Consider the following 110,810-nt stretch of genomic DNA (forward strand, 5'->3'; position numbering starts at 1 on the left):
CGGCTTATGGCTCGGGGGCTGTGGCGATAAGCGGGCGCTGTGGAAAGTGATTTTGTCGGGTTTAAATGCCCGACAAAACGTATCAACTATTTGGTTTTGTTGACTTTTATTTTTGTCTTCCCTAGGGTCTGCCCATGACGGGCGCAGCGCAAACTCTGCCCCATGAGCACAAAGGGAACACATCATGAGCAAGTCCTGCGCCGATTGCGCCTTCTTCGAAGATCACAAAACCAATGCGGCGGCCGCCACCAGCGAGGATGCGGGCCTGTGCCGTTTCAACCCGCCGGTCTCGCAGCCCGCAGCCTCGGCGCATGGTCTGTGGCCGGTGGTGAAAACCGATGACTGGTGCGGCCATTTCGAAGCCGAATAAGGCATGGCCGACCAAGGGCGGGGGGCCGGTCCTTGGCCCGCAGCCTATTGAGGGGGCCATCCATGACAAAGAGGGCAGCCTGTTCGGGCTGCCCTCTTCTTTGGAGACAATGAAATCGGCTTTTCGCTTTTCTGACTGTTTTTGTCAAGATAAGTCCCGTCGAAATGTTCCGCCTCCGGAAGGGGCTGGGGAAGGCGCTGGGGAAGGCCCCGGAACGGGCGGTCAGGCAGGCATGGGCCAGAGATGGATGGGGCCGATCTCTTCGGGGCGGGCGCAGCCCATCAGCCCCATCGTGACGGCAAATTCATCCTTCAGGCGGCGCAGCGCCCTGGCCACGCCCATCGCGCCCTCCAGCGCCAGCGCATAGAAGAAAGGCCGCCCCACCAGCACCGCATCCGCCCCCAGCGCGCGCGCGCGAAAGACATCCTCGCCCGTGCGGATGCCGCCATCCACCAGCACAGGGGCCTGCCCCAGCGCCGCGCGGATCGCGGGCAGCGCGGTGGCGGTGGCAGGCAGCCCCTCCAGCACGCGCCCGCCATGATTGGACACGATCACCCCCGCACAGCCGCAGGCCATCGCCTGCCGCGCGGCCTCGGGGGTCAGCACCCCCTTGGCCAGAACCGGCACCGTCGAGCGCGCGCAAAGCTGTGCCAGCCCCTCCCAGCCGGAGGACTGCGCGAGAATGGCGGCAACTGTCGGGGCGGGCGGGGGCTGTGGGACGGGCGGCGGCAGCGCATCCAGCATCACCGGTCGCAGATCCTCGGGCAGGCGGAAGCCCGCCGCGATTTCGCGGTTGCGGATCCCGTTGAGCGGCGCATCCATCGTGACCACCAGCGCCGTGGCACCGGCGTTGAGCGCGCGCAGGGCCAGCTGCTGCGTGGCCTCGGGATCGGGCTGGAGATAGATCTGGAACCAGAACGGCGCGGGGGCGATCTCCTCGGCGGGTTGCGTGCTCTGGCATGACAGCACAAACCCCGCCCCCTGCGCCGCCGCCGCGCGCGCCATACCGGCTTCGCCATCGGGATGGGCAAGGCGCTGATAGGCCATCGGGGCGATGAGCACCGGCATCTCAAGCGGCGTGCCCAGCAGCGACAGCCCGCAGTGCAGCGCCGGAATCTGCCGCCCGATCTGTGGCCGCAGAAGAGACGCGCCCCATGCCGCGCGGTTGCGGGCAATGGCCGCCCCGTCTCCGGCCCCGCCCGAGATATAGGCATAGGCGGGCGCGGACAGGACCGGTCGGGCCAGATCTTCCAGTTCATGCAGCGCGGACATGGCGACCCCTTGGATGGCTGGGAATGGGACGGGGCCGTTATAGGGGCATGCGGGCAGGGCGGAAAGCCCCTGCCCGCATGGCTGCGCCCCCCCCTTCGGGGAGGGCACCTGTGGGTCAGTTGGTGTTTGCCTGACGCGCGACAACCGGCTGTTTGGTGCGGCGCAGCGCGGCCATGAAGGTGTCATCAAGGTTGAGATGGGCGCGCACCAGCGCCTCGGGGGTCAGGGCAAGCCATTGATTGAGCGAGATATCGGCGTAATGGTCGCTTTTGAACATTTCAAGGAAGCGCAGCGGCGTATCGCCGGTATTCTCGATATAATGCCCCATCGCGAAGGGGATATAGCCGACATCGCCTGCATGGATGTCGAAGGTGCGCGCATTGCCATTGGCCCCGAACACGCCCATCCGGCCGGTGCCTTCCAGATAATACTGCCATTCGTCATTATTGGGATGCCAGTGCAATTCGCGCAGCGCCCCCGGTTCCAGCTCGACCAGAGCGGCGGCGATGCTTTTGGAGACCTTGAAATTGCTGGAATCGGCAATGCGCACCGTGCCACCGGGCGAGGTGATCGGCTCTTGCGCCAGCAGCTTGTGGCTGAACGGGTTGGGCACCGTGCTGGCGCCTTTCGGGCGCACGCTGTCCAGCGCGTCGGGCACGGTCGAGGCAAAGATATATTCGTCGGAAGGGGCGGGCAGCGTGTTGAAGGTGCTGGCTGCAACGGCGAAGTTCTTGGCCAGAATATCCTTGGGAATATGCTGCATCCAGTCGCTCAGCAGGAAGGTGCTGTTTTCGTCGAAATCGCCATCATCGAAGGCCAGCAGGAATTCGCAGCCATCCGGCCCCAGCCCCTGGATCGAATGCGGAATGCCGGGCGGGAAATACCACAGATCGCCTTCGCTGACATCATCGATGAAATAGCGCCCCTCGGCATCGATTGCGGTGATGCGGGCCTTGCCGAAGGTCATATAGGCCCATTCGGCTTCCTTGTGCCAGTGCAGTTCGCGGATGCCGCCCGCCTGAAGCCGCATATCGACACCGGCGATGGTGGTGGCCACCGGCAGTTCGCGCTCGGTCACCTGATTGGTCCAGCCGCCGCTGCCATAGCGCACATGGGCATCGCCAAAGGGGAAGCGCAGATTGGGCAGGGTGCCGTTATCGGTTTTCGGCGGGTTCATCAGCTGCGGGTTGTCGTTGTTGATGACCGGATTGCGCGGGCCGGGATCGTCCCGTCCGGCATTGGGCACCGTATCGGCCAGAGCGCCCGAGGCGACAGCAACGGTTGTAAACATGCCGGTGGCCACAAAGGCCCTGCGGGTAACATCGTTCATCCTATTCCTCCATCTGGAAATCTGCCGGATGCCCCGCTGCGGGCGAAGGCAGGCCGACGGGCAAGTGGTGACCCAGACCGAGTTTATAAGCAAGCTTATGAGTGGGGCATTTGTTGTGCAAAGAGTGAAAGTGAAGTCGCGTGAGCTGCGCGCGATCAGTTCAACCTTTGCGGGTAACGCGGGCGTGACGCGGGTGTGACGGGGCCGCTGTCCCCGCGCCTTACGCGATGGTGCAAGATGCGCAGACCTTCAGGGTCGGGCAAGGGCGCGCTGCCCGATATCAGACAAGAGCTGGTGCCGGATGATCCATGCCTTTGACCCGCCGCCCGTGCGGCCCCGTGCCGCCTGTGGCCGCCCGTGCGGCCCCGTGCCAGCCCCGCTTTCGTGCGAGATCTGCCGATAATCGGCGCTTTAAACTACGAATGGCTGCTGGATCTGGTGGCCGGTGACGATCGGCGCGGCGCTATGATTTCCGGCGTGCGGGCGGGGCGTGAGACCCCGGCCGGTGGGGCGGGCCGAATACGCCCTTGCGAAGAAGGGGGGGCGACTGCGCCGGCGGGGGGCTTGCCCCTGCCGGACAGCCCGCAGCCCCGCCCGGAACGGAGCGGGCAGGGCCTGCGGATCAGTGGCCGAACGTGTCGGCATCCGTCAGGCTGCCATCCTCGCGGCCCAGCCCGTTCAGCACGGCAAATTCCGACTCGGTCAGGGTGAAGCCGAAAATGTCGAGATTTTCCGCCTGACGACGGGCATCTGCCGATTTCGGCGTGGTGACAAAGCCGCTCTGGATATGCCAGCGCAGCACGACCTGCCCCGTGCTCACGCCATGCGCGCGGGCGATCGCCACGATGGCGGGGTCATCCAGCAGCGCGCCCGCACGGCCCAGCGGGCTCCAGCTTTCGGTGGCGATGCCTTTGGCCTCGTGCAGTTTCACCAGATCCTCGCGGCGGTGATAGGGGTCCTGCTCGATCTGGTTGAGCACCGGCACCATGCCTGCGTCAAACAGCTTCTGCAGATGGGCGGGTTTGAAATTCGACACGCCCGCCGCGCGGATCTTGCCCGCCTCGACCATCTCCAGAAGTCCCTCGAAGGCCTCCACATAGCGGTCCTGATCGGGGTTGGGCCAATGGATCAGCATCAGGTCGATATAGTCGAGCCCCAGCGTTTTCAGCGCGCGGTCGGTGGCCTCGCGCACGCCCTCGCGGCTGTGCCATTTGCGGTTGAATTTGGTGGTGACGAACAGCTCTTCGCGCGCCACACCCGAGGCCCTGAGCCCTTCGCCCACGCCCGCCTCATTGCCGTAATTCTCGGCGGTATCGACCAGCCGGTAGCCCGTTTCGATGGCCTGGGCGACGGCACGCGCGCTTTCACGGTCATCCATCGGCCAGGTGCCCAGCCCGAGACGCGGCATCTCGACGCCATTGGACAGCCGCAGGGTCGGGGCGGGGGGGATCACTGTCTTGCTCATGGAAAACTCCTTTCAAGGATCGTTACCGATCCGCAATGGAGGGGAATCTAGGAGAGTTTCCCCGATGATCCAAGGCCGCAGCGGGGGGGCTCGCGCAATTGCGAGGCGGTGACGTTCCGGCAGGCCGAGGCCGGATGTGCGGTTTTGCAAGGGCCGCAAGGCACTGAAAATATGCGATATTCTTGGGGCCTTCTGGCGCGGTTCGGGCGGGGTTGTGACCACAAGCACATTACTCTGCGCGCGGGCGCGGCCCTCGCGGCCCTTGGGGGGCGATAGGGCGTTTGGCAACGGCTCTGCGGCCGTCTGGCACAGGCAGGCCCTTGCGCGATTTGCGGGGTTTTACGGCATTCTGCCTGCAAAAGCGGCGTTTGCGGCGGTTCTGCGGCTTTGGCGTCCCCCCACGCGATCGTGAACACAGGTAGTAACCGGATGCTACCTCCTGCCTGCGGGGCCGTCCCAGACTGGGGCTCCGGCGGCGCGCGTTCCTGAGGGCCTGCCCCGCCGGACAGGTCAGGAGGAGGACCAGACATGCCCAAAACCACATCACGTTCGATACTCGTCACCGGTGCCGCCCGCGGGATCGGCCGCGCCATCGCGCTGCGTCTGGCGGAAGACGGCCATGATGTCGTGATCAACGATATTCCCGCCAATAGGGCGGCGGCCGAGGCCGTGGCCGCCGAGATCCGCAGCCTTGGCCGCAGATCCGGCACCGCGATTGCCGATGTTTCGGACCCCGAAGAGGTGCGCGCGATGGTGGCCGAGACGGTGGCCGCGCTCGGGCGGCTGGACGGGCTGGTCGCCAATGCCGGTATCGCGCATATCCAGGGGTTGCTGGACCTTGATATCGCGGATTGGGACAAGGTGATGAATGTCAATCTGCGCGGCGTTTTCCTGTGCTATCAGGCGGCGGCACGGCAGATGGTCGCGCAGGGCGGCGGCGGCAAGATCATCGGCGCGGCCTCGATTGTGGCCTATCGGCCCTTCGCGCTTCTGGGGCCGTATTCGGCCTCCAAATGGGGGGTGCGCGGGCTGACGCAGGCCGCTGCGATGGAATGGGCCAAATATGGCATCACCGTGAACGCCTATTGTCCGGGGATCGTCGGCACCAATATGTGGGATCTGATCGACGAGAAACTGGGCGCCGAGGAGGGGCTGGCCAAGGGCGAGGCGCTGCGCAAATATGCCGGTTCGATCATGCTGGGCCGCGTGTCCGAGCCGGAAGATGTGGCCAAATACGTCTCGTATCTGGCCTCGGATGATTCCGATTACATGACCGGCCAATCGGTGATGATCGACGGCGGCATCCAGTTTTCGTGACGCCCCGATCGGGATGCGATGCGGCGCTGTGGCCCGAACCGGCCGCAGCCTCCGTCAAGGGTGGCAACGCCTTGGAAACAAACAGACAAGCGAGGGAATATGGCGAAATTCGTCCATAGTATGATCCGCGTGACGGACGAGGCGCGCGCGGTGGCGTTTTACAGCACGGCCTTCGGGCTGGCGGTGGCGGACCGGCTGGAATTTGACGATTTCACGCTGGTCTATCTGTCCAATGCGGACAGCGACTTCGAGCTGGAGCTGACCATCAACAAGGGGCGCCGCGCGCCTTATGATCTGGGCGATGGCTATGGTCATGCGGCTTTCGTGGTGGAGGATCTCGAGGCCGAACATGCCCGTCTGACAGCCGAGGGGTTCGCGCCCCGCCAGATCGTCGATTTCAAGAACGGGACCGGGCGGGTTGCGCGCTTCTTCTTTGTCGCGGACCCTGACGGCTACCAGATCGAGGTGATCGGGAAAGGAGGCCGCTTCAGATAGGATAGGAGGACCGGCGTAGGAGGCGCCGGATTTCGGGAGGAGGAACCCAATGAAAACGAAGAATAAAAACGTGTTGCTGGGCAGCACGTCAACGGCGCTTGTCGCGGCGGTGTTCGGCAGTGCCGCACCGGCCAATGTCGGGCAGGGGCTGGGCCGGCATGAGTCAAGCCGCATCATCTTGTTGCGCATGTTGCGGGTGATGTTCCCGCACCCGTCCTTCAGCGATGCCCCTTACGAGCGCTGCGCCAAGGCGCTGATTGCCGATGCGCGCCAGACGCCCGGACAGAAGATCGCCTTTGCGGCGGCGCTCGACAATCTGGCCGATGAGGGCTTTGCCGATCTGGGCGATGACGCGGCGCTGGCCTATCTGCGCAAGATCGAGAAAACCGGCTTTTTCCAGCTTGTCCGCGCCAAGGCGGTGGTCACGCTTTATGACGATGCGGAGGTCTGGCAGGCGCTTGGCTATGAGGGCGCGAGCTTCGATCAGGGCGGTTACATCAACCGCGGGTTCAACGATCTCGACTGGCTGCCCGAGCCACGGATCGAGGAATATGACGGGCAAGAGGGAGGCCAGCCATGACACAGCCGAAGCTGAAAGAGATCGCACTGGATGAAGAGGCCGTGGTCATCATCGGCTCGGGCGCGGGCGGCGGCACGCTGGCCTATGAGCTGACCCGTCAGGGGATCGCATGCGTGGTCCTTGAGGCGGGACCCCATCTCAGGCCCGAGGACTGGATCAATAACGAATGGGAAGCCTTCAACCAGATGGCGTGGCTGGACCCGCGCACCACATCGGGCTCGTGGCGGGTGGCGCGCGATTTCCCCAATCTGCCGGCATGGATCGTGAAGGCCGTGGGCGGCACCACCACCCATTGGTCGGGCGCCACCCCGCGCTTCAAGGCGCATGAGTTCAGGGCCGCCTCGACCTATGGCGCGGTCGAGGGGGCTTCGCTGCTGGACTGGCCGATTACGCTTGAGGAGATGGAGCCCTATTACGACCGCGCCGAGAAGGCGATGGGCAGCACCCACCGGCACGGGCGTCCCGCGCTTCCGGCCAATAACAATTACAAGGTCTTCGCCAACGGGGCCGAGCGCGTGGGCTACAGGATGTATGCCACCGGCCCCTATGCCACCAATGCCGAACCCTATGACGGGCGTCCGGCCTCGGTGCAGGACGGGTTCAACTTTCAGGGCGACAAGAACGGCTCCAAATGGTCCACCCTTGTGCGCGAGATCCCCCGCGCGCTGGAGACCGGCCTTCTGGATCTGCGCCCCGACAGCACCGCCATCCGCATCACCCACGGCAAGGACGGGCGGGCGGATGCGGTGATCTATATCGATGGCGCGGGCCATCTGCAGCGGCAGGCGGCGCGGGTGGTTTGTGTTGCGGGCAATTCCATCGAATCCGCGCGGCTGCTTCTGCTGTCGGACAGTCCGCGCTTTCCGACGGGGCTGGCCAATGGATCGGATCAGGTGGGGCGCAACTATATGCGCCACCTCACCGGCTCGGTCTATGCGCGCTTCGACAAGCCCGTGCGGATGTATCGCGGCGAGACGATGGCGGGGATCATTGCCGACGAGAGCCGCTTTGACCCCGCGCGCGGCTTTGTCGGCGGCTATTATATGGAGACCATCGCGCTGGGGCCGTCTTTCCTTGCGGCCTTTGTCGAGCCGGGGGCCTGGGGGCCGGAATTTGCCGCGATCATGGAGGCTTATGCCAATACGGCGGGCATGTGGATCGTGGGCGAGGACATGCCGCAGGCCGGCAACCGCGTGACGCTTTCGGGCACGGTGCGCGACCAGTGGGATCTGCCGGTGGCCAATGTGCATTTCGACGACCATCCCAATGATGTCGCCATGCGCGACTATGCCTATGCCCATGCCGAAAAGCTCTATGAGGCGGTGGGCAGCACCGGCACGCATCGCACGCCGCCTTACCCTTCGACGCATAACCTTGGCACCCTGCGCATGAGCGCACGGCCCGAGGAGGGCGTTGTGGACCGCAATGGCCGCGCGCATGAGGTCGCCAATCTCTTTGTCTCGGACGGGTCGCAGATGACCACGGGGGCGGCGGCGAACCCGACGCTGACCATTGTCGCGCTGGCCATGCGTCAGGCGGATTATCTGGCGGGCGCGCTGAAACGCGGCAACCTGTAACGCGGGTCGGGCCATCCGGCCCGCCGCTTTTTGCCAAGGGAGGACAGGAAGATGTGCAAGCTTTTCGTCGGAGCCAGATCCGATCTGTGGGAAAGCCAGACGCGGTCGATCCGCATGGAGGGCATGGTGACCTCGGTCCGGCTGGAAAAGGCGTTCTGGATGGTGCTGGAGGAAATCGCCGAACGTGACAGCATGAATGTGCCGCAGCTTCTGCATCAGCTTTATAATGAAAGCCTTGATGAGGGTCATGATATCGGCAATTTCACCTCGTTTTTGCGGGTCTGCTGCCTGCGCTATATCGACCTGCGATTACACGGGCTGGTCCAGCAGACGATCGAAGGCTCGACCCTGCCGGTCGAGGAGGTGCTTGACCGCGAGGGCGAGATCCATGCCCGCCGTATGGCCCGCAGTCTTGATCGCAGTCTTGATCGCAGTCTGGATCGGGGGCTGGCCCGCCTTGGCGGGGCCGACCGCGCGCATTGAGCCAGGCCGAAAGGGGCCTTCGCGGGGCGGCCTTGCGGCGCAGGGATCTGGCGGGGCCCCGAGGCGGGACCGGCTTGCGGCAGGATGCAGGTGGCAGGGAGGAAGACGGCAGGGAAGGGCGGCAAAGGCCCGCACGCGCCTGTGACCGGCCTGCGAGCCGCGATGCCCCGCGCGAGATTCCGTTTCGATTGCTTTGCCTGACGCGGAACATATGGTGCGGTTTATGATCCATATTGGGTGATTTTCCTTATATACGCGGCATAACTTGCGTTAATTCGGGAAAATCTTTTTATAGGCGGCATTCACCCTTCTGCGAGTTGGAGCCCGATATGATCCTGCCGAAAGTCTTTGGCGCGCGTTCCCTGCGCGCTGTTCCGCGTGGCCTTGCGGCCCTGACGCTTGTGCTTTGCGGCTTTGTCAGCCCCGCCGCGGCGCAAGACCGCGAAATTCTCAATGTCTCTTATGATATCGCGCGCGAACTCTATGCCGCGCTCGATCCCGTGTTCATCAAGCAATGGCAGGACACGCATGGCGAAAGCCTCGAGGTCAAGCAAAGCCATGCCGGTTCCTCCAAACAGGCCCGCGCCATCTTGCAGGGCCTGAAGGCCGATCTGGTGACCTTCAATCAGGTGACCGATGTGCAGGTGCTGGCCGATCGGGGCTTTGTCGACAAGGACTGGCAGCAGGCCCTGCCCAATAACGCCTCGCCTTATTACTCGCTGCCCGCCTTTCTGGTACGCGGGGGCAATCCCAAGGGCATCAAGGACTGGGATGATCTGGTGCGCGACGATGTGAAGATCGTCTTCCCCAATCCCAAAACCTCCGGCAACGGGCGCTATACCTATCTGGCCGCCTATGCCTATGCGCTGGACAAATTCAACGGCGATGATGCGGCGGCGCAGGATTTCGTGCGCAAGATGCTGAAAAACGTCGTGGTTTTCGATACCGGCGGGCGCGGGGCCACCACCAGCTTTGTCGAGCGCGGTCTGGGCGATGTGCTGATCACCTTCGAGGCGGAGGTCGAGAATATCCGCGCCGCCGAAGCCCCCGGTGCCTATGAGCGCGTGGTGCCGAAAGTGTCGCTGCTGGCAGAATTCCCCGTGGCGCTGGTGCGCAAGGTGGCCGAGGAAAAAGGCACCACCGATGTGTCGGAGGCCTATCTGAACTTCCTTTATTCGCCCGAGGCCCAGCGGATCATCGCCTCGTTCAACAACCGCGTCCACGACCCTGAGGTGGTTCGGGAAACGGCGGATAAATTCCCCGAGGTGCGGCTGATCAAGGTCGAGGATGTCTTCGGTAGCTGGGACGAGGCCCAGAAGACCCAGTTCGGGGATGGCGGCACGCTTGACAGGCTGATGCGCCGCTGATCCTGCCCGATAGGCCCCGCCCGTGCATCCTGCAGGGGCGGGGCTTTGCCCTTGGGCGCTGTGCCCCCCTACGCTGTGCCCCCCCCATACGCTTTGTCCCTCTGAAAGGTCTGCGATGCTGCGCGCCCGTTCTGCCCCCCGAAGCCGGTCTGCCCCCCATATCCTGCCCGGATTCTCGCTTTCGCTGGGGGTCTCGGTGCTGTTTCTGTGCCTGATCGTGCTGCTGCCGGTCAGCGGGCTGTTGTGGAATCTCGGCAAGCTCGGCCCTGCCGATTATCTGCAGGTCATGGGCTCGGAGCGTGTGCTGACCGCGCTGCGGGTGACCTTTACGGCCGCCGCCGCCGCGACGGCGGTCAATGCGGTCTTCGGGCTGCTTCTGGCATGGGTGCTGACGCGCTACCGCTTCCGGGGCAGGGGGGTGATGGATGCGCTGGTCGATCTGCCCTTCGCACTGCCCACGGCGGTGGCGGGCATCGCGCTGGTGGCGCTTTATGACAAATCCGGCTGGGTTGGCGGGGTGCTCGACAGGATGGGCCTGCAGGTGGCCTATACGTGGTGGGGCATCGTGATTGCGATGATCTTCACCTCGATCCCCTTTGCCGTGCGCGCCATCCAGCCCGCCATCGAAGAGCTGGACCCCGCCGAGGACGCCGCCGCCCTGACGCTGGGCGCAAGCCCGTGGCAGCGGTTCCGGCTGGTGGCGCTGCGCCCGCTTCTGCCCGCGATCCTGACCGGCACGGGGCTGTCTTTCGTGCGTTCGCTGGGGGAGTTCGGCGCGGTGATCTTTATCGCCGGAAACCTGCCCTACAAGACCGAGATCGCCTCGCTGCTGATCCTGATCCGGCTTGACGAGTTCGATTATCCGGCGGCGGCGGCGATTGCGGGCACGCTGCTGGCGGTGTCGCTGGTGCTGCTGGCGGTGATCAATATCGCCCAGACCCGTCTGCAATCCTATCTGCGCGTGGAGGGCTGATCCGTGGCACGTCGTTTTCTGATCGCCGTGGCGATGCTGTTTCTGGCCGCGATGGTGGGCCTGCCGGTGGCCGCCATCTTCTACCGCGCCTTTGCCGAGGGCTGGGGCCGGTATGTGGCCGCGATCCTCGACCCCGAGACGCTGGCCGCGATCCGGCTGACGGTGGTGGCCGCGCTGATCGTGCTGCCGCTCAATATCGTCTTCGGGGTGGCCAGCGCATGGGCCATCGCGCGCTACCGTTTTCCGGGGCGGCGCATCCTGCTGGTGCTGATCGAGATGCCCTTTGCCGTCTCGCCGATCGTGGCGGGGCTGTGCTTTCTGTTGATCTATGGCGCCTATGGTCCGGTGGGCGCGCTGCTGGAGCCCTTGGGGGTGCAGCTGATGTTCAACCTCACCGGCATTGTGCTGGTGTCGCTTTTCGTAACCTCGCCTTTCGTGATGCGCGAGATCCTTCCGGTGCTGATGGTGACGGGCGAGGACGAGGAAAAGGCCGCGCTGACGCTGGGCGCGAATGGCTGGCAGATCTTCCGCTTCGTCGTGCTGCCCAATATCTCGTGGGGGCTGGCCTATGGCACCGTGCTGACAATGGCGCGGGCGATGGGCGAATTCGGCGCGGTCAGCGTCGTCTCGGGGGCGATCCGTGGCGAGACGATGACCCTGCCGCTGCAGATCGAGCTTCTCTATAACGACTATAACGCGACCGGCGCGTTTGCGGCGGCGACGGTGCTGACGGGGCTGGCGCTGGTGACGCTGGCGCTGCGCGGCCTGCTGGAACGTTTCGGCCCGAGGAGGGCACATTCATGAGCTTCGACATTCACGATATCCGCAAATCCTTCGGCGGGACAGAGGTGCTCAGGGGCGTCTCCCTGAGCCTGCAGAAGGGCGAGTTCATCGCCCTGCTGGGCCCGTCCGGCTCGGGCAAGACCAGCCTTCTCAATATCGTGGCGGGGCTTGCGCATGCCGATGCGGGGCGGCTGGTGATGGACGGGCGCGATATCACGCGGCTGCCTGCGGGCCAGCGCCATTTCGGCATGGTGTTCCAGAGCTATGCGCTGTTCCGCCATATGACGGTGGCGGAGAATATCGGCTTCGGGCTGCGGGTCATGAAGAACGGGCCGTCGCGCGCCGAGATCGCCATGCGGGTGCGCGAGTTGCTGGAGATGATCGAACTGCCCGATCTGGGCGCGCGCTATCCGGCCCAGCTGTCGGGCGGTCAGCGCCAGCGGGTGGCGATGGCGCGGGCGCTGGCCCCGCGTCCGCAGCTTCTGCTGATGGACGAGCCGTTCAGCGCGCTGGATGCCGAGGTGCGGGTGGCGCTGCGCGATCAGGTGCGCGCCTTGCAACGCCGCGCCGGTGTGGGGGCGATCATGGTCACCCATGACCGCGCCGAGGCCGATGCGCTGGCGGACCGGATCGCGATCATGGATCAGGGGCTGATCACCCGGATCGAGACGCCCGCACCTGTTGTGGCGCCCGCCGTCGCACCCGTTGTGGCGCCTGTTGTGGCACCCTGAACCGCCTCTCCTCTGTCCTGCAAAGGGCCGCTCGGGCGGGCAATCATGCGCCCCCGCCAAGCAGCAGCAGATCGGGGCGCACAGGCCGCGCGCGGATCAGGGCTGCGCGCTGCGCCTGCCCCTTTGACAGGCTCGGCGCGCGCACTGTCGCATAACGGGCCATCTCCAGCCGGTAAGCCTTGTGCCCTTCGGGACGGACAGCCCCGCGATCACCCGCAGCAGGCTGGTTTTTCCGGCACCGCTCGGGCCGCACAGGCGCAGGGTCGTGCCCGCGCAAACCCGCAGGTTCAGGCTCTGGAAGCGCGGCGCGGCGCGCCCTGTCCCCCGCCAGAGCGCAGGGTGATCTTGGTGCGGTGGCCTACCTCTGCGGGTAGGAAACGGTGGGGTTCGATCAGCGTCATGGCGCGCGGAGTGACGGCTTTTGCCACCAGCGTTCAGTGGCGTCGGGTGGCGTCCATTGGCGGCAGGCTGGGTGGGGGCCGGGGCCGCGGGCGCGCTCAGGGCAGAGGGCGCGGGATTGCAGGTTGGGTTGCAGGTCGGGTTGCGGGTTGGGCTGCAGGTCTGGTTGCGGGGCGGGCGGTCTCCAGAAGCTGCCCGCGCCACGCCCGGAAGGCGGCGGTGGCATAGCCCTTGCGGCTGGCCAGACAGGTCTCGACCGGCCCCAGCGCAAGGCTGTTCACCGGCCCCAGATGGCCCAGCAGACCGGCCACCGATTGCGGCATCACCGACAGGCAGCTTCCGGCGACCGTGCAGGCATACATCAGGTGATACGAGCCCACCTCCTGCACCTGCGCCTTGCGCCCTGCCTGATGCAGCCAGTCCTCGCCATAGCGACGATAGCTACAGCCCTGCGCGAAGGCGGCCAGACGGTCAAGCCGCAGATCCTGCGCGCTTTGCACCGGCGGGTGATCGGGCGGCAGCAGCAGCCGCAGATCCTCGCGGTAGAGCGGGCAGAGATCGAGATCCTGCATTGGCCCCCAGCCTTCGGGCGGGGCCGCCACCAGCGCGCAATCCACGCGGTTCGCGCGCAGCGCCGCCAGCAGGGGCGCGCTTGGCGCGGCCGAGATTTCCAGCGCCACGTCCGGCCACGCGCTGGCAAATGCCGCCAGCGGCGCGGCCAGACGGCTGGCCAGCGCGGCCTCCATCGCCCCCAGCCGCAGCCGCCCGCTCGGGCTGTCGGGATGCAGCTGCTGGCGGGCCTCCTGCGCAAGCCCGAGGATCTGCTCGGCATAGGTCAGAAAGAGGCGCCCCTGCTCGGTCAGGCCCATCCGCTTGCCGTCGCGGTCAAAAAGCGCCACCCCCAGATCGCTTTCAAGCTGCTGGATGCGGGTGCTGATATTGGAGGGCGCGCGCCCCAGACGGGTGGCGGCGCGCGTCACGCTCTGTTCGGCAGCCGTGGTGCGGAAAATGTCGAGCGCGGCCAGATCCATTGCGGTCTCCCCCTTGTTAATGCGCGGTTAGTATTCTCTAATACGAAACGAAAGTAAAATATGATTCCTGATATATGAACAAAAACCGCGCCCCTTCCGGCCCTCCGGTGTTTCGGCCCTCCGGTGTTTCGGGACGGGCGCGCGGGAGGGAGGCGCGAATGGAACGGACCGAGGCTCTGGCGCGGCTGGGGATTTCCCATCCTGTGCTGCAGGCGCCGATGGCGGGGGTGTCCACGCCCGCGCTGGCGGCGGCGGTGTCGAATGCGGGCGGGCTTGGCGCGCTCGGGCTGGGGGCTTGCGATGTGCAGGAGGCGCGGGCGATGATCCATGCGCTGCGGGCGCGCACGCAGGCGCCGTTCAACGTGAATTTCTTCGCCCATCGCCCGCCTGTGCCCGATCCGGCGCGCGAGGCCGCATGGTGTGACGCGCTGCGCCCCTATTTCGCGCAATTCGGGGCGGTCCCGCCGGTCCGCCTGCGCAGCCTGTATCGCAGCTTTGCCGAGGATCCGCAGATGCTGGCGATGGTGCTGGAGGAAAAGCCTGCGGTGGTCAGCCTGCATTTCGGCCTGCCGCCCGCCCCCGTGATCGCGGCGCTGAAGGCGGCGGGGATCGTGCTGCTGGCCAGTGCGACCAGTCTTGCCGAGGCCCGACAGATCGCGGCGGCGGGCATCGATATGATTGTCGCGCAGGGGATCGAGGCGGGCGGGCATCGCGGGGTGTTCGCCCCCGAGCGCGCGGATGAGGGGCTTGGTACATTGGCGCTGACCCGCCTGTGCGTGCGCCATTGCGATGTGCCGGTGATTGCGGCAGGCGGCATTATGGACGGGGCGGGGATCGGGGCGGCGCTGCGCCTTGGCGCGGTGGCCGCACAGCTTGGCACGGCCTTTATCGGCTGTCCGGAATCGGCGGCGGACCCCGCCTATCGGGCGGCGCTTGAGGCCGTCAGAGAAGGGGGGGCCGCCTGCGAGCCCCCCGCCTGCGAGACCGGAACCGCCCATACCGTGCTGACCGACCTGATTTCAGGGCGACCGGCGCGGGTGCTGGCCAACCGCTTTTCAGATCTGGCGCGGCCTCTGGCGGGGCAGCGGCCTGCGGCCTATCCGCTGGCCTATGATGCGGGCAAGGCCCTGCATGCTGCGGCCAGCGCCCGCGGGGTCTCGGGGTTCGGGGCCTATTGGGCGGGGCAGGGCGCGCCCCTTGCCCGTGCGCTGCCCGCCGCCACCCTTGTGGCCAGACTGTTGCAGGAATTGCGCGCGGCCCCCGCCTGAGGGCGGCTTACCAGCCGACCGTCAGTTTCTGGCGCGGGCGGGGGGCCAGTTCGACCAGATCCAGCATCGCCACGGCGAAATCCGCATAGGAAATCGCGGACCGCCCGTCGCTTCGGGTCACAAGCCGGTCGCGGCCCAAGGCATAGCGGCCCGTCCGCGCCGCCTCCAGCAGCAGGGCCGCCGGACGCAGGCAGATCCAGTCGGCCTGCGGATATGTGTCCAGCAGCCTGTCCTGCGCCGCGCAGGCCGTGGCGATCGGGCGCACCGCCTCGGGCAGGAAATCCGGGGCGCTCAGCACGGTATGCCCACTGTCATCGGCCAGCAGAAGCGACGCCGCCCCGCCGGTGATATAGGCGCGCCGGTCCGCCGCCTGCGCGGCCTGTAGAACGGTGCGTGTCATCGGCACCAGCGCCGCTTCCGAGCCTTCGGCGGGGCGCAAGGCGGAGAGGGTCGCATCATGCGCGGCCACCAGCGCGGCCAGAGGCTCTGGCGCGGCCAGCACATCAAGGGCTGCGGCTGCGACCTGCGGCGGCAAAGGGGCCAGCGCCGCCGGATTGCGGGCGCAGGCGGTCACCTGATGCCCGCGCGCAAGCGCCTCGTTCAGATAGCATTGCCCGACCATTCCGCTGGCACCAAGCACGAGTAGTTTCATAGGGATCTCCTTTGGGGAAGGCTGGCGGGACGGGGGCGCCTGCCCGTCCGGCGATTCATCTTGACGTCGAGATAAATCGCCGGAAGCTTGACGTCAAGATAAATTGCACCCCGCGTTTACGGCGTGCCGTTGGCGTGCCCACAGGTCACAGGTCGGGGCAGGCGTGCGGGGGGCGCATCGGCTCCGGGGGCAGGCCGCCACCCCTCTTGAGGGCCGCGATGGTCCGATCCCGCCTGTTTCCCCCGGTCTCCGGGCGGCTGGTCGGGCGTCCATGCCCAGCTATGTCTCTCTGTCGGGCAGGAGGGTGGCCTATGAGTCGTGGCAGGACATCCGCAACGGGGGGCGGTGGTGCGCCACCCGCATGAGGCCAGCTCGGATCTGGGGGATAGGTCCAAAGAGATGGCAGGCGGAGAACAGGCGCTGAAAGCGGGCGGTCCGGCCAACAGGACGAACCCGTTCGCGGCACACTAGGCGCAGGGCCGCCCGCGTCTTGCCCTGCGGTGCGAAGGTGTGGCGGTGCGAAGGTCTGCGGGCGCGGGTCTAGCGGGCGAGCGGGCGGAAGCTGACCTGCGTCAGCAACCACGACCGGAACGCCTCGACCGCCGCGCCGCGCCCTTCCGGTGTGACGATGTAATAGGCCTGTTCGGTCGAATGCGGCAGATCCAGCACCACCTGCAACGCGCCTGTCGCCAGCTCGGCCTCTACCAGATAGCGCGGCAAAAGCGCATAGCCCAGACCGGCTTTGGCGGCCTCGATGGTCAGCGAGAACTGGTCGAACCAATGCCCCTCCCTGACCGTGGGCGGGGTCAGGCCGGCGGTGGCGAACCAGTCCGCCCAGAGCGTCGGGCGGTCGTTCAGATGCAGCTTGGGGGCTGCGACCAGATCGGCCACGCAAACGGGGCGGTTCTGGCGCAGCGCGCCCCCCGCCACCGGCAGCACGATCTCGCTGCACAGATAGGTGCAGACCGCCCCGGGCCAGAGCGGCTGGCCGTAATGGATCGCCAGATCGCATTGGGTGGCGGCGAAATCGAAAATATCGCGCCGCGTGGTGACATCGACGGTGGTGTCGGGATGGGCGGCAAGATAGGTGCCAAGCCGTGGCAGCAACCAGCGCTCGGCAAAGGTGGGCAGGGCGTTGATGGCCAGCATGCGGCGGCCCGGGGGGATCGACTGCGCATGGCGCATCGTGCTTTCGGCCATTTTCAGCAGCCGCTCGACCGCGTGCAGGAAGCGCTGGCCCTCGGGGGTGGCGGCCACCTTGCCGGGCATGCGCTCGAACAGGTCGAAGCCGATCTGCGTCTCCAGCTCGCGGATCTGGCGGCTGACCGCGCTTTGGGTCAGCGACAGTTCCTCGGCGGCGCGGGTGAAATTGCCATGCCGTGCCGCACTTTCGAAGGTTTGCAGCATCTTCATATCGGGCAGGTTGCGACGCGCGAGCATAGGGGCCGGTCTTCCTTGTGGTTGCGCGGTCCGGCCTAGCAGATTCTGCCGCCGCTGTCCTGTGGTATTGGCCGGTTGTTTGGGGGAGGCTGTTTGGGGCCGGTTGTTTGGGGGAGGGGGGCGCGGAGGGCTAGACGGGCCTGCGGCTTTGCCATGCGGTTCCGGAATGGGGGTAGTCCGAACCCTTGTTGGGCGCGCGCGAGAAAGGCGGCTAGGGTGGGGGCCAACGCGGCAAGACCAACGCAGCAAAACCACCACGGCAAGACCCGAACCGAAAGCGGAGCAAGGCGATGACCCGGACCCATACCCCCCCCGACGAGATCCGCGCGCGGTTCGCCCGCGCCATGTCGGCGATGTATCGCGCCGAGGTGCCCGCCTATGGCACGCTGGTCACGCTGGTCGAGACGGTGAACGCGCAGGCGCTGGCGGGGGATGCCGCCCTTGCCGCCCGCCTTGCCACCACCGGCGAGCTGGCGCGCATCACCGAGGAGCGTCATGGCGCGATCCGTCTGGGCACCGCCGCCGAGCTGGCCACGATGCGCCGCCTGTTTGCGGTGATGGGCATGGTGCCGGTGGGCTATTACGACCTGTCGGTGGCGGGGGTGCCGGTCCATTCCACGGCCTTCCGCCCTGTCGATCCGGCGGCGCTGGCGCATAATCCGTTCCGCGTGTTCACCTCGCTGCTGCGGCTGGAGCTGATCGCAGATGTGGCGCTGCGCGAGGCGGCGGCCGATATTCTGGCGCAGCGCCGGATTTTCACGCCCGACTGTCTGGCCCTGATCGCGCGGGCCGAGGCCGAGGGCGGGCTGACGGCGGCCGAGGCGCGGCAGTTTGTCACCGAGGCGCTGGAGACCTTCCGCTGGCACGAAGAGGCCAATGTCACCGCCGGTCTCTATCACCGCCTGCATGAGGCGCACCGGCTGGTGGCCGATGTGGTGGCGTTCAGGGGGCCGCATATCAACCACCTGACGCCGCGCACGCTGGATATCGATGCGGTGCAGGCGCGGATGCCGGACGAAGGCATCACCCCCAAGGCGGTGATCGAGGGCCCGCCCGCGCGCCGCGTGCCGATCCTGCTGCGCCAGACCTCGTTCAAGGCGCTGGAGGAGCCGGTGGCGTTTCTGGCGCCGGAGGGCGTGGCGCAGGAAGGGAAGGCGCCGGAGGGCATGAGCCGGGGCCGCCATACCGCCCGTTTCGGCGAGATCGAGCAGCGGGGTCTGGCGCTGACCAGCAAGGGGCAGGCGCTGTATGACCGGCTGCTGGCCGAGACCCGCGCCCGCGTCACCCCCAAGGCCGATGGCTCGAATGCGGCGCAGTATCTTGCCACGCTCAGTGAGGTTTTCGCCGCTTTCCCCGATGATCTGGACAGTCTGCGGCTGCAGGGGCTGGGCTATTTCCGCTATACGCCCACCGGCCTTGCGGCCCGGACCGACCTCACGCGACCGGCTGCCGAGCTGGTGGCGGCGGGGGTGCTGCGCGCCGATCCGATCACCTACGAGGATTTCCTGCCGGTCTCGGCGGCGGGGATCTTCCAGTCCAATCTGGGCGATAGCGCGGCGCAGACTTTCGAGGCCAATCCCAACCGCGCCCGTTTCGAGGCCGATCTGGGCGCGCCGGTCATCGACCTGCACCAGCTTTATGCCGAGGCCGAGGCCGCCTCTCTGGCGCGCGCACGGGCCGCATTGGCGCAAAGCCCCCATCCGCCCGCCGCCCGCCCGCCTGCGCGGGACGCAGGGCCGGACTGACCCCGCTGGCAGGATGCGGGCCACCCGCGGCCCTGCCTCTCCCACAACATGGCCCCCACAATACGGCCCCAACAATACGGCCCCGAAAATACCGCCCCGAAAATACCGCCCCACAGGGCGCTGCGCGGGCCGCTCCCGATCATGAAAGGACCGATCATGCTGAGCAAACCCCTCTCTACCGTCACCCGTGACACGATGGCCGCCTGTGGCGTGACCAGCGGCCTCGATGCCGGAGACATGACCGTGCTGTCGCCGGTGACGGGCACGGCCGTGGCCTCGCTGAAACCCCATAGCGTGGCCGAGGCGCAGGCGATGGTGGGCAAGGCACAGGCGGCCTTCCGCCAATGGCGTCTGGTGCCCGGTCCGCGCCGTGGCGAGCTGGTGCGGCTCTATGGCGAGGAGCTGCGCAAGGCCAAGGAGGATCTGGGCCGGATGGTCTCGATCGAGGCGGGGAAATCGCCCTCGGAGGGGTTGGGCGAAGTGCAGGAGATGATCGATATCTGCGATTTCGCCGTCGGCCTGTCGCGCCAGCTTTACGGGCTGACCATCGCCACCGAGCGCGCCGGTCACCGGATGATGGAAACATGGCATCCGCTGGGGGTGGTGGGGGTGATCACCGCCTTCAACTTCCCCTGTGCGCCGTGGTGCTGGAACACCGCGCTTGCGCTGGTCTGCGGCGATCCGGTCATCTGGAAGCCCTCGGAAAAGACGCCGCTGACGGCGCTGGCCTGTCAGGCGGTGTTCGAGCGGGCTCTGGCGCGGTTTGGCGCGCAGGCCCCCGAGGGGCTGTCCCAGGTGCTGATTGGCGGGCCGGAGCTGGGGGAGGTGCTGGTGGAGCACGAGAAGGTCGCCCTGATCTCGGCCACCGGATCGACCCGCATGGGCCGGACCGTCGGCCCGAAAGTGGCGGCGCGCTTTGGCAAGTGCATCCTTGAACTTGGCGGCAATAATGCGGGCATCGTCTGCCCTTCGGCGGATCTGGATATGGCCCTGCCCGCCATCGCCTTCGGCGCGATGGGCACGGCGGGCCAGCGCTGCACCACCCTGCGCCGGCTGTTCGTGCATGAAAGCATCTATGACCAGCTCGTGCCCGCGCTGAAAAAGGCCTATGCCTCGGTCAGCGTCGGCAACCCGCTGGAAAGCACCGCCCTTGTCGGGCCGCTGATCGACCAGCGCGCCTATGACAGCATGCTTGGCGCTTTGGCCGAAGCCCGCGATCTGGGCGGTGTGGTGCATGGCGGCACCCGCGAGAGCGTCGGCCCCGACACCGCCTATTACGTCAAGCCCGCGCTGGTCGAGATGCCCGCGCAGGCAGGCCCCGTCAAACGCGAGACCTTCGCCCCGATCCTCTATGTGATGAAATACAGCGATTTCGACGCGGTGCTGGAGGCGCATAATGATGTGGGGGGCGGGCTGTCCTCGGCGATTTTCACCACCGATCTGCGCGAGATGGAGACCTTCCTGTCGGCGCGTGGCTCGGATTGCGGCATCGCCAATGTCAATATCGGCACATCGGGGGCCGAGATCGGCGGCGCCTTCGGGGGCGAGAAGGAAACCGGCGGCGGGCGCGAATCCGGTTCGGATGCGTGGCGGGCCTATATGCGCCGCGCCACCAATACCATCAACTACTCGAAAGACCTGCCGCTGGCGCAGGGGGTTGTCTTCGATATCGGCTAGGCCTTCGGGCGCTGTGGCCTTCCGATCGTGGGGGTGCTGCCGGGCCATCAGGTCCGGCAGAGCGCGTTCGGGCGCTCAGTCGAGCACCTCCGATTCCTGCCGGAACCAGTCCAGAAACCGCGCCAGCGCGGGGTCGGGGTCATGGTCGCGCGGCCAGACCAGATAATACATCGCATCGCCCTCCTGATCGTTTGGCGGATCGGGCTGTGCGGGGCCAAGCTGCACCAGCCTGCCGCTGGCGATCTCGGGGCGGGCCAGAAACTCGGGCAGAAGGGCCGCGCCGAAGCCCGCCACGGCGGCGGCCTGCAGGCTGAGGAACTGGTCGAACAGCATGCCGTGCAAATGGCCGGGGCTGACGGCCTGACGCTCGAACCATGTCTCCCACGCGCCGGGGCGGCTTTCCAGATGCAGCAGCGGCACGTTCAGCAGCGCCGCGACCTCGGTGGGGTCTGCCGGTGCAAGGGCCGGAGCGGCCACCGGCACGAGCCGGTCATAGGCCAGCGGCAGATACGCCACCCCCGGCCAGTCCTGAATGCCGAAATACACCGCCATATCGAATTTCTCGCGCGCGAAATCGACCCGCGCCAGCCGTGTGCTCTGGTTGATCAGGATCTGCGGATGGTGGCGCAGGAACCGTGCGATGCGCGGCCACATCCAGTGCAGGCCGAAGGTGGTGGGCAGGGCGATATTGAGGCTGTTGCTTTCGCCGCCCGCCTTCAGGCGCAGGCTCGATTGCGCCAGATCATCGAGCGTGGCACGGATCGAATGCGCGTAGCGTTCGCCGGAGGCGGTCAGTTTCAGCCCCTTGCCATCGCGCACCAGCAGCGTGACGCCCATCTGCTCTTCCAGCACTTTCAACTGGCGGCTCACCGCCGAGGGCGTCAGCGCCAGATCCTCGGCGGCGGCCACCGCCGAGCCAAGCCGGTCCACGGCTTCCAGCGCGCGCAGGCAACTGATCGAGGGTAGGAAGCGTCTTTGGGTCGACATAGACGAAAAACTCCAATCATGGTGAGTTTAACTCGCTTTTCGTGGCGCGAAAATGCGGCGTATCCTTCAGGGACTATAGCCTTACAGGCAGGGGGTTTCTACCGCGGATCGTCAGGGCTTTGCCGGATCGGGGTAGGGCCCCCTGTGTGGAGATTTATGAAACTCTGCGCCCGTCGGAAGTCTGCGCCCGTCGGATGTCCGCCCCTGCCAGCGCAACCGGCCCAAGCGCCGCAAAAGCAAAAGGAGAGCATCAGATGCGTGCCGAGACGAACCTGTGGACGACCTCCTGCCGCGAAAGGGTCACCTGCCCGCCGCTGGTGCAGGATCTTCGGGCCGATCTGGTGGTGATCGGGGCGGGCTTTACCGGCTGTTCGGCGGCGCTGGAGGCGGCGGGGCGCGGGGCCTCGGTGGTGGTGCTCGAGGCGAAGACCCTTGCGCATGGCGGGTCGGGGCGCAATGTGGGGCTTGTGAATGCCGGTCTCTGGCTGCCGCCCGAAGCGGTGGTGAAGGCGCTGGGGGCCGAGGTGGGCGGGCGGCTGCTACAGGTTCTGGGCGCGGGCCCCGCTGCGGTGTTCGAGCGGATCGAGACGCATGGGATCGACTGCGAGGCCACCCGCAACGGCACGCTGCATCTGGCCCATGCGCCCGCAGGGCTGCGCGATCTGCAAAGCCGCCTGCGGCAGGGCAGGGCGATCGGCGCGCCGCTGGAATTGCTGGGGGCGCAGGAGACCCGCGCCCGCACCGGCAGCGCGGGCTTTCACGGCGCGCTGCTGGACCCGCGCGCGGGCACGGTGCAACCGCGGGCCTATTGCACGGGGCTGGCGCGGGCGGCACAGGCGGCGGGCGCGCGGATCCATGCGCATAGCGCCGTCACATCGGTGAGCCGCGATGCGGGGGGCTGGCAGGTTGTGGCCAATGGCCATCGGGTCACGGCCAAGGCGCTGCTGGTGGCGACCAATGCCTATCATCACGGGCTTTCGGGCCTGCCCGCGCCGCGCTATGTCAAGGTCCGCTACAGCCAGTTCGCCACGCAGCCGCTGCCGCCGGAGCTGCGCGCTCGGGTATTGGCGGGGGGCGAGGGCTGCTGGGATACCGCGCTGGTGATGACCTCGATCCGGATGGATCAGGCCGGTCGGCTGATCCTCGGGGGGATGTGCGATGCCTCGGGCGCGGGGGCGCGGATCCATGCCAGTTGGGCAAGGCGCAAGCTGCGCCACCTCTATCCGGCGCTGGCCGATCTGCCCTTCGTCCATCAGTGGCAGGGCGATATTGCCATGACGCGCGACCATATCCCGAAAATCGTCGAATGCGGGCCGCAGGGCTATGCGGTTTTCGGCTATTCGGGACGCGGTATCGTGCCCGGAACGGTGTTTGGTGCGGCCTGTGCCGAAGCCCTGCTGGAGCAGCGCCCCGATGCGCTGCCCCTGCCGCCGCGGGCCTGCTATACCGAGCCGTTCTGCAAGACGCTCGGGGCCTATTACGAGGCCGGAGCCACGCTGGTCCACGCCCTGACCCCCGCGCCGGTCGGCAGGCCCCGCGCGTAGCGATCGCCCGCGGCGTGTGCGGCCTAGTTGTGCGCGACCCTCACGACAGCGGAAAGCCCATCCGCCCGCAGAGCTTCAGCCACGGTCTGCGCCAGCCGCCCTTGCTATCGGCCCCGTCGAGCGCGCGCATGGTCAGCGCCGCCCCCAGCGTCCGCAGCGGCTCGGGCGGGATCCAGCGCGGTTCCGTGGCGGCGAAATCCATCCGTGTCTCGGGCAGGTCCTGCCCCCGAAGCCGCGCCAGACCGACCCGCGCCCCGAAGCGGCTGGCGGTGATGCCAAAGCCCGAATAGCCCCCCGCATAAAGCGCCTTGCCGCCGAAATAGCTTTGGAAATGCACCGCCATACGGGTGGTCAGCGCGATGGGGCCGCTCCATGCATGGGAAAAGCGGATCCCCTCAAGCTGTGGAAATGTGGCAAAGAAGGCGGCGGCCAGCGGCACATAGGGCGTAGCGGTCCGGTCGGGCTGCGGGTCGCGCGGGCTGTTATGGTAATAGCCCAGCCGCCCGCCGAACAGAAGGCGGTCATCGGGGGTGAGGCGCATGTAATTGAGCTGCGTGCGGGTGTCATAGATCCCCTGCCGTCCGGCCCAGCCAAGCGCGTCTTTCTGCGCGGCGCTCAGCGGCTCTGTCGTCACGATGCGGTCGCGCAGCATGGCCACCCGCCGACGGATGCGCGGATGTCCCGCCGCAAAGGCATTGGTGGCCAGCAGCACCTTTGGCGCGCGGATCAGGCCCTGCGGCAGCCGGATCTCCAGCTGCGACCCCCGCTCTTCCAGCGCGGTCATCGGCGTGGTCTCGTAGATCTCCACGCCCAGTTCCCGCGCCGCGCGCAACAGCCCCCATGCCAGCCGCGCCGGATGCACCGTGCCGCTGTCGCGATGCGACCAGAGCGCGCCCTGAAAAAGCGGCGAGTGGATCTGCGCGCGGGTCTGCGGCCCGTCCAGCAGGCTGACCTGATGGCCATATCTGCGATGCAGGTCGTATTCGTGGCGCAGCAGCGGCAGCCCCTCGGGGCTGACGGCCACGGTCATCTCGCCGGTCCATTCCAGATCGGCCTCGATGGCATGGCGGGCAAGGGTTGCCGAAAACCCCGCGATATTGTCCTGCCCCAGCGTTTCCAGCCGCGATATGTCGGCGGGAAAGATCCGTGCGGCATTGCCCAGACCATGCATGACCGAGGTCGACACGATCCCCCCCGGCCGGCCCGACGCGCCGCTGGCGATCCGGCAGGCCTCGATCAGGATGACATGGCAGTCGGGGTCGGTCTCGCGGGCCTGAATGGCCGCCCAGAGCCCCGTGAACCCGCCGCCCACCACCACGAGATCGGCGCGTCTGACGCCGCTGAGGGGCGGCAGGGCCTCGGGCATATCGGGGCGGTCAAGCCAGAACGGGTAGAAGCGGGTATCGGCCAGAGCGGCGGGGCAGGGCATGGGGTCCTCGTGTCGGTCAGGGGCGGGGTGTCGATTGGCGGGCGCGGCAGGGCGTGGGCTTTATGTGACAAAGCGCGGGCTGTTCTCCCATCGCGACTTGCCAATAGATACATTTGCTGGAACAAATGTATCTATGAAAATATCCGGTTCCGATCTGCATCTCTTCCGCGTGTTCGACTCTGTCGTGCGCCATAACGGGCTGTCTGCCGCGCAGATGGAGCTGTCGCTGAGCCAGCCCACGATCTCCAACCACCTGACCGCGCTGGAGCAGCGTCTGGGGGTGGTGCTGTGCGAAAGGGGGCGGCGGGGCTTTGCGCTGACCGAAAAGGGGCGCATCGTGCACCAGATCGCGCTCGAGGTGCTGGGCGGGCTGGACCAGCAGTCCCACCGGCTCAGCCAGTTGCGCGGCAGCTTGGCCGGCAGCGTGCGCATCGCGATTGTCGATTGTGTCGCAAGCGACGTGAATTGCCGCCTGCCCGAAGCTTTGGCGCAGGTGGCCCGTGAGGCGCCGATGATCGAGATCGCGCTCCAGATCCTGCGGCCTGGCGCGATCAGCGCCGCGCTGTCATCCAACGAGCTGGACATCGGAATCGGCAGCTTTGACAACCGTTTGGGGGCGCTGCATTACCATCCGCTTTACCGCGAGGCGCACCGGCTTTACTGCGGGGCGGCGCATCCGCTTTTTGCGCGCCCCGATGCCGAGATCACCCGCGATCTGGCCTATGCCGCGCCTTGGGTGCATCGCGGCTACTGGAGCGGGCGGCGGCAGCAGAGCTTCCAGCGCATCGAGGCGGACCGCATCGTCTACGAGATCGAGGCCCAGCTTCTGTTGGTGCTGTCGGGGGCCTATCTGGGGCTGTTGCCCGAGCATGCCGCAGCCCCGATGGTGGCGGCGGGGCGGCTGCGGGCGCTGCCGGTGCATGACGATGATTACACGGCGGGGATCGAGCTGGCCACCCGCACGGGGCGGCTGTCGCGCGCGGTCAGCTATCTGCGCGGGCAGATCCTTGGCGCGCATGAAACCCATTCAGCCTAGTCAATAGATCATGGCCGGTATTGCGGTGCCTTGATCACGAAAGCGGCATTGACCGAGGCTGATATGTTATAATATATCCGGTCAAAACAGCCGGACTGCCCCCCTCCCATGCCCCTTGCCCTCACGCCGCCCGATCCGATGCCCCCCGATGTGCTGTGCCTGAGCGATCTGCACCTGACGCTGCGCCATCAGCCGGTTCTGAACGGGCTCGACCTGCGGATGCGGGCGGGGCAGCGGATCGCGCTTCTGGGGCTGTCGGGCTCGGGGAAATCGATGACCGCGCGGGCGGCGCTGGGGCTTTTGCCGGAGGGCGCGCGCCTGACGGGGGGCATCCATGTGGCGGGGCAGGAGGTGACCCATGCGCCGGTTCTGGCCCGTCCGTTGCAGGCGCGGCCCGCGATGGTGATGCAGGACACTCTGGCCGCGCTGAACCCGCTGGCCACGATCGGCTACCAGATCGAACAGCCGCTGCGCCGTCAGGCGCGCGCGCAGGGGCCGCGGCCCTGTCGTCGCCGGATCAGGGCGGCGGCGCTGGATCTGCTGGCGCGGGTCGGGCTGGAGGGCGGGGGGGCGCTGCTGTCGCGCTGCCCGCCCGAGCTGTCGGGGGGCCAGCGCCAGCGGGTCTGTCTGGCGATGGCGCTGGCCGCGCGCGCGCGGGTGATCATCGCCGACGAGCCGACCTCGGCGCTCGATGTGGTCACGCAGGCGCAGATCCTGACGCTTCTGCGCGCGATCTGTCAGGGGCCGCAGGGACCGGCGCTGCTGTTTATCACCCATGACCTGCATGCGGCGGCCCATCTGTGCGACGAGGCGCGGGTGATTGCCGGGGGCCGGATTGTCGAGGCCGCGCCGATGCGGGCGCTGCTGTCGCATCCCCGCCATCCGGCCAGTCAGGCGCTGATCGCCTCGGCCAGACAGTGCGGGATCGCCTGCGAAAGGCTCTTCGCATGAGCCTTTACACGGTGGAGTCCCTGCGGCTGGCCTATCCGGCGCGTCGTCTGTTTGCCGGCCATGCGGTGCAGCAGGTCCTGCGCGATCTGTCCTTCACCATCGCGGCGGGCGAGACCGTGGGGCTTGTCGGGGCGTCGGGCAGCGGCAAATCCAGCCTGCTGCGCTGCCTTCTGGCGCTGGAGCCGCGCGCGCAGGGCTGCATCCGTTTTCAGGGGCGGCGGCTGCGGGCGGGGTCCGTGCGCGCGCTTGGCTGGTACCGGCGGGCGGTGCAATATGTGCCGCAGGATCCGGTGGCCTCGCTGGAGCCGCGCATGAGCGTGGCGCAGATCGTGATGGAGCCGCTGCGCAGGCTGACCGGCGAGACCGCGCCCTTGGCCCGCGCCACCGAGGCGCTGGAAAGCGTGGGGCTGGATCACCGCTATCTGGCGCGCCGCCCGCACGAGCTGTCGGGCGGGCAGGCGCAGCGGGTGGCGATTGCCCGTGCCATCGTGCTCAGGCCGCAGGTCCTGCTGGCCGACGAGCCGGTCAGCGGCCTTGACATGACCATCCGCGCGCAGGTGGCCGCGCTTTTGCGCGGGCTTTGTGCCGAGCAGGGCATGGGGCTGGTGATGGTGTCGCATGATCTGTCCGTGGTGGCCACGCTGTGCCGCCGCGTCATGGTGATGGAGGCGGGCGCCCTGGTCGAGGACCGCCCGCTGGCGGCCCTTCTGGCCGCCCCCCATCACCCGCAAACCCGCCGTCTTCTCAATGCCGCGCCGCCAATGATAGCTGCGGCCTCTTCCCAAGGATTTTCCAATGAGACTGCTGAGCAGAGCCCTGATCGCGGGGCTGGCACTTGCCCTTCTCGCGCCGCACGCGCAGGCGGGGGACCGGCGCATCCATATTGCGCATCTGCAACCGCCGCGCTCGGGGCTGAACCCCCTGTCGGATGACGCGTTCAAACTGTCGCGCTGGTCCACCGCCGAAACGCTGGTGCGGCTGGATGCCGAGGGCACGCCGCAGCCGCTTCTGGCCACCGGCTGGACGCGGCTGGATGCGCGGACATGGCGCTTTGCCATCCGGCAGGGGGTGACATTCCACGATGGGACCGATCTGACGCCGGAGCGTGTGGCCGCCGCGTTGCAGGCCGCCACTGCCGCCGTGCCGCGCCCGCGCATTCTGGACGGGGTGGATCTGGGCGTGCGGGCCGAGGGCGGGGGGGTCATTGTTACCACCGCCAAGGATGACCCGCTGCTGCCCAACCGCCTGTCCAGCCCGCAACTGGCCATTCTGGCCGCGCGCGCCTATCATGCCGATGGCACGGTGGTGCCGACGCGGGCCGGCACCGGCCCCTTCGTGCTGACCGAAATCAACGGCGTCAGCAGCGCCCATCTGGACCGGTTCGACGGCTATTGGGGGACGCCTGCGCGGCTGGCGGGGATTGATGCCGATTATGTCGGGGATGGCACCGCGCGCGGCGCGGCGCTGCGCACGGGGGCGGCGGATGTGGTCGAGGCGGTGCCGGTGTCGCAGGCGGCTCTGGTCGATCCGGCGCTGATCCACGAAGTCCCGATGCCCCGCACCAACACGCTTTACGTCAATACCGCCCGTGGGCCGCTGGCCGATCCGGCGCTGCGTGCGGCGCTGCGCACGGCGCTGGACCCTGCCGCGCTTGTGCGCACCGTCTATGAGGGGCGCGCCGATATCGCCAAGGGCCTTCTGGGTCCGGCCCTGCCCTGGGCCGAGGGGCTGCGCCAGCCGGTGGCCTATCCTGCCGCCCGTGCACCGGCGGGCGAGACGATCGTGCTGGGCACCTTCACCGACCGCGCCGAGCTGCCCGAAGTGGCCGTTCTGGTGGCGCAATCGCTGACGCGGGCGGGGTTTGTCGTCAAGCAGGATGTGCGCGAATATGCCCATATCGAGGCCGATATGCTGGCGGGCAGGTTCGACCTGTTCATCCTGTCGCGGGCGACCGTGCTCGATTCCGGTGATCCTGTGTCCTATATGGTCAGCGATTTCTCCTGTGCGGGCTCGTTCAATATCGCCCAGCTTTGCGATGCCGGTGTCGATGCCGCGCTGGAACGGGCCGCCGCCACCGATCCGGGGCCGGCGCGTCAGGCGGCGATCATCGCGGCAGAGCGCGCCATTCTGGCGACGGGGGCGGCGGTGCCTTTGCTGCATGAACGGGTGATTCAGGGCGAGGCGGCAACGGTGTCGGGGGCGATCCGCGACCCGCGCGAGCGCCAGCTGATCACCGAGCAGACGACGCTGCTCGAATGACCGGCAGGGGGCGGGCGATGCTCCCCGCGCTGTCGCGTGCGGGGACGCTTTGTGCGGTGATGGGGCTGGTGGGGATGCTGCCGTGGATCTCGGGGCGCGATCCGGCGGCGAGCCTGCTGCGGGCGCGGATGGGCGAGCAGACCCCCACCCCCGAGGCGCTGGCCGCGATCCGTGCCCAGCTGGGTCTGGCCGACGGGCCCTGGGTGCATCTGGGCCAGTGGCTGGCGGGGCTGGTGCGCGGCGATTGGGGGGTGTCGTGGATCTCGGGCGCGCCCGTGCTGGAGGGGATGCTGGGGGCGCTTGCGGTGTCATGGACGCTGATGGCGGCGGCCTTCGGCGTGGCGCTGTGCTGTGCGGGGCTGATCGCGCTGCCGGTGCTGTTGCGGGGCCTTCACGGGCGCCCGACACAGACCGCGGGCGTGCTGGCCGCCACCCTGACCGCGCTGCCCGAATTCATGCTCTCGGCGCTGTTTCTGGTGGTGTTCTCGGTCTGGCTGGGCTGGTTTCCACCCTATGGCTGGCAGGGATGGTCGCATGTCGTGCTGCCTGCGCTGGCCTTGGGGCTGCCGGGGGGCGGTCTGCTGGGGCGGTTGCTGGGGCAGGCGCTTGCGGCCAGTTTCCACGAGGCATGGATTGCCAGCTGGGCCTGTGCGGGGATCAGCCGCGCGCGGATCGCGCGGGCGGTGCTGCGCCGCAGCCTTCCGGCGCTGATGCCGCAGATCGGTATGATCATGGTGGCGATGACCGGAGGGGCGATCGCTGTCGAAAAGGTGTTTTCCATTCCGGGGCTGGGGCGGGCGGCGCTGGGGGCGGCCTCGGCGCAGGATCTGCCCGCCTTGCAGGCCGGTCTGCTGCTTTTGCTGCTCAATGCGCTGGCCATCGGCATTCTGGCCAACCTGATCCGCGTGGCGCTGCTGGGGCGGGCGCTGACGCTGGGGGCGCTGCCGGTCACCCCGCCGCAAAGCGCGCCTCCCGACCGGCGCCTGTGGCTGGTGCCACTGCTGGTGGTCCTGCTGCTGGCGGGGCTGGTGCTTTGGGGGTGGCCGCGCGATCCGTTCAGCGCGCAGTATCTGCGGCTGCAGGCCCCTGGCCCCGCGCTGCCGCTGGGGGCGGACGGGCTGGGCCGCGACGTGCTGGCGCGCATCGCGCATGGGGCGTTCTCGACCATCGGCATGGCGGTTCTGGCGACAGGGATCGCGCTGTGTCTGGGGCTTCTCATGGGGATGGTGCCGCGCCTGAGCATCGGCCTGATCGAGGTCACCAAGGCCACGCCGCCCACGATGGCCGCGCTGGTCACCGTGGCGGCGATGGGGCCAAGCGCGATGGGCGCGCTGGTGGCGGTGAGCGCCGTTGCCTGGGCCCCGCTTGCGGCGCATACGGCGGCGCTGGTGGCCGAGGCGCGCGCCAAGCCGCATATCGCCATCGCGCCGGTGCTGGGGGTGGGGCCGCTGCGGCTGATCCCGCGCTCGATCCTGCCCGAGGTGCTGGCCCCCGTGACGCGCCACGCGATGCTGCGCCTGCCGGGGATCGCGCTGGCGCTGGCGGCTCTGGGCTTTCTGGGGCTGGGGGCCAGACCTCCGGCACCGGAATGGGGGCTCGTTCTGGCCGATATGCTGCCCTATGTCGAACGCGCGCCCCTGGCGGTGCTGATGCCGGTGGCGGCCTTGGCGCTGCTTTCGGTGCTGGGGGTATCGCTGGCGGCGCTGCTGCGGCGCTAGGCGGGGCCGGATGGCAGGCGGGGTTCAGCCCAAGACGGCAAGGGCGGTGAATGTGCCCGCGATCAGCACGCCCGACAGGCCCAGCCAGATCACCAGATATCCCATGATATCGCGTGCCGATAGCCCCGCCACCCCCAGCAGCGGCAGCGCCCAGAAGGGCTGGATCTGGTTCGTCCAGCCATCGCCCCATGTGAAGGCCATGATCGTATGCGCGGGATTGGCCCCGAGCGCATAGGCCGCCTCCATCACGATCGGCCCCTGAATGGCCCATTGCCCGCCGCCCGAGGGGATGAACAGGTTGACCAGCCCCGCCGAGAGGAAGGTCAGCAGCGGAAAGCTTTCGGGCGTGGCCACAGAGATGATCGTGTTGGAAAAGCTGGTCACCAGACCGGAGGCCGTCATCATCCCCGCAATCCCTGCATAAAGCGGGAACTGCACGATGATCCCCGCCGCAGCGGTCACGGCTTTACGGGCGGCGGCGGTATAGGCATCGGCATTGGGATGCAGCACCAGCCCCAGCGCCAGAAAGAGCAGGATCACCGTGTCCAAGGTGATCGCGAAACGGCTCTCGGCGATCTGGCCGGCCAGATAGGTCAGCACCAGAAGCCCCAATGCCAGAGTGGGCAGACGGCTATGCTCGACCCGTTCGGCGGGGCTCGGGGCGGCCCTGTCGGGGGTCTGTTGCGGTGCCTTCGGGGCCTCTTCATGTAGCAGGCGCGGGCAGGGCGGCTGCTTCTGCATCAGGAAGAACCCGACAAGCACCGCCAGAAGCGCCAGTGTCAGCGCGATATTCCACGGCGCGTAAAGGGTCTGTGCCACCGAGACGATGCCGATCTTGCTTTCCATGAAATGCCCCGGTGTGGCGATAACCAGCGGGATCGAGGAGGACGGGCCGCGCACCAGCTCGCCGCCATAGGCCGCCGCGACGATCAGCGGAAAATGCACCGCGACACGGCGCCCGACCTCGCGTGCCAGAACCGCGCCTGCCACCATGCCGAACCCCCAGTTGAGGTAATAGCACACAAAGCTCGTCACGATCACGATGACCAGCGCCTGACGCGGCGTGCTGGCCTGTGCCGCCAAGGCCCCGATCATCCGCTGCACCACCGGTGTCATCGCCAGAATATAGCCCGTCAGCAGCACCAGCGTCATCTGCATGGCGAATTTGAACAGCCCCGCAAAGCCGTCGCCCCAATAGCGGGCCATCTCCATCGCCGAGCGGCCTTCGACGCCGATCCCCAGCACGAAGACAATCGCGGTCAGCGCCAGTGCCAGCACGAAGGCGCTTGGCAGGTAACGTTCGACAAGACGTACCGAAAAACGTGTTATAAAATCCAATGGTTCCTCCTCCGGTCCCGTGGGGCATGGCGGCGGCAGGTGCCGTATTCCGGCTTGGCCGGACGGCCGCAGGCCCCTCCTCCTTGCGCAAGGCTATGCCGCGGGGGCGGGGCGGAGAAGCTGTATCGTTCGTATGTTGAGCGTTGTTCAAATACGGGCGGGAGATGTTCTCATACTGAACACCCCCGCGCCGCAGCCCCCCGCCCGCTTGGGGCAGGCGCACGCTTTTGCGCCAGACCATCCGGACCGGAAGCTGGACCATGCGCGTGTCACTCTCGGGGGTGGTCAGCCATTCGACCGCCTTCGCGACGATCTCGGCGGTGGGCTGGGCAAAGGTGTTCAGGGCATAGCTTTCCCAACCGGCCTGCGCGATATCGTCAAAGCCGATGACCGACAGCGCCTCGGGCACCGCGAGGGCGGCCTGCCGGAAGCCCGCGACCCGCCCCGCAAGGCTGGGCGTGCCCGCCGCCGAGGACACAAGGGCAAGCCTGTGGCATCCGGCGCGGCGCAGGGTGGTGAAGGCGGTCATGCCCGCGCGTCTTTCCGTGCGTGCCAATGCCACACCCTATGCGGTGGGCAGTCATCTGGCGCTGAGCTTCCGTGCGACGGGGCTGGCGCTCCTGCCCTGACATTTCCAAAGATTGCGAGACATATCATGACAGCTACAGACCCTGCGGCCACCGCCGGAACGGTGGCAGACCGCGCGCGCTTTGCCAAAGAGCTTGCGCAGAATGCCGGCGCCTTGGCGCGCAGCTATTTCCTGCGCCGCTCCGAACTGGATATCGAGACCAAACGCTCGGCCCATGACCTCGTCTCCGAGGCCGACCGCGCGGTGGAGCGTATGATCCGCACCGCCATCGCCGCGCGCTTCCCCGAGGATGCGCTGGTGGGCGAGGAAGACGGGTGCCGCGCCGGGCGCTCGGGCTTTACATGGATCATCGACCCGATCGATGGCACGGCACCGTTTCTTGCGGGCATGCCCGGCTGGTGCGTCTCGATCGGGCTTGTCGATGCGCAGGGGCCGTTGGTCGGGGCGATCGAGGTGCCGATGCTGGCCGAGAGCTATCTTGCCCTGCGCGGGCAGGGGGCCACGCTGAATGACCGCCCGATCCGTGTGGCGCAGGCGCGGACGCTGGCCGACGGGCTGGTGGGGATCGGGGCGAATGACCGCATCTCGAACCGGAGTTTCGGCACCTTCCTTGCCGAATTCGGCGCGGCAGGCGGGGCGTGGGTGCGCTACGGGTCCGGCGCGCTCATGCTGGCTTGGGTCGCGGCGGGGCGGCTGATTGCCTATCTGGAGCCGCGCATGAATGTCTGGGACTGTATCGCGGCCCATTGCCTGATCGAGGAAGCCGGTGGCAGGGTCCGCCCCTTCGATCTGGACGAGGGGCTGATGATCCCTGCCCCCGTGCTGGGCGCAAGCCCTGCGGTCTTCGACACGCTCCAGCGGCTCGGGCGGCTGGAGGAGGATACATTCTGGGTGCCGCAGGCCATATCCGTCTAAGGCCCTGTTGTTTTTGTAAAAAACGTCATCTACCCGCCATTCGGCCCTGTATGCGCACCGGCTCCTCCGGCGGGTTGCAAGGCCGGACCGCCCAGGGGCGGGGCAAGGAAAAGGTTGCGTTTTCCCCCGATCCTGTATGATAAGTTGTCTGACTTATCTGTGAGGGAGCGGAGGGCGATCCTGCCTCCACCTCCCCGCATGTTCAGGGAGGATGTTCATGAGCAAGACCGACGCGGCTCCGGCCAAAGGCGAACGGGGGCAACGCCAGACCCTTGTCGCGAAGCTGGCGGAGGCATTGCGTGCCGAGATCGCGGCGGGGCATGTCGCTCCCGGCGCGAGGCTGCCCAGCGAAAGTGCGCTGACCAAGGCGCATGGGGTCAGCCGGACGGTCGTGCGCGAGGCCATCGCGGCGCTGCGCTCGGAGGGGCTGGTGGAGGCGCGGCAGGGGGCGGGGGTCTTTGTGCTGGCCCCCGAAGCGCCCGTGGCCATGCCGTTCCGCAATCTTGATCCGCAGCGTGTCTCCTCGACGATCGAGCTGCTGGAATTGCGCAATGCCATCGAATCCGAGGCCGCAGCCCTTGCCGCCCAAAGGCTTGTTCCGCAATGGGAAGAGGTGCTGCTGGAGGCCAATGCAGGCTTTCGTGAGGCGGTGGCCCAAGGGCTGCCGACCGGCGAGGCCGATTACCGGCTGCATCTGGCTATTGCCCGCGCGACCGGCAATCCCCGCTTTCCCGAATTTCTGGAATTCATCGGCACCGGCATCATTCCGCGTGCAGCTTTGGGCGCGGGCGAGCCGAAAGACGAGCCGAGTTCCCGCGACTATCTTGCGCAGATCAGTGCCGAGCATGACCGCATCGTGCAGGCGATCCTTGACCGCGATGAAGAGGCCGCCCGCACAGCGATGCGCACCCATCTGAAGGGCAGCTATCTGCGCTATCGGGCCATCCTGCGGTAAGCGGCGCGATCCTGCATATACATCATACAAGTTGGTTGACAGATTCGGATTTATGGGATTATTTGTCATACAAGCCCGAGGAGAGCGGGCGTAGTCGCGAGGAGGAGGCGATATGACCCCGCAAGATTTGAAAGAGGCCCTCGGGTCCGGACTGCTGTCATTTCCGGTCACCCATTTCGATGCCGAGGGCAATTTTGCCCCCGAAAGCTATCAGGCCCATATCGACTGGCTGTCGGGCTATGACGCGCCGGTGCTGTTTGCCGCAGGCGGCACGGGCGAGTTCTTCTCGCTGGCCCCGCGCGAGATTCCTGCCATCGTCGAGGCCGCGATCGAGGCCGCCGACGGGCGCACGGCCATCGTGTCGGGCTGCGGCTATGGCACCGAGATGGCCACCGAGATCGCCCGTTCGGTCGAGAAGGTGGGCGGCGAGGGGATCCTGCTGCTGCCGCATTATCTGATCGATGCGCCGCAGGAGGGGCTTTATGCTCATGTGAAAGCGGTCTGCGATGCGACCGCGATGGGGGTGATGGTCTATAACCGCGACAATGCGGTGCTGCAGGCCGATACGCTGGCGCGGCTGTGTGATGCCTGCCCGAACCTTGTGGGCTTCAAAGATGGCACCGGCGATATCGGGCTTGTGCGCCAGATCACCGCCAAGATGGGCGACCGTCTGACCTATCTGGGCGGGATGCCCACGGCCGAGCTGTTTGCCGAGGCCTATCTGGGGGCGGGCTTCACCACCTATTCCTCGGCCGTGTTCAACTTCGTGCCCGAGCTGGCGGTCGAATTCTACCGCGCCCTGCGGGCGGGCGAGCGCACCACCTGCGAGCGCATCCTCAACGAGTTCTTCTACCCGTTCATGGCCATCCGCAACCGCGCCAAGGGCTATGCCGTCTCGGCGATCAAGGCCGGTGTGCGCGCGCAGGGCTTTGACGCAGGCGCGGTGCGATCGCCGCTCAAGGATCTCGACGGCGCGGAAATGGCGATGATGGAGGCGCTGATCGCGCCCTATCGCCGGAAGATCGCCGCCTGAGGTGCGGTGAACTTGTCTGACAAGGCGCGGTGCGGACACGCTCTGCGCCGCAGGGCAGGCCCCTTGCTCGGGGGCCTGCGGGAGGGAGGATGACATGAAGATCGTGGCGGTGCGCACGCACCTTCTGGACCACAGGCTGACAACGGCCTTTGAAAGCGCCTCGATGCGTTTTGACCGCCGGACCCATGTTCTGGTCGAGATCGAATGCGCCGATGGCACGATCGGCTGGGGCGAATGTCTGGGGCCCGCACGCCCCAATGCGGCGGTGGTGGCCACCTATACGCAATGGCTGATCGGGCAGAACCCGCTCGAGACCGAGAAGATCTGGGCCACGCTCTATAACGCGCTGCGCGATCAGGGCCAGCGCGGGCTGACGGTCACGGCGCTCTCGGGCATCGACATGGCGCTGTGGGACATCAAGGGCAAGCATTTCGGCGTGCCGGTCTCGACCCTTCTGGGCGGGCGCTTCCGCGAGACGATCCGCGCCTATGCCACGGGCTCGTTCAAGCGCGACGGGGTGGACCGCGTGGAGGATAATGCCGCCGAGATGGCGGGGCACCGCGCGGCGGGCTTCCATGCCTGCAAGATCAAGATCGGCTTCGATGTCGAGGAGGATCTGCGGGTAATCCGCGCCGTGCGCGAGGCGATCGGTCCCGAGATGCGGCTGATGATCGATGCCAATCATGGCTATGACGCGATCGAGGCGATGCGGGTCGGGCAGGCCGCGGCGGAATACGGGATCGACTGGTTCGAGGAGCCGGTCGTGCCCGAACAGCTTGGCGCCTATCGCGAGCTGCGCGCGCGTCAGCCGATCCCGATTGCGGGTGGCGAGACATGGCATACGCGCTGGGGATTTCGCGAGCCGATCGAGACGCGGGCGGTCGATATCGTCCAGCCCGATCTGGCCGGCTGCGGCGGCTTTACCGAGGCGCGGCGCATCGCGGATCTGGCGGCGCTGCATGGCGTGCGGGTCGTGCCGCATGTCTGGGGGACGGCGGTGCATATCGCGGCGGCGCTGCAATTCATGGCGGCGATGGTTCCCTCGCCCATGCGCCGTGCGCCGCTCGAGCCGATCATGGAATTCGACCGCACCCATAACCCTTTCCGTCAGGCCATCGTCACCACGCCGATCGAGCATGTGAACGGCGTCCTCACCATCCCCGATGGCCCGGGCCTCGGGATCGAGATCGACCGCGCCGCTCTGGCCGAATTCGCGCCCAAGGAGGATCGCGCATGATCACCCGCAAACTCGACGGTGCGGCCCTTGTGCCCGCTCTGCCCAAGGGCACCATCGACACACAGATGCATATGTATCTGGCGGGATTTCCGGCGCGCGAGGGCGGGCCGGGCCTGCCGCCCGCGCCGCTGCCCGATGCCGGAGCCTATCGCCGCGTGATGCGCTGGCTCGGGATCGACCGTGTTGTGATCACGCAGGGCAATGCGCATCAGAATGACAATGGCAATCTTCTGGCCTGCCTGCGCGAGATGGGCGATGTGGCGCGCGGGGTCGCGGTGATCTCGGGCGCGACGCCGGAGGCCGAGCTGGCGCGACTGGATCAGGCCGGTGTCGTGGGCGCAAGGATCATGGATCTGCCGGGCGGCGCGCAGGGGCTTTCGGCGCTTGAGGCCGTTGATGCGCGCGCCGCCGAGATGGGCTGGATGCTGGCGGTGCAATTCGATGGCAACCGTCTCCTTGATCTAGAGCCGCGGCTCAAGATGCTGAAATCGCGCTGGGTTCTGGATCATCACGGCAAGTTCTTTGCCGGTGCGGGGGCCGATGAGACCTCTGCGCTCAAGCGGCTCATTGATGGCGGGCGGATGTGGTACAAATTCGCCGGTGCCTATGAGAGCTCGCGCAGGGGCGGGCCGGATTTTGCCGATGTGGCCGTCTATGCCCGCGAGATCGCGGCCCATGCGCCCGAGCGTATCGTCTGGGGCACCAACTGGCCGCATAACGCCGCCCGCACCACCGACGCTTACCCCTGCGACAAGGCGCTCTGCGAGACGGCGCTTGGCTGGCTGCCCGATCTGGCGGCGCGCCAGCGGGCTTTGGTGGACAATCCGCAGGAGCTTTACGGCTTTGCCCCCATCGGCTGAGGGGCGGCCATGAACAGTCCGGTGGGCGCCTCGGGAGGAGGGGCGCGCACCGGTCGGGCGCCACGCGCAAGGGTGGCGCCGCAGGGCAGGGGGATGCCCCTTGTCCGCAAGATCACCGGTCGGTTGCGGCTGCCGGAAACTGCAAAAGGCCCCCTGAAGGGCCGATCAAGGGAGGAAATTATGACACTTCACACCACAATGATCGCAGCACTTGCCGCCTCGACGCTTTGCGCGGGCGGGGCAATGGCCTGCGAGACGACGCTGCGCTCGGCCGATACCCATCCCGATGGCTATCCGACCGTCGAGGCGGTCAAATATATGGGCAAACAGCTTGAGGAAAAGACCGGAGGCCGGCTTTGCATCGAGGTCTTCCCTTCGGCGCAGCTGGGCGAGGAAAAGGACTCGATCGAGCAGACCCAGTTCGGCGTCATCGATATGGTTCGTTCCAGCCTCGGGCCGTTCAACAATATGATCCCCGAGACGCAGGTCGTCTCGCTGCCCTATATCTTCCGCTCCGAAGACCATATGCACCATGTCGTCGATGGCCCGATCGGGGACGAGATCGCGGCGGCCTTCGAGCCCAATGATCTGGTGGTGCTGGCCTATTATGATGGCGGCTCGCGCAGCTTCTACAATTCCAAGCATCCGGTGAAGAGCATCGCGGATCTCAAGGGCCTCAAGTTCCGCGTGCAGCAATCGGATGTTTTCGTCGATATGATGGATGCGCTTGGCGCCAATGCGACCCCCATGCCCTATGGCGAGGTCTATTCCGCGATCCAGACCGGCGTGATCGACGGGGCCGAGAACAACTTCCCCTCCTATGACAGCTCGGGCCATGCCGAGGTCGCCAAATACTATACCAATGACCAGCATCTGATCATGCCCGAGGTGCTTGCCATGTCGAAGAGCACCTTCGACAGGCTCTCGCCCGAGGATCAGGCGGCGGTCAAGGAGGCGGCCAAGGCCTCGGTGCCGGTGATGCGCGATCTCTGGGCCAAGCAGGTTCAGGCCTCGATCGAGAAGGTCAAGGCCGGTGGGGCCGAGGTGATCATGGATGTCGACAAGCAGCCCTATATCGACGCGATGGCGCCGCTTTATGACAAATATGCCAACACGCCCGAACTCAAGGATCTGGTGAAACGCATTCAGGAAACCCAGTGATGGAGGCCCGCCCGCAGATGTCTGATCCGTTCCTGTCCCGCTCGGCCCCAGATGCGCGGGCGGCCTCTGCCTACCGCCAGGCGATGCTTCGCCTGGCCACCGTCACCGGCTGGATCGGCACGGCGGCGCTCTGGGTGGCAGGGACCGGCCTCGTCCTGATGACGGCCATCGTTTTCCTGCAGGTGGTGTGCCGCTATCTCCTTGGCTTTTCACTGCAATGGGCCGAGCCCGGCGCGGTGCTGATCATGGGATGGTTCATTTTCTTGGGCGCCGCCGTGGGCATCCGCGAGGGCTATCACCTGTCCTTCGATGTGCTTCTTTATATCCTGCCAAGCTGGCTCAAACCCGTCCTCTTCACCATTTCGGAACTCGTCGTGGGCGCGTTCGGGGTCGGTATGGCCTATTATGGCTGGGAACTCGCCGCCAAGGTCGCCAAGAACGTGATCCCTACGCTGGGCCTCTCGCGGGCATGGGATTTCGCGCCGCTCATCGGGGGCGGCGTCCTTCTCGCCCTCTTCTGTGTCGAACGCATCCTGCGCCGTGGCGCGGGCCTGCCAACCGTCCGCTTCGGCGACGATGCGATCGAGGAGTAATCCATGGAACTCGTTATCCTTTTCGGGAGCTTCGTCTTTTTGCTGCTGATCGGCACGCCGGTCGCTTTCTGTCTGGGCATCGCTAGCCTTGCCACCGTGGCCTATATGGGCCTGCCGCCCGTGGTGGTGTTCCAGCGGCTCAATTCCGGCGTCTCGGTCTATTCGCTGATGGCGATCCCCTTCTTCATCTTTGCGGGCGATCTGATGGTGCGCGGCGATATCGCGCGCAGGCTCGTGGCCTTTGCCGCCGCCCTCGTGGGGCATCTGCGCGGCGGGCTCGGTCAGGTCAATATCGCGGCCTCGCTGATGTTTGGCGGCGTCTCGGGCTCGGCCACCGCCGATGCCTCCGCAGTGGGCGGCCTCATGGTGCCGCAGATGAAAGCACGCGGCTATGGCGCGGATTATGCGGTCAATATTACCGTCGTTTCCTCGATCATCGCGCTGATGATCCCGCCCTCGCATAACATGATCATCTATTCGATCGCGGCGGGCGGGCGGCTCTCGATTGCCGATCTTTTCACCGCAGGCATCATTCCGGGCTTTGTGCTGGCGCTGGCGCTGATGGGGGCGGCATGGTTTGTGGCCAAGCGGCGCAACTACCCGCGCGAGGCCTTTCCGGGCTGGTCGATGCTGGGGCAGCTGTTTCTGTCGGCGGTGCCGGGCCTGATCCTGATCGCGATCATTTTCGGCGGCGTGCGCTCGGGCGTCTTTACCGCCTCCGAAAGCTCCAATATCGCGGTGATCTATGCGCTTGGCGTGACGCTTCTGGTCTATCGCAGCCTCTCGTGGCACGATTTCAAAGAGGCAACCCTTGCCGCCGTCCGCACCACCGCGATGGTGCTGATGGTGATCGGCTGCGCGGCCTGTTTCGGCTGGCTTCTGGCCTATCTCAAGGTGCCCGCGCAGATGGTGGCCTTTTTGCACAGCGTCTCCGACAACCCCATCGTCATCCTGCTGCTGATCAACGTGATGCTGCTGATCCTCGGCACTTTCATGGATATGTCGCCGCTGATCGTGATCACCACCCCGATCTTCCTGCCGGTGGCGCAGGCCTTCGGGATCGACCCGATCCATTTCGGCGTCATCCTGATCCTCAATCTCGGGATCGGCCTGTGTACGCCGCCCGTAGGCTCGGTGCTGTTTGTGGGCTGCGCCGTGGGCCGGATCGGCATCGGGCAGGTGCTGCGCTCGATCTGGCCCTTCTATCTGGCGGCTTTCGGGGTGCTGCTGCTGGTGACCTATATCCCCGCGCTCTCGCTCTGGCTGCCCGCGCTCTTCCACTGAGCCATCCGGCCCGACCGGCCCTTCCTGCGGGCCGGTCCGCTTTTGACAAAGGAGATGACCTTGAAACGACTTCTGATCACAGGGGCTGCCGGTGGGGTCGGGCGTGCGATGCGCCCCCGTCTGCGCGATCTGGCCCAAACGCTGCGTCTGGCCGATATGATCGCGATCACCGATGCGGGCGCGCATGAGGAAACCGTGTGCTGCGATCTCAACGATGCGCAGGCCGTGCGCGAGATGGTGCGGGGCTGCGATGGCATTCTGCATCTGGGCGGTAAATCCACCGAAGGGGATTTCGAGACCATTCTCGAGGGCAATATCCGCGGCACCTATAACCTCTACGAGGCGGCGCGGGCCGAAGGGATCTCCCGCGTGCTCTTTGCCTCATCGAACCATACGATCGGCTTTTACGGGCAGGATCAGCGCCTGAAGACCACCGACCCGATGCGCCCCGACAGCCTCTATGGCGTGTCCAAATGCTTCGGCGAGGCGCTGGCCTCGATGTATCACGACAAATTCGGCATCGAGACCGCCATCGTGCGCATCGGCTCGTGCTTCGAGACGCCTGCCAATCACCGGATGCTCTCGACATGGCTCTCCTATGACGATTTCGCGGGTCTCGTCTCCTGCGTTTTCCGCGCCCCCGAACTCGGCTGCCCCGTGATCTGGGGCGCCTCGGACAATAGCGCGGGATGGTGGGAGGGCATGGGGGCCGACGCCATCGGCTGGCATCCCAAGGACAATGCCGAGAGCTTCCGTGCCGCCGTCGAGGCGATGGGCCCCAAGCCGCCCGCCCATGACCCAAACAGCCGTTATCAGGGCGGCATGTTCACCGCCGAGCCGATCCACCGGCGCGAGGAGGCGGTCCTCTGAGGGCCGCGCCTCCAAAGCTTCCCCAATTCCGAACGAGACGGAGAGTTCACATGAGTTTCACCCCGCATGGCAAACATCTGATCGCAGGCGCATGGATCGGCACCGAGGAGAGCTTTGCCTCCGAGCCCGCGCATGGTCCGGTGCATCGCTTCTCGGTTGGCACGCCCGCGCTTGTCGATCAGGCCTGCAAGGCCGCCGAAGAGGCGTTCTGGAGCTATGGCTATAGCCCGCGCGAAACCCGCGCCGCCTTCCTCGAGACCATCGCCGAGGAGATCGAGGCCCGCGCCGAGGCGATCACCGAGATCGGCACGCAGGAGACCGGCCTGCCGGTGGCGCGGCTTCAGGGCGAGCGGGGGCGCACCACGGGCCAGCTGCGCCTCTTTGCCGCCCATATCCGCAAGGGGGAGTATCTCGACCGCCGGATCGATCCCGCCCAGCCCGAGCGCCAGCCCGCCCCGCGCCCCGAGATCCGCCTGATCGAGCGCCCCATCGGCCCCGTGGCGGTGTTCGGTGCCTCCAACTTCCCGCTCGCCTTCTCGACGGCGGGGGGCGATACGGCGGCCGCCCTTGCGGCGGGCTGCCCCGTGGTGGTCAAGGGGCATTCCGCCCATCCCGGCACCGGCGAGATCATCGCCGAGGCGGTGGCTGCGGCGATTGCGCGCTGCGGGCTCGATGCGGGCGTCTTCAGCCTCATTCAGGGCGGCAACCGCCATGTGGGCCAAGCCCTTGTCGAGCATCCCGATATCAAGGCGGTGGGCTTTACCGGCTCGCTGGCAGGCGGGCGGGCGCTGTTTGACCTCTGCGCCAAGCGGCCCGAGCCGATCCCGTTCTTTGGCGAGCTGGGATCGGTCAATCCGATGTTCGTGCTGCCTGCGGCCCTTGCGGCCAAGGCGGAAGCGCTCGGCGCGGGCTGGGCGGCCTCGCTGAGCATGGGGGCAGGGCAGTTCTGCACCAATCCGGGGATTGCGGTGGTGCCGGCGGGCGCTACGGGCGATGCCTTTGTCGCCGCCACCGCCGAGGCGCTGGCCAAGGTCGGGCCGCAGGTCATGTTGACCCAAGGGATCGCGCGCGCCTATGCCGAGGGAAAGGCACGGTTTGACGCGCGCAATTCGGTCCGGCCGGTGATGACCACCGAAAGCACGGGCCGCGAGGCCAGCCCCAATCTCTACGAGGTCGCGGCAGGGGCTTTCCTCGAGGATCATGCGCTCGGCGAGGAGGTCTTCGGGCCGCTCGGGCTTGTGGTGCGCGTGGGCGCGGCCGAAGAGATGCGCGCTCTGGCCAAGGGCTTCGAGGGGCAGTTGACCGCGACGATCCTGATGGAAGAGGCCGATACCGATCTGGCCCGCGCCCTTCTGCCGGTGCTTGAACGCAAGGCGGGGCGCGTTCTGGTGAACGGCTTCCCGACGGGGGTCGAGGTGGTGGACAGCATGGTGCATGGCGGCCCCTATCCGGCCTCCACCAATTTCGGCGCGACCTCGGTGGGCACACTGGCCATCCGCCGCTTCCTGCGGCCTGTCTCCTACCAGAACCTCCCCGCGGCGCTTTTGGTCGGGGATCTCGTGGCCGCGCCCTGAGAGAGGGGGTCTCGCGCGCGGAGGGCGAGGGGTTAGTCGGCCTCAAAGCCCAGACGCGCGAGACATCCGCGCCCGCGTCGCGCAGTAGGGTGATATAGTCCTCGCGCCGTGCGGGGTCGAAGCGGAAGAGCGGGAAGGAGATGGAGAGCGCGCCGACCGACTTGCCCAGATGGTTGCGCAGTGGCACTGCCACGCAGCGCATCCCGGCCCCGCTTTCCTCGATCTCCTCGGCAATGCCCTGCACCCGCAAGGCCCCGAGTTGTTCGAACAGGGTTTCGGGCGTGGCAATCGTGTTGGGCGTGCAGGGCTCGAACGGCCTCTGCGCCAGACACTCCTCGATTTCCTGTGGGTCGTGCTCTTCGTGGCCATCGCGTGCTGTGCGATTGTGGCCAGACTGGCCTGCCGGTCCTGCGAGAGCGTCTCAAGCACCGCCAACACCTTCAGCACCTTCAGCACCGGGGCGACATTGCCGGATTTCTGAGCTTTTGCGTCCATCCGGACATTTCTGTAATTCTGAAAAAGTTATAAAAAATCAACTCCTCAGAAGGCATATCAAGTAATTGTTTTTAGTAAGATTTATAGAAATAGACTGACGTTTTGTTTTTCTTGAATCTGAATATGGCCCATACTTCCTTAATTCATGAAATGGCGTTCCATAAATATAAAGGATGGGGCGCCGGGAGGAGGTCCGCGGGCTGGGAATGAGCCCGTGGGATCGGGCTTTATGGCCTCTTCCGCTACGCTCGATTGACGGGGCAGGCGCGACCCATGCAGATTATCCATGACTGGTTCGGGGCGCGGCTGGCCGAGGGCACGCCCACCACGGAGGCGATGGCCAAATTCGGCGATCTGGTGGCCGAAAAGACGGGCGGCAAGGTCACGGTGACCATCTTCCCCGATGGCCGGCTTGGCGGCGAGCGCGAGCTTGTCGAGATTGTCACGATACTGGGGGGCGGCCCCGATCGCGTATGGACCAGAGCGAGGTCTATACCTCGATCCAGCAGGGCGTGCTCGATGGCGCCGAGACTAACGAATATGCCCTGACGGTCGCGCCATGGCGAGGTGGCAAAATACTATGGTTACGACATGCATTCCCGATAGCGTGCTGATCTTGACGGCGGCGCTGCGCAGGGTTCCCGATCTCTTCATCGGCACCCTCTGCTGCGGGCTTCTGGCGGGGATGGTGGCGTCCGCCGCGTCCTTGAGTGGGTTCGGCCAGCACGTCCATTGCCGTCAATCCAAGCCCCTGCACAACGACCGGCTCCGCAGCCGCAATCGCTTTCCTTCGGCTTTGCAGATCATCGTGTGCGTCATGACCTGTGGGGATAATCAGATCTGAAACATCCACCACACTGCCTTCGGCACAAATCATCGCCAAAGCCACACCAAGATTGCCCGAAGACGCTCCAATCAGCCGTGTTTGCGGACCAATGCGGCCTGCAAGCGCAAGGGCGGAAATCATCCCGCGTGCAGCCTTTATCTTGATAGATCCAGCGGGGTTGAGCGCTTCGATTTTCAAAAATACGCGCGCGGCGCACAGGCCCTGAACTTCAATAAAAGCGCTGTCCGTCAATAGATCGCTCGTAAACTAAACCATTTCTTTTAAGGATGACTTCGTCACCCAACGCGTTCCACTGGGATCGGACGACCTATGCTGCGGTCAGAAAACAGCCGACAACTTTGATGTAAAAAACCATGCAGCTCCGTCTCATTGCAGAAATAGGGTCAGGGGCTTCATATGCGTGAGGGGCGTGTCTGCGAGTATTCAGTCCAGAGTGGCCACTCAGATACAAGAGTTCTCCGTCTTCAAAATGGTTCTGCTCGGTCATACGCCAGGCGGTTGAGCGATGCTTGCTGATTTCAGCCGCGATCTTGCTGACCGGCATTTTACGTTCAGCAGGCCTCTGATCGCGCGTCTTTCACGCAAACCAAGTTCTGCGTGCTCCATGCCCGTTTTCCTTGCTTCTCAGCAAGACAGGGGGGCGCAACCCGGTCTGGAATGTGTCCAAGGCAATCCTATAAGCCTTATAATCCGTCTTATGTATATTCATTATCGATATAATACCTCAATCTGGTCCTGAAGCAGCCGATCGAGAAGACGGAATATGCGGGGCAATCAGGCGCTTGACCAGACATCCTCAGGCACCACGACCGGGGTCGACCTGCGCGCAAAGAGCCCAAAAGGCAGTTTTACACGAAGGCTTCCCCAGTCGGCGCGATCTGTCAAAACGGTCCGAAGCGCGTATGGTGGGGTCTTGGAAGCCCGACAGGCGCCTTTCGGGCCAGATGGTCGCGGCAGGCCCCCTGTGCACCAAAGGGCTGTGCACCAAAGGGGCCGAGGGCCTGACAGAGGGGGACGCCGGTTTACTGCCCCGCCTCTCTCTGGTGCCGGATCACCAGAATGGTCACGGCATCCTCGTCGATCCGGTATCGGGCGACATATCCGCTGTCACCGAACTCGATGGGCCATTCCCGAAACTCTTCGGGCAGATCATCGACCATCCGGCCAAGATGGGGGTGCGCGCCAAGGATCTTCACGCCCTGACGAATGGCCTCACCAGCACGGCGGGCCGCATCAGGGTTTTTGGGGCGCAGGAAATCGCGGAGCCGTTGCAGATCCCGAATGGCTGCGGGGGCAAATCTTACTTGTGGCATTCAGGCGCGGGCAGCTCGTTATCCGTTCCCCAGCTTTCCAGCCAGCGGTCCACCTCTTCCGCCGTTGCGTGAAGGCCCGTCTCCTGGAATTCTTCCCAAGCCTGTGCCGTGTCGCGGCGCAAGGCCTCGCGCTTCTCCTCGCGTTCGACATATTGCGAGATCGCCTCCCGCATGATCCAATGCGGCGTGCGCTGCCGTGCCTGCGCCAGATTCCGAACGCGGCCCTTCATGTCATCATCGAGCTTGATGGATGTTGCCGATGCCATGCGTTCCTCCGTATCGAAAGGTAATACCTTTCGCTACCATATGCTATTTCGCGCAGAGTCGTCTAGGGCCAGCTCGCCTGTGACCCCTGATAACCAAAGCCGAGAAGGAATGGTTTGCTCCGCATCATCGACAGGCAAGCGGGGGCTGTCTTGCGCAGAAGGTCTTCCGCGGCATACGGCCTGTCATGTGGCGCGGCGGGGGCTGTCCGTTTCACGCTTTCGGCAGGGCCGCGAAACTTGCCAGACCGAAAAGGGGGGCCTTGCCGCACAGGGCGTCGAACTGCTGGCGCAGGCCCGCCTCGTCCAGTGCCGTGCCGATCACCACCAGACGGTTTCCTGCCTGCCCCTCGGGCCAGCCCTCCAGCCGCAGATTGGGGTAGAGCCTGTGGCCCACCGCATGCACCACCACCGGACGCGAGGGGTCATCGCGCAGCGCCACCAGCCCCTTGATCCGCAGCAGCCCGTTATCGGGACGGGCGGTCAGGCGCATCAGAAACTGCCGCAGCGCCGTCTCGTCCAGCGGTGCGTCGCTGGTCAGCGGCACCGCCAGCACCTGCCCGTGCCGGTTGAGACTGTGGAAATGGCCGCCCCCCTGCGGTTCCTGCGCGGTTTCGGCGGCCAGCCAGTCCTCGACCTTCTCGCCCTTGCCAAGGGCGGTATAGCTGCCCGGTTGCAGCAGCACGGCCGGATCGAACCCTGCCGCCTGCGTATCATGCACGAGAACCGCGGGGTTCATCGCGCGCAGCGCCTGCGGCAGATCGCCTGCGGGGGCAAGATCGGTTTTGCTCAGCACCACATGATCGGCGAAGGCGATCTGGCGCAGGCTTTCGGGATGGGCCTCCAGCGCGGCCCCGACCCCCAGCACATCGACCACCGTGATCACCCCCGACAGGCGGAAAGCGCGCGCCACGGCATGATCGGCCAGCGACACCGCCGCCAGCCCGCCCGGAATGATGCTGTTGACGATCGGGGCGGGATCGGCAAGGCCGGTGGTTTCCACGATCACCCGCGCAAAGGGCGGCAGGCTGCCATTGCGCCGACCGACCAGCAATTCGTCCAGCGAGGCGCGCAGGTCGCTGCCGACCGTGCAGCAGATACAGCCCGTCGTGGTGACGGTGGCGCGCGTCTCGCGGCCCTTGCGCACCAGATCATGATCCACCGGCACCAGACCGAATTCGTTGATCACCAGTGCCGAGTCCTGAAACCTCGGGTCCTGTAGCAGGCGGTTGAGCAATGTGGTCTTGCCCGCGCCCAGAAATCCGGTCAGCAGGAAAACGGGGATCTGGTGGGAGGCTCTGGTCATGGAAGGTCCTTTCGCGGTGGGCCGCTTCCGGCCATATGGGCAGAGCGGCGGAAAAGTGCAATCTCCGGCGGTGGTGGCGGGATTTCAGGCGGTGCTCTCGCCCAGATAGCCCGTGGTCAGAAGATGTTCGGTGAGTGGCACGATGGCCAGCGCGTCACATAGCGCGGCCACCTCGTCATCGGAGAAATCCTGCACGATCATGACGAATCTGCTGTGCCTGTCGGGGGCCTGCCAGCCGGTCAGCGGCAGGGGCGGATGGAAGATATGCTGCACGCCATGCACGGCAAAAGGATAGGCCATATCCTGTAGATGCACGATCCCCTTGAAGCGCAGCACATCCGCGCCCCTGCGCGCCATCAGCACATCCATCCACAGATCGAACCGGCTGGCCGTAAGCGGGGCCTCGACCTCCCAGGACACCGTGCGGATCCGCGACAGGTGCTCGGGGTCGGCAGCCGGCACCCGTGTCGCGATCCATGCGCGCGCCGATACGCCGGACATGCTCTCGGACATGGCCGTATCGAAATGGCCCAGATGCCGCAGCCTGTCGGGGGGAAGGCGGCCCTGCACCACCGGCACGATCTCTGCGGCAGGGTTCAGCCGCGCGATCTGCGGCCGCGGGCTCCGGGCCTGTGGCTGCGCCTCGGGAAGGTCGGTTTTGCTCAGCACGACCAGATCGGCCAGCGCGACCTGCCGCTGTGCGGCGGTGGAGCGGCGCAGATTGGCCGCCCCTGTCACCGCATCCACCACCGTCACCACCCCGTCCATCCGGTAATGCTCGGCCAGCACGGGGTCGGTCAGCAGCGTGTGCAGGATCGGTGCCGGATCGGCCAGCCCCGTCGTCTCCAGCACCACCCTGTCAAAGCCGATCTCTGCGGCCAGACGGCGCGCGACCAGATCGCGCAGAAGATCGCGCAGATCGCCCCGCAGCGTACAGCACAGGCAGCCCGATGGCAGCAGGATGACCTCCTCGGTGCTGGCGCGCATCAGGCTATGATCAATGCCGATCTCGCCGAATTCATTCACGATCACCATCGTGTTCGCAAAGGTCTTATGGGCCAGCATCTCTTTGATAAGCGTCGTTTTTCCGCTGCCCAGAAAGCCGGTGATCAGGGTGAGGGGACAGGGGATCGGGGCGGGCATGGCAGGGACTTTCGGGCCGGAAACAGGCGGGGGCCGCGCCGCAGGAGCACAGGGCGCGGGGTCCGAAACCTGTTATAATATAACAAAACCGACCGCAAGGGGGCGTCGCCGCCGCTAGCGCGCCTGCGGCGCCAGAGCCCCCAGCGGCAGCGACGGGCGCGTTCTCATATGCTCCAGCACGAAAGACGAATTCACGCTGCGCGGACCGGTCCGCGCGGCCAGCTCCTCGTAGAAACGGTCGAAGGCGGCCATGTCGCGCACCAGCACCCGCAGCAGGAAATCATGGCTGCCGGCAAGGCGGTAGACATCGCGGACCGCCTCCATCGCGTCGGTCACGTCCAGAAAGTTCTGGCGCCAGTGCGCGCTATGCTCGGCCGCCTCCACAAAGACGAAAGCGGTCAGATCCAGCCCGAAGGCGCGCGGGTCCAGCACCGCCACACGCCCCCTTATGGTGCCGGCCTCCTCGTGTTTCTGGATCCGTTTCCAGCACGGCGTCTGCGACAGGCCCACACGGTCGGCAATTCTGGCCACCGGCAGGGTGGCATCGGTTTGCAGCAGATCGAGGATCTTCAGATCGATGCGGTCAAATGGCATTTTACCCTCCCCTTTTCGCAAGACATCTCTTGCCCGAAGCAGAGCATGACAGGTTTTTCCTTAATGTCGACCATCTTTATCGTGATTTAGGGATTATGGCTCGCCAAGCCCCGTGCAAGGCTTTAGACTTGCCCCGGCCAAGGGCCATCCGCGCCCCGTCAACGCCGCCAGAGGACCTGCCGCCATGCTGACCCTGAAGACCAAATATGCCCTGAAGGCGCTGGCTGTTCTGGCAGACGAGAAAGCCCTGCCCGAGGCGCAGCCCCTGCGGATCGAGGCCATCGCCACCCGTTCGGGCACGCCGAAACGCTTTCTGGAGCATATCCTGCTGGATCTCAAACGGGCGGGGATCATCGGCAGCCGTCGCGGGCGTCATGGCGGCTACGAGCTGATCAAGGCCGCCGCTCAGGTCTCGCTGGCCGAGGTGCTGCGCCTGATCGACGGCCCGCTGGCCCCGCTGCCCTGCCTGTCGCGCAATGCCTATCGCAAATGCGAGGATTGCGACGAGGCCACCTGCCGCGTGCGGGCGGTGTTTGGCGGCTATTATGCGGCCTATCTGCTGATGATCGAATCGCTGACACTGGCCGATCTGCAAGAAGACGCGCAGCCGCTGGAACGGTTTTCCCTGCCCCTGCCCCCCGCCGGAGAATAAACTTCTCCCATCGGGGGACAAAAGGCCGAGGATTTGCTTTTGTAAAACACGACTGACTCTGTCGTAATTGTCGTGTAAACAATCGCAAAGGAGGGTCCCATGACCCGCAGCTATTCGCCCGACCTTCCGCTTTCGGCCCAGATCCGGCCCGACTGGGTGCACGAAATCCCGCCTCCCAGTCCCAGACCCAGTCCCAAACTCCGGCCCAGACCCGCCACGCCAGACCGCAGATCGACGCTGGTGCAATGGGCCTTCGGGGCCGCGCTTTTGGGGCTTGGCATCGTGATGGGCGGCACGCTGGCCCGTGCCGAGACGGCGAAAGAAACAGCGGTCGATATTCTCAATGTCTCTTATGACCCGACACGGGAATTCTACCGCGATTATAACGAGATGTTCCGCCAGAGCTGGCAGGCGCAGGGCCATCCCGCGCCGATCCTGCGGCAATCGCATGGCGGCTCCGGCGGGCAGGCGCGGGCGGTGATCGACGGGCTGGACGCGACGGTGGTCACGCTGGCGCTTGCCGCCGATATCGACGCGATCGCGGCCCAAAGCGGCAAGATCCCCACCGACTGGCAAAGCCGCCTGCCCCATCACGCGGCCCCCTATAGCTCGACCATCGTGTTTCTGGTGCGCAAGGGCAATCCCAAGGGGATCAGGGATTGGGATGATCTGGTGCGCGACGGTGTCTCGGTGATCACCCCCAATCCCAAAACCTCCGGCGGAGCGCGCTGGAACGTGCTGGCGGCATGGGCATGGGCGCAGGACCATTACGGCGGCGACACGCCCCGCATGCGCGCCTATCTGAAGGCGCTCTTCGCCCATGTGCCGGTGCTCGATACCGGCGCGCGTGGCGCGACCAACAGCTTTGTGCAGCGCGGGATCGGGGATGTGCTGCTGGCCTGGGAGAACGAGGCCCTTCTGGCACAACAGAAATCCGGCGGGCAGGGGTTCGACATCATCGTGCCGTCAGTCTCCATTCTGGCCGAGCCGCCCGTTGCGGTGGTCACGGGCAATCTGACCTCGCCCGCGCAGGCGCAGGCCGCGCAGGCCTATCTGGAGGGGCTCTATAGCCCTGCCGCACAGGCGCTGGCCATGAAGCACCATTACCGCGCATGGGAGAGTGCGGCCGCCGACCCTGCCGATCTGGCGCAATTCCCGCCGCTCAAACGTGTCCCGATCGACCATTTCGGGGGCTGGCAGAAGGTCCAGCCCGCCTTCTTCGGGCAGGGCGGGATCTTCGACCAGATCTATGAGGATAACTGAGATGCGCGCCCTGCTGTTGCGCAGCTCCCCTTTGCCGGGCTTCGGTCTGGCCGCAGGGGCGATGGTCTGCGCGCTCACGCTTATCGTGCTGCTGCCGCTGGCGGCGCTGCTGGGGCGCGGGGTGGCGATCGGTCCGGTGGAGCTGTGGCAGATGGTCGATACCCGCCGGATCAGGGCGGCGCTGGAGCTGTCTTTCCGCATGGCGGCGCTGGCCTCGCTGTTCAATCTGGTCTTCGGGCTGGCGCTGGCATGGGTGCTGGTGCGCTACCGCTTTGCCGGACGCAGGGCGCTGGATGCGGCGGTCGATCTGCCCTTCGCGCTGCCCACCGCCGTGGCGGGCATCGCCCTGACCACGCTTTACGCCCCGAATGGCGCGCTGGGGCGGATGCTGGCCCCCTTGGGCCTACAGATCGCCTATAGCCAGACGGGGATCTGCCTTGCGCTGGTCTTTATCGGCCTGCCCTTCGTGGTGCGCACGGTGCAGCCCGTGCTGGAAGAGATCGACCGCACCCTCGAGGAAGCCAGTGCCACGCTCGGGGCCAGCCGTGGCTATACGCTGCGCCATGTGGTGCTGCCGATGCTGGCCCCCGCCCTGATGACGGGCTTTGCCTTGGCGCTGGCGCGCGCGGTGGGGGAATATGGCTCGGTCATCTTCATCGCCGGCAACCTGCCCTTCCATACCGAGATCGCGCCGCTGCTGATCGTCATCAAGCTCGAGGAGTTCGACTATGACGGCGCAAGCGCCATCGGGCTGGCCATGCTGGCGGTCTCTTTCGGGATGCTGCTGGTGATCAACCTGCTGCAACTCTGGGCGCGGCGGCAGGGCTGAGCCCGCCGTCCCGCCGCTACCCCTTCCTCCCTTCCTGCACTGCGAAAGGTGCCTGCCCATGTCCGCTTTCCCGGCCCCCGAGCCCCCGCCGGTCACCACCGAATCCCGACCAACACGCCTGCTGCTGACCGGCGCGGTGCTGCTGGTCTGTGCCGTGGTGCTGCTGGCACCGCTGGTGCTGGTCTTTGTCGAGGCGCTGCGCGAGGGGGTGGCTGTCGCATGGCGCGCGCTTGGCACGCCCGATGCGCGCTCGGCCATCCGGTTGACGCTGCTGGTCTCGGCGCTGGCCGTGCCGCTGAACGCGCTTGCGGGCCTTGCCACCGCTTGGGCGGTGGCGCGGTTCGACTTTCGCGGCAAGACCCTTGTGATGACACTGATCGACCTGCCCTTCTCGGTCTCGCCGGTGGTGGCGGGGCTGGCGCTGGTGCTGCTGGCGGGGTCGAACGGGCTGCTGGGCGCATGGCTGGCCGCGCATGATCTGCGGCTGATCTTCGCCCTGCCGGGGATTGTCTGGGCCACGCTGTTCATCACCTTTCCCTTTGTCGCCCGCGAGCTGATCCCGATCATGCTCGAACAGGGCGCCGCCGAAGAAGAGGCCGCGCTGACGCTTGGCGCGTCGGGCTGGCGGATGCTGCGCACGGTGACGCTGCCCAATATCCGCTGGGCGTTGCTTTACGGGGTCCTGCTCAGCAATGCCCGCGCGATGGGCGAATTCGGCGCGGTGGCCGTTGTCTCGGGCAAGATCCGTGGCGAGACCACGACGCTGCCGATCATGGTCGAGATGCTGTATAACGAATATCTCTCCACCGCCGCCTTCAGCCTTGCCGCCCTTCTGGCGGGGCTGGCGCTGGTGACGCTTGCCCTGAAATCGCTGCTGGAATGGCGCTATGCCGACATGCTGTCGGCCACCCGCCGCCATTGACCCCTGTCCAACCGGAGAACCGCTATGAGGATCGATATCGAAGATCTCGCCAAGACCTATGGCAATGGACAGCCCGCGCTGCATCCGCTGCGGCTGTCGCTGCCCTCGGGGGCGCTGGTGGCGCTGCTGGGGCCGTCCGGCTCTGGCAAGACCACGCTTCTGCGCCTGCTGGGCGGGCTGGAAACCCCCAGCGCGGGGCAGGTGCGCTTTGACGGGGTGGCGGCCACGGGGCTGTCGGTGCAGGAGCGCCGCGCGGGGTTCGTGTTCCAGCATTATGCGCTGTTCCACCATATGACGGTGTTCGAGAATATCGCCTACGGGCTGCGGGCGCGGCCCCGCAGGACCCGCCCCGCCCGCGCCGAGATCGACCGTCGGGTGCACCGCCTGCTGGCGCTGATCCGGCTGCCCGAGATCGGCCCGCGCTATCCGGCCCAGCTTTCGGGCGGCCAGCGCCAGCGGGTGGCGCTGGCGCGCGCGCTGGCCATCGAGCCGCGGATGCTGCTGCTGGATGAACCTTTCGGCGCGCTGGATGCGCAGGTGCGCAAGGAATTGCGCCGCAGCCTGCGCCAGATCCATGAGGCGACGGGGCTGACCACGCTGTTTGTGACCCATGATCAGGACGAGGCGATGGAACTGGCCGATCTGGTGGTGGTGATGTCGATGGGCCGGATCGAGCAGATCGGCCCGCCCGCCGAGATCCGCGCGCGTCCTGCCACGGCCTTCGTGCGCGCCTTCCTGACCGCTTGAGGCCCAAGGGTATGCGCCTCAAGCCTCTGATGCGGCGGGGAAATATGGCACCTCCTGCGATGGCATCGCCGCCTGTGCCTTTGGGGGGCACGACTGTCTTGCGTCCACAAATGTTATATTATAACACTTCCGGACAGTAAGGCAGCCCGATATGGCAGGAGACACAGATGACGGTCATCACCCCAGACGGCAGGACAGCACCACCCCCGCGCCCGGCCTGCGCCGCGCAGGCGCTGCGCCAAGCGGGGCTGCGGGTGGAGACCGACCTGCGCAACGAGAAGATCGGCTATAAGGTGCGCGAACATGCCCTGCAGAAGATCCCGTTGCAGATCGTGCTGGGCGGGCGCGAGGCCTCAAACCGCACCCTCACGCTGCGCCGCCACGGCAGCAATGACACGCAGACCCTTGCTCTGGAGGCGGCGGTCGAGACGCTGCTGGCCGCCGCCCGCCCCCCTCGCCATAGCGATGACCACGGAAGGAAAACCCGATGACGATCACCCAAGATGACATCCGCAAGGCCCTGAAAACATGGGGCGATGGCAAGGTCGCCATTTCAAGGGCCTATGCGGAGGGCGGCATCGAGGCCGCGCGCAAGGTGGCCTCGGCCAATATCGATGCCTATTACGGCTATGATCTGGGGCCGGTGCTGTTCAAGCCCACAATGGCCGGAGGCGACCAGACTTTCCGCCCCACCAAAGCGGGCGCTCTGGCCTATTTCTGCGGGCACTCGCAGGAATACCCCAATGATAACGGCTTCGCGATCATGGGCTGGGTCTCGACCGAAAGCATCACGTCTGCCAGCTTTATCCAAGGCGATGTGGCGATGTGGATGGGCTGGATCAAGCTGACCAACAAGGACGGCTCGGTCACCACGGTCGACAAGAGCTTCGGCTACCGGCGCGATCACATGGGGGCCTTGCGGATCGTGCTGCACCACTCCTCGCTGCCCTATCAGCCCTGACGATCACCCTGCCTTTGATCCCCTGTTTCCTGCCCAAACCAACCCCCGAGGCCTTTCCCATGACACAACCGGATTTCCACACGCGCCGCTCCGTGGCGCAGGTCGAGGAGGGCACGCAACTGGCCCCGAAATTCGACCGCGACGGGCTTCTGCCCTGTATCACGACCGATGCGCAAAGCGGCGAGCTGCTGATGCTGGGCTGGATGGATGCCGATGCGCTGCGCCGCACGCTCTGCACGGGCGAGGCCCATTATTTCAGCCGCGCGCGGGGCTGTCTGTGGCACAAAGGCGCCAGCTCCGGCCTTGTGCAGCAGGTGGTCGAGGCGCGGATCGACGACGATCAGGATGCGCTCTGGCTGCGGGTCAGGGTCGCGGGGTCGGGGGCGTCGTGCCATGTGGGCTACCGCTCGTGCTTCTATCGCGCGGTGCCGCTGCGGGCCGAGGCCGGTGCGCCGCTGGTCTTTACCGAATCCCGCAAGACCTTCGAGCCGCAGGAGGTTTATGGCGATGCCCCGACCCCCACACGGTTGTGACGGCGCCAGCGCGGATCGCCTGTGGATGCGGCGCGCGCTGGATCCGGGCGCGCGTCGGCGCGGGCGGGTCTGACCCAACCCGCCGGTGGGCTGCGTGACCGTGCGCGGGGAGCAGGCCGTCGCCGGGGCCGTCCCCATGCCGGCGGCCGCCACCCATGCCGAACGTCAGGCCGTTGTGCTGGCCGGACCGCGTGCCAAGGGGGCGACGCTCTATGTCACCTTGGAACCCTGCTGCCACTGGGGCGTGACGCCGCCCTGCACCGACGCGATCATCGCCTCTGGCATCTCGCGCGGGGTCTGTGCCCTGCGCGACCCCGATCGCGGGTCGATGCGCTGCTGCGCGCGTCGGGGCGGCAGGTGTGGCAGTTCACCGCGCGGGAGGGGCTGCGCCGCAGGAGCTGCCCCCTGACCGGCCAAGGCCCACAGTTGCCCCGTAGTCTGGCCCGTCTTGTGGCCCCCCTTCTGGCCCGTAATCTGGTCCGTCTTGTGGCCCACCTTCTGGACCCTCTGGCGGGGCTCGGGCTGACCTCGGTGGCAATCGCACGGCAGGACCCTCTGGCGGCGGGGCTCGTTGCGGCCCCGCCCCGCGCCTGAACACCCCCCCACACCGTCCCCGCACAGCCCCGTCAGGCGGCGATCTGTCCACCATATGACAGGCGCGCGGCATTTGCCTTGCCCGAAGCGGCGCGATGCGGCGCCATCTGCGCGGGGGTGGCCCGATGCTCCGGGGAGGGAGCGGCCCGCACCCGTTACTGTCATACTGGGGAGGAACACCATGACATCCGATATCGACCGTCGCCAGATCCTGCGCGCGGGCGCGGCCCTTGCCGCGACGACCCTGCTGGGACCGCTGGCCACGCCCGCCCGTGCCAGCACCGCCCACCCCCCGATCTCGCTTTATGCCGGATCGTGGAACTGGAAAGGCGGCAAGCGCAGCTTCGTGCAGTATGCCTTCGATCCCGAGACCGGCACGCTGACGGAGCTCCGCCATGTCACCGACAGCTATAGCGTCGGCAGCGTCACCATAGATGCCCGGACGCGCACCCTCTACCTTGCCGACGAGGACGACCACCAGCCGGATTTCCGCGTGGGCGGGGGCGGCACCATCGCGCCCTTCCGGATCGATCCGGCCACGGGCGATCTGACCGCGCTGCCGGTCCAGCGCGCCTTCGGGGCCAACCCGTCGATGATGGCGGTCGATCCCAGCGGCAAATTCATGGTGGTCTCCATTCATGGCAGCGGCGACCCGCTGACCAAGATCGTGGAACGGGTGCCCCATGTCTATGATATTGCGATCGATATGCCGGAAAGCTCGATCAACCTGTTTCCGCTGAATGCCGATGGCACAGTGGCGGCGCCGATTGATGTGTTCCATACCAAGCCGCAGGACCCCGCCGAAAACCAGCGCGTCTCGCACCCGCATTGCGTGGTCTTTGCCCCCGATGCGGATTTCTTCATCAGCTGCGACAAGGGGCGCGATGTCATCTACTCGATGCGCATCGACGCGCAAAAGGGCCGTCTGGTGCAGGCCGCCGCCCCGTTCCGCTTCGAGGCCGGCGCGATGCCGCGCTATGCGCGGTTCAACCCCGATCACGGGCTGGTCTATGTGAATTTCGAACGCGCCAATGAAATCGCGGTGCTGCGCTATGACAGCACGGGGCGGCTCGAGCGGGTCGGGCAGGCCCCCGTGGTGCCCGAGGCCCTGCTGGACAAGATCCCCCTTGGCGGGCATTTCGAACAGCAGGATATGCGGCTGCATCCCAACGGGCGCTTCCTCTATAGCGTCGCGCGCGGCTCGCGCGATTACATGCAGGGGGGCAAGCGCCATTACGAACACGGTTTCGATGGCGTCTCGGTCTTCGGCATCGATCCCGAGACGGGGATGCTGTCGCCCCTGCAAACGCTCGAACTCGAGGCCCATTGGCCGCGCGGCTGTGCGCTCAGCCCCGACGGGCGTTTCCTCATCGTGCCCTGCCTCTATAGCGACGAGATCCTGACGCTGGCCGTGGCCGAGGATGGCACGCTGTCGCAGGTGTCACGGGTGGCGCAGAACGCCGCCGCCAATGTGACCTTCCTCAGCCTCTAGGGCCACCGGCCGCCACGGGCGGGCACGGGCGGGCCCATGCCGTGGGTGCCGTGCGGTGGCTTGTGCCGTGGCGATGCGCCCCCCTTGTGAGGGGCGCAGACCGGCTGCCCCTTTGGTGGCTCCGAGGGGCGGCCGGTCCTCACATCCCCGCGCAGGCCCTCCGGCTCTGGCGCATGGGCCGGTCGAGGCAGAACACCACCCGCGCCTTCTGCTCCGCAAGCAGACGCAGGCCGCAGGCGGTCAGCGTCCTACAGGCCGCGTGATTGCTGCGCGCGACCTGTGCCAGTGCCAAGGGCACCCCGTCCTCGGGAAGCTGGCCGAGCGCGCGCTGCAGGGCGCGTGCGCCCCAACCCTGCCCCCGCAGGCGGCTCGAGAGGAAAAAGCCGAACTGGAGCGCGGCGGGATGGTAGATCAGCGCGAATCCCGCTTCGGGGTCTGCAACCGGCTCCCCAGTCCTTGGTGTCGCAGTCCTGGGCGCCGCAGCCCACCAGACAAGGCTCTGGCCCCCGTCTACCACGCCGGGGGCAAGCCAGTCGCGCAGCTCGGGGGCGATCGGCGCGCTGGCCAGAAAGGTGTCAGCGCGCGACCAATAGGCAGGCCCTCTCTCGGGCCGACCCTCAGGCCAGCTTTCGGACCAGTCCTCAGGCCAGCTTTCGGGCCAGCTTTCGGGGAGCCGCGCCACTAGCGGGCGGCCCATTCCGCTTCGAGCGCCGTGCAATAGGCCTCCATCTCCGCCATCGGCAGCTCATCGATCAGGAACCGCCGTGCCGCCTCGGCCACGGCATCGGCCACCTGCGGGTCGGTCGCGGCAATCAGCACCAGCTCCTCCATCCGGTCGGTCGCGGGGGCGGGCTGACCGCCCGTTGGCAGATCCCAGCCGGGCGGTTGCTGGCGGATCGAGACCGCCGCGAACAGCGGGCTTTCCGGCGCGACATCCTCTTCCGGCGGGTCGTTGTAAAGCAGCTTGAGGCCACGGCCCTTCTGCGGCAGCCAGACGTTCAGCAGGGTCGGCGTGCCAAAATGCTCGACATCCTGATCGGCCTCGGCCAGAGGCACCACCTGCGCGCTGAGGTCGGCGCCAAGCGCCGCCTGCAGGACCGCAGGCCAGTACAGCTCCAGCAGAAGGAACTCTGCCGTATTGGTGCGGAAGCCGGAAAACGGAAAGCTTGCCAAAGCTTCGATGGCGTGACGGTCCATGCGTTACCCTATGAAATTCGGCGAACAGCCGTAATTGTCGAGATCCAGTCGCTTGCCCCCCTTGCGGTCGGAGGCCGGAAAGGACCTCTGGCCCAAGGGCGGGCGGTTCTGGAGATAGCGTTCAAGCTGCTCTTTGGCCTTGATGCGGATTTTCTGCTGGTTCTTGTTCAGCATCGCCCATGTCGCCTCCGACAGCGCGATCCCTTCGGCACGGGTGACCGGCGCGGCGGTCTTCACCAAAGTGGGAGCGCCGATGGTTGAGGCCGAGGAGCCGCCGCAATCCTCGCCCTGCGCATGGACATGCGCGGTCCAGGGGCGGTCGCATTTCTTGGTCTGGGTGTCGGTGCCGGTGGCGGGCACGCTGTCCGAGCGGTCGCGGGTCGCGGCAAACCAGGCCACGCTGCCCACGGTCACCACCGCCAGCACCGCCCAGCCCGGCGGGCCCGCGACTGTCAAAGGTAAGGCTGCTGCCCCCATTTTGGGTGTCTCCTCAGTTGGACATCATCTGATAGGCGCTGATCAGCTGCCGCGCCTTGGCACGCCCTGACAGGAAGGGATTGCGTGTGGCATAGAAAAAGGCCGGTTCGCGCAGAAGATCAAGACCGGTCATCAGGATGATCGACACGATGGCCGCGGCCTGACGCAAATCGCGGATGCCCAGCCGCCAGAGGTCTTTCACCAGACCGAAGCGCCGGACCCTGTCCAGCCGCTCGAATTGCAGGTGCAGCGCCATATCCTCCTTGTGCAGGAAGGCGCTGATCTCGCGGCCCAGCCCGTCGATCTGCACAAGCGGCACCCAGCGGGCGGCGGCCTGACGCAGGGGGGCGGTGCAGAGCGGCGCGGGCCCGCGCGGCTGCGGGGCAAAGCCCAGCATAAGCAGGTGATCGCGCAGCGGCGGCTGATAGAGCACCGCCCGCAGCGCCTCGCCCGCGAAGGCGCGGCCAAAGGCGGGGTCGCTGTGCAGCAGCGGGCGCAGACCATGCAGCACCGAGGGCACATAGAAGCGGAAATACTGCCACCCGCCGGTCTCGGTCTGCAGCATCGTCAGTTTGCGCAGATGCGCGCGCAGGTCGTCGATGTCCAGCGGCGAGACGAACAGGCTGGCCGCGTTGCGCCCCCAAAGCGGGCCAGGCACGCCCGTGCGGGCGAAAAGCGCGCGGGTCAGGCGGTCGGGCGGGGCAAGGCGCACCAGCATCGGCGCCACCTCGGCCAGCTCGTTTTCCTTGCGGCCCTGCAGAAGCGAGCGGCAGTCCAGCCCCGTGGTCTCGACCCTCATCCGCAGATTGGGCGTGGCGGCCCCGTCAAGCACCGCATAGAGATGGTGGCCTTGGGCCAGCAGCGGGGCCAGCGCCGCCCCGACCGCAGGCGGCAGATCACCGGAGGGCAGCGGCCCCCCGTCGGCCCGCGGCCCCCCGTCGGCCAGTGGCGGGCAGGCCAGTGGCAGGCAGGCAAAAGACAGCGCAGGCGATGGCTGCGCCGGATCGGCAGGGCCGTCTTGCGGCAGGGACAGCCGCTGCCAGAAATCATCTTCGTCATCGGGCGACATCGGGGATCTGCCTGTAAAACCTTGCCTGTCTCTTGCCTGTCCATGTCCCGCAAAACCGGCCCCGAAGCGGCCGCATTTTCAGGCGACAGGATCAACTGCTGGCTGAAATACGCGCCGCTTGCAAGCGCCTTTTTCAGGGGCGCTCCGGAGGGACCAGCGGGACGGCCCCTGCGGGACGGGGCTTTGAGAAGGGCCCCCGATACGCCTCTTGCAGCCGCGCCGCAGGGGAAGGGCGGCGCAGGAGCCCCCTTCCCGCGCGGAAACGCGCCACTCAGCGCAGGGCGTCGGGCTGGGACAGGCGCTCCAGCAGTGCCAGCTCCGCCCCGGTCAGCGCGATGCCCTCTGCCAGCGCCTGTGCGCGGGCCTTGAAGCGGCGCTGCGAGGGCAGGCGCGCGCCCTGATCCTCGATCGCGCCCAGCAGCCGCTCCGCCTCGGCAATCGGGTCGCGCCCCGAACGGGCGGCAAAACGCGCCGGATCAAAGGCAAGGATCAGCGCCCCGTGGCGCGGCAGAAGATCGCCCGTGCCCATGAAGTCCAGCGCCTCGCGGCTCATGAATTCGCCCAGCATCGCGCCTGCCAGCAATTCGATCATCGTGGCAATGGCCGAGCCCTTATGCCCGCCAAAGGGCAGCATCGCGCCCGCCAGCGCCGCGTCGGGGTCGGTCGTCGGGCGGCCCTCGGTGTCGATGGCCCAGCCCTCGGGGATCGGCGTGCCCGCGCGGCGGTGCAGCTCGATCTCGCCGCGCGCGGCCACCGAGGTGGCGAAATCCACCACATAGGGATGCGCGCCCTTGCGCGGGAACCCGAAGGCAAAGGGATTGGTCCCGAACAGCGGCACTTTCCCGCCCGACGGGGCCACGAACGCATAGCTCGGGCACATCGACAGCCCCGCCAGCCCCTCTTCGGCCAGCGCCTCGACATCATGCCATAACGCCGAGAAATGCAGGCAGTCGCGGATCACCAACGCCGCCAGACCGTAGTCGCGCGCCCGTGCCACCAGCGCCGCCTTGCCCGCGTTGAACGAGGCCGGTGCGAAACCGCCGCCCGCATCCACCTCGACAATGGCCCCGCCCGCGTCCTGCACCACCGGCACCGACACCCCCGAGGCCTTGCCCGCCGCAAGCACCTTCAGGCAGCCCTCCAGCCGGTAAAGACCATGCGATTTGCAGTGATCGCGCTCGCCCGCCACAATCACATGGGCCACGGCCTGCGCGTTGGGCGCGCTCATGCCATGCGCAAGCAGGATCGTCTCCACGCGGCGCTCCAGCGCCTCGACCGTCACGGTCTGCATCTGTTCCATCAGGGTCTCCTTGCCGGTCACCGCGACAGGCGGCGCCTCATCATGTTCAAGCGCCTGTGCGGGCGCGCAATCGGGGTGGGGTTTGGGGGGCTCGGCGGGCGGGATCAGACATCGATATAGGTGCAGGCCCAGAACACCTTGGTTTCGCCATCCTCCAGCGCGCGCAGCCCGTGCCGCATCGTGCTGTCGAAATAGGCGCAATCGCCGGGTTCCAGGACCACGGGGGCGTAATGTTCGACATACAGCTCGACCCGCCCGCTCAGCACAAACAGCGTCTCCTCGCCATTATGCGCCTCCAGATCGGCAAGGGTCAGCGGCGCGCGCCGTTCGACCCGCGTCACAAGCGGAATGATCTTCTTTTCCGACAAGGCGTTACACAGCACCTCATATTCGAAATTGGTGGTGCGCACCTTGCGCCCCTGCCCCGCCTTGGTCACTGTCATGCGGGTGGTGGGGCTGATCTCCTCCCCCGAGGAAAACAGCCGCTCCATCCCGATCCCGTAGGCGCGCGCGATCCGCACGAGGTTCTCGTAGCTGGGCGAGACGCGGCCATTCTCGATCTTGTGGATGGTCGACAGCGCCAGACCGGTGCGCTGTGCAGCGGCCTCCAGCGTGTAGCCGCATTCCTGCCGGACCGCCTTCATCCGCGCCCCCAGATCGCTGCGCAGCTGCTGGCGCTCCTGTTCCCAGCTTTCCTCGGGCATGGCCGGAGGGGATTTTTCTATTTCGGTCATATTTTTCTTTTCTTACCAATTATGGTTGTTTAAGCATATTCCTGACGCGGGAACAACCGCGTTCTTCGGCCCTGCGCCCGTTTCTGCCACCTCACCACCCTCCCCCAAAGCTGCCAAAGGCCCCGTACAAACACCGCACAGACCCCGTACAAACACCGCACCACAGATAGAGAGAGCCCCATGAACACAGACGTCTTCTTCGGCACCCTTCCCGCGCTGCTGACCCCCTGCACCCCCGACCGCAAACCCGATTTCGACGCGCTGGTGCGCAGGGCGCAGGAGGTGATGGCGGCGGGCATGTCGGGCGTGGTCTATTGCGGCTCCTGCGGGGACTGGCCGCTTCTGAGCGAGGCGGAGCGGATGGAGGGCGTCGCGCGTCTGACCCGCGCGGGTGTGCCGGTCATCGTCGGCACCGGCGCGGTCAACACCAATTCCGCCGTGACACTGGCCGCCCATGCGCAGAAGGTGGGCGCGGCCGGTCTGATGGTGATCCCGCGCCTGCTGTCGCGTGGCCAGTCGGTCGCGGCGCAGCGCAACCATTTCAAGGCCGTCCTCGCGGCGGCCCCCGATCTGCCCGCGATCATCTATAACAGCCCCTATTACGGCTATAGCACCAAGGCCGACCTGTTCTTCGCGCTGCGCGCCGAGCATAAAAACCTGATCGGGTTCAAGGAGTTCGGCGGCAAGGCCGATCTGTCCTATGCGGCGGAACATATCACCCATCAGGAGGCGGATGTGCTGCTGATGGTGGGGGTGGATACCGAGGTCTATCACGGCATCGTCAAGGCGGGCGCTGTTGGCGCGATCACCGGTATAGGCACGATTTTCCCGCAAGAGGTGCTGTTGCAGGTGGCGCTGTCGAAGAAAGCCGCCGCGGGCTGCCCCGAGGCGGATCTGCGCGCGCGCGAGCTGGAAAACGCGCTGTCGGTTCTTGCGGCCTTCGACGAGGGTGTGGATCTGGTGCTCTATTTCAAACATCTCATGGTGCTCAAAGGCCATGAGGAATACCGCCTGAACATCAACCGGACCGATGTGCTTTCGCCCTCGCAGGCCAGCTTCTGCGAAGAGCAGTTCCACCGGTTCACCCGCTGGTTCGGCGCATGGGTCACACAGGGCGGGGTGATTGCCGAATGCATGTGATCGACAGCCATACGGTGGGCGAGCCCACGCGGGTGATCCTTGCGGGCGGGCCGGATCTTGGAACCGGCCCGCTGGGCGAACGCGCGGCCCGGCTGGCCCGGCAGCATCGGGGCTTTCTGGAGGGCGTGATCGGCGAGCCGCGCGGGCAGGTGGCGATGGTCTGCGCGCTGCTGGTCGAACCGGTCGATCCAAGCTGCGTGACGGGCGTGATCTATTTCGATGCCGATGCGGTTCTGGGCATGTGCGGGCATGGCACGATCGGGCTGGCGGTGACGCTGGCGCATCTGGGCCGGATCGGGCCGGGACGCCACCGCATCGAGACGCCTGCGGGGGTGGTCACGGTCGTGCTGCACGATGCCCATACCGTGACGCTCACCAATATCGAAAGCCGCCGCGTGGCGCGCGATGTCAGCGTCGAGATCGCGGGTTACGGCACGGTTTCGGGCCATGTCGCCTATGGCGGCAACTGGTTCTATATCGTCGATCCCTCGCCCGAGCCGGTGCGCCCCGACAATCTCCGCGCGCTGACCGATCTGGGCGTGGCGCTGCGCGAGACACTCAATGCGCAGGCGGGCAATGCGCAGGTGGGCAATGCGCAGGCGGGCAATGGCTGGGTGATCGACCATGTGATCCTGCACGGGCCGTCCGACAGGCCGGGCCTGCATAGCCGCAATTTCGTGCTCTGCCCCGATGGGGCCTATGACCGCTCGCCCTGCGGCACGGGGTCCTCGGCGCGGCTGGCCTGTCTGGCCGCCGATGGCCTTCTGGCGGCGGGGCAGGAGATCGTGCAGGAAAGCGTGATCGGCAGCCCCTACCGGCTGTCCTACCAGTGGGGGCCTACGGGCGGGGTGATCCCCTCGATCACCGGTCAGGCCTTCATCATGGCCGAGACGAGGCTGGTCTTCGATCCCGCCGATCCTTTCGTGAACGGCATCCCCTCTTTCCATTCGCGGTCCGGCCCTGCTGGCGCGCCGCGCCCCGCACAGACCGGAGCATAGGCCCTATGGCAGACAGCAATACGACCGATATCACCGTCATCGGCGCGGGGATCGTGGGCATCACCTCGGCGCTGGAGCTGGCGCGCGCGGGGTTTCGGGTGACGGTGCTGGACCGCAAGGGCGTGGCCGCCGAGACCTCGCGCGGGAATGCCGGTGCCTTCGCCTTTGCCGATATCGAGCCGCTGGCCACGCCCGGTATCCTGCGCAAGGCGCCGAAATGGCTGCTGGACCCGCTGGGGCCTTTGTCGATGCCGCCCGCCTATGCCATGCGGATGCTGCCGTGGATGTGGAAATTCTGGCGCGCCAGCTCTGCCCGCAACTATGCGGCGGGGGTGGCGGCGCAAAGCGCGATGATGCAGCATTCGCGCGCCGCGCTGGAGCGGCTGGTCCCGCGGGTCGGCGGCGAGGCGATGCTGCGCCGCGAGGGCCAGTTGCAGCTTTACGCGACCGAGGCCGAGTTCCGCGCCAGCCAGCCCAACTGGGCCGAGAAAGAACGCCACGGCATCCGCTGCACCTATCTGCACAGCCCCGCCGAGATTGCCGAGATCCAGCCCGGCCTGAACCCCTGCTTCACCCGCGCGGGCTTCACCCCCGACTGGGTCAACGTGACCGACCCTGCCCTGTGGACCGAGCATCTGGCGCAGGCCCTGCGCGGGCTCGGCGGCCGGATCGAGCGGGCCGAGGTGCGCCGCCTGCGCCCGACCGAGACGGGGGTCGAGATCACCACCGATCGCGGCCCCCGCCATGCCGCGCAGGTGGTGCTGGCGGCGGGCGCGTGGTCGCACAGGCTTGCCAGACATCTGGGCGATCACCTGCCGCTGGAAACCGAGCGCGGCTATAACACCACCTTCCCCACCGCGACAGTCGATCTGCGCACCCATGTCACCTTCCCGATGCACGGCTTCGTGGTGACGAAAATCGGCAATGGCCTGCGGGTGGGCGGGGCGGTCGAGCTGGGCGGGCTGGACCTGCCGCCCGATTACAGACGCGCCAGGACCCTGCTGCAAAAGGCGATGACCTTCCTGCCGGGGCTACAGGGCACGGGCGGCACCGAATGGATGGGCTACCGCCCCTCGCTGCCCGACAGCCTGCCCGCCATCGGACATGCGCGCGCCACGCACCGCGTGATCTATGCCTTCGGCCACGGCCATCTGGGCCTGACCCAATCGGCAGGCACCGCCGAGCTGGTCTGCGCCTTGGCGCAAGGCGCGCGCCCGCAGATCGACCTCACCCCCTTCTCCCCCGCCCGCTTCACGGCGCGCGGGGGGCGATAGGCGGGCAGGGTCAAAGGGTAGGCCCGCACCCGATACCGGCATCGCGGGGCGTGCGGCCCCGCCACGGCGCGCCACGGCGTTCCCGTCAGCGCGAGATCCGGATCTGGCCCATATCTGGCCTGTATCAGGCGCCGATCGCGAAATCCTCCGGCTCCAGCGCAAGGATGCTGGCGGCCCCGTCCTCGACCATCCTGCGCAGGGCGCGCGCCATCGGGAAACATTGCGCCATATAGAAATCGGCCATCGCCAGTTTCGCGCGGGCGTGGGCTGTCTGCCGCCCCGCCGCCAGCCGCTTGGCCGCGTGATAGGCCGCATCGCCCATCGCCCACGCCCCCAGACACAGGCCGAACAGCTCCAGCACCGCGCAGGCCGAGGCCTGCGGTTCCTGCCCGTTCTGGCCGATGATCCATTGCGTCACCTCCTCGACCAGCGCCGCCGCCTCGTTGACCTGCGCCGCGAGGCGGGCCCAATCGGGGCCACCCGGAGCCGCCTGTTCCGGATTTGCCCGTTCCAGACGCGCCGCCGAGGCCCGCATATCGGCCACCAGCGCAAAGGCCGCAGCCCCCTTGTCCAGCGCGATCTTGCGCCCGACCAGATCCAGCGCCTGAATCCCCGTGGTGCCTTCGTAGATCGAGGTGATACGGGCATCGCGCAGATGCTGGGCGGCTCCGGTTTCCTCGATATAGCCCATCCCGCCATGCACCTGCACCCCCAGCGAGGCGGTGCTCAGCGACAGCTCGGTCGACCATGCCTTGACCACGGGGATCAGCAGATCCACCCGCTGCTGGTGCCAGTGCTGCTGGCGGGCATCGTCACTATGGCGGGCAAGATCCAGCGAGCGCGCGGCGCGATAGGCCAGCACCCGCGCCGCCTCGGTGCGCGCGCGCATCAGCCCCAGCATCCGGCGGATATCGGGATGGCTGATGATCGCGGTGCTGCTGGCCCCCTGCGGAACCCGCCCCTGACGGCGTTCCAGCGCAAAGGCCACCGCGCCCTGCGTGGCATGTTCGGCAATGCCCACCCCCTGCAGCCCCACCCCCAGACGCGCATTGTTCATCATGGCAAACATGTAATGCAGCCCCTGATTGGGGGCCCCCACCAGATAGCCTATGGCCCCGCCCGCGTCACCGAAGGACATCGTGGCGGTCGGGCTGGCATGGATGCCCATCTTGTGCTCCAGCGAGACGCAGCGCAGGTCATTGGCCGCCCCCAGCGTGCCGTCGGCATTGACCAGCCGCTTGGGCACGATGAACATCGAAATCCCCTTGGTGCCCGCCGGCGCATCGGGCAGGCGTGCCAGCACGAGATGAATGATATTCTCGGTCATGTCATGCGCGCCATAGGTGATGAAGATCTTCTGCCCCGACACCCTGTAATGATCGCCCTCGGGCACCGCCCGCGTGCGGATCGCGCCCAGATCGGAGCCCGCCTGCGGCTCGGTCAGGTTCATCGTGCCGCTCCACTGGCCGCTGACCAGCTTGGGCAGATAGAGCGCCTTTTGCGCCTGCGAGGCATAGAGGTCGATCGCCTCCACCGCGCCCTGTGTCAGCATCGAGCAGAGCTGGAAGGCGGTATTGGCACCGGAGAACATCTCCTGCACCGCCGAATTGACCAGCGCCGGCAGGCCCATCCCGCCGCAGTCGCGGGCCACGGGCGCGTTCCAGCCCATCTCGCACATGCTGTGATAGGCCTCGGCCCAGCCCTCGGGCAGGGTGACCCTGCCCTGATCGAAGCCCAGTCCGGCACGGTCTCCGGCGGCATTCAGCGGGGCCAGCACCTCGCCTGCGAATTTGCCCGCCTCCTGCAGGATGGCGCGGGCGGTTTCGGGGTCGAGATCGGCAAAGGCGGGCAGTCGGGTGATGTCGTCAAGGCCGCAAAGCTCTTCCAGCACGAACATCATGTCCTCGATCGGGGCGGTATAGGTCATCAGGCTCTCTTCGGATAAGGGGTAAGAAAACACCGCCCCCCCAGACAATGCCGCATCCGGTGCCACAGAGGCTTTGGCCGGAGAGGCTCGGGGGACGGGACAGGGTCAAAGGGCGTCGGTCAGTTCGGGCACGGCCTGAAACAGATCCGCGACCAGCCCGTAATCGGCCACCTGAAAGATCGGGGCGTCCTCATCCTTGTTGATCGCCACGATCACCTTGGACTCCTTCATCCCCGCCAGATGCTGGATCGCCCCCGAAATCCCGATGGCGATATAGAGATCGGGGGCCACGACCTTGCCCGTCTGGCCCACTTGCAGGTCATTGGGCGCAAAGCCCGAATCCACCGCCGCCCGCGAGGCCCCCAATGCCGCGCCCAGCTTGTCGGCCAGCGCGCCGATCAGCGCGAAATCGCTTTCCGAGCCGATCCCGCGCCCGCCCGACACCACGATTTTCGCCGAGGTCAGCTCGGGGCGTTCACTGGCAAGGACGCGGTCCTCCACTGGCTGCGACAGCCCCAGATCGCCCGGCCCCGCCACGGCCCTTACCGGCGCGCTTGCCCCCGTGGGCGCAGGCGCGAAGGCCGTGCCGCGCAGCGTCAGCACCTTGAGCGCCTCCTGCGAGCGCACCGTCTGCAGCGCGTTTCCGGCATAGACGGGGCGGCGGAAGGTTTGGGCATCGAGGATCTCGACCACATCGGGGATGATCATCACATCCAGCAGCCCCGCCAGTCGCGGCAGGATATTGCGCCCATAGGCCGTCGCGGGGGCCAGAATATGGCTGTAGCCCGTGGCCAGCCCCGCAAGGAGGGCGGCGATATTCTCGGCGCTGCCCTGCGCATAGGCGGCATCGCCGGCCTGCAGGACCTGCGCCACCCCCGTCAGGCACGCGGCGGTCTGCGCCGCTTCGTCCGGCCCGCAGACCAGCAGATCGACCGCGCCCAGTTCCTGCGCCGCCGTGACCGCCTTGGCCGTTGCATCAAGGGCCAGCGCCTGACCCTGCATTTCCGCCATGACCAGAACCGCCATCAGACCAGCCCCCCTTCTTTCAGTTTCTCCAGCAGCTCGGCCACCGAGCCCACCTTCCGCCCTGCCGCGCGGGCGGCGGGTTCGTCGGTTGCCAGCACCTGCAGGCGCGGGTCGGCAGGCACGCCGAACGTGGCAAAGTCCCGCTCGGCCAGAGGTTTCTTCTTGGCCTTCATGATATTGGGCAGCGAGGCATAGCGCGGCGCGTTGAGCCGCAGATCGGTGGTGACCACGGCAGGCAGCGGCACCGACAGCACCTGCAAACCGCCATCCACCTCGCGGGTGACCTGCGCGACACCGTCCACAATGCGCAGCTCGGAGGCAAAACAGGCCTGCCCCCAGCCCAGCCGCGCGGCCAGCATCTGGCCCGTCGCGCTCATGTCATCGTCAATCGCCTGTTTGCCCGCGATCACCAGCCGCACCTCTTCCTCCTGCGCCAGCCGCGCCAGCACCTTGGCAATCGCCAGCGGCTCGAGCGGGGCGTCATGGCGCACCAGAATCCCGCGATCGGCGCCCATTGCCAGCGCCGTGCGGATCACCTCTGCCGCCCTCGCCTCGCCGATCGAGACAACGACCACCTCATGGGCCACGCCCTGTTCCCTCAGCCGGATCGCCTCCTCGACGGCGATCTCGTCGAACGGGTTCATCGACATTTTCACATTGGCCAGATCCACGCCCGACCCGTCGGGGCTGACCCGCGGCTTGACGTTGTAATCGATGACCCGTTTGATCGGCACCAAAACCTTCATTCTTCAATCCTTAAGCAAATTCTGGCCTTACGCAAATTTCGGCCTCACCCAATTCTGGCCTGTTCAAGCGGTCGTGCCGCTGAGATCCTGCGTTGCCGCAGCACTGCCGTCCCCCTGTTCGGGATGGCGGGCGCGCTCGCGCAGCACGAATTTCTGGATCTTGCCGGTCGAGGTCTTCGGCAGCGGGCCGAAGATCACCGCCTTGGGCGCTTTGAAATGCGCCATGCGCTCGCGGCAGAAGGCGATGATCTCGGCGGCACTGGCGGTCTCGCCCGCGCGCAGATCGACAAAGGCGCAAGGGGTCTCGCCCCATGTCTCGTCGGGGCGCGCCACAACGGCGGCTTCCAGAATGGCGGGATGTTTATACAGCACATCCTCCACCTCGATCGACGAGATATTCTCGCCGCCCGAGATGATGATATCCTTCGAGCGGTCCTTCAGCTCGATATAGCCATCGCCATGCAGAACCCCCAGATCGCCCGAGGCAAACCACCCCCCGCGCAGGCTTTTCTGCGTGGCCGAGGGGTTTTTCAGATAGCCCTTCATCACCACATTGCCGCGCATGAACACCTCGCCCAGCGTGGTGCCATCGGCGGGCACGGGGACCATCGTGTCGGGATTGGCCACCATCAGATCGCCCAGCCCCAGATTGCGCACCCCCTGCCGCGCCTTCTTGGTGGCGCGCTGGTCGGGCGGCAGCGCGTTCCAGTCATCCTTCCATGCACAGACGACCGAGGGCCCGTAGGTTTCGGTCAGCCCGTAGACATGGGTGACTGCGATCCCCATCGCCTCCATTTTCTCCAGCACGGCGGCAGGCGGCGAGGCCCCTGCCGTCATCGCCTTGACCTCGTGGTCGAACGCCTGCAGCGCGGCAGGGGCATTGGCCAGCATGTTCAGGATGATCGGCGCGCAGCAGAAATGGCTGACCTTCTCGTCGCGGATCAGCTGGAAGATCGGCTCGGCGCGGACATGGCGCAGGCAGATGCAGACCCCCGCATTGGCGGCAATCGCCCAAGGGAAACACCAGCCGTTGCAATGGAACATCGGCAGCGTCCACAGATAGCGCGCATGATGGGGCATGCCCCATGTCATGATCTGCGAGATCGCGTTCAGATAGGCCCCGCGATGGTGATAGACCACGCCCTTCGGGTTGCCGGTCGTGCCCGAGGTATAGTTGAGCGAGATCGCATCCCATTCCTCGGCCGGCCCCGCCCAGTCAAAGGCCGGATCGCCCTCGGCCAGCAGATCGGCATAGGTCAGCGCCCCGATCCTGTGCCCGCCCTCGAAACTGGCATCCTCGATATCGACGACCAGCAGATCGGTCAGGCCCGACATATGGATGGCCCGCGCGACCAGCTCGGAAAATTCGGGATCGACCAGCACCACCTTGGCCTCGGCATGGGCCAGCGTGAAGGCAATGGCCTCGGCATCGAGACGGGTGTTGATGGTGTTGAGCACCGCGCCCGCCATCGGCACGGCGAAATGGGCCTCGAACATCTCGGGGATATTGGCGGCAATGATCGAGACGGTGTCGTTCTTGCCGATGCCGCGCTGCACAAGCGCCGAGGCCACCGCCCGCATCCGGGCGTAGCTCTCGCCCCAAGTCAGACGGAGATCGCCATGAATGATGGCGGGAAACTCCGGATAGATATGCGCGGTGCGCGCAACGAAACTCAATGGGCTCAAGGCTTCGAAATTTGCCGCGCCCCGCTCCAGAGATGCGTCATAAATGCTGTGCAGATCCAAAATTTCCTCCCTCGGGTCCTCCGGTGCCGCTCCCTGCACACGGTGCCTCGCGCCAGCAGGACATAGAAATCTTCCGCAAATTTGCCCCAAATGTAACGAATTGTGACGCGGCTCTGAATCCGCTTGGAGTTGCGCGCGATTTTGGCAATCATGGCGGCGGGGAGAAGGGGCAGAATGGGCAAGGCACAGGCATATCCGCAAGGCGAGGGCCGGATCGGGCAGGCGATCGCGACCTTTGGCACCGATCACCGGATGATCTGGTGCAATGCGGCTTTCGCGCGTCTCTATCGCGCCCACGGGGCGGCGCCCGATCTGGCGCAGGTGCTGGACGGGCCTCTGTTCGGGGCGGTGCCCGAGGCGATGGGCGGCGGGCTGTACCGCCTGCCCGAGCTGGAATTGCAGCTCGACGATATGGGCGGGGCCGGAACCATCGTGACCTGCCGCCAGATCCGCCCGCCCGCACAGGACCCCGGCGCGCTGCAACGGTTGATCGAAACCCGCACCCGCCAGTTGATCGCCAGCGAGGAACGGCTGCGCATCATCGCCAATGAGGTGCCCGCAGGCATTGCCCATATCGACGAGGATCTGACGATCCTCTATGCCAACCGCCGCTTTGCCCGCGCCTACGGGCTGACCCCCGAAACGATGATCGGGCGCAATACCCGCGATGTGCTGCATTGCAACACGATGGAGCAATCGGCGCGGTTTTTCGAACAGGCGCGGCGCGGTATGGTGGTGGATTTCGAGATGCGCGTCGAATTGCCCGGCGCGCGGTTCAAGGATGTGCGCACCCTGCTGCGCCCTGCCAGACCGTCAAGCGGGGAGGTGATCGGCTTCTATCTGGTGTCGATCGATGTGACGCGGCGCAAGGAAACGATGAACGCGCTCATGCGGTCGCAGAAGATGGATGCGCTTGGCCGGATGGCCAGCGGGATCTCGCATGATTTCAACAACCTGCTGACCATCATTCTGGGCAATCTGGTGCCCTTGTCCGAGCAGCTCGGGCAAAGCCCGCTGCGCGAGGAATTCCTGCGCCCCGCCATTTCCGCCGCACGGCGCGGCTCGGACCTGACGCGGCGGCTGGTGTCGCTGGCGCGCCGCGAGGAGCTGGACCCGCTGGCCACCGATATCGGCGAGGCCACGCAGGAGATCTGCGCGCTCTTACGCTCGTCCATTCCCTCGACACTGACGCTGGAGCTGCTGCACGACCCTGTGCTGCCGGCCGCGCTGGTGGACCGTTCGCAACTGGAGATGGCGCTGTTGAACCTTGCGCTGAATGCGCGGGACGCCACCGGCGGGCGCGGCACGATCCGCATCTGCCTGTCGGCCCATGACCTGCCCGCCGAAGAGGCGGAGGTCTCGCGCATTCCCGCCGGTCGCTATCTGCGCATCCTGTTCGAGGATGATGGCTGCGGCATCCGTCCCGAGATCCTCGAACGGATCTTCGAGCCCTTCTTCACCTCGAAACAGGGCGGGGCCGGATCGGGGCTGGGCCTGTCGATGGTCTATGGTTTCGTGCAGCAGTCGAATGGCACGATCCATGTCGATAGCCGCCCCGGCATCGGCACCAGCTTCACCATCCTGCTGCCCAGTGTGGACCTGTCGCCCGCCCCGCCCCGCGCCCGTTCGGCCCCCCCTCCCGCGCGCCCGCCCTTCCCGCCCGCCGCGCAGACCGCGCCCCCGCGCCACGGCGTGACGCTGATTGTCGAGGATGATGCCGATCTGCGCCACCTGCTCTGCCGCAGGCTGGCCCATGCGGGCCATGCGGTCATCGATGCCGCCTCCTCGCAGGAGGCGCTCGCGCTGATCGGACAGATCGAGGACATCCGCGCCGTGATTTCCGATATCGACATGCCCGGCACCATGACCGGCCTTGATCTGGCCGTGCATCTGCGCCGCCATCGCCCCGATCTTCCGGTCACACTGATGAGCGGCAAGCCCAAGCCGCTGCAGCCCTGGCCCGAGCATGTGGGCTTTGTGCAAAAGCCCTTCGATCCGGCGATCCTGCTGGACCGCCTTCCCTCTCCCTGGCCTCTGGAAAGCGACGCTGCACCATGACCCATGTGTTCCTTCTCGAAGATGATGCCGATATCCGCCAGACCATCCAGCGCTCGTTGCAGGCGGACGGGTTCGAGGTGCAGTGCTTCTCCCATCGCGCCGAATTCCTGCGCGCCATGAAAAGCGGGGCCCCCGATCTGTGCCTGATCGATCTGGGCCTGCCCGACGGGGACGGGCTGAGCCTTCTGGGCTCGGCCAGCCTGCCGCGCTCGGTGCCGCGTATCGTGGTCAGCGGGCGCGGCGGGGCCGAGGACCGCATCCTCGGGCTGGAAATCGGCGCAGATGACTACATCGTCAAGCCGTTCGAGCCGCGCGAGCTGACCGCCCGCATCCATGCGGTCCTGCGCCGCAGCGACCAGCAGCGCGCCGCGCGGCCCGACACGCAGCGCCCCGTTGTGCGCTTTGGCGCATGGACCGCCGATTTCGATGCCTGCGCGCTGCGCCACGAGGATGGCGAGGTGCTGCAACTGTCCTCGGCAGAGGCCGATCTGCTACAGGTTTTCGTGCGCTCGGCGGGGCGGGTGCTGACCCGCAACCAGCTTCTGGATGCCGCCGCCACCCGCGGCGACGACCCGTTCGACCGCGCGATGGATGCACGGGTCTCGCGGTTGCGTCGCAAATTGCGCGACGACCCGCGCGCGCCGCAGATCATCCGCACCGTCTATGGCGCGGGCTATGTGTTCGTGCCCAAGGTCAGCTGACCGCCGCCCGAAGCCGGACAACCGGCACCCCGCTCCGGCAGGGCGCAAAGCGGCATGAGACAGGTGCGGGGCGGGCACGGGAAAGGCGCGGGACAGGTGCGGGGCGGGGGCAGACAATTCTCCCTTCAATCGCGGGGCGCTTTGGACTAGGCATCTTGCGACAGGAGTGCAAGATGACCGACTGGACCCCCAAGCCGAATGACAGCGGCAAGCCGCATTACCTTGCCATCGCCGATGCCATCGGGGCGGATATCGCCGCGGGCCGCCTCAAGGCGGGGGACCGTCTGCCGCCGCAGCGCCGCCTTGCCGCAGCGCTGGGGATCGATTTCACCACCGTCTCGCGGGCCTATACCGAGGCGCAGGCGCGGGGGCTGGTGACCAGCCATGTGGGGCGCGGCAGCTTTGTCAGCGACCCCCCCGCCGCCCTCCCCGCCGCGCCGCTTGCGGACCCTGCGCGCCGTGCCGCCGAAGACCTGTCGATGAATATGCCGCCCGAGCCGACGGACCCGGATCTGCTGGCCGGAATGCAGGCGGGGCTTATGGCGGTGTCGGGCCAACTGGTCGACCTGCTGCGCTATCAATCCCCCATCGGCACCGAGCCCGACCGCCTTGCCGCCCGAAGCTGGCTGGCGCCGCGCGGCCTGGATGTGGCGCTCGAGCGGATTGCGGTTACACCGGGGGCGCATGCGACAATGGCGGCGGTGCTGTCGATGCTCTGCAAGGCCGGAGACCATGTGCTGTGCGAACAGGTCACCTATCCCGGCATCCGCAATATCGCGGCGCGGTTCGGGGTGACGCTGGTCGGGCTGCAGACCGATGCCCGCGGCGTGGTGCCGGAGGCGCTGCAGGCGGCCATTCGCCGCCATCGGCCCAAGGCGCTCTATCTCAACCCGACATTGCACAACCCGACCACGCTGACCCTGCCCGCCGAGCGCCGCGCGGCGCTGGCGGCGATTTTGCGCGCCGAGGGGCTGGCGCTGATCGAGGATGATGCCTATGGCTTCGTGCCCGCCGAGGCGCCCGCCCCGCTGGCGCAGCAGATCCCGGAGCTGACATGGTATATCGGCGGGCTGTCGAAATGCCTCGGGGCGGGGCTGCGGCTGGCCTTTACCGTCACGCCGGATGCGCGCGCCACCCACCGGCTGACACAGGCGATCCGCGCGCTATCGGTCATGCCCGCGCCGCTCTCGCTGGCCCTGACGACGCGCTGGATCGAGCAGGGCACCGCCGAGGCGCTGCGTCAGGCGCTGCGCAACGAGACCGCCGCCCGTCAGGCCATTGCGCGGCGCGCGCTGGAGGGTTGCGACTATGCCACCGCCACGTCTGCGTTCCATATCTGGCTGCAGCTGCCGCAGGGGCTGGGGCTGGGGCGGGCGGATGTGATCGCGCGGATGGCGGGGCAACCGCTGGGGCTGATGCCATCGGATGCCTTCACCGTGGGGGCCGTCCCGCAGGACAGGCTGCGCGTCTCGTTGGGGGGCTCGATCTCGCGCGCGCAGCTCCAGACAGCGCTGTGCCATCTGGGCCACGCGCTTTCGGCGCAGGGCTATATGGGCTGAGCGGCCCTTGCGGGCGGCAAGGCCCTGCAATGCGGTGCCTGTGCAGTCAATGTGCATACAATAGCGGGGCCGATACACCGGCCAAAGGCCTGATTCCGCCTTATATCGCTGTATTTTTCCTAAGGAAGGGAATCGCCTTGCCCCAGCCTTTGCGCATTTGTAGGATCGTGACGACTCGTGAATTCATACAATACCCATACAATCCGCAAGCACGTCCGCGCCACGCGGCCTTGCTCCGGCAGAAGGAGAGCGACAATGATCTGGGTTCCCATCCTGTTTGGTGTGTTCAAATTTGGCGCGCTCGGGGCCACGATCTTCCTGTCCATCAAATCGCATCGTGATGGCGAGGAGGAAGAGCGTCAGAAAAAGGAAGCGGCGGCCCGATCCGAGGCCTCGCTCCCGAACGCATCCTCCAACGTGCAGGGCCCCTGAGATCGCGCGCCGGAGCGGCGCATGGTCCCGCCTGCAAAGGGGCTGCCGCCCCCGAGCCCTCCCCTCTCAGGCGGCCCCTTTCAGGAAGAACAGTGCGCTCATGCCCAGCCCCACCAGAATGATAAAGCGGCGCAACAGCACGGTATTGCCGATCCGGCGGGCCAGTCCGGCCCCGATATAGCCGCCAATCGCACAACAGAGCCCGACCAGCACGAGGCTCTCCCATGCAATCAGCCCCGCCAGACTATAGGTCACCACCGACACCAGCGACAGCACCAGAGACAGCAGGTTTTTCAGCCCGTTCATCCGGTGCAGATCCGTCATGCCGATCAGCCCGAACGCGGCCAGCAGCATGATCCCCAACCCGCCGTTGAAATAGCCGCCATAGGCGGAGACGCCAAAGAGGATCGCCAGCGCCACCGGCGTCGAGGCGCTGTGCCCGCGCCGCGCCAAGCCGCGCATCAGGAGCGGACCGCCCGCGAAGGCCAGTGTCGCCAGCAGCAAGAGCCACGGGACGACGCCGGAGAACAGCGCCTCGGGCGTCACCAGCAGCAACCCCGCCCCGACCAGACCGCCCGCAATCGCGGTGCCGCTCAGCGCCGCCAGCGAGGGCCGCCCCGCCCCCGCGATCTCGCCCCGATAGGCCCATGCGCTGCCGACATAGCCCGGAAGCGCGGCAAAGGTCGCGGTGGCATTGGCCATGACCGGAGGCACGCCGGCCCAGACCAGCGCCGGAAAAGACAGGAATGTCCCGCCCCCCGCCACCGCATTCAGCGCCCCCGCCCCCAGCCCCGCCAGAGCGAGCACAAGATATATCAGCATGGTCGTCCTCCTCCGCTGCCCTCCTTGTGTGGCATGAGCGGGGCGCGGTCTGCAAACCGGTATAGGCCGCCGCTGGATTGGCGCAAACCAACACCTATCACGGCGGGTCGTGTGATCTGATGCGATGACCCGAGATCCTCCCGAGGGGGGCAGCCCCCCTGCCCCGTGCAAGGCGGGAATCGTGTGTGGGGGAACGGCGCAAGAGCGTGCCCTCCTGCGCCCCGAAACCGGCGCAGGGGGCGGTGTCGCCCGATGCGTGCAAACAGAATCAACGCGCCCCGCAAGGGTGGAGGGCGCGGGTATGTCGCAAATATGGCGCGCGCCCTGCGGCCATGACCGGCGGCGGAAAAACCGCAGACCCTTTGTTTTTTAGACTATTTTCCAACGGCTTGTAAGGGGTCTGGCGCGTTCTGGCGCGCAGAGGGGCCGCAACGGCCGCCGTGGCTACGCCATTCAAAGTAAAAAAAGATTTGCTAAAATGCCGAGTCTCGCCATAGAAACGGTAAAAACGAGCATGACGCTAAACAGCGTTCTTAAGAAGAGCGGCGCAAAAACCGCGCGCAGAACAGGTGATCCGATGAGCGAGACCACGATCCGCATCAACGAGCGCATTCGCCGGAATGCGGAGAATATCGCGTCTGCGCTGGAAAACCATATGCTTTCGGTCTTCGCGCCCGATGCGCGCAAGGAATTGCGCCTGTTCTCGGCCGGTGAGGCCGCCGATCTGCTGGGGATCTCCACCTCGTTCCTGCGCAAACTGCATTTCGAGGACAAGATCCACGAGGTCCAGACCAGCGGCGGCGGACGCCGTTTTTACAGCGCGCAGGATCTGGCCAGCATCCGCAGCCATCTCGATAGCGGTGCCAAAGTGCCCGGAAGCTATCTCAAGGGGCGGCGCGCGGGCGACAAGGTGCAGGTGCTGTCCTTCCTCAACTTCAAGGGCGGGTCGGGCAAAACCACCAGCACGGTCCATGCCGCACAGCGGCTGGCGCTGAAAGGCTATCGGGTCCTATGTGTCGATATCGACCCGCAGGCTTCGCTGACCACGCTGTTCGGATACCGCCCCGAGGTGGATTTCCTGACCACCGGCACGATCTATGACGCGATCAAATACGACGATCCGGTACCGCTGGCGCAGGTGATCCAGAAGACGTTCTTCCACGGGATCGACCTCGCCCCCGCCGGTCTGATCCTGCAGGAATTCGAACACGAGACCCCGCGCGCGCTGATGAACAATGTCCAGCCCGCCTTTTTCAGCCGGATGGCGATGGCGCTGGCCGAGGTCGAGGCGGCCTATGACCTGATCCTGTTCGACTGCCCGCCGCAGCTGGGCTATCTGACGATGTCGGCGCTGTGTGCCTCGACCGGATTGCTGATCACGGTGGTGCCGAACATGCTCGATGTCGCGTCGATGTCGCAGTTCTTGCAGATGAGCGCCGATCTGCTGGATGTCGTCAGCGATGCCGGTGCGCCGATGGAATATGATTTCATGCGCTTCCTGATCAACCGGATGGAACCCAATGACGGGCCGCAGCAGCAGGTTGTGGCCTTTTTGCGCAATCTCTTCGGCAAGGAAGTGATGACCAATGCGATGCTGAAATCGACCGCGATTTCGGATGCCGGTCTGACCCATCAGACAATTTACGAGGTCGAACGCAGCCAATTCCACCGCAACACCTATGATCGTGCGCTAGAGTCACTCAATGGAGTGAATGATGAGCTTGAATCGCTGATTCAGGCGGCATGGGGTCGCTGAGAAAGGAACACACCGAGATGGCACGCAAAGGTATCCTGAATAGCAACATCACGCCGGCGGCAGAAACCCAGCCTCGTCAAAGACTTATGCCGCAAGGGGCGGTGGGGGCGCTGCAATCGAGCCTGACCAAGCTGCAAGAGAATGCGGTGCAGGAAATCAACCCTGCGCTGATCGACAATGCCGGTCTGGAAGACCGTCTGGGGCTGGACCCTGTGGAACAGGCGCGGCTGAAGGAAAGCCTGCAGACCTATGGGCAACAGGTGCCGGTGCTGTTGCGCCCGCATCCCAAGACGCCGGGCCGGTTCGAGATTGTCTATGGGCGCCGCCGTCTGGCCGCGCTGCGCGATCTGGGTCTGCCGGTCAAGGCGATGGTGCGCCAGCTTGATGATCACGCGCTGGTCATTGCGCAGGGGCAGGAAAACAACACCCGCACGGATCTGAGCTTTATCGAAAAAGCCAGCTTTGCCGCGCAGTTACAGGCATCGGGCTATGACCGCCCGACGATTGCCGCAGCCCTTGCGATGGATCTGCCGATGGTCAGCCGGATGCTGAAGGTCGGTCAGGCCTTCCCCCTGCCCTTCCTGCGCCAGATCGGGCGCGCGCCATCGATCGGGCGCGAACGCTGGATGACGCTGGTCAAGCTGTTCGAGGATGCCGCCGCGCGCAGCCGTGCCCATACATTCATGAACCGCCCCGAATTTGTGGTGCTCCAGACGGATGCGCGCTTCGAGGCGGTGCTGGCCGCCGCCCAGAACAAACACCGCGCCGCCCCTGCCCCCGTCAAGGCAGAGCCGCGCAAGGCCACGATCACCACGGCACAGGGCACCCCGCTTGCCCAGCTCAGGGCCACCGATAAGGGGCTGAGCCTGTCGGTGAAGACCGAAGGCTTTGATGCGTGGATCGAGGAGAATGCCGAAGACCTGCTCAATGAATGGTTTGCCCGCTGGCAAGCCGAAAAATAATGCAGGCCGAGCAAGAGCAATGAAACCAGAACAGGAGGCACATCTCGGGACCCCCAAATAAGAAAAGCCCCCCAAGCAAATTGGAAGGCCCTTCTCGTCGTTAGCACCTACGGGATACCTTGCCTTTCGCGCCACGTCAACTCTGCCGCTTGGACAGGGCCTGATTTTTTGCGTCCTGCGTGAACGTTCATGACATATTTCTCCACGCGTATGCACGGGCAGCCGGTTCAGGCCCTGCCCGACGGTCCAGTATTGTCAGCTGACAAATGGGCCATTGTCGAGGATCTGACCGAGGCTGCGGCGGATTTCGGTCTGACGCATCGCAGCATTGCGGTGCTGCGGGCGATGCTGACCTTTTTCCCCGAGCGCACCCTCCCTGCCCTGCCCGGACGCGCGATTGTCTTTGCCTCCAATGACAGTCTGGGCACCCGTCTGGGCGGCATGCCCGAAAGCACCCTGCGCCGTCATCTGGCCGCGCTGGTCAGCGCCGGTGTGATTGCCCGCCATGACAGCCCCAACCGCAAACGCTATGCCAAGCGCATCGGCGGTACGATCGCGCGGGCCTTCGGTTTCGATCTGGCGCCGCTGGCCCAACTGGCGCGCCGCATCCACCAGAAAGCCTGTGACGCTCAGGCCCGCGCGCAGGAACATGCGGCCCTGCGTCAGGACGTGCTTGTGGCGCGGCACGACCTGCTGAGCCATCTGCCGCAGGCGGATCGGGACGAGGGCGCGCATCACAGCCACAGCGCGCTTCTGGCACGGACCAAGCTGATCCTGCGCCACAAGAACAATACCGCCGCACTCAAGACCCTGTTGCAGGACTATACCGAGGCGCTCGCAAAGCTGGGCCAAACGGGTCATCCGCAAATGGGATATGTTGAAAAAGCAGCGGAAATGGATGCCAGCAACAGCGAAAATGAGCGGCACCAACAGAGGGTAATCAATAAAAAAAATCCAGAGCCTCGAACAAGCGGGGCAACGGATATTCGGCCCGAAGATCCGGACCGCGAAGCTTCAGCGCCCGAAATCTCAAGCCCTGAACGGCAAGGTGCCACACAGCAAGGTTATGGGAAGGCGGATCGCGGCAACCGGATAGGGTCGGCTCTGCCGGTGCTCGCGGACTTCACCGAATACTGCAAGATGTATCCCGAAACCGCTCGGGACTGGCGAGAGCTGCACCAGCAGACAACCCAGCTTGTCGCGATGATGGGGATCGACGCACAGGTCTATGAAGAGGCGCAGCATATCATGGGAGCCGAGATCGCCTCTATCGCCGTGCTATGCCTGTTGGAACGCTTCGAGAGGCTGCAAAATCCGGGCGGGTTCCTGCGCCATCTGACGCAGTGCGCCCGTTCCGACAGATCCGGATCGCGGGGGCAGGTGGTGGCACGCTTGCTGCGGGAAACGGGGAGAATTGTCAGCTGACAATTCCTGTCCGGCGTCGGGACTGCGCGCTTTGGCCAGACGCAAGCGCCTGCCCGCCCCCTGTACGGCCGCGCTGTCACAAAGGAACCGGTCAGCCCCCGTTCCGGCCCTGCGCCTCCAAGGCACGGGCTTTCTGCGCCAGAGCGGCAGCGGCGGGAAATCCGAACCCCTCGATGGCCTCGGCCAGCCCCGCCCAGAAGCCCCTGAACCCCTGCCCCAGCGCCTCGGTCCAGTAGTGGCAGGCACGCGCCTCCTGCCCTGCAAGCGCCGCAAGACGCCCTAGATTGAAGCTGGCCCAGCAATCGCCCGCCCCTGCCCCGATGTCGTAATACATCCGCGCGCGCGGCAGATCGGGGGCCACGCCGCGGCCGGTTTCATAGCATTGCCCCAGCATGTTATAGGCCTTGTCCAGCCCCGCCTCTGCCGCCTGATGATAGAGCGCGACAGCCTCTGCCGGATCGCCAAACGGGGCCGGTGCCTGAAGGTAGAGATCCGCCAGATTGAACCGCGCCCAGACATGCCCGCGGGCAATGGCGCGGCGATACATGGCGATTGCCAGCCGCAGGTCTGGGCGCCCGCCGCGCAGCCCCAGATGGGCGATCCGGCCCAGCATGTTGAAGGCGCGTGGCTCGTCCTGACGGGCCGCCGCCGAAAACGCCTCCCATGCCGCTTCGGGATTTCCGGCGCTCAGCAGCATCTGCCCGAGGCCAAGCTGCACCTCGCAAAGCGATGCGCGGCAGGCCGGCGCGCTCATAGCTCCGCCCATAGCCGGACAAGGTTGTGGTAATGGCTGACAAAGCGTTGCAGCGCCTCGCCCTCGTCGCCATAGGTGGCGCGCATCTGGCGGATCGCGGTGTCGAGATTGTAGAGCATGGCGCGTTTGTCATCTTCGCGCACCATGGATTGCGCCCAGAAGAACGAGGCCCAGCGGCTGCCACGGGTCACCGGCGTGACGTGATGCAGGCTGGAGGAGGGGTAGACGATCATATCGCCGGCTGGCAATTTCACCCGCTGCTGGCCGAACGTATCCTCGATCACCAGCTCGCCCCCGTCATAGGCCTCGGGATCGGTGAGGAAAATCGTGGTCGAGACATCGGCCCGCAGCCTTGCACCTCCGGCCACGGTGCGGATCGCGTTATCGGTATGGGCACCGAAGGTCATGCCGGTGTCATAGCGGTTGAACATCGGCGGCAGCACGCGCAGGGGCAGGGCGGCGGCATTATAGAGATCGTTGCGGGCCAGAGCGCGCAGGATATGCTCGCCCAGCCGCTGCGCGATCTCGCTGTCGGCGGGGATCTGCAGATTGTGCTTGGACTGCGCCGCCAGATCGCCGGCGGTCAGGCGGCCATCGGCCCATTGGCTGGTCTCCAGCGCATGGCGGAACTGCGCCACGTCCTCGGCGCTGAGAATATTGGGAACATGGATCAACATGGGATGTCTCGTCTGGAAAGAAAAAGGGGCAGGGGGTGGCCCTGCCCCGTCCGGTCAGAAGTTCTTGGTGAAACTCAGCCCGAAGGACCGCCCGCCGGTGGGCGTGGCCCGTGTGCCGTTGAAGGCCGCACTGTAATTGTCGTGATCGGTCAGGTTATAGGCGTTGAAGCCGATACGGTAGCTGTCGGTGGTGTAGGAAATCGCCGCATCAAGGCTGACCGTTTCGGGGATCTCGGCGGTATTGGCCGCGTTCACATAATAGGCCGAGGCATATTTGATCCCGCCGCCCACCGACAGATCGCCCGACAGGTGGGTCTTCTCGGGGCCGAAATGATAGGCGGTCCACAGCGTAAGGTTATGTTTCGACACGCCCGGAGCGTCATTGCCGATGGTTGCGGCATCGATCCCGCGCCCGTTGATCACCTCGCCGTCAAGATAGGCATAGCTGGCGCTGACGGTCCAGTCGTCGCTGATCTGGCCGGTCGCCCCCAGCTGCACGCCACGGATCCGCACCGCATTGCCCGCATCCGAGAAGCCGGTGGAGACGGTGCCGTCATCATTGACGGTAAAGGAGTTCTTCTTGCGGATCTGGAAGGCCGCGCCGGTCAGCCCCAGAGTGCCGTCAAACAGGTCCATCTTGCCGCCGATTTCCAGATTGTCCGACCGCTCGGGGTCATAGGCATCATTGGCCACTGTCGCGCTGGTGCCTTGCGAGCTTTGCGCGATATCGGTGCCGATCGGGCGATAGGAGCGCGAGGCGGTGGCATAGACCATCGTATCGGCATTGGGTTCCCAGATCACGCTCAGCGAGGGGCTGATGCGGCCCGCGCTGGTATCGGTGTTGGTTTCGGTGCTGGAGCCGATGGTGTAGCCGTCGAAGGTGCTGCGGAAATAATCCGCCCGTGCGCTGGCCTGCACCGACCATTGCTTGTCGATAGAGATCCGGTCGGCGGCGACGATGCCGATATCGGTCGCGGTGGAATCCGAGGCGGTATCGTAATCATAGCTGCGCGACACACCGGCGCCCGAATGGGACGGGTCGATCACCGTCTGCGTGACGCGGCCCGTTGTGCTGCCGCGCACCCGACGGTCGGTCTGATAGGTCAGGTCCAGCCCCAGCAGCGCCTTGTGACGCATCCCGAACAGCTCGCCCTCGGCATGGGCGGCCAGCATGTTCTCGAAGCCCCAGCCGGATTGTCTGTAGGCAACCCCGCCGCCTGCCCCATAGCTCATATCGACATTGGTGCCCGCCTGCAGAAGCGCCAGATTGGCGGCACTGACCGAGCCCGGCGACGTGATCGCGAAATCGCGGTTATAGTTTTTGAGCCGCGTGTCATTGGTCAGCGTGACCCCGTTCGAAAGCGTGGTCTCGAAGCTGGAGGTCAGCGTGTGGTTGCGGGTCTCGTCCTTGTCGCTGTCGCGGACATAGGAGGTGCTGCTGTCATAGCCCGGAATGTCGTATTCCAGAAGCGGGCGGGCGATCCCGTCCGAGCCGGTGGCCATCGGCTGGCCCTGATCGGGGGTGCCGTCGCCGTGGTAATATTCATAGCCCAGATGCCAGGTGGTGCTGGTGCCCAGCCCCATGCCGTAATCCACCGCCAGCCCGCGCGCATCGACCGAGACATTGTCACGCCCCGCCGCATCGCCATTCTGGTTCATGATATTCACGCGCACGGCCGATGTCTCGGAAAGCTGCCGGTTCATATCCAGCGTCTCGCGGGTGCTGAGGCCCGATTTGACACTGCCCGAAACCGAATTGGCATCGCCCAGATGGGCTTTCTTGGTCTGCTGGTTGATCACGCCGCCCAGATTGCCCACGCCGAAGGCCTCGCCGGTGGGCCCCTGGATCACGGCCACGGATTCGGTGTTATAGGTGTCATGCGCATAGGTGCCGAAATCGCGCAGGCCATCGGTATAGATGTCGCCCGCCGCCGAGATGCCGCGCAGTTTGAACTGGTCGCCCTCAAGGCCGCCACGGCCCTCGCCGCTGGACAGCGTCACCCCCGGCACATTGCTCAGCGCCTCTTCAAGCGTGGTGATCTGCTGCTCTTTCATCGTTTCGGCCGAGACCACCGAAACGGTTTGCGGCGTGTCCTTGACCGACCCGCCCAGCATCCGCCCCGCCCCTTCGACGACGGCACCATTGGCATTGCTGCCGCTGCTGTCCTCGACATAGATCGGGTCCAGCGTGACCGCACCGGCATTGGATGTGGTGGTGGTGGATGTATCCTGCGCCAGCGCGTCCGAGGGGGAGGTACCGATCAGCCCTGCCGCCCCGACAGAGGCGAGGACACCCGTTGCATAACGAGATTTCGAAGCCATGTTTCTACCTTGGTTACCGAGAAAGGATGGCTGGCGCGGCTCTGTCACAGAGGCCTTGGCTGGCTGGGTCTCGCGCAGATACCGCCGCAGGGGGGCGGCGACAATATGCCTTTTTCCCGCGCGGGGGCAGCGTGGCATCGGGGTCACGCGGGGCCTTTGCGGGCAGGGGGGCCTTTGCGGGCAGGGGGGGCGCCCTGTGCCCGCAGAAAGGAAACGCTCTTTTCCAATTTGGGGCGTGGTCTGTCACTTTCGCTGCCGTCTCTGGGGCTTGCCCCGCACACCACGCGCACCCCACGCTTGCACAATAGGGCGAAGGGGTCCCTCACGCAAAGGGGGCGGGGTGCCCGTTTTGCAGGCGGTTTGCGGTCCGCCTTGCGTGTTTGACAGCATGGCTGCACAAACAGGGTTTACTTTCTGGCGTTTCTATTGAAGATCAGGGATGTGCCTTTGGCACCTGCTGACACCGCCTGCCAATAATGCCATCCGGTGTCCCGATCCGCGCAGACAATATGTCGGCGTCGCCTTCCTGTTCCAGATCCCGTGAGGCTTGTCCGCGATGGCTTTGGCCGGTCGCTGCGCCTCTGGCCGTCCTGACCTGTCCGCCTTTGGCGCGGGGCAGGGGGCCGCGCAGGGTCTGTCTGGCGGGCGCATAACAAAAAATCCCAACAGTGGAGAAGTTCCATGACTATGACCCGTCGCCATGTGCTTGGCGCGTTCGGTGCCGCTGGCCTGTCTACGCTGGCAAGCCCGCTTCTGGCCAAAACCCGCCCGATCACCATTTCCGCCCTGTACGATCTGTCGGGCGGGCTGGAGGTCTATGGCCAGCCGATCGTCGATACGCTGAAATTCGCGGTCGCGCAGCAGAACGAGAAGGGCGGCCTTCTGGGGCGCGAGATCGATCTGAAGGTCTATGATCCGCAATCCAACATGCAGCTTTATTCGCAATTCGCCCGTCAGGCGGCGCTGGCCGATGCGCCCGATGTGGTCTTTGCCGGTATCACCTCCTCCTCGCGCGAGGTGGTGCGCCCGATCCTGCGCCAGTTCAACAGGCTGTATTTCTATGCCAACCAGTATGAGGGCGGGGTCTGCGACCGCAACATGTTCGCCACCGGCGTGACCCCGGGCCAGACGGTCGACAAGCTGGTGGAGTATTCGCTGCGCAATTTCGGCAAGAAGGTCTATATCGTGGCGGCGGATTACAATTACGGCCAGATCGTCGCGGATTGGGTGCGCAAATATACCCAGCAGGGCGGCGGCGAGGTGCTGGAGGTCGAATTCTTCCCCCTTGATGTGACCGATTTCAAGACCTCGATCTCGAAGATCCAGAGCGCCAGACCCGATTATGTCTGGTCGGCGCTGGTGGGCGGGGCGCATATCTCGTTCTACCGGCAATGGCAGGCGGCGGGGATGCATGGCAAGATCCCGCTTTCCTCGACCACCTTTGCCGGTGGCAACGAACATGTGGTGCTGACGCCCGAGGAATGCAACGGCTTCATGGTCTGCCAGAACTACCTGCAAGAGCTGGCCACGCCGGAGAATGCGCGCTTTGTCGAGGCGTTCCACAAGATGTATGGCGCGGACTATCCCTATATCACCGAGCTGGGCATGGGGGCCTATCAGGGCTTCCTGCTTTGGGCTGCCGCGGTCGAGAAGGCGGGCAGTGCCGAGCGTATGCCGGTGATCGAGGCGCTCGAGACGGGGCTGTCGCTGGCCGCTCCGAGCGGGCAGGTGACGATTGATCCCCAGACCCATCACACGATCATGGATGTGCATATCGCCCGCGTCGAGAATGGCGGGCTGATCCCCGTGCAGACCTTCGCCCAGCAGGCACCGGTTGATACGGCGGTCTCGTGCAACCTGCGCGAACATCCCGGCGACACACAGCAATATGTGGTCAAATTCTAAGCCCCTCCGAGCCATAAGGAAAAGACAAGATGGATTTCGTGGCGGTTCTCGCAATCGAATTTCTCGGGTCGATCGCCATTCTGGTGCTGATCAGCATCGGACTGGCGGTCGTCTTCGGGATGATGAAAGTGATCAACATGGCGCATGGCGAGTTTCTGATGCTCGGCGGCTATGTGGCGATCTATGGCACCAACTGGGCGGGGCTGAATTTCTGGGTCAGCTCGCTGGTCGTGGCCCCGCTTGTGGTGGGCGCGGTCGGTATGGGGCTGGAATGGCTGGTGGTGCGCCATCTCTACGGGCGCATGATCGACACCATGCTGGCCACATGGGGCATCAGTCTGGCGCTGGTCGGGGCGATGACGATGCTGGTGGGCAATACCACGCAGGGCCTGTCCACGCCGCTGCCCAGCCTGCAGATCGGGGCCTATTCGGCCAGCGGCTATGTGCTGTATCTGATCGTGCTGGCGGGGCTGGTGGTCGCGCTGCTTTACGCGCTGTTCAAGCGCACGACCTTCGGTCTTCTGGCGCGGGCCACAACCCAGAATGCCGATATGGTGGCCGCGCTCGGGGGCAATCCGCGCCGGATCTATGCCAGCACTTTCGGTCTGGGCGCGGCGCTGGCGGGGCTGGGCGGGGCGGCGCTTGCGCCGATCACAGGGGTGATCCCGACCATCGGTGCCAGCTATATCGCCAAGGCCTTCATCACCGTCATCAGCGGCGGCGGGGCCGTGATCGCGGGCAATCTCAGCGCCTCGGTGCTTTATGGGGTGGTCTCGCAGGTCTTTACCTATCTCTACACGCCGGTCATCGGGCAGGTCGCGCTTCTGGTGGCGGCGATGGTGCTGATCCGCTTTCTGCCCAAGGGCATTACCGGCCGCTTCTTCAAGAGGTCCATCTGATGACGAAACAGCAATATCCGGTACTGGCGCTTGTGGCGGTGTTCGGGCTGGCGATGGCGCTGCCCGCGCAGATGCAGCTTTACACCGTCTACGAGGCGACGGTCTATCTGGTGATGGCGATCCTTGCCCTCAGTCTGGCCTTCATCTGGGGCAAGGGCGGGATCATGTGTCTGGGGCAATCGGCCTTTTTCGGGCTGGGGGCCTATGCCTATGCGGTTGCCGCGCTCAATTTCGGGCCGGGAGTGGTGGCCTGCCTTGCCGCGGTCGCGCTGCCCGCCTTGGGGGCCGCGCTGCTGGGGTATTTCATGTTCTACGGGCGGATCAGCGATATCTATGTCGGTGTGATCACATTGGCGGTGACCCTGATCCTGTTCAACCTGATGAACTCCACCTCGGGGCCGCACTACCATATCGGGCAGGCGCGTCTGGGCGGGTTCAACGGCATTACCGGCATTCCGACGCTGGCATGGCCCGATGGCACGCCGCTGTCGCCTGCGGCGCTGTTCCGGCTGACGGCGGGGCTGCTGGTGGCGGTTCTGGCGGCGCTGGGGCTGTATCTGCGCAGCCCTGCGGGCAAGCTGGCGCTGGCGGTGCGCGAAAACGAACACCGCGCCGAGCTGCTGGGCTATAACGTCGCGCTGAGCAAGCTGAGCACCTTTGCCATTGGTGGCGCGGTGGCGGGGCTTGCGGGCGGGCTGTTTGCGAATTGGGGCGCGTTTGTCAGCCCCACGGTTTTTGCCCTGCTGCAATCGGCGCAGATCATCATCTGGGTGATCGTGGGCGGGCGCGGCACGCTGGTCGGGCCGATCCTTGGCTGTATCGCGCTGCAATGGGCCACCACCCAGCTTGGCACGCAGCAGGTGGTGCAGGTCAATCTGGTGCTGGGCGTGGTGCTGAGCGCCTTTGTGCTGCTGGTGCCGGCGGGTCTGCTGCCGAGCCTTGGCAAATGGGTGCGTCCTCTTCGGGCGGCGCGGGCGCAAGGCGGGCCATTGGCTGCGGCGGGGCCGCAAAGGAGTGCAAGACATGAGGGAGGGTCCGGCCATGACGCATGACACGCTGTTGCAGGCCCGCGGGCTGGGGATCAGCTTTGGCGGGGTCGATGCGGTGGGGGCGGTCGATTTCGACCTGCGCCCGCGCGAGCTGCGCTGCCTGATCGGCCCCAACGGGGCGGGCAAGACCACCTTCTTCCGGCTGCTGAGCGGGCAATATGCGCCCAGCCGTGGCACGATCCGCTTTGACGGGCAGCCGTTGCAGGGGCTCAGGCCCTTCGAGATCGCGCGGCGCGGCATCGGGGTGAAGACGCAGGTGCCCAGCCTTTTCGAGGGGCTGAGCCTGCGCGCCAATATCGAACTGGCCGCCAGCCGCAGGCTGCGCGGGGCGGAGCTGGCCGCCGAGGTCGAGGCGGTGCTGCACCGGATCGGCCTGCATGAGCTGCGCGAGACGCCCTGTGCCGAGCTGGCGCATGGCCAGCGCCAATGGGTCGAGCTGGGGCAGATCCTTGCCTCGCGGCCCAAGCTGGCGCTGCTGGACGAGCCTGCGGCGGGGATGACCCATGACGAAAGCCTCAGGACGGTGGCGCTGATCCGGCAGATCACCCGCGAAAGCGCGGTAATCGTGGTCGAGCATGACATGGAGTTCATCCGCCTGCTCGGGGCGGAGGTGACGGTGTTCGAACGGGGCCGGATCATTGCGCAGGGCAGTTTTGCGCAGGTGGCCCGCGATCCGCAGGTGCGGGCCGCCTATCTGGGACGGAAGGAGCAGGCGGATGCTTGAGATACGCGATCTGAAATCGGGCTATGCGCGGGTGCCGGTGCTGAACGGGGTGACGCTCTCGCTGGGGCAGGGGGAATGTCTCGGCCTTCTGGGGCGTAATGGCATGGGCAAGACCACGCTGTTGCGCGCCATCATGGGCGGGCTTCCGGCATGGTCGGGGCAGGTGCAAAAATCCGGCCAGCCGCTGGACCGCCTGCCGCCGCAAGCCCGCGCCCGCTGCGGGATCGGCTATGTGCCGCAGGGCAAGCAGCTGTTTTTGCAGCTGAGCGTCGAGGAAAACCTGCGCATGGGCTGTGTGAAGGATTTCGGCCGGACGCGCGCGGCTCTGGCCGAGACGCGGGCGCTGTTTCCGCGGCTCGAACGGCTGTTCGAGCGGCAGGCGGGCATGCTGTCGGGCGGCGAGCAACAGCTTCTGGCGCTGGCGCGCTGTCTGTGCGGGGCGCCCGATGTGATCTTGCTGGACGAGCCGACCGAGGGCATCCAGCCCTCGATCTGCGACGAGATTCTGGACGTGCTGCACCATTTGCGCCGCGAGCGCGGGCTGGCGATCCTGCTGGTCGAGCAGGATATCGATTTCCTGTGGCAGATCTGCGACCGCGTGCTGACGGTGAACAAGGGCCGGATCGAGGGGGGGATCGAGCCCGCCGCCGCTGGCTCGATCGAGCAGGCGAAAACCTTTATCGGAATTGAAGGGTAATATCATGACTATCCGCAAACCGGATCTTGCGGCGGTTCGGGCCGCCTCGGACGCCTATCAACTGGCCATCCCCGAGGCGGAGCTGCCCGCCTATCACCGCCTGCTGGAGGGGGTCGCCGCCGACTACGCGATGGTCGATGCGCTGACCGACACCCCGCCCGCGCCCCGTTTCCCGCGCCTGCCGGGGCAGCGCCCCGCCCCCGAGGACAACCCCTATAACGCCTGGGCCATCCGCAGCACGGTGGCGGGCGCACCCGAAGGCCCGCTGCAGGGGCTGCGGGTGGCGCTGAAGGACAATATCTGCCTTGCGGGCGTGCCGATGATGAATGGCGCAGGCCCGCTGCGCGGCTATCTGCCCGAGATCGACGCCACCGTGGTCACCCGCCTGCTGGAGGCGGGCGCGCGCATCGAGGGCAAGGCGCAATGCGAATTCTTCTGCGTCTCGGGCAGCAGCCATACCAGCGATCAGGGGCCGGTGCGCAACCCCCATGACGAGACGCGCTCGGCGGGGGGGTCGTCTTCGGGCTGCTCGGCGCTGGTGGCCAGTGGCGAGGTCGAGATCGGTATCGGCACCGATCAGGGCGGCTCGGTGCGTATCCCTGCCGCCTATGCGGGGTTTGTCGGGATGAAACCGACTTGGGGTCTGGTGCCCTATACCGGCATCATGCCGGTCGAGCAGACGCTGGACCATGCGGGCATCATGACCGCCGATATCGCCACCAATGCGCGTGTGCTGGACGTGCTGGCAGGCCCCGACGGGCTGGACCCGCGTCAGGGCGCGCAGCCGGTGCGGGCGGGCCGCTATGGCGCGGGCCTTGCGGCGGGCTGTGGCGGGCTGCGGATCGGGCTGCTGCGCGAGGCGTTCGGCTGGGCCAATTCCGAGGCCGATGTCGATGCGAAAATCCGCGCGGCCGCGCAGGTCTTCGCCCGTCTGGGGGCCGATCTGCACGAGATCAGCGTGCCGCTGCACCGTCAGGGGCATGCGATCTGGACCCCGATTGCCACCGAAGGCACCGTGCGGCTGCTGGAGGGGCTGAATTACGGCTCGAACTGGAAGGGGTTGTATGTGACCAGCCTGATGCGCGCACAACGCGACTGGCGCGACCATGCGGCGCTTTTTCCGCCGGATATGAAGTCGGTTCTGCTTGCAGCGCATCATTTTGGTGGCAAATATGACGGGTATTACTATGCCAAAGCCCAAAATCTGGTACGACGGTTGAAAGCCGCCTATCTTGCCGCCTTTCAGGAGGTCGATCTTCTGCTGATGCCCACTGTTCCGCTCAAGGCGCCGGTGCTGCCCGGTCCGGACTGCGACCCGGAAACCTTCGTGACCCGTGCGCTGGAGATGAATGCCAATACCGCGCCGTTCAACGCGACGGGGCTGCCCGCGCTCAGCCTGCCCTGTGGCCGCAGTGCGGGGCTGCCGGTGGGGATGATGCTGGTCGGGCCGGACCATTCGGAGGCGCGGCTCTATCAGGCGGGGGCGGCCTTCGAGGCGGCGCAGGACTGGACGGTTCTGTGATGGCGGCGATGGCGCATAGACCGGACGGGCTGCCGGTGGGGCTGCTGTTCTCGCCCCATAGCCTGACCGCCGAAGTCGAGAAAACCCAGATCCGCGCGACCTGTCTGGCGATCGAGGAGGTCAATGCGCAGGGCGGCGTGAATGGCCGCCCGCTGGTGCCGCATCTGCCCGATATCGGGGCCGGTGCCGCCGATTACCGCCGCGCCGCCGAACGGCTTTGCGCCGAGGCCGATGTGCAGGTGTTTTTCGGCACCCATATGTCGAACTCGCGCAAGGCCACGCTGCCGGTGGTCGAGGGGCGGGGGGCCTTGCTGTTCTATCCCACGCTCTACGAGGGGTTCGAATTCTCGCGCAACTGCCTGTATACCGGTGCCGCCCCGAACCAGAATTCGGTGCAACTGGCCGCGCATATCCTGACCCGCTATGGCAAACGGGTGTTTTTCGTGGGCAATAACTACGTGTTCGCCCATGAATCCAACCGCATCATGCGCGATCTTTTCGAACAGGCGCAGGGCACGGTCTGCGCCGAGATCTACCTGCCGTTCGAGGTCTCTGCCGAGGCGCTGCAACAGGTGATGGCACAGGCCGAGGCACTGGCCCCCGATGTGATCTACTCGACCCTTGTCGGGCGCGATACGGTCAAGCTGCACGAGGCCTTCGCGCGCAGCCCCCTGCGCGCGCGGGGCGTGCCGATTGCCAGCGTGGCCACCAACGAGGCCGATCTGGCGCAGATGGGCGCCGAGCTGGCCGAGGGCTGTCTGGCGGCGGCGCCCTATTTCTCGTCGCTGCGCAGCGATGCCAGCCTGCGCTTTGTGGCTGCCTATCGCGCGCGCTTCGGGGCGCAGGCCCCGATCACCGCAGGGGCGGAGGCGGCCTATTCGCAGGTCTGGATGTTCGCCCTTGCCGCGGCGCAGGCGGGGTTTGCCGGACGGGCAGGGCAGGCGGGGCTGTCGCCCTTGCTGGAGGCGCTCGGCACGGTGCGGTTTGACGCGCCGCAGGGGCCGGTCAAGCTGGATATGGACACCCATCACAGCTATCTGTGGCCCCGCATCGCGCAGGCCTCCGCGCAGGGCGTGTTCGAGGTGATCGGGGAGGCCGCGCGCAGGGTCAAGCCCGAGCCCTTCATGGTGCAGCACCATTTCGGAGGGGCCTATCCGGAGCATGTCTAAAGCCCGCAACATGCCGAAGATCAGCGACCTCAAGGGGATGAAAGTGCTGGTTTTCCTGCCTCCGGAGGAAGAGGCGCAGGAGCTTGTGAGCCACCTGATCCGCATCGGCTGCCTGCCGCAGCTGAGCTGGCCCATTCCGCAGGCGCTGCCGCTGGATGTGGTGATCACCACGGTCGATACCGATATCCGCGCCGAGCTGCTGGCGCTGGCCGAACATGTCGATGACCGCCATCCGCCGATCATCGCGCTGGCCGGATACGAAGACCCCGCCACCTTGCAGATCGTGCTGGGGCTGCGTGCGGCTGCGGTGATCGAGCGTCCGGTCAAGCCCTTCGGATTGTTGACCAATCTGCTGATCGCGCGCGACATCCGGCAACGGCGGCAGGCCCATGCGCAGCGCATCGCCGAGGTCGAGCGGCGGCATCTGTCGCTGTCGGTGGTGCAACTGGCCAAGATCCTGCTGACCCGCATCGAGGGCCTGCCGCCGGAGCAGACCCACCGCCATCTGCAGAAGACCGCGATGAACCGGCGCTGCTCGCTGGAGGTGCTGGCCGAAGAGATCATCGCGCGCCATCTGGGCACGGCTCTGGCCGAAACCACGCCGCCTGCGGCGGGGCTGCGGGGGACAAGGCAGGGAGTATCGGGGCCGGGGTCATCGGGGGAAGGATCTGGCAGGGACAGGGGGATCGGGGACAGGTCCGAACGTGATGGGCCGATGCAGCGGGGCGGACCTGTATAGGGCGGCTTTGCGCTCGGGCATAGCTCCGATGTCGGGCCCCCGCCTGTTGCTATGCCGCCTGCCTCTATGCCGCGCTTTCGCGGTTTGGCCCCCTGCCGTTTTGGCCCCGCCGTTCTGCCTTGCGCCTGCGCCCGAAAAGCGGGAGAATTGGCAACAGGCCCGAGGGTCTTGCTATGGCTTTGCTATGGCCCTGCCTTCCGCCACGCGGCGCGCCGCTTGCGGCCTGCCACGGGATCGGGCCGTGCGGGGAAGCGGTGGCACAGGCAGAGGTCCGGAAGCGGGGGCATATGGTCAGCATCAAGGATATCGCCAGACAGGCAGGCACCTCGGTGTCCACGGTCTCGCGGGCGCTCAATCACAGCGGCTATGTCTCGCAGGAGGTGCGCGCGCGGGTCGAGCAGGCCGCGCGGGCGCTCAATTACCAGCCCAATGCGGGGGCGCGGACCCTGCGCAGCGGGCGGTCCAACCTGATCGGGGTGATGCTGCCCTCGCTCGAGGTCGAGTTCTTCGCCCGTCTGGCCCATCGTATCGAGCAATGCCTGTTCCAGCAGGGCTATCAGGCGCTGATCTGTTCCACCGCCGAAGACCCCGCCCGCGAGAAAGCCTATGTGGACACCTTTGCCGCCAAACAGGTGGACGGGCTGCTGGTGGCGGCGATCGGGGCGGGGCCGGAAGGGTTGCAGGCGCTGGCCGATACCGGCATTCCCATTGTGGCCATCGACCGTCATGCGCAGGGCGCGCCGGTGCTGACCATCGGGTCGGACCACAAGATGGGCGGCGGGCTGGCGGCGCGGCATCTGCTTGCGCTCGGCCATCGGGAGGTGGTCATTCTGGGGGCCCCGTCGCATTCCGAGCCGATCCGGCTGCGGGCGCAGGGCATGATCGAGGCCTTCGAGGCCGAGGGGCTCGCGCCCCCCGCGCTGGTGCTGGGCGAGACGCATAACGTGCGCTCCTGCGAGGCGCTGGCCTTCGGTCTTCTGTCACAGGCGGCCCGCCCCAGCGCGATCCTTGCCACCAGCGATATCGCGGCGGTGGCGGCGATGCGGGCGGCCAAGCGGCTGGGTCTGGAGCTGCCCGAGGATCTGTCGGTGACGGGCTTTGACGACAATCCGATGGCGCGCTGCGTCTGGCCGGACCTGACCACGATCCGCCAGCCGGTGGACGAGATCGCGCGCCAGAGCGTGGACAATCTTCTGGCGCGGATCAAGGCCGTCGATCATGGCGGGGCCGAAGAGATCACGCTGGATGTGACCCTGATCGAGCGGCATTCCACCGCCCCGTTGCGCTCTGGCTGACCCTGTCCTGTTTCCTTCGCCCCGCGACGGGGGGCATATGGCAGGCCCCTAAAGGGCGCGTATGCCGATGTGGTAACGGGTGGCAAGCCAGTGGCCGGCGCGGAAGGGATAGGTTGTGGCCACCCCCTCCTGACGCAGCGGCGTGGCGGCACGGGAGGCCGCGACGCCCAGATCGAAACAGGCCCGCACCGGTTCCAGCCCCAGCGCCAGATGCTGCCCGTTCCACGGCGCATGGGCGCGGCCACGATTGGAGACCCAGATCATCAGCGCGGGAAACAGCGCCGCGTCATAGCGCAGCTCGGTGCACAGGCCCGCGTGATGGTCGTGCAGCCGCACCGCCCCGCCCTTTGCCACCGCCAGAAGCCGCGTCTCGCTGGCCCCTGCAAGCGGCAGGCGCGACAGATCCAGCCCATCGCCCCGATGCCCGTCCCGCAGCGGCAGCGCGGCCAGCCCCGCCGCCCGTCGGGCGGGGCGGACGGGCGAGGGGTCGGCCGCCGGATCGGCGGGATGGGTCCAGACATGGCTCAGCCCGTCGATCTCGATCCGGGCCGCGCCCCTGCGCTCGGGCAGCGCCAGAACCGGATGCAGCCCGATGGGCAGATCGCCGTCGCGCCGTGGCAGGATCTCGAGCCCGATCTCGAGGCCGCAGCCCCGTGGCCGCAGGGTGCGGCGCAGGCGGGCGACGGGATGGGGCGCGGGTAGCGCGATCTCGGCCGTGATCATCGGGGTGGGTGGGCCTGACGGGGTGGGCGGAGTGGAGGCCAGCCCCAGATCCCAGTGCAGATGGGCGGCCGTGCCATGTGGCAGCGGGTCCTCCCAGATGCCTGCCGCGCCCTGCCATTGCGCGGCCACCGGCTCGCCCGCGGCCCCGAAGGGCACACAGGGCCATTCGCCGGACAGCCCCGCCATCAGCCCGCTTTGCCCGTGATCGGGCCGGTCCAGCCACGGCGCGCGGGCCAGCGGGCGATGCAGGCGCCCATCGGGCAGGGTCAGGGCCAGATCGCGGATCATCGCCCCGAGGCTCTGCACCGCCAGATAGCCCCTGTCCCAGCGCAGCTCCTGCACGGGGCCGATCTCGCGCGCAGGAGTCAGTTGCGCGGAAGGGGGGAGCGGGGCAGGGGGAAGCGGGGGGCTCATCGGCGGTCGATGGTGAAATTGACGAAGACCGCGGCAAGGATCAGCGCCCCGCGCACCACCTGCTGGGCATAGGGGTTGAAGCCCCAAAGCGTCATCGCATTGATCACCACGCCCAGAAACAGCACGCCGATAAACGCCCCGAAAACCGAGCCGCGCCCGCCAAACAGGCTGACGCCGCCAATGATCACCGCAGAGATCACCTCGAGCTCCATGCCGCGCGCGATGGTGGGATTGCCGGAATTGATCAGCGAGGAATAGACGATGCCGCCAATCGCCGCAAAGACCGCCACCAGCATCATGCAGATCGTCTTGGTGCGCCAGACATTGATGCCCGACAGGCGCGCGGCCTCCATATTGCCGCCGACCGAATAGATCGCCCGCCCCAGCGTGGTGTAATTGGCAATCACGAAGGTCAGCACGAAGGTGAACAGCAGCAGATAGACCGGCACCGGCACCCCCAGCAGGCGCCCGCTGCCGATGATGTAATACCACGAGGGGAAAGCCTCGATGGCCGAGCCGTTGGTGATCAGGTTGGCCAGCCCCGCAAGCGTGGCCATCATCGCCAGCGAGGTGATGAAGGTGGGCACTCCGATCCGGTGGCGCAGGGCACCGTTGAGCCAGCCGATACCGGCGGCAAAGCCCAGCGTCACCACGATCCCGAGCACCACGAAATACCACTGCGGTTCGAAGGCATGGCCCGAGGCGCGCTGCACCACCCATGCGGTGATGCAGGACGAGACCGCCACCATCGAGCCCACCGAAAGGTCGATCTCGCCGACGATGATCACCAGCGTCATGCCGCAGGCGATGATGCCGGGAACGGCGATATTGCGCAGGATATTCAGTTGGTTATCGACTGTCATGAAGCCGTTGGCGGTGCTGGCCACGATGGCGTAGAGCACCGCGAGGATCACCAGCATGGAATGGCGGCGCAGCAGGTCTGTCAGGGCCAGCCGGCGCTGCGTCAGGGGCGGGATGGTCGAGGCGGTGGGCAGGCTCATAGCGGGGTTCCTTCCGGTTCGGGGGCCAGGCGTTTGGGGTGGGGCTGTGGGGGCTGTTCGGGGTCGGGGCGCATACAGGCGGCGTAAAGCGCCTTGGGGTCGAGGCCGTGGTTGTGGAATTCCTCGGTGATCCGCCCGCCATGCAGCACAAGGATCCGGTCACAGCATTCGGTGAGATCCTCGAGTTCGGTGGAGACGACGATGCAGGACAGGCCCTGTTCGGCCATTTCCCAGATGATCTGGTAGATCTGGTGCTTGGCCTGCACATCCACGCCGCGCCCCGGTTCGTCAAACAGCAGGATATCGGGCGCGTTGTTCAGCCAGCCGCCCACCACGATTTTCTGCTGGTTGCCGCCCGACAGGGCCGAGACCGGCAGCATCGCATCGCCGATCTTGATCTGTAACCGCTTGATCTGCTTGGCGACATGGGGGTCTTCATGGCGCAGGCTCGTCCAGCCGCTGGGGGCGATCCGGTCCAGCGCGGCAAGGCAGAGATTGGCATGGCTTGACAGCTCCTGCACCAGCCCTGCGGCCTTGCGGTCCTCGGAGGCATAGCCAAGGCCCGCCGCCTTCATCTGCGCGATGGTGGGGCGGGGATAGGGCCTGCCCTTCACCGTTAGCTGGCCACTGTCAAAGGGGCGCGCGCCGAACAGCGCATGCAAAAGCTCGGTGCGTCCGGCCCCGAGCATGCCCGCAATCCCCAGCACCTCGCCGCGATGCAGATCGAAGGAGACATCCTTGAGATAGGGCGCCAGCCGCAGGTTGCGCAGTTCAAGCGCCGGTGCGCGGGTGTCGATCTTGCGCTGCGGGCGTTCGAGCGGGGGCAGATCGCCGAACATCAGGTCCAGAACGGTCTGCGGGTCGGCCTCTTCCATTGCGACAGAGCCCACGAAATGCCCGTCGCGGATGGCGGTCACGGTTCTGGCGATCCGTGGCAGTTCCGACAGCCTGTGCGAGATATAGAGGATGGTCACCCCCCGCGCCTCCAGCCGTCTGACCAGATCGAAAAGCTGGTTCACCTCGGCCTGCGCCAGCGCCGAGGTCGGCTCGTCCAGCAGCAGCACCTTGGGATGCAGGCTCATCGCCTTGGCGATCTCGACAATCTGCTGCCGCCCGACAGAGAGGCTGGCGACTTCGGCCCGCGGGTCGATATCCTGTGCGCCGATATCGGCCAGCAGCGCCTGCGCCTCGCGGTACAGGCGCGCCCAGTCCACCAGCAGCCCGCGCTTGGGCAGACGTCCGAGAAACAGGTTCTCGGCCACGGTCAGCCCCGGCACCAGCGACAGTTCCTGATACACGGTGACAATACCTGCGGCCAGCGCATCGGCGGGGGTGTCGAAGGCCATCGGCACCCCGTCAAGGGCAAGGCCCCCGCGGCTGGGCCGGATCGCCCCCGAGAGCATCTTGATCAGGGTGCTCTTGCCCGAGCCGTTCTTGCCGATCAGCGCATGGACCTGACCGGAGGCGAAGCTATGGGTGAACCCTTCGAGGGCCTTGATCGGCCCGTAATGTTTGGTGAGATCGGTGAATTCGAGGCGGCTCATTCTCTCTCCTTGCAGCCAGAGGGGAACGTGCCAACCGCCGCGCGGCGGTTGGCAGGCAGATGGCGGCTTAACGCAGGGTGGCCACATAGCGCATGATGGCGTCTTTCTGGCCGCGTTGCAGCGGCACCACCGGCACCTTGTTCATTTTGGCCACCTGTCCCGTTGCCTCCATCAGCGCGAAGGCGGCCTCGGCACCGGCGCGCCCCATCGCCTGACCGCTTTGCGCGGTGGTGGCCTGTAGCACATCGTCACTGGCCATCAGGCCCCGCGCCAGCTGTTCCGAGCCGTCGATGCCGAAGACATAGACCTTGCCCATCCGGCCCGCATTGCGCACCGCCTGCATCGCGCCCACGGTGCCGCCCTCATTGGCGGCGAAGAGCAGGTTGATATCGGGATGGGCGGTCAGCATATCGGTGGCCACCTGCACGGCTTTCTCGGGCATCCACGCATCCTGCGTGCCGAGGATGTCGATCTGGGTGCCCTTGGTGACCGTGTCGCGGAAGCCGCCGACGCGGGCGGCCGACTGTTCGGGCAGCAGGCTGGAAAAGGCCAGAATGCCGATCTTGGCACGGCCGCCCATCCTGTCCTTGATGAAGGCGGCGGCGGCCTCGCCGGTATGGGTGCCCAGCTCGCGGTCCTCGGTGGCGAATGTCGCATCGGCCAGATCCGGATCGGCCAGCCCGCCATTAAGCGCGACAATGGTGATGCCCTTCGCCTTGGCCCGCGCAAGGGCCGCCGCCGAATTGGTGGCCGAGACCGGCGCGATCAGGATCGCATCGACCCCGCGCGAGATATAGGTATCGATGGCCTGCGCCTCTTTGGTGATATCGCCATCGATATTCAGCTCCAGCACCTCCGCGCCATGCGCCTTGGCCACATCGCGGATGCCCGATTGCATCGAGGTCATGAACTGGTCGCCCATGAAGACGATGCTGGCGATCACCGTCTTGCCCTGCGCGTCCGGCGCCGGTGTGTCCTGTGCCTGCGCGGGCAGCCCGCCCAGCAGGCCACCCAGCAGCCCCAGCAGGCCCAAGGCCGTGGCCATGCCAAGGCCGTTCCGTCTGTTGATAATATAACCCATTGTTTTCTCCTCCCTTTATGTCCGGTTTCAGAAGGCCACGCGGATGCGGACCTCCCCGATACGGGTCTCCCCGCTATGGCCTAACCGATATGGGCCTGCCCGCTCTGGCAGGGGCTGCGGGCTGTGTCCCCCAGCTCTGCCAGAGACGGGATCGCATCGGTGGCCGTCGCTCCTCCAAGCGACAGGGCGGCCACCTTGCATCCAAGCGCCAGAGCCTCCGGCGCCGGTCTTTCTTCGTGGAGCGCATGCAGCACGGCGGCGGCAAACGCATCGCCCGCCCCCACGGGGCTGAGGATGGCCTCGGGCGGCACGGGGGCCACCTCATGGACCGTCGTGCCCTGCCGCGCGACCCAGAGCGCCAGCGCGGGGGTGTGCACGATCACCGCATGGCCCACCCCCTGTGCCAGCAGCGCCCGTGCGGCGGCCTCCAGCCCGTGGCGGTCAGCGGGGCCTGCGACCGGCTGTCCGGTGGCGCGGGCGGCTTCGACCTCGTTGAGAAACAGCACATCGATCGCAGGCAGCGTGGCCTGCACCACCGCGCGGTATCCGGGGGCGGCGCTGGACACCAGATCGACGCAGGTCATCATCCCCGCCGCCTGTGCCCCGCGCAGCAGGTGATAGGCGGCGCTGCGCCCGTCTGCACCGATTTTATCAAGCGCGGGCAAGAGGTTGAGATAGCCCAGATAGAACAGCTTGCAGCCCGCATCGGCCAGCGCGGCCAGATCCACGCTGTCCTGCGCCAGATCGCTGTTGACGCCCGCATGATAGAAGAAAGTGCGGCTGTCACCGGGCACGTTCATCACATGGGTATGGGCCGTCACGCCCGCCCGCACCCGCCGCAGATGCCGCAGATGCCGCGCCTGAAGGCCGGTCCGCGCGATCCGCGCATGGACCTCGTCACCGAAGCTGTCGTCCCCGACCAGCCCGATCGGATAGACGGGATAGCCCCCGTCCAGGGCCGCCAGATCCGCCGAGACATTGGCCGCACCGCCCCCCAGCCCGCTGGTCTGGCGCGAGATGCCGACCAGATCGGATTTCTCCGGCCAATGGCCGATGTCATGGACGATATCGAGGATCCAGTTGCCCATACAGGCAATGCCGCGCCGTGTCGGGGCGGTCATTGCGGCACCTCGTTCCACAGCAGGCGATAGGGCGGCTCGTCTTCCTCCACCTCGGAAAACCGCCCCTGACCGCCGAGAAAGAAGTTATCGCCCTGATCGTCGTTGCACTGGCTGACCTCGGCCACGAAAACGGGGGCCTCCTCGCCCCAGAACCGGTGCTGTAATCCGCGCGGGATGGTGATGCTCTGGCCCGCCCGCAGGCGGTGGATGCGGTCGAAGGCGGGATGGGCGGCGCCGTCGATGCGGATCTGCTGCGGCGGCGCGCCGGTGCCCAGATAGCCCTCGGGGGTGAACGCGACGCAGAGCGTGCCGCCGCCGCGCACGATGATGTCCTCGAGCTTGTGCTTATGGGCATGGAAGGGCGTTTCCTGCCCCACCCCCACAAAGAGCAGCTTTTCGGCATAGGGGCGTTCCTCGCCGGACAGATGCGCCAGCCCGTTGCGCACGCAAAACAGCGTCAGCCCGCGCGCGGCAAATTCCCCCGAGCCGAAATCGGTCACATCCCAGCCAAGCTGCCGCTCGGCCAGCCAGCGGCTGTGGTCGCGGTGGCGCAGCACATCGGCCCTATCCCAGCCCGCCCAGTCGGGCAGCGCCCAGAGGTGATGCGCCAGCATCGCCTCCGCGCTGCGCAATGCGGTGTTGATTTCCGACCGCTTCATGAGGGGTAGTCCACGTCTTGCGCCTGACCGGACAGGCCCGCCGCAAGCGCCGCTGTCAGCAGCGCGTGATGGTCTGCCGCCTCTTCGGGGGTGGCACAGCCGAAACCGCAGGCCGTGCCGCCGGCCAGTTCCTCGACAAAGGCCGCCCACATCTGCTGGATCGCATCGGTAAAGCCGAATTCGAAGATGCCGCCGGTGATGGTGGGGAATTGCGGCGTGAAGCCCAGATCCTCGACCTGCCATGTCTGGCCGCCACCCGCGCTATAACGCATGAACTGCCACTGGCGCGGGTTCTTGGTGGAGAAACAGGCCGAGCCCTCCATCCCCAGCACCCTGAGCGACCATGTGTTGGACTCGCCCGGCGCGATGCGCCATGTCTTGAGCACCAGCGGAAAGCGGCCCTGCCCGTCGGCATCCTCGACCATGCCGGTGATGGTGGCATTGTCCCATGTGCGGCAGGGCACGCGCCCGCCACGGCCATCGGGGCGGTCGGGCACACGTTTGACAAGGCTTGCCTGCACCCGCGCGGGCTTCCAGCCAAGGCGCAGCGGCACATGGCACACATGCATCCCCAGATCGCCCATACAGCCATATTCGCCATTCACCTCGACCATGCGCTTCCAGTTGATCACCTTGTCGGGGTTGATGTCGGAGCTGTGCAGGAAGGCGCTCTCGACCTCGAGGATCCGGCCGCAGGCGCCCGAGCGCACGAAATCGATGACCTTCTGCGCCCCCGGATAGAAGGGCATCTCGGACGAGCAGCGCACCAGCAGATCGGGGCGGGCCTTCAGCGCGGCCATGATCGTGGCATTCTGCGCCTGATCCATGCCAAAGGGTTTCTCGCCCAGCAGATGCTTGCCCGCCGCCAGAATGGCCGGATAGATCTCGGCATGCAGCACATGCGGCACCGCGCAATAGACGGCCTCCACATCGGGATTGGCCAGCAGCTCGGTATAGTCGGTGGTGATCTGCGAGAGGGTCGGGATATTGTCGCGATACCACCCCATCAGATCGCTGTTCGTGTCGCAGACCGCGACGATCTCGGGCCGCGCGCTGGCCTTGGTCAGATGCATCCAGCGGGCGGCGGCAGAGGCGAATTCGCGCCCCATCAGACCGCAGCCGATAATGCCGAAACGGATGGTTCTCATGCCCCCGCCCCCAGCAGCGCCAGCGCCTGCGGCACGGTGGCGTTTTCATGCACGACCGCCATCAGCGCACGGGTCATCGCCGCCGGATCGGCATGGTGGATGACATTGCGCCCATAGACGATGCCGCGCGCGCCCTGTTCCATCAACACCTTGGTGCGGCTGAGGATTTCCTCATCCGAGACCTTGCCGCCGCCGCGCACCAGCACCGGAATATCCTGCGCGATCTCGATCACGCGGTGATATTCGGCCGGATTGGTGCAGGGATCGGCCTTGATGATATCGGCGCCCAGCTCCACCGCCTGCCGCACCAGAGGCAGGATCTTGTCGATATCGCCATCGACCATATAGCCGCCATTGGTGTTGTCCTGCATCACCAGCGGCTCGACCATCAGCGGCATCGAGGCCTGATCGCAGACATGTTTGAGCGCGTTGATATTGGCGATACAGGCGCGATAGACCTCGGGCTCGTCGGGCAGCATCAACAGATTGACCACCACACAGGCCGCATCCAGCCGGATCGCCTGCTCCACCGGCTTGTCGATCACCTCGGAAAACAGCAGGCGGGGCAGGGGGGTGCCATAGACATTGGCGATATCGGTGCGCAGCACCAGCGCGGGCCGTTCCTTGCCGGGGCGGGCCTGCAGGATCGGCGCGGTGCCGGGGGGTAACTGGATCGCATCGGGGGCGGCCTTTGCCACGATCTCGACGGCCTGTTTCATATTCTCTATGCCGTTGAGAAAGCCCTTTTCGTTGAACATCCCGTGGTCGATGGCCACGTCAAAGCAGTTGCCCGAAGGGGCAAAGAGGCGGTTCATCCGCGCCTGTTTCATGATTTTCTCCTCCAGATCGTTTCCGGGTTCCTCACATGTGGAAACGATTCCAGACGAGCCTATGCGAATCCGGTTTTCAGTCAACTCTTTCCTGCGCCACTGCCACGGCGCAAAGGCGGGCTTGCCGGATAAGCTGCGGGAAATATGATATATTTTTGATCTATTTTTTCAGCGATGCGGGCGGGTGACACCCCCGCAGCACCGCAAAAACCGCCCCGACGCCGCGCCATACAGGCCGCAGCCCATGACAGAAAGCCGCGCCCCTCAGCCCGTGGCGGGCGTTCCGGCGCGGCGTGTCCGGCGACGCAGGACACGGGTCTGCATCGGGGGGGCGGTCAGCTAGAGGCCATGCACACCGCGCAGATGCCGCTCGGCCTGATCGGCGGCGATATCGGTGACCAGCATATAGCCCGGCGCATGGGTGATGGCGAAGGCGGGTCTGGCCGCCAGAATAGCCGCTTGCGGGGTGACACCGCAGGCCCAGAACACGGGAATATCGCCCGGTTCGATGACCGGCGCATCGCCATAATCGGGCTGCATCAGGTCTGTGATGCCGATCTGGGCCGGATCGCCCAGATGCACGGGCGCGCCATGCGCCAGCGGCATACGGGCGCAGATCTGCACAGCCTCGATGGCCGCAGCGGCGGGCATCGCGCGCATCGACACCACCACGGGCCCGTGAAACGCCCCCGAGGGGCGGGTGGCCAGAGTGGTGCGATACATCGGCACATTGCGCCCCGCCTCCTGATGGCGCAGCGGCAGGCCCGCCTTGGCCAGCGCGGCCTCGAAGCTGAACGAGCAGCCGATGGCAAAGCTCACCAGATCGGGCCGCCAGAGCGCGGCGATCTCTTCGGGCTCCTCGGTCAGCACCCCGTCGTGCCACACACGGTAGCGCGGCAGGTCATAGCGCAGGTCGATATCCTGCCCCAGCGAAGGCAGGGCCACAGCGCCGGGTTCGCTGACGGCCAGCAGCGGGATCGGCTGCGGATTGGCCTGGGCAAAGCGCAGGAAGGCGCTGGCTTCGGCCTCGGGCAGGATCACCAGATTGGCCTGAAGCGCATCACCACCCACGCCTGTGGTCGGTGCGCGGAAACGGCGGGCGCGGATTTCTTGCCGTAAGATATGCGGGATGCTGAGATCTGTCATCTGGCTCTCCGGTTGGGGTCGGGGGACTATCGGACGACCGCGTGAATTAAGCAATGGCGCGAATGTGGCCCGCAGCGGCTTGGTCTTCGGATCGGCATTTTCGCGTCCGGATATGCAGCAGGATGGCCTTTGGGTGCAGCGGGCCAAGGACGCGAGGCGCGACGATCTTCCACTGGCGAGGCCGCCATTTTCGTTCAACGCGCAAGAGATGGCGGCCCTTCACCAAAGGCGGGTTGAACGGGACCTGATCGCGGTGGAAGACCTGATGGCCAGAACATTTTAGCGGTTGTTCAGGGGGCCGTCGCCCCCCCGATTTCCAGCGTGATCTCGGGGCAGGTCCGGACGGGATTGCCCGCTTCGCCGGACAGGTCTGGCCCTGCGGCACTTACCGCGGCAGCATCGATATCACTCCCCCTCCTCTGACGGACCTGTGGGTGCGGGGCAGCGCGGGGAGCGCCGCGCCGCTTGATATGCTTCCGGCGAAAATTTCATATATACCGGCAACGCAGGAAAGTAGTTCACGGCCTCTTTCCACACACGTTCTGGCGGCGCTCCCATCGTTGCGCAGACAAACGCCACATCCAGACGGTCAGAAAGCTCCGTACCGATTTTATCCGATGCGATGGTCAGCGCGCCATTCGGCCCGAACAATACTGTCAGTTCATAGGCATGATAGGCGATGGTCAGGTCCTTGACGGGCACATCGACCGTCGCCGTCCAAGTGATATTTGTCGGCAATTCGACCCATTGTGCAGATACCTGCCAGATCCCATCATGCTTGGCATCCACCGGGACGCCAAGCACATTTGCGCTAGACGAACGCGGCATAGATATATCCGCCATACCATGTGCGATGAACGGCTCGACGGGCGTTATGGGGCTTTCAATAGCAAAATGCGTTACCACCGCCGGTGAGGTGCTATCGGCCCCGAAGCTGAGCGTCATCGTACGTATTTTGTTGTTTTCAACGGCGCTCCAAAACAGGAAACCGGCACTCCCACCCGCGAGGCCAAGGCACGTTATGACGATATATCTTCGTTTCATTTTATAGTCCTTCCGGATGCGGTCCGGAACGGGAGGGTGCCTCTCTCAAAGACCGACAGTCTGAATGTGAAAGCGCGAACGCTTTTTGACTAAGCGCAAGTGATGCCTGACGCAAGCCATGCAGGCCACGAACGCGCCACGGATGTCCTTGCCTGTTGCCTGCCCCGTTATGGCTTTCTGATTGCCGTCAAAGGCCCCTTATGGGACCGTCACCCGTTCTGGTGCATCAAGCGGCGTCAGCGTGAAAATTTATGTTGTGAAGGACTGAATATGCGCGAAATCACACAATTCCGGCGTTGGGCCAGAATTATGCAAAATCAGGATTTCTATTTTATCAAGACATGTTCTGGCCTTCGCAGCGGTATGTTTCACGATCCGAAGGGACGCGAACATATTCTTGAGGTTGCGACTGACGATGCGGCGCTCGGCGCAGCCTTGCGCGATTCACTCTCTGCCAGTCGCGTGGTGGCTCAAAGCCCCGCACCGGATGGGATGACATGGCCGACATTTGTCGAGATTGCGCCAGAATTCAAAAGTAGTAGCCGCGCGGCATATTATCACGATTGGGTGGCAAGGATTATGGCGCATGGTCGTTATAAAACCAAGCGCAAGATGTTTGCCGAGATGCGCTTGTGTTCTGTCGAGCTCGACATGGATAAGGCCGAAATCGACATAGCGCCGAAGAACCATGTCAAGCTTGAAGCGTGGGATCTGGGCAAGCTGACCGAGGCCGATAACGTGCGGATTTCAGCGCAGGTGAGCGATGCGGAGCTTGGCGCTGCGATGCGCCTTGCCCTTCGCCGCTGCACCTGAAGCAAACGGTCCAGCACATCGCGCTTGGCGGGAGGGGTCGGAACGCATATGCGGGATTGCGCAGGGGCGAGTATGGCGCGCGACCTGCGGCGAGGGGCGGGGAGACCCCGCCCGTGCCTGTGTCGCGATGCGCCTTATTGCGGGTCTGGCTGGGTCTGGCGCGCCGCATAGGAGGCCGTGCCGAAGAGATCGGCACCGGCCCAGTCGCGCAGGGTCACGCTTTGGGTCGCGGGGCCTTTGGACCAGCTTTCGGCCTTGGCCAGATCGCCCTTGCCATCCCATTGCGCGATGAACGGATAGGGATAGACCGGACGGCTCATCGGGGTGACCTGTGCGGACCCTTCGGCGCGCGGGCCATGCCCGCCCTTGCGCGGGCCCTCGGGGCGGGGCCCTGTCCGGCCCTGACGCCCACCATCCGGCCCGTTTTGGGCGCGCGGGCCAGCGGCCGCCCCCTCGGGCAGGGCAGCGCCTGCGGCCTGCGCGCGGTCCGGGGCGAAATCGGGCGCGCCGAAGCGGCTGGGCTGTGCGGCGGTAGTGGTCAGAATGGCGTCGGGGGCCTGCCCCTGTTCGACCCATGCCATCATCGCCGAGAGCAGATCCAGATTGGAGGGGCCTTCCCCATTGCCGCAATGCGCCACCCCCGGCAGCAGGTAGAGACGTTCGAACCCGTCCACCCTCTGCGGCCCCATCTGGCGGATCATCGCCTCGTGCAGGGCCACGGTATTGGCGGGCGCGATATGCGGATCGGCCAGCCCGTGCCACAGGATCAGCTTGCCCCCCGCCCGCGCGAAGCCCGACATGTCGGGATCGGTCGCATCAAAGAGCGGGTGCCGCGCGCGCAGCGCCTCCAGCGTGGCGCGGGTGAAGGCGAAGCTGGCCAGATCGGCCTCGGGGCGGGCGGGGTCGAAGGCCAGATAGCGGATCGCGGGCAGCGCGGCATTGGTGCTCATCAGCCCGTCCTGCGGCTGATCGGCGACATAGACGCCCGCCCAGTTCAGCTCCGAGCCGTAAAGCGGCTGGCCCGCCGTCAGCGGCTGGTGGGTTTCGGGGTCCGTCGGGCCTTGGTAGAACCGGCGCGCGACTTCGGCCTCGGCGGCGGTCAGGCAGGCCGAGTGGTCGCTCTGGCCTGCGGGGCAGATCAGGCTGGCGGGGTCGAAATGGCACGCGGCGGGGGTGGAGATCAGCCCGTCTTCGGCGCCGTCAAGCGCATCACAGGCCGCAAGCACCGCCTTGTGCAGCAGCGGCAAGCGGTCCGAAAGCAGCGTCACCGTGCCGTCGGCGCCGGTGTTCGAGACCGCCTGCCAGCCGTGATAGAGCGTGTTCTGCACCGAAAACAGCATGGCCGGTGCACCGGCGATGATCCCGTCGAAATCCTCGGGGTAGCGCTGCGCCTCCATCAACGCCTCGCGCCCGCCATCCGAGCAGCCGTTGAAATAGGCATAGCGCGCGGGCTGGCCGTAGAAGGCGGTGATCAGCGCCTTGGCGGCCTTGGCGGTCAGATGCTGGGCGCGATAGGCGAAATCGCGGCGCTTTTGCGCATCGAGCCCCCATGCGCCGCTGTCATCGCCCGCATGGCCCATATCGGTGGCCGCCATGACAAAGCCGCCATCGGTCAGCAGGGCGCAGCCGTTCGAGGCCCCCGAGCGCAGGCTGATCCGCCCGCAAAGCCCGCCGCAGCCGACCTGTAGATAGCGCTGCGCCCATGTCCGTGTGGGCAGCAGCACCTCGAGCGTGATCGCAGGGGCCAGCGTGGCGGTGACGCGGCAGACCGCGATCCCGTCCGAGAGGGTCTCTTCGGTGGCGGTGACCGCGCTTCCGGCCCCCGCGATGGCGGCAAGATCGGTGTCGGCAAGGGCCGCGCAGCTGCGGATCGGGGGCACAGGGGCCAGCTGGCTTTGGGCTGCGGCAGGGCGCGGCACCAGCAGCGTCAGCGCCCAGAGCACAAGCAGGCTGGCCTGAACGATATATCGGGTGGGAGGGGGCATGGGTCGGGTCTCTCATAGGACAGGAAAGGTGGGGTGAGCGGGTGGAAAACGGGGCGCGCGGCTACCAGATCTGCCGCGCGGCCTGTTGCAGGATCTGGGCAGGTGACAGGCCGAATTCGCGTTTGAGCGCGCTGCCGAAGCTGGTGCGGGACTGATAGCCCGCCGCACTCGCCGCCTGCATCACCGGCATGCCGCGGGACAGGGCGTGAAAGCCGATCAGAAGCCGCTCGCGGCGCAGCACCGCCCCCAGGCCGCGCCCCGTATCCTGCTGCACCTGCCGTTCCAGCGTGCGCAGGCCGATGCCGCAGGCTTTCGCAAGGGCGGGGGCGGTGCGGGTCCGCGCGGGGGCCTTGCGCATTTCGCGGCGCAGGCGGTCCAGCAGCGGGTGGGCGGGCACCAGTGGGTCGGGCGGGGGGATCGGGCCGGATGTCCCGGACGGGCCGGTGAGAGGGGGTGCCTCGCCCGCCGCGCTCCGCGCCGAGGCCGCCAGCACCCTGTCAAGCAGCGTCAGACCAAGGCTCATGCGCTGCATCGGGCTGGGCGCGCTGCGGATGGCCTGCGCCAGATCGCAACTTTGCGGCGCGGGCACGAAGGGCTGCACCCACAGGTCGGCGCGCTTTGCTCCGGCAGGGGGTGGGCTGTGTTCTGCGGGCTCAGGGCTGGCGCTGGGGGGGGCGGGGGCAAGCCCGTCCACCCATTCCGTGCTGACCGCGATCGAGATCTTGGTCAGCGGGGCGCCGTGGTTTTCCTCGAACTGGTGCTCGAGCGGGCGGTTGATGCGCAGCAAAAGCCCCGCAGGCCCTTGTGCGGCATCCAGCACGCAGCGCTGCGTGGCCAGACGGAAGCGCTGGTAGCCCGAAAGCAGGATAAAGACCATCACCTTCGGCTCCAGCATCGACACGCCCGTCTCCAGCACCGTCGCGCGGGGCTCGTCCAGCACGCCCACCCGAAAATTGCCAGGATAGCGGTGAATACTCATGATGCGTCCGGTTGCCCTTTTGAATCGTTCCGTTGGGCGTCTTCCGTCGGCCGCGCCTGTCCGTTTGTCGGAAAAACGCAGGGCTTTGTCGGAAAACCGCCCGTGCCGCGCATGGTGCGGGGTCCGGCCTCGCTATAATAACCGAGTGAAAACATCAAGTATTCATCCGCGCCGGAGCCGCCATGTCCCGACCCTGTGTCCCGCCCCCTGTCCGTTCCGCCCTCTGGGGCCGTCTGGCGCTTGTCGCGCCGCTGTTTTGCGCGGCACCCGCGCTGGCCGAGGAGGCGGTCGTCGCCCTTGAGGAAGTGGTCGTGCGGGGCGAGGATCTGGCCCATGAGACCCGTGGCTATATTGCCGCAGGCAGCCTGAGCGCCAGCAAAACCGCCACCGCCCTGTCGCTGACGCCGCAGGTGGTGTCGGTGGTCACGGCGCAACAGATCGCCGATCAGGGCGCACAATCGGTGGCCCAGTCCCTGCGCTATGCGCCGGGCATCCTGACCGAATATCGCGGCACCTCCAACCTGACCGACGAGACCTTCGTGCGCGGCTATTCCTATGTGCCGCGCTTTCTGGACGGGCTAGCCTTCGGGGGCAGCAGTTTCGGGCAGATCGACCCGTGGCTTCTGGAGCGGGTCGAATTGCTCAAGGGGCCGTCCTCGGCGCTTTACGGGCAGAGCAATCCGGGCGGGCTGATCGCCATGACCTCGAAACGCGCCGACGGGGCGCATCACGGGGTGGTGGAGGCCCGCACCGGCAGCGGTGCGCATGCGGGGCTGGCCTTCGACCGTGGCGGGGCGCTGTCGCAGACGCTGTCATGGCGCGTGGTCGGCACGGGGCACCGGACGCAGACGCAGGAAGAGGATGGCGAGACACAGCGCTATGCGGTCGCGCCGTCGCTGCGCTGGCACCCGCGCGAGGGTCTGACGCTGGATCTGGCGGGGCTGGTGCAGAACGAACCCGATGCGGGGCTGCGCAATTTCCGCGAGGCGGCGGGGTCGCTTTTTCCCACGGCGACCGGCGCGCTGATCCCTTGGGCGTTCAACGTGTCGGACCCGGCATGGGACAGCTCGACCCGCACCACCAAGGCGCTTTCTGCCAGCCTGACGCAGGCCCTGGGGCCGCAGACCACGCTGCGCGCCAATGCGCGGCTGTCGCGCATCCGGACGGGGTTCCGCAGCCTTGTCTGGGGCAGTCTGGCCGAGGATGGCAGGACGATCTCGCGCACGGCCTCGGGGGGCACCGAGGATCTGGATCAGGCGCTGGTCGATCTGTCGGTCGCGCATCTGGCATATCCGGGCGGGGCCGAACACCGGCTTCTGGCGGGGCTGGACTATCGGCGCAGCACCCGTAACTACCAGTGGGGCTTCGATTATGACGCCCCCCCGATCGACTGGACGGCCCCAGTTTACGGCTATGACAGCTTCGATCTGAACAGCCGTGTCTCCGGCACCACCACCCGCGCCACGCAGGCCGGTCTGTATGTGCAGGACCAGATCGCGTTCGGGCGCTGGCAGGTGACGGGCGGGCTGCGCTTTGACGATTTCTCCTCCAAAATCACCGATCACGAGGCCGCCAGCCGCAGCCGCTTTTCCGATCAGGCGCTGACCGGCCGTGCGGCGGTGCTGTATGCGTTCGACAATGGCCTGAGCCCCTATCTCAGCTATGCCACCAGCTTCGAGCCGGTGACAGAGGCTTCGGGCAGCGGCACGCCCTTCGACCCGACACAGGCCCGCCAATACGAGCTGGGCGTGAAATGGGCCACGCCGGACGGGCGCTATGTCGCGCAGGCGGCCTATTACGACCTGCGCCAGACCGGCGTGATCACCTATGACAGCGCCACCTACACGCCGCGCCAGATCGGGCGGATCGACAGCCGCGGGCTGGAGATCGAGGCGCAGGCCGAGATTGACGCGCATTGGAGCCTGCTGGGCTCGGCCTCGTGGATCGAGGCGGAGGTGGCGGAGTCGGCCCGCAGCAGC

At 66.4% G+C, this 110,810-nt stretch carries 104 protein-coding genes and 6 pseudogenes (1 of these 110 running past the window's edge); 65 read left to right on the top strand and 45 right to left on the bottom strand.

Annotation, left to right across the window (positions count from 1 at the left end):
- Positions 1 to 184: 184 nt before the first annotated feature.
- On the top strand, positions 185 to 370 hold the full coding sequence (locus WDB86_RS18505) for a hypothetical protein (protein ID WP_330628288.1): 186 nt from the start codon (positions 185 to 187) through the stop codon (positions 368 to 370).
- Between the two features lie 222 nt (positions 371 to 592).
- Here WDB86_RS18505 and WDB86_RS18510 read toward each other — a convergent pair whose 3' ends face one another.
- From WDB86_RS18510 to WDB86_RS18520, 3 genes are all read right to left on the bottom strand, one after another.
- Positions 593 to 1,642, bottom strand: a complete 1,050-nt coding sequence (locus WDB86_RS18510) for an alpha-hydroxy acid oxidase (RefSeq protein WP_330628287.1) — start codon at positions 1,640 to 1,642, stop codon at positions 593 to 595.
- 115 nt (positions 1,643 to 1,757) lie between these two features.
- Positions 1,758 to 2,972, bottom strand: coding sequence for an oxalate decarboxylase family bicupin (locus WDB86_RS18515; RefSeq protein ID WP_339110090.1), 1,215 nt, complete (start codon positions 2,970 to 2,972; stop codon positions 1,758 to 1,760).
- 622 nt (positions 2,973 to 3,594) lie between these two features.
- Positions 3,595 to 4,437: an aldo/keto reductase gene (locus tag WDB86_RS18520; RefSeq protein WP_330628285.1), complete on the bottom strand. Its 843-nt coding sequence runs from the start codon at positions 4,435 to 4,437 to the stop codon at positions 3,595 to 3,597.
- 528 nt (positions 4,438 to 4,965) lie between these two features.
- Between WDB86_RS18520 and WDB86_RS18525 the strand changes: the two genes are divergently transcribed.
- From WDB86_RS18525 to WDB86_RS18565, 9 genes are all read left to right on the top strand, one after another.
- Entirely contained in the window at positions 4,966 to 5,754 is a 789-nt protein-coding gene (locus WDB86_RS18525) for an SDR family oxidoreductase (RefSeq protein WP_341485561.1), read from the top strand.
- A 99-nt stretch (positions 5,755 to 5,853) separates the two neighbouring features.
- Positions 5,854 to 6,249 (top strand): VOC family protein, encoded by a 396-nt coding sequence (locus WDB86_RS18530; protein ID WP_339110086.1) that lies wholly within the window; start codon positions 5,854 to 5,856, stop codon positions 6,247 to 6,249.
- A gap of 49 nt (positions 6,250 to 6,298) precedes the next feature.
- Positions 6,299 to 6,829 (top strand): hypothetical protein, encoded by a 531-nt coding sequence (locus WDB86_RS18535; RefSeq protein ID WP_341485562.1) that lies wholly within the window; start codon positions 6,299 to 6,301, stop codon positions 6,827 to 6,829.
- Entirely contained in the window at positions 6,826 to 8,406 is a 1,581-nt protein-coding gene (locus WDB86_RS18540; RefSeq protein WP_341485563.1) for a GMC family oxidoreductase, read from the top strand. Before WDB86_RS18535 ends, WDB86_RS18540 begins: the two co-directional genes overlap by 4 nt.
- 51 nt (positions 8,407 to 8,457) lie before the next feature.
- The gene (locus tag WDB86_RS18545) at positions 8,458 to 8,889 is read left to right on the top strand and encodes a ribbon-helix-helix domain-containing protein (protein ID WP_341485564.1); all 432 of its coding nucleotides are present in this window, start codon (positions 8,458 to 8,460) and stop codon (positions 8,887 to 8,889) included.
- Positions 8,890 to 9,218: 329 nt separating this feature from the next.
- Positions 9,219 to 10,256 carry a thiosulfate ABC transporter substrate-binding protein CysP gene (cysP, locus tag WDB86_RS18550; protein WP_330628279.1) on the top strand — a complete coding sequence of 346 codons (1,038 nt, stop codon included), beginning with the start codon at positions 9,219 to 9,221 and terminating at the stop codon, positions 10,254 to 10,256.
- Between the two features lie 115 nt (positions 10,257 to 10,371).
- Positions 10,372 to 11,229, top strand: a complete 858-nt coding sequence (cysT, locus tag WDB86_RS18555) for a sulfate ABC transporter permease subunit CysT (RefSeq protein WP_330628278.1) — start codon at positions 10,372 to 10,374, stop codon at positions 11,227 to 11,229.
- A gap of 3 nt (positions 11,230 to 11,232) precedes the next feature.
- Positions 11,233 to 12,033 (top strand): sulfate ABC transporter permease subunit CysW, encoded by an 801-nt coding sequence (cysW, locus tag WDB86_RS18560; RefSeq protein WP_339110083.1) that lies wholly within the window; start codon positions 11,233 to 11,235, stop codon positions 12,031 to 12,033.
- Positions 12,030 to 12,743: an ATP-binding cassette domain-containing protein gene (locus WDB86_RS18565; protein WP_341485565.1), complete on the top strand. Its 714-nt coding sequence runs from the start codon at positions 12,030 to 12,032 to the stop codon at positions 12,741 to 12,743. Before cysW (WDB86_RS18560) ends, WDB86_RS18565 begins: the two co-directional genes overlap by 4 nt.
- Before the next feature lie 96 nt (positions 12,744 to 12,839).
- Here the strand turns inward: WDB86_RS18565 and WDB86_RS18570 are convergent, their stop codons facing one another.
- On the bottom strand, positions 12,840 to 13,346 hold the full coding sequence (locus tag WDB86_RS18570; RefSeq protein ID WP_406737115.1) for an ATP-binding cassette domain-containing protein: 507 nt from the start codon (positions 13,344 to 13,346) through the stop codon (positions 12,840 to 12,842).
- Complete coding sequence (locus WDB86_RS18575) at positions 13,241 to 14,173, bottom strand: LysR family transcriptional regulator (protein ID WP_341485566.1); 933 nt, start codon at positions 14,171 to 14,173, stop codon at positions 13,241 to 13,243. The genes WDB86_RS18570 and WDB86_RS18575 overlap by 106 nt, the downstream gene beginning before the upstream one ends.
- Before the next feature lie 158 nt (positions 14,174 to 14,331).
- Here WDB86_RS18575 and WDB86_RS18580 point away from each other — a divergent pair, with 158 nt between their 5' ends.
- Positions 14,332 to 15,441, top strand: a complete 1,110-nt coding sequence (locus WDB86_RS18580) for a nitronate monooxygenase (RefSeq protein WP_341485567.1) — start codon at positions 14,332 to 14,334, stop codon at positions 15,439 to 15,441.
- A 7-nt stretch (positions 15,442 to 15,448) separates the two neighbouring features.
- Here WDB86_RS18580 and WDB86_RS18585 read toward each other — a convergent pair whose 3' ends face one another.
- A complete protein-coding gene (locus tag WDB86_RS18585; protein WP_330628273.1) occupies positions 15,449 to 16,093 on the bottom strand; it encodes an NAD(P)H-binding protein in 645 nt (214 codons plus the stop codon).
- 540 nt (positions 16,094 to 16,633) lie between these two features.
- Positions 16,634 to 17,533, bottom strand: a complete 900-nt coding sequence (locus tag WDB86_RS18590; protein WP_339110077.1) for a LysR family transcriptional regulator — start codon at positions 17,531 to 17,533, stop codon at positions 16,634 to 16,636.
- Between the two features lie 290 nt (positions 17,534 to 17,823).
- On the opposite strand from WDB86_RS18590, the gene WDB86_RS18595 reads away from it, so the two are divergent.
- Positions 17,824 to 19,278, top strand: coding sequence for a VOC family protein (locus WDB86_RS18595; RefSeq protein ID WP_341485568.1), 1,455 nt, complete (start codon positions 17,824 to 17,826; stop codon positions 19,276 to 19,278).
- A 195-nt stretch (positions 19,279 to 19,473) separates the two neighbouring features.
- Positions 19,474 to 20,955 (top strand): aldehyde dehydrogenase family protein, encoded by a 1,482-nt coding sequence (locus WDB86_RS18600; RefSeq protein WP_341485589.1) that lies wholly within the window; start codon positions 19,474 to 19,476, stop codon positions 20,953 to 20,955.
- A 75-nt stretch (positions 20,956 to 21,030) separates the two neighbouring features.
- Here WDB86_RS18600 and WDB86_RS18605 read toward each other — a convergent pair whose 3' ends face one another.
- A complete protein-coding gene (locus WDB86_RS18605; RefSeq protein ID WP_339110075.1) occupies positions 21,031 to 21,942 on the bottom strand; it encodes a LysR substrate-binding domain-containing protein in 912 nt (303 codons plus the stop codon).
- 254 nt (positions 21,943 to 22,196) lie between these two features.
- Between WDB86_RS18605 and WDB86_RS18610 the strand changes: the two genes are divergently transcribed.
- Positions 22,197 to 23,486 carry an FAD-dependent oxidoreductase gene (locus WDB86_RS18610; RefSeq protein WP_341485569.1) on the top strand — a complete coding sequence of 430 codons (1,290 nt, stop codon included), beginning with the start codon at positions 22,197 to 22,199 and terminating at the stop codon, positions 23,484 to 23,486.
- Between the two features lie 40 nt (positions 23,487 to 23,526).
- On the opposite strand, the gene WDB86_RS18615 is transcribed toward WDB86_RS18610, so the two are convergent.
- Entirely contained in the window at positions 23,527 to 24,915 is a 1,389-nt protein-coding gene (locus WDB86_RS18615; RefSeq protein WP_341485570.1) for an FAD-dependent oxidoreductase, read from the bottom strand.
- Between the two features lie 133 nt (positions 24,916 to 25,048).
- On the opposite strand from WDB86_RS18615, the gene WDB86_RS18620 reads away from it, so the two are divergent.
- The 5 genes from WDB86_RS18620 to WDB86_RS18640 all read left to right on the top strand — a co-directional run bounded on the left by WDB86_RS18620 (position 25,049) and on the right by WDB86_RS18640 (position 30,879).
- Complete coding sequence (locus tag WDB86_RS18620; protein WP_330628267.1) at positions 25,049 to 25,951, top strand: LysR family transcriptional regulator; 903 nt, start codon at positions 25,049 to 25,051, stop codon at positions 25,949 to 25,951.
- Positions 25,952 to 26,059: 108 nt separating this feature from the next.
- On the top strand, positions 26,060 to 26,902 hold the full coding sequence (locus tag WDB86_RS18625; RefSeq protein ID WP_341485571.1) for an ATP-binding cassette domain-containing protein: 843 nt from the start codon (positions 26,060 to 26,062) through the stop codon (positions 26,900 to 26,902).
- Complete coding sequence (locus WDB86_RS18630) at positions 26,899 to 27,834, top strand: ABC transporter ATP-binding protein (protein WP_330628265.1); 936 nt, start codon at positions 26,899 to 26,901, stop codon at positions 27,832 to 27,834. The genes WDB86_RS18625 and WDB86_RS18630 overlap by 4 nt, the downstream gene beginning before the upstream one ends.
- 10 nt (positions 27,835 to 27,844) lie before the next feature.
- Positions 27,845 to 29,161, top strand: coding sequence for an ABC transporter substrate-binding protein (locus tag WDB86_RS18635; protein WP_341485590.1), 1,317 nt, complete (start codon positions 27,845 to 27,847; stop codon positions 29,159 to 29,161).
- Between the two features lie 17 nt (positions 29,162 to 29,178).
- Entirely contained in the window at positions 29,179 to 30,879 is a 1,701-nt protein-coding gene (locus tag WDB86_RS18640; protein ID WP_341485572.1) for an ABC transporter permease subunit, read from the top strand.
- A 24-nt stretch (positions 30,880 to 30,903) separates the two neighbouring features.
- Here the strand turns inward: WDB86_RS18640 and WDB86_RS18645 are convergent, their stop codons facing one another.
- Together WDB86_RS18645 and WDB86_RS18650 are read right to left on the bottom strand one after the other, a co-directional pair.
- Entirely contained in the window at positions 30,904 to 32,217 is a 1,314-nt protein-coding gene (locus tag WDB86_RS18645; protein ID WP_341485573.1) for a TIGR00366 family protein, read from the bottom strand.
- A 280-nt stretch (positions 32,218 to 32,497) separates the two neighbouring features.
- Positions 32,498 to 32,695 (bottom strand): annotated as a pseudogene (locus WDB86_RS18650) (substrate-binding domain-containing protein); the annotation flags it as partial.
- Between WDB86_RS18650 and WDB86_RS18655 the strand changes: the two are divergent.
- The 11 genes from WDB86_RS18655 (at position 32,604) to WDB86_RS18705 (ending at position 43,288) form a co-directional block, all read left to right on the top strand.
- Positions 32,604 to 32,846, top strand: coding sequence for a hypothetical protein (locus tag WDB86_RS18655; protein WP_341485574.1), 243 nt, complete (start codon positions 32,604 to 32,606; stop codon positions 32,844 to 32,846). The pseudogene WDB86_RS18650 and the gene WDB86_RS18655 sit on opposite strands and share 92 nt — an antisense overlap.
- Positions 32,847 to 32,872: 26 nt before the next feature.
- Positions 32,873 to 33,721, top strand: coding sequence for an inositol monophosphatase family protein (locus tag WDB86_RS18660; RefSeq protein ID WP_341485575.1), 849 nt, complete (start codon positions 32,873 to 32,875; stop codon positions 33,719 to 33,721).
- 217 nt (positions 33,722 to 33,938) lie between these two features.
- Complete coding sequence (locus WDB86_RS18665; RefSeq protein ID WP_341485576.1) at positions 33,939 to 34,676, top strand: FadR/GntR family transcriptional regulator; 738 nt, start codon at positions 33,939 to 33,941, stop codon at positions 34,674 to 34,676.
- A 112-nt stretch (positions 34,677 to 34,788) separates the two neighbouring features.
- Positions 34,789 to 35,709: a 5-dehydro-4-deoxyglucarate dehydratase gene (gene kdgD, locus WDB86_RS18670; protein ID WP_341485577.1), complete on the top strand. Its 921-nt coding sequence runs from the start codon at positions 34,789 to 34,791 to the stop codon at positions 35,707 to 35,709.
- A gap of 94 nt (positions 35,710 to 35,803) precedes the next feature.
- Positions 35,804 to 36,946 (top strand): mandelate racemase/muconate lactonizing enzyme family protein, encoded by a 1,143-nt coding sequence (locus WDB86_RS18675; RefSeq protein WP_341485578.1) that lies wholly within the window; start codon positions 35,804 to 35,806, stop codon positions 36,944 to 36,946.
- A complete protein-coding gene (locus tag WDB86_RS18680) occupies positions 36,943 to 37,806 on the top strand; it encodes an amidohydrolase family protein (RefSeq protein ID WP_341485579.1) in 864 nt (287 codons plus the stop codon). Before WDB86_RS18675 ends, WDB86_RS18680 begins: the two co-directional genes overlap by 4 nt.
- A gap of 180 nt (positions 37,807 to 37,986) precedes the next feature.
- Positions 37,987 to 38,967, top strand: coding sequence for a TRAP transporter substrate-binding protein (locus WDB86_RS18685; RefSeq protein ID WP_406737116.1), 981 nt, complete (start codon positions 37,987 to 37,989; stop codon positions 38,965 to 38,967).
- A gap of 17 nt (positions 38,968 to 38,984) precedes the next feature.
- On the top strand, positions 38,985 to 39,560 hold the full coding sequence (locus WDB86_RS18690; protein ID WP_406737117.1) for a TRAP transporter small permease: 576 nt from the start codon (positions 38,985 to 38,987) through the stop codon (positions 39,558 to 39,560).
- A gap of 3 nt (positions 39,561 to 39,563) precedes the next feature.
- Entirely contained in the window at positions 39,564 to 40,844 is a 1,281-nt protein-coding gene (locus WDB86_RS18695) for a TRAP transporter large permease (RefSeq protein WP_341485580.1), read from the top strand.
- A gap of 60 nt (positions 40,845 to 40,904) precedes the next feature.
- Positions 40,905 to 41,714, top strand: coding sequence for an NAD(P)-dependent oxidoreductase (locus WDB86_RS18700; RefSeq protein ID WP_341485592.1), 810 nt, complete (start codon positions 40,905 to 40,907; stop codon positions 41,712 to 41,714).
- Between the two features lie 50 nt (positions 41,715 to 41,764).
- On the top strand, positions 41,765 to 43,288 hold the full coding sequence (locus tag WDB86_RS18705; RefSeq protein ID WP_339110059.1) for an aldehyde dehydrogenase (NADP(+)): 1,524 nt from the start codon (positions 41,765 to 41,767) through the stop codon (positions 43,286 to 43,288).
- A gap of 115 nt (positions 43,289 to 43,403) precedes the next feature.
- Here WDB86_RS18705 and WDB86_RS18710 read toward each other — a convergent pair.
- Both WDB86_RS18710 and WDB86_RS18715 read right to left on the bottom strand, forming a co-directional pair.
- Positions 43,404 to 43,628 (bottom strand): annotated as a pseudogene (locus tag WDB86_RS18710) (IclR family transcriptional regulator C-terminal domain-containing protein); the annotation flags it as partial.
- Between the two features lie 50 nt (positions 43,629 to 43,678).
- A pseudogene (locus WDB86_RS18715) lies at positions 43,679 to 43,783 on the bottom strand (hypothetical protein); the annotation flags it as partial.
- Positions 43,784 to 44,119: 336 nt separating this feature from the next.
- Between WDB86_RS18715 and WDB86_RS18720 the strand changes: the two are divergent.
- The 3 genes and pseudogenes from WDB86_RS18720 to WDB86_RS18730 form a co-directional block, all read left to right on the top strand.
- Positions 44,120 to 44,170: pseudogene (locus WDB86_RS18720) on the top strand (hypothetical protein); the annotation flags it as partial.
- Positions 44,171 to 44,237: 67 nt separating this feature from the next.
- Positions 44,238 to 44,386, top strand: a pseudogene (locus tag WDB86_RS18725) (TRAP transporter substrate-binding protein); the annotation flags it as partial.
- The gene (locus WDB86_RS18730; protein ID WP_406737119.1) at positions 44,364 to 44,627 is read left to right on the top strand and encodes a hypothetical protein; all 264 of its coding nucleotides are present in this window, start codon (positions 44,364 to 44,366) and stop codon (positions 44,625 to 44,627) included. The pseudogene WDB86_RS18725 and the gene WDB86_RS18730, both read left to right, overlap by 23 nt.
- Before the next feature lie 30 nt (positions 44,628 to 44,657).
- Here the strand turns inward: WDB86_RS18730 and WDB86_RS18735 are convergent.
- The 6 genes and pseudogenes from WDB86_RS18735 to WDB86_RS18760 form a co-directional block, all read right to left on the bottom strand.
- Positions 44,658 to 44,861: pseudogene (locus WDB86_RS18735) on the bottom strand (pyridoxal-phosphate dependent enzyme); the annotation flags it as partial.
- A gap of 791 nt (positions 44,862 to 45,652) precedes the next feature.
- Entirely contained in the window at positions 45,653 to 45,943 is a 291-nt protein-coding gene (locus WDB86_RS18740) for a type II toxin-antitoxin system RelE/ParE family toxin (RefSeq protein WP_330628260.1), read from the bottom strand.
- Positions 45,931 to 46,209: a CopG family ribbon-helix-helix protein gene (locus tag WDB86_RS18745; protein WP_341485581.1), complete on the bottom strand. Its 279-nt coding sequence runs from the start codon at positions 46,207 to 46,209 to the stop codon at positions 45,931 to 45,933. The genes WDB86_RS18740 and WDB86_RS18745 overlap by 13 nt, the downstream gene beginning before the upstream one ends.
- A 211-nt stretch (positions 46,210 to 46,420) precedes the next feature.
- A complete protein-coding gene (locus tag WDB86_RS18750; RefSeq protein ID WP_341485582.1) occupies positions 46,421 to 47,512 on the bottom strand; it encodes a GTP-binding protein in 1,092 nt (363 codons plus the stop codon).
- A gap of 84 nt (positions 47,513 to 47,596) precedes the next feature.
- On the bottom strand, positions 47,597 to 48,655 hold the full coding sequence (locus WDB86_RS18755; RefSeq protein ID WP_341485583.1) for a GTP-binding protein: 1,059 nt from the start codon (positions 48,653 to 48,655) through the stop codon (positions 47,597 to 47,599).
- Positions 48,656 to 48,769: 114 nt separating this feature from the next.
- Positions 48,770 to 49,249, bottom strand: coding sequence for an Lrp/AsnC family transcriptional regulator (locus tag WDB86_RS18760; RefSeq protein WP_339110057.1), 480 nt, complete (start codon positions 49,247 to 49,249; stop codon positions 48,770 to 48,772).
- A gap of 184 nt (positions 49,250 to 49,433) precedes the next feature.
- On the opposite strand from WDB86_RS18760, the gene WDB86_RS18765 reads away from it, so the two are divergent.
- The 11 genes from WDB86_RS18765 to WDB86_RS18815 all read left to right on the top strand — a co-directional run bounded on the left by WDB86_RS18765 (position 49,434) and on the right by WDB86_RS18815 (position 57,242).
- Complete coding sequence (locus WDB86_RS18765; RefSeq protein WP_330628255.1) at positions 49,434 to 49,901, top strand: Rrf2 family transcriptional regulator; 468 nt, start codon at positions 49,434 to 49,436, stop codon at positions 49,899 to 49,901.
- 285 nt (positions 49,902 to 50,186) lie between these two features.
- Complete coding sequence (locus WDB86_RS18770) at positions 50,187 to 51,164, top strand: sulfate ABC transporter substrate-binding protein (RefSeq protein ID WP_341485593.1); 978 nt, start codon at positions 50,187 to 50,189, stop codon at positions 51,162 to 51,164.
- Position 51,165: 1 nt separating this feature from the next.
- A complete protein-coding gene (cysT, locus tag WDB86_RS18775) occupies positions 51,166 to 51,993 on the top strand; it encodes a sulfate ABC transporter permease subunit CysT (RefSeq protein WP_341485594.1) in 828 nt (275 codons plus the stop codon).
- 58 nt (positions 51,994 to 52,051) lie between these two features.
- The gene (gene cysW, locus WDB86_RS18780) at positions 52,052 to 52,915 is read left to right on the top strand and encodes a sulfate ABC transporter permease subunit CysW (RefSeq protein ID WP_339110131.1); all 864 of its coding nucleotides are present in this window, start codon (positions 52,052 to 52,054) and stop codon (positions 52,913 to 52,915) included.
- A gap of 24 nt (positions 52,916 to 52,939) precedes the next feature.
- Positions 52,940 to 53,662 carry an ATP-binding cassette domain-containing protein gene (locus WDB86_RS18785; RefSeq protein WP_341485584.1) on the top strand — a complete coding sequence of 241 codons (723 nt, stop codon included), beginning with the start codon at positions 52,940 to 52,942 and terminating at the stop codon, positions 53,660 to 53,662.
- A 167-nt stretch (positions 53,663 to 53,829) separates the two neighbouring features.
- On the top strand, positions 53,830 to 54,153 hold the full coding sequence (locus tag WDB86_RS18790) for a His/Gly/Thr/Pro-type tRNA ligase C-terminal domain-containing protein (RefSeq protein WP_341485585.1): 324 nt from the start codon (positions 53,830 to 53,832) through the stop codon (positions 54,151 to 54,153).
- A complete protein-coding gene (locus tag WDB86_RS18795; protein ID WP_341485586.1) occupies positions 54,150 to 54,623 on the top strand; it encodes a phosphoribosyl-AMP cyclohydrolase in 474 nt (157 codons plus the stop codon). Before WDB86_RS18790 ends, WDB86_RS18795 begins: the two co-directional genes overlap by 4 nt.
- A gap of 59 nt (positions 54,624 to 54,682) precedes the next feature.
- Positions 54,683 to 55,156 (top strand): phosphoribosyl-AMP cyclohydrolase, encoded by a 474-nt coding sequence (gene hisI, locus WDB86_RS18800; RefSeq protein WP_330628250.1) that lies wholly within the window; start codon positions 54,683 to 54,685, stop codon positions 55,154 to 55,156.
- Between the two features lie 85 nt (positions 55,157 to 55,241).
- Positions 55,242 to 55,565 carry a deaminase gene (locus WDB86_RS18805; RefSeq protein WP_406737118.1) on the top strand — a complete coding sequence of 108 codons (324 nt, stop codon included), beginning with the start codon at positions 55,242 to 55,244 and terminating at the stop codon, positions 55,563 to 55,565.
- 17 nt (positions 55,566 to 55,582) lie between these two features.
- The gene (locus tag WDB86_RS18810; protein WP_341485587.1) at positions 55,583 to 55,750 is read left to right on the top strand and encodes a hypothetical protein; all 168 of its coding nucleotides are present in this window, start codon (positions 55,583 to 55,585) and stop codon (positions 55,748 to 55,750) included.
- A 181-nt stretch (positions 55,751 to 55,931) separates the two neighbouring features.
- Positions 55,932 to 57,242, top strand: coding sequence for a beta-propeller fold lactonase family protein (locus WDB86_RS18815; RefSeq protein ID WP_341485588.1), 1,311 nt, complete (start codon positions 55,932 to 55,934; stop codon positions 57,240 to 57,242).
- A gap of 139 nt (positions 57,243 to 57,381) precedes the next feature.
- Here WDB86_RS18815 and WDB86_RS18820 read toward each other — a convergent pair whose 3' ends face one another.
- The 6 genes from WDB86_RS18820 to WDB86_RS18845 all read right to left on the bottom strand — a co-directional run bounded on the left by WDB86_RS18820 (position 57,382) and on the right by WDB86_RS18845 (position 62,019).
- Positions 57,382 to 57,939, bottom strand: coding sequence for a GNAT family N-acetyltransferase (locus tag WDB86_RS18820; RefSeq protein WP_341485525.1), 558 nt, complete (start codon positions 57,937 to 57,939; stop codon positions 57,382 to 57,384).
- Positions 57,924 to 58,439 (bottom strand): hypothetical protein, encoded by a 516-nt coding sequence (locus tag WDB86_RS18825; RefSeq protein WP_330628247.1) that lies wholly within the window; start codon positions 58,437 to 58,439, stop codon positions 57,924 to 57,926. Before WDB86_RS18825 ends, WDB86_RS18820 begins: the two co-directional genes overlap by 16 nt.
- A gap of 3 nt (positions 58,440 to 58,442) precedes the next feature.
- On the bottom strand, positions 58,443 to 58,916 hold the full coding sequence (locus WDB86_RS18830; protein WP_341485526.1) for a hypothetical protein: 474 nt from the start codon (positions 58,914 to 58,916) through the stop codon (positions 58,443 to 58,445).
- Between the two features lie 13 nt (positions 58,917 to 58,929).
- Complete coding sequence (locus WDB86_RS18835) at positions 58,930 to 59,985, bottom strand: DUF4123 domain-containing protein (RefSeq protein WP_341485527.1); 1,056 nt, start codon at positions 59,983 to 59,985, stop codon at positions 58,930 to 58,932.
- 271 nt (positions 59,986 to 60,256) lie between these two features.
- A complete protein-coding gene (locus tag WDB86_RS18840) occupies positions 60,257 to 61,285 on the bottom strand; it encodes an Ldh family oxidoreductase (protein ID WP_341485528.1) in 1,029 nt (342 codons plus the stop codon).
- Between the two features lie 104 nt (positions 61,286 to 61,389).
- A complete protein-coding gene (locus WDB86_RS18845; RefSeq protein WP_339110122.1) occupies positions 61,390 to 62,019 on the bottom strand; it encodes an XRE family transcriptional regulator in 630 nt (209 codons plus the stop codon).
- A gap of 180 nt (positions 62,020 to 62,199) precedes the next feature.
- Between WDB86_RS18845 and WDB86_RS18850 the strand changes: the two genes are divergently transcribed.
- From WDB86_RS18850 to WDB86_RS18860, 3 genes are read left to right on the top strand one after another with little or no spacing between them, the layout of a single operon-like run.
- Positions 62,200 to 63,159 carry a dihydrodipicolinate synthase family protein gene (locus WDB86_RS18850; RefSeq protein ID WP_341485529.1) on the top strand — a complete coding sequence of 320 codons (960 nt, stop codon included), beginning with the start codon at positions 62,200 to 62,202 and terminating at the stop codon, positions 63,157 to 63,159.
- Positions 63,150 to 64,157 (top strand): proline racemase family protein, encoded by a 1,008-nt coding sequence (locus WDB86_RS18855; protein ID WP_341485530.1) that lies wholly within the window; start codon positions 63,150 to 63,152, stop codon positions 64,155 to 64,157. Before WDB86_RS18850 ends, WDB86_RS18855 begins: the two co-directional genes overlap by 10 nt.
- Positions 64,158 to 64,162: 5 nt before the next feature.
- Entirely contained in the window at positions 64,163 to 65,431 is a 1,269-nt protein-coding gene (locus tag WDB86_RS18860; protein WP_341485531.1) for an FAD-dependent oxidoreductase, read from the top strand.
- A gap of 124 nt (positions 65,432 to 65,555) precedes the next feature.
- On the opposite strand, the gene WDB86_RS18865 is transcribed toward WDB86_RS18860, so the two are convergent.
- The 4 genes from WDB86_RS18865 to WDB86_RS18880 form a co-directional block, all read right to left on the bottom strand.
- The gene (locus WDB86_RS18865) at positions 65,556 to 67,358 is read right to left on the bottom strand and encodes an acyl-CoA dehydrogenase (RefSeq protein WP_341485532.1); all 1,803 of its coding nucleotides are present in this window, start codon (positions 67,356 to 67,358) and stop codon (positions 65,556 to 65,558) included.
- A gap of 105 nt (positions 67,359 to 67,463) precedes the next feature.
- Positions 67,464 to 68,384 (bottom strand): FAD-binding protein, encoded by a 921-nt coding sequence (locus tag WDB86_RS18870; RefSeq protein WP_341485533.1) that lies wholly within the window; start codon positions 68,382 to 68,384, stop codon positions 67,464 to 67,466.
- A complete protein-coding gene (locus WDB86_RS18875; RefSeq protein ID WP_341485534.1) occupies positions 68,384 to 69,130 on the bottom strand; it encodes an electron transfer flavoprotein subunit beta/FixA family protein in 747 nt (248 codons plus the stop codon). The genes WDB86_RS18870 and WDB86_RS18875 overlap by 1 nt, the downstream gene beginning before the upstream one ends.
- 63 nt (positions 69,131 to 69,193) lie before the next feature.
- Positions 69,194 to 70,876 (bottom strand): acyl-CoA synthetase, encoded by a 1,683-nt coding sequence (locus WDB86_RS18880; RefSeq protein ID WP_341485535.1) that lies wholly within the window; start codon positions 70,874 to 70,876, stop codon positions 69,194 to 69,196.
- 174 nt (positions 70,877 to 71,050) lie between these two features.
- On the opposite strand from WDB86_RS18880, the gene WDB86_RS18885 reads away from it, so the two are divergent.
- The 4 genes from WDB86_RS18885 (at position 71,051) to WDB86_RS18900 (ending at position 75,626) form a co-directional block, all read left to right on the top strand.
- Positions 71,051 to 72,934, top strand: a complete 1,884-nt coding sequence (locus WDB86_RS18885) for an ATP-binding protein (protein ID WP_341485536.1) — start codon at positions 71,051 to 71,053, stop codon at positions 72,932 to 72,934.
- A complete protein-coding gene (locus WDB86_RS18890; RefSeq protein ID WP_341485537.1) occupies positions 72,931 to 73,635 on the top strand; it encodes a response regulator transcription factor in 705 nt (234 codons plus the stop codon). Before WDB86_RS18885 ends, WDB86_RS18890 begins: the two co-directional genes overlap by 4 nt.
- Positions 73,636 to 73,808: 173 nt before the next feature.
- The gene (locus tag WDB86_RS18895) at positions 73,809 to 75,194 is read left to right on the top strand and encodes a PLP-dependent aminotransferase family protein (protein WP_341485538.1); all 1,386 of its coding nucleotides are present in this window, start codon (positions 73,809 to 73,811) and stop codon (positions 75,192 to 75,194) included.
- Positions 75,195 to 75,449: 255 nt separating this feature from the next.
- On the top strand, positions 75,450 to 75,626 hold the full coding sequence (locus WDB86_RS18900; RefSeq protein WP_341485539.1) for a hypothetical protein: 177 nt from the start codon (positions 75,450 to 75,452) through the stop codon (positions 75,624 to 75,626).
- Between the two features lie 66 nt (positions 75,627 to 75,692).
- On the opposite strand, the gene WDB86_RS18905 is transcribed toward WDB86_RS18900, so the two are convergent.
- On the bottom strand, positions 75,693 to 76,448 hold the full coding sequence (locus WDB86_RS18905; RefSeq protein ID WP_341485540.1) for a sulfite exporter TauE/SafE family protein: 756 nt from the start codon (positions 76,446 to 76,448) through the stop codon (positions 75,693 to 75,695).
- Positions 76,449 to 77,025: 577 nt separating this feature from the next.
- Here WDB86_RS18905 and repA point away from each other — a divergent pair.
- From repA to repC, 3 genes are all read left to right on the top strand, one after another.
- The gene (gene repA, locus WDB86_RS18910) at positions 77,026 to 78,204 is read left to right on the top strand and encodes a plasmid partitioning protein RepA (RefSeq protein ID WP_330628305.1); all 1,179 of its coding nucleotides are present in this window, start codon (positions 77,026 to 77,028) and stop codon (positions 78,202 to 78,204) included.
- Entirely contained in the window at positions 78,192 to 79,166 is a 975-nt protein-coding gene (gene repB / locus WDB86_RS18915) for a plasmid partitioning protein RepB (RefSeq protein WP_341485541.1), read from the top strand. Before repA ends, repB begins: the two co-directional genes overlap by 13 nt.
- A 189-nt stretch (positions 79,167 to 79,355) precedes the next feature.
- The gene (repC, locus tag WDB86_RS18920; protein ID WP_406737111.1) at positions 79,356 to 80,591 is read left to right on the top strand and encodes a plasmid replication protein RepC; all 1,236 of its coding nucleotides are present in this window, start codon (positions 79,356 to 79,358) and stop codon (positions 80,589 to 80,591) included.
- Positions 80,592 to 80,682: 91 nt separating this feature from the next.
- Here the strand turns inward: repC and WDB86_RS18925 are convergent, their stop codons facing one another.
- Genes WDB86_RS18925 through WDB86_RS18935 form a run of 3 tightly spaced genes read right to left on the bottom strand, consistent with a single transcriptional unit; the run spans position 80,683 to position 84,344 of the window.
- Positions 80,683 to 81,345, bottom strand: coding sequence for a tetratricopeptide repeat protein (locus WDB86_RS18925; RefSeq protein ID WP_341485543.1), 663 nt, complete (start codon positions 81,343 to 81,345; stop codon positions 80,683 to 80,685).
- Positions 81,342 to 82,022, bottom strand: coding sequence for a Fe2+-dependent dioxygenase (locus tag WDB86_RS18930; protein ID WP_330628227.1), 681 nt, complete (start codon positions 82,020 to 82,022; stop codon positions 81,342 to 81,344). The genes WDB86_RS18925 and WDB86_RS18930 overlap by 4 nt, the downstream gene beginning before the upstream one ends.
- Before the next feature lie 54 nt (positions 82,023 to 82,076).
- Positions 82,077 to 84,344, bottom strand: a complete 2,268-nt coding sequence (locus tag WDB86_RS18935) for a TonB-dependent siderophore receptor (protein WP_341485544.1) — start codon at positions 84,342 to 84,344, stop codon at positions 82,077 to 82,079.
- A gap of 681 nt (positions 84,345 to 85,025) precedes the next feature.
- On the opposite strand from WDB86_RS18935, the gene WDB86_RS18940 reads away from it, so the two are divergent.
- The 9 genes from WDB86_RS18940 (at position 85,026) to WDB86_RS18980 (ending at position 94,343) form a co-directional block, all read left to right on the top strand.
- A complete protein-coding gene (locus WDB86_RS18940; RefSeq protein ID WP_339110107.1) occupies positions 85,026 to 86,249 on the top strand; it encodes a transporter substrate-binding protein in 1,224 nt (407 codons plus the stop codon).
- A gap of 29 nt (positions 86,250 to 86,278) precedes the next feature.
- On the top strand, positions 86,279 to 87,148 hold the full coding sequence (locus WDB86_RS18945) for an ABC transporter permease subunit (RefSeq protein ID WP_341485545.1): 870 nt from the start codon (positions 86,279 to 86,281) through the stop codon (positions 87,146 to 87,148).
- Entirely contained in the window at positions 87,148 to 88,200 is a 1,053-nt protein-coding gene (locus WDB86_RS18950) for an ABC transporter permease subunit (protein WP_330628223.1), read from the top strand. The genes WDB86_RS18945 and WDB86_RS18950 overlap by 1 nt, the downstream gene beginning before the upstream one ends.
- Positions 88,172 to 88,921: an ATP-binding cassette domain-containing protein gene (locus WDB86_RS18955; protein WP_339110106.1), complete on the top strand. Its 750-nt coding sequence runs from the start codon at positions 88,172 to 88,174 to the stop codon at positions 88,919 to 88,921. The genes WDB86_RS18950 and WDB86_RS18955 overlap by 29 nt, the downstream gene beginning before the upstream one ends.
- Positions 88,914 to 89,618, top strand: coding sequence for an ABC transporter ATP-binding protein (locus WDB86_RS18960; RefSeq protein ID WP_341485546.1), 705 nt, complete (start codon positions 88,914 to 88,916; stop codon positions 89,616 to 89,618). The genes WDB86_RS18955 and WDB86_RS18960 overlap by 8 nt, the downstream gene beginning before the upstream one ends.
- A 4-nt stretch (positions 89,619 to 89,622) precedes the next feature.
- A complete protein-coding gene (locus WDB86_RS18965) occupies positions 89,623 to 91,140 on the top strand; it encodes an amidase (RefSeq protein WP_341485547.1) in 1,518 nt (505 codons plus the stop codon).
- An 8-nt stretch (positions 91,141 to 91,148) separates the two neighbouring features.
- Positions 91,149 to 92,309, top strand: coding sequence for a transporter substrate-binding domain-containing protein (locus tag WDB86_RS18970; protein ID WP_406737112.1), 1,161 nt, complete (start codon positions 91,149 to 91,151; stop codon positions 92,307 to 92,309).
- Positions 92,310 to 92,319: 10 nt separating this feature from the next.
- On the top strand, positions 92,320 to 93,048 hold the full coding sequence (locus tag WDB86_RS18975; protein WP_406737113.1) for an ANTAR domain-containing response regulator: 729 nt from the start codon (positions 92,320 to 92,322) through the stop codon (positions 93,046 to 93,048).
- A 173-nt stretch (positions 93,049 to 93,221) separates the two neighbouring features.
- Positions 93,222 to 94,343, top strand: a complete 1,122-nt coding sequence (locus tag WDB86_RS18980) for a LacI family DNA-binding transcriptional regulator (protein WP_406737114.1) — start codon at positions 93,222 to 93,224, stop codon at positions 94,341 to 94,343.
- Positions 94,344 to 94,391: 48 nt separating this feature from the next.
- Here the strand turns inward: WDB86_RS18980 and WDB86_RS18985 are convergent, their stop codons facing one another.
- From WDB86_RS18985 to WDB86_RS19030, 10 genes are all read right to left on the bottom strand, one after another.
- Positions 94,392 to 95,480 carry a hypothetical protein gene (locus WDB86_RS18985; RefSeq protein WP_339110101.1) on the bottom strand — a complete coding sequence of 363 codons (1,089 nt, stop codon included), beginning with the start codon at positions 95,478 to 95,480 and terminating at the stop codon, positions 94,392 to 94,394.
- Positions 95,477 to 96,481: an ABC transporter permease gene (locus WDB86_RS18990; protein WP_339110100.1), complete on the bottom strand. Its 1,005-nt coding sequence runs from the start codon at positions 96,479 to 96,481 to the stop codon at positions 95,477 to 95,479. Before WDB86_RS18990 ends, WDB86_RS18985 begins: the two co-directional genes overlap by 4 nt.
- Positions 96,478 to 98,025: a sugar ABC transporter ATP-binding protein gene (locus tag WDB86_RS18995; RefSeq protein WP_330628301.1), complete on the bottom strand. Its 1,548-nt coding sequence runs from the start codon at positions 98,023 to 98,025 to the stop codon at positions 96,478 to 96,480. The genes WDB86_RS18990 and WDB86_RS18995 overlap by 4 nt, the downstream gene beginning before the upstream one ends.
- Positions 98,026 to 98,092: 67 nt before the next feature.
- A complete protein-coding gene (locus WDB86_RS19000; protein ID WP_341485550.1) occupies positions 98,093 to 99,106 on the bottom strand; it encodes a substrate-binding domain-containing protein in 1,014 nt (337 codons plus the stop codon).
- Between the two features lie 80 nt (positions 99,107 to 99,186).
- Positions 99,187 to 100,227, bottom strand: a complete 1,041-nt coding sequence (locus tag WDB86_RS19005; protein ID WP_341485551.1) for a carbohydrate kinase family protein — start codon at positions 100,225 to 100,227, stop codon at positions 99,187 to 99,189.
- On the bottom strand, positions 100,224 to 100,886 hold the full coding sequence (locus WDB86_RS19010) for a D-lyxose/D-mannose family sugar isomerase (protein WP_341485552.1): 663 nt from the start codon (positions 100,884 to 100,886) through the stop codon (positions 100,224 to 100,226). The genes WDB86_RS19005 and WDB86_RS19010 overlap by 4 nt, the downstream gene beginning before the upstream one ends.
- Positions 100,883 to 102,034 (bottom strand): Gfo/Idh/MocA family oxidoreductase, encoded by a 1,152-nt coding sequence (locus tag WDB86_RS19015; RefSeq protein ID WP_330628297.1) that lies wholly within the window; start codon positions 102,032 to 102,034, stop codon positions 100,883 to 100,885. The genes WDB86_RS19010 and WDB86_RS19015 overlap by 4 nt, the downstream gene beginning before the upstream one ends.
- Positions 102,031 to 102,864: an aldolase gene (locus WDB86_RS19020; protein WP_341485553.1), complete on the bottom strand. Its 834-nt coding sequence runs from the start codon at positions 102,862 to 102,864 to the stop codon at positions 102,031 to 102,033. The genes WDB86_RS19015 and WDB86_RS19020 overlap by 4 nt, the downstream gene beginning before the upstream one ends.
- A 339-nt stretch (positions 102,865 to 103,203) precedes the next feature.
- Positions 103,204 to 104,010 (bottom strand): putative hydro-lyase, encoded by an 807-nt coding sequence (locus tag WDB86_RS19025; RefSeq protein ID WP_341485554.1) that lies wholly within the window; start codon positions 104,008 to 104,010, stop codon positions 103,204 to 103,206.
- A gap of 405 nt (positions 104,011 to 104,415) precedes the next feature.
- Positions 104,416 to 105,054, bottom strand: a complete 639-nt coding sequence (locus WDB86_RS19030) for a hypothetical protein (RefSeq protein ID WP_341485555.1) — start codon at positions 105,052 to 105,054, stop codon at positions 104,416 to 104,418.
- Positions 105,055 to 105,156: 102 nt separating this feature from the next.
- Between WDB86_RS19030 and WDB86_RS19035 the strand changes: the two genes are divergently transcribed.
- Complete coding sequence (locus tag WDB86_RS19035) at positions 105,157 to 105,867, top strand: contact-dependent growth inhibition system immunity protein (protein WP_341485556.1); 711 nt, start codon at positions 105,157 to 105,159, stop codon at positions 105,865 to 105,867.
- A gap of 134 nt (positions 105,868 to 106,001) precedes the next feature.
- Here WDB86_RS19035 and WDB86_RS19040 read toward each other — a convergent pair whose 3' ends face one another.
- A complete protein-coding gene (locus WDB86_RS19040) occupies positions 106,002 to 107,852 on the bottom strand; it encodes a tannase/feruloyl esterase family alpha/beta hydrolase (protein WP_341485557.1) in 1,851 nt (616 codons plus the stop codon).
- A 61-nt stretch (positions 107,853 to 107,913) separates the two neighbouring features.
- The gene (locus WDB86_RS19045; RefSeq protein WP_341485558.1) at positions 107,914 to 108,831 is read right to left on the bottom strand and encodes an AraC family transcriptional regulator; all 918 of its coding nucleotides are present in this window, start codon (positions 108,829 to 108,831) and stop codon (positions 107,914 to 107,916) included.
- Between the two features lie 182 nt (positions 108,832 to 109,013).
- Between WDB86_RS19045 and WDB86_RS19050 the strand changes: the two genes are divergently transcribed.
- Positions 109,014 to 110,810, top strand: partial view of a TonB-dependent siderophore receptor gene (locus WDB86_RS19050; protein WP_341485559.1) — the 5' portion only. 339 nt of this gene lie beyond the right edge of the window; only the first 1,797 of its 2,136 coding nucleotides appear in the window; the start codon lies at positions 109,014 to 109,016; its stop codon lies off the right edge, out of view.

Origin of the sequence: Thioclava sp. GXIMD4215 (assembly GCF_045291555.1) — a bacterium.
In the GTDB taxonomy this organism is placed as follows: domain Bacteria; phylum Pseudomonadota; class Alphaproteobacteria; order Rhodobacterales; family Rhodobacteraceae; genus Thioclava; species Thioclava litoralis.

What these genes read in the sequence shown, in the direction of transcription:
- WDB86_RS18505 (WP_330628288.1), top strand. Translation starts at nt 185, where the DNA reads ATGAGCAAGTCCTGCGCCGATTGCGCCTTCTTCGAAGATCACAAAACC.
- WDB86_RS18510 (WP_330628287.1), bottom strand. Translation starts at nt 1,642, where the DNA reads ATGTCCGCGCTGCATGAACTGGAAGATCTGGCCCGACCGGTCCTGTCC.
- WDB86_RS18515 (WP_339110090.1), bottom strand. Translation starts at nt 2,972, where the DNA reads ATGAACGATGTTACCCGCAGGGCCTTTGTGGCCACCGGCATGTTTACA.
- WDB86_RS18520 (WP_330628285.1), bottom strand. Translation starts at nt 4,437, where the DNA reads ATGAGCAAGACAGTGATCCCCCCCGCCCCGACCCTGCGGCTGTCCAAT.
- WDB86_RS18525 (WP_341485561.1), top strand. Translation starts at nt 4,966, where the DNA reads ATGCCCAAAACCACATCACGTTCGATACTCGTCACCGGTGCCGCCCGC.
- WDB86_RS18530 (WP_339110086.1), top strand. Translation starts at nt 5,854, where the DNA reads ATGGCGAAATTCGTCCATAGTATGATCCGCGTGACGGACGAGGCGCGC.
- WDB86_RS18535 (WP_341485562.1), top strand. Translation starts at nt 6,299, where the DNA reads ATGAAAACGAAGAATAAAAACGTGTTGCTGGGCAGCACGTCAACGGCG.
- WDB86_RS18540 (WP_341485563.1), top strand. Translation starts at nt 6,826, where the DNA reads ATGACACAGCCGAAGCTGAAAGAGATCGCACTGGATGAAGAGGCCGTG.
- WDB86_RS18545 (WP_341485564.1), top strand. Translation starts at nt 8,458, where the DNA reads ATGTGCAAGCTTTTCGTCGGAGCCAGATCCGATCTGTGGGAAAGCCAG.
- cysP (WP_330628279.1), top strand. Translation starts at nt 9,219, where the DNA reads ATGATCCTGCCGAAAGTCTTTGGCGCGCGTTCCCTGCGCGCTGTTCCG.
- cysT (WP_330628278.1), top strand. Translation starts at nt 10,372, where the DNA reads ATGCTGCGCGCCCGTTCTGCCCCCCGAAGCCGGTCTGCCCCCCATATC.
- WDB86_RS18565 (WP_341485565.1), top strand. Translation starts at nt 12,030, where the DNA reads ATGAGCTTCGACATTCACGATATCCGCAAATCCTTCGGCGGGACAGAG.
- WDB86_RS18575 (WP_341485566.1), bottom strand. Translation starts at nt 14,173, where the DNA reads ATGGATCTGGCCGCGCTCGACATTTTCCGCACCACGGCTGCCGAACAG.
- WDB86_RS18580 (WP_341485567.1), top strand. Translation starts at nt 14,332, where the DNA reads ATGGAACGGACCGAGGCTCTGGCGCGGCTGGGGATTTCCCATCCTGTG.
- WDB86_RS18585 (WP_330628273.1), bottom strand. Translation starts at nt 16,093, where the DNA reads ATGAAACTACTCGTGCTTGGTGCCAGCGGAATGGTCGGGCAATGCTAT.
- WDB86_RS18590 (WP_339110077.1), bottom strand. Translation starts at nt 17,533, where the DNA reads ATGCTCGCGCGTCGCAACCTGCCCGATATGAAGATGCTGCAAACCTTC.
- WDB86_RS18595 (WP_341485568.1), top strand. Translation starts at nt 17,824, where the DNA reads ATGACCCGGACCCATACCCCCCCCGACGAGATCCGCGCGCGGTTCGCC.
- WDB86_RS18600 (WP_341485589.1), top strand. Translation starts at nt 19,474, where the DNA reads ATGGCCGCCTGTGGCGTGACCAGCGGCCTCGATGCCGGAGACATGACC.
- WDB86_RS18605 (WP_339110075.1), bottom strand. Translation starts at nt 21,942, where the DNA reads ATGTCGACCCAAAGACGCTTCCTACCCTCGATCAGTTGCCTGCGCGCG.
- WDB86_RS18610 (WP_341485569.1), top strand. Translation starts at nt 22,197, where the DNA reads ATGCGTGCCGAGACGAACCTGTGGACGACCTCCTGCCGCGAAAGGGTC.
- WDB86_RS18615 (WP_341485570.1), bottom strand. Translation starts at nt 24,915, where the DNA reads ATGCCCTGCCCCGCCGCTCTGGCCGATACCCGCTTCTACCCGTTCTGG.
- WDB86_RS18620 (WP_330628267.1), top strand. Translation starts at nt 25,049, where the DNA reads ATGAAAATATCCGGTTCCGATCTGCATCTCTTCCGCGTGTTCGACTCT.
- WDB86_RS18625 (WP_341485571.1), top strand. Translation starts at nt 26,060, where the DNA reads ATGCCCCTTGCCCTCACGCCGCCCGATCCGATGCCCCCCGATGTGCTG.
- WDB86_RS18630 (WP_330628265.1), top strand. Translation starts at nt 26,899, where the DNA reads ATGAGCCTTTACACGGTGGAGTCCCTGCGGCTGGCCTATCCGGCGCGT.
- WDB86_RS18640 (WP_341485572.1), top strand. Translation starts at nt 29,179, where the DNA reads ATGCTCCCCGCGCTGTCGCGTGCGGGGACGCTTTGTGCGGTGATGGGG.
- WDB86_RS18655 (WP_341485574.1), top strand. Translation starts at nt 32,604, where the DNA reads ATGACCGACAGCGCCTCGGGCACCGCGAGGGCGGCCTGCCGGAAGCCC.
- WDB86_RS18660 (WP_341485575.1), top strand. Translation starts at nt 32,873, where the DNA reads ATGACAGCTACAGACCCTGCGGCCACCGCCGGAACGGTGGCAGACCGC.
- WDB86_RS18665 (WP_341485576.1), top strand. Translation starts at nt 33,939, where the DNA reads ATGAGCAAGACCGACGCGGCTCCGGCCAAAGGCGAACGGGGGCAACGC.
- kdgD (WP_341485577.1), top strand. Translation starts at nt 34,789, where the DNA reads ATGACCCCGCAAGATTTGAAAGAGGCCCTCGGGTCCGGACTGCTGTCA.
- WDB86_RS18675 (WP_341485578.1), top strand. Translation starts at nt 35,804, where the DNA reads ATGAAGATCGTGGCGGTGCGCACGCACCTTCTGGACCACAGGCTGACA.
- WDB86_RS18680 (WP_341485579.1), top strand. Translation starts at nt 36,943, where the DNA reads ATGATCACCCGCAAACTCGACGGTGCGGCCCTTGTGCCCGCTCTGCCC.
- WDB86_RS18685 (WP_406737116.1), top strand. Translation starts at nt 37,987, where the DNA reads ATGACACTTCACACCACAATGATCGCAGCACTTGCCGCCTCGACGCTT.
- WDB86_RS18690 (WP_406737117.1), top strand. Translation starts at nt 38,985, where the DNA reads ATGTCTGATCCGTTCCTGTCCCGCTCGGCCCCAGATGCGCGGGCGGCC.
- WDB86_RS18695 (WP_341485580.1), top strand. Translation starts at nt 39,564, where the DNA reads ATGGAACTCGTTATCCTTTTCGGGAGCTTCGTCTTTTTGCTGCTGATC.
- WDB86_RS18705 (WP_339110059.1), top strand. Translation starts at nt 41,765, where the DNA reads ATGAGTTTCACCCCGCATGGCAAACATCTGATCGCAGGCGCATGGATC.
- WDB86_RS18730 (WP_406737119.1), top strand. Translation starts at nt 44,364, where the DNA reads ATGGTTACGACATGCATTCCCGATAGCGTGCTGATCTTGACGGCGGCG.
- WDB86_RS18740 (WP_330628260.1), bottom strand. Translation starts at nt 45,943, where the DNA reads ATGCCACAAGTAAGATTTGCCCCCGCAGCCATTCGGGATCTGCAACGG.
- WDB86_RS18745 (WP_341485581.1), bottom strand. Translation starts at nt 46,209, where the DNA reads ATGGCATCGGCAACATCCATCAAGCTCGATGATGACATGAAGGGCCGC.
- WDB86_RS18750 (WP_341485582.1), bottom strand. Translation starts at nt 47,512, where the DNA reads ATGACCAGAGCCTCCCACCAGATCCCCGTTTTCCTGCTGACCGGATTT.
- WDB86_RS18755 (WP_341485583.1), bottom strand. Translation starts at nt 48,655, where the DNA reads ATGCCCGCCCCGATCCCCTGTCCCCTCACCCTGATCACCGGCTTTCTG.
- WDB86_RS18760 (WP_339110057.1), bottom strand. Translation starts at nt 49,249, where the DNA reads ATGCCATTTGACCGCATCGATCTGAAGATCCTCGATCTGCTGCAAACC.
- WDB86_RS18765 (WP_330628255.1), top strand. Translation starts at nt 49,434, where the DNA reads ATGCTGACCCTGAAGACCAAATATGCCCTGAAGGCGCTGGCTGTTCTG.
- WDB86_RS18770 (WP_341485593.1), top strand. Translation starts at nt 50,187, where the DNA reads ATGGGCGGCACGCTGGCCCGTGCCGAGACGGCGAAAGAAACAGCGGTC.
- cysT (WP_341485594.1), top strand. Translation starts at nt 51,166, where the DNA reads ATGCGCGCCCTGCTGTTGCGCAGCTCCCCTTTGCCGGGCTTCGGTCTG.
- cysW (WP_339110131.1), top strand. Translation starts at nt 52,052, where the DNA reads ATGTCCGCTTTCCCGGCCCCCGAGCCCCCGCCGGTCACCACCGAATCC.
- WDB86_RS18785 (WP_341485584.1), top strand. Translation starts at nt 52,940, where the DNA reads ATGAGGATCGATATCGAAGATCTCGCCAAGACCTATGGCAATGGACAG.
- WDB86_RS18790 (WP_341485585.1), top strand. Translation starts at nt 53,830, where the DNA reads ATGACGGTCATCACCCCAGACGGCAGGACAGCACCACCCCCGCGCCCG.
- WDB86_RS18795 (WP_341485586.1), top strand. Translation starts at nt 54,150, where the DNA reads ATGACGATCACCCAAGATGACATCCGCAAGGCCCTGAAAACATGGGGC.
- hisI (WP_330628250.1), top strand. Translation starts at nt 54,683, where the DNA reads ATGACACAACCGGATTTCCACACGCGCCGCTCCGTGGCGCAGGTCGAG.
- WDB86_RS18815 (WP_341485588.1), top strand. Translation starts at nt 55,932, where the DNA reads ATGACATCCGATATCGACCGTCGCCAGATCCTGCGCGCGGGCGCGGCC.
- WDB86_RS18820 (WP_341485525.1), bottom strand. Translation starts at nt 57,939, where the DNA reads ATGGGCCGCCCGCTAGTGGCGCGGCTCCCCGAAAGCTGGCCCGAAAGC.
- WDB86_RS18825 (WP_330628247.1), bottom strand. Translation starts at nt 58,439, where the DNA reads ATGGACCGTCACGCCATCGAAGCTTTGGCAAGCTTTCCGTTTTCCGGC.
- WDB86_RS18830 (WP_341485526.1), bottom strand. Translation starts at nt 58,916, where the DNA reads ATGGGGGCAGCAGCCTTACCTTTGACAGTCGCGGGCCCGCCGGGCTGG.
- WDB86_RS18835 (WP_341485527.1), bottom strand. Translation starts at nt 59,985, where the DNA reads ATGTCGCCCGATGACGAAGATGATTTCTGGCAGCGGCTGTCCCTGCCG.
- WDB86_RS18840 (WP_341485528.1), bottom strand. Translation starts at nt 61,285, where the DNA reads ATGGAACAGATGCAGACCGTGACGGTCGAGGCGCTGGAGCGCCGCGTG.
- WDB86_RS18845 (WP_339110122.1), bottom strand. Translation starts at nt 62,019, where the DNA reads ATGACCGAAATAGAAAAATCCCCTCCGGCCATGCCCGAGGAAAGCTGG.
- WDB86_RS18850 (WP_341485529.1), top strand. Translation starts at nt 62,200, where the DNA reads ATGAACACAGACGTCTTCTTCGGCACCCTTCCCGCGCTGCTGACCCCC.
- WDB86_RS18855 (WP_341485530.1), top strand. Translation starts at nt 63,150, where the DNA reads ATGCATGTGATCGACAGCCATACGGTGGGCGAGCCCACGCGGGTGATC.
- WDB86_RS18860 (WP_341485531.1), top strand. Translation starts at nt 64,163, where the DNA reads ATGGCAGACAGCAATACGACCGATATCACCGTCATCGGCGCGGGGATC.
- WDB86_RS18865 (WP_341485532.1), bottom strand. Translation starts at nt 67,358, where the DNA reads ATGACCTATACCGCCCCGATCGAGGACATGATGTTCGTGCTGGAAGAG.
- WDB86_RS18870 (WP_341485533.1), bottom strand. Translation starts at nt 68,384, where the DNA reads ATGGCGGTTCTGGTCATGGCGGAAATGCAGGGTCAGGCGCTGGCCCTT.
- WDB86_RS18875 (WP_341485534.1), bottom strand. Translation starts at nt 69,130, where the DNA reads ATGAAGGTTTTGGTGCCGATCAAACGGGTCATCGATTACAACGTCAAG.
- WDB86_RS18885 (WP_341485536.1), top strand. Translation starts at nt 71,051, where the DNA reads ATGGGCAAGGCACAGGCATATCCGCAAGGCGAGGGCCGGATCGGGCAG.
- WDB86_RS18890 (WP_341485537.1), top strand. Translation starts at nt 72,931, where the DNA reads ATGACCCATGTGTTCCTTCTCGAAGATGATGCCGATATCCGCCAGACC.
- WDB86_RS18895 (WP_341485538.1), top strand. Translation starts at nt 73,809, where the DNA reads ATGACCGACTGGACCCCCAAGCCGAATGACAGCGGCAAGCCGCATTAC.
- WDB86_RS18900 (WP_341485539.1), top strand. Translation starts at nt 75,450, where the DNA reads ATGATCTGGGTTCCCATCCTGTTTGGTGTGTTCAAATTTGGCGCGCTC.
- WDB86_RS18905 (WP_341485540.1), bottom strand. Translation starts at nt 76,448, where the DNA reads ATGCTGATATATCTTGTGCTCGCTCTGGCGGGGCTGGGGGCGGGGGCG.
- repA (WP_330628305.1), top strand. Translation starts at nt 77,026, where the DNA reads ATGAGCGAGACCACGATCCGCATCAACGAGCGCATTCGCCGGAATGCG.
- repB (WP_341485541.1), top strand. Translation starts at nt 78,192, where the DNA reads ATGGGGTCGCTGAGAAAGGAACACACCGAGATGGCACGCAAAGGTATC.
- repC (WP_406737111.1), top strand. Translation starts at nt 79,356, where the DNA reads ATGACATATTTCTCCACGCGTATGCACGGGCAGCCGGTTCAGGCCCTG.
- WDB86_RS18925 (WP_341485543.1), bottom strand. Translation starts at nt 81,345, where the DNA reads ATGAGCGCGCCGGCCTGCCGCGCATCGCTTTGCGAGGTGCAGCTTGGC.
- WDB86_RS18930 (WP_330628227.1), bottom strand. Translation starts at nt 82,022, where the DNA reads ATGTTGATCCATGTTCCCAATATTCTCAGCGCCGAGGACGTGGCGCAG.
- WDB86_RS18935 (WP_341485544.1), bottom strand. Translation starts at nt 84,344, where the DNA reads ATGGCTTCGAAATCTCGTTATGCAACGGGTGTCCTCGCCTCTGTCGGG.
- WDB86_RS18940 (WP_339110107.1), top strand. Translation starts at nt 85,026, where the DNA reads ATGACTATGACCCGTCGCCATGTGCTTGGCGCGTTCGGTGCCGCTGGC.
- WDB86_RS18945 (WP_341485545.1), top strand. Translation starts at nt 86,279, where the DNA reads ATGGATTTCGTGGCGGTTCTCGCAATCGAATTTCTCGGGTCGATCGCC.
- WDB86_RS18950 (WP_330628223.1), top strand. Translation starts at nt 87,148, where the DNA reads ATGACGAAACAGCAATATCCGGTACTGGCGCTTGTGGCGGTGTTCGGG.
- WDB86_RS18955 (WP_339110106.1), top strand. Translation starts at nt 88,172, where the DNA reads ATGAGGGAGGGTCCGGCCATGACGCATGACACGCTGTTGCAGGCCCGC.
- WDB86_RS18960 (WP_341485546.1), top strand. Translation starts at nt 88,914, where the DNA reads ATGCTTGAGATACGCGATCTGAAATCGGGCTATGCGCGGGTGCCGGTG.
- WDB86_RS18965 (WP_341485547.1), top strand. Translation starts at nt 89,623, where the DNA reads ATGACTATCCGCAAACCGGATCTTGCGGCGGTTCGGGCCGCCTCGGAC.
- WDB86_RS18970 (WP_406737112.1), top strand. Translation starts at nt 91,149, where the DNA reads ATGGCGCATAGACCGGACGGGCTGCCGGTGGGGCTGCTGTTCTCGCCC.
- WDB86_RS18975 (WP_406737113.1), top strand. Translation starts at nt 92,320, where the DNA reads ATGCCGAAGATCAGCGACCTCAAGGGGATGAAAGTGCTGGTTTTCCTG.
- WDB86_RS18980 (WP_406737114.1), top strand. Translation starts at nt 93,222, where the DNA reads ATGGCTTTGCTATGGCCCTGCCTTCCGCCACGCGGCGCGCCGCTTGCG.
- WDB86_RS18985 (WP_339110101.1), bottom strand. Translation starts at nt 95,480, where the DNA reads ATGAGCCCCCCGCTTCCCCCTGCCCCGCTCCCCCCTTCCGCGCAACTG.
- WDB86_RS18990 (WP_339110100.1), bottom strand. Translation starts at nt 96,481, where the DNA reads ATGAGCCTGCCCACCGCCTCGACCATCCCGCCCCTGACGCAGCGCCGG.
- WDB86_RS18995 (WP_330628301.1), bottom strand. Translation starts at nt 98,025, where the DNA reads ATGAGCCGCCTCGAATTCACCGATCTCACCAAACATTACGGGCCGATC.
- WDB86_RS19000 (WP_341485550.1), bottom strand. Translation starts at nt 99,106, where the DNA reads ATGGGTTATATTATCAACAGACGGAACGGCCTTGGCATGGCCACGGCC.
- WDB86_RS19005 (WP_341485551.1), bottom strand. Translation starts at nt 100,227, where the DNA reads ATGACCGCCCCGACACGGCGCGGCATTGCCTGTATGGGCAACTGGATC.
- WDB86_RS19010 (WP_341485552.1), bottom strand. Translation starts at nt 100,886, where the DNA reads ATGAAGCGGTCGGAAATCAACACCGCATTGCGCAGCGCGGAGGCGATG.
- WDB86_RS19015 (WP_330628297.1), bottom strand. Translation starts at nt 102,034, where the DNA reads ATGAGAACCATCCGTTTCGGCATTATCGGCTGCGGTCTGATGGGGCGC.
- WDB86_RS19020 (WP_341485553.1), bottom strand. Translation starts at nt 102,864, where the DNA reads ATGAAACAGGCGCGGATGAACCGCCTCTTTGCCCCTTCGGGCAACTGC.
- WDB86_RS19025 (WP_341485554.1), bottom strand. Translation starts at nt 104,010, where the DNA reads ATGACAGATCTCAGCATCCCGCATATCTTACGGCAAGAAATCCGCGCC.
- WDB86_RS19030 (WP_341485555.1), bottom strand. Translation starts at nt 105,054, where the DNA reads ATGAAACGAAGATATATCGTCATAACGTGCCTTGGCCTCGCGGGTGGG.
- WDB86_RS19035 (WP_341485556.1), top strand. Translation starts at nt 105,157, where the DNA reads ATGCCTGACGCAAGCCATGCAGGCCACGAACGCGCCACGGATGTCCTT.
- WDB86_RS19040 (WP_341485557.1), bottom strand. Translation starts at nt 107,852, where the DNA reads ATGCCCCCTCCCACCCGATATATCGTTCAGGCCAGCCTGCTTGTGCTC.
- WDB86_RS19045 (WP_341485558.1), bottom strand. Translation starts at nt 108,831, where the DNA reads ATGAGTATTCACCGCTATCCTGGCAATTTTCGGGTGGGCGTGCTGGAC.